This is a genomic window from Desulfatiferula olefinivorans (assembly GCF_054657895.1).
This window is the reverse complement of sequence record NZ_BAAHXV010000011.1, coordinates 1-115,343: the sequence shown is the minus strand read 5'-3', so window position 1 is coordinate 115,343 and position 115,343 is coordinate 1. Positions and strand designations below refer to the sequence as shown.

Below are 115,343 nucleotides of genomic sequence, written 5' to 3'. Positions count from 1 at the left end.
GCCGGGAGGTGGAGGAGCTGTCCAGGAATGTGTATGAACTCAAGAAGAAAATCAAGGCCATGGACGCGCAGATCAAAAAAATGCAGCAGCAGGAAAAATAAATCGGTTAGACCCAAATGGTTTGCACAGCCGGAAAGGAGAAACCCATGTTCGCCAGTGATCATCCGCTCAACCGACTCTTCGATGACACGCTGAAAACCATGAAAAAGACGCTGGACTATTCCCTGGATTCAACCCAGACCATGCTGGGATCCCTGGATACGGGCATCGCCTCGACCCCCTCTGAAACGGTCTACACGGAAGACCGGATCGTACTCAAACACTACACGCCGGAGAACGGCTCGGCGGGAACCCGGGCCCCGCTGTTGATCATCTACGCCCTGATCAATCGGGAGACCATGCTGGACATCCAGCCCGAGCGCAGCGTGATTCGCAGTCTGCTCAACGAAGGCATGGACGTGTATCTTCTGGAATGGGGCTACCCCAGCTGGAACGACCGGTTTCTGACCATCGAGGACCATGTGTGCGGGTACATGAACAATGTGGTGGATCACATTCTCGAAAGCCGGGGCATCCCGTCGTTGAACATGATGGGCATCTGCATGGGGGGCACCTTCTGCCTGATGTACGCGTCCCTGTATCCGGAAAAGGTCCGGAACCTGATCACCACGGTGACGCCGTCGAGCTTCGATCATGACGACGGACTGCTCCATGTATGGATGAAGGATATCAACGTGGACGCCTTCACCGACGGCTTCGGCAATATTCCGGGAGATCTGATGAATTTCGGGTTTCTGCTTCTGAATCCGCCCCGGCTGATGATCGACAAATACAAGAATCTGCTGGAAAATCTTGACGACAAGACCTTTGTGGAAAATTTCATCCGTATGGAAAAATGGATTTTCGACAGCCCGGACATGCCCGGTGAAACCTTCCGGCAGTTTATCAAGGACTGTTACCAGAACAACCTGCTTATTCAGAACCGCATGAAAATCGGAGACCGGCTGATCGATCTGAGAAACATCACCATGCCCCTTCTGAACATCTACGCGAAGTACGACCATCTGGTGCCCCCGGCGGCGGCCGACCGTCTCACCGGGGCGGTGGGCTCTTCCGATGTGAGCGATTTGTGTCTGGATACGGGCCATATCGGTATTTATGTGAGTTCGAAATGCCAGAGCGCCTTCGCACCGGCCATCGTTTCCTGGCTCAAGGAGCGGGACGCCCAGGGCCGCGTGGTGCTCAAGGATGTGACGAAAAAGGCGAAAGCCCGGAAATCCGCCCAGGCAGGGACGAGCGGACCTGCTGCGGGCCCCCGGCAGATGAAAACCGCCTGACCTTCGAGGAGTGACGGATCATGCCTTCAGACAACGGAAAAGACAAGGGACTTGACAGCATTCTTCATGCCTGGCAGGGCCGTTTTTTCATGAATCTCTCTCCCACGGCCCTGTTTCTGGCCTTTGCGGACTGGGGCTGCCATTATCTGAATTCGCCGGAAAAGCAGGTCGACACCCTGCGTGCGTGGATCAGTGAGACGGTCAAGCTGACGGGGGATCTCTGGCCCATGGGTGCCGACGCAGAGCCCTGTCCGCCCGATCCCCGGTTTTCGGACGAAGGGTGGCAGGTTTTCCCCTTCTCCCTGATGCACAAGGGGTATCTGGCCTCCGAGCGCCTCTTCAACCGGATGACGACCGATGTTAGCGGGGTGAATCATCATCACGAGCAGCTGGTGTCGTTCATCGTCAGTCAGGTGGTCCAGGCCCTGGCCCCGTCGAATTTTTTGTTGACCAACCCCGAAATCCTCGCCCTGACGGTAGAACGGCGGGGAGAAAACCTGATTCGCGGGTCCATGAATGCCCTGGAGGATATGACCCGCAGGCTTCGGAAGGAAAAAAGGGCGGGGGCCGAGGCATACCGGCCCGGAGTCAACGTGGCCGCCACCCCGGGCAAGGTGGTGTTCAAAAACCGTCTGATCGAACTGATCTGTTATACGCCGACGACAAAAACGGTCCACGCCGAGCCCGTTTTGATTGTGCCTGCCTGGATTATGAAGTATTATATTCTTGATTTATCAAAGGAAAATTCACTGGTTCGCTTTCTGGTCGAGAACGGGCACACGGTGTTCATGATCTCCTGGAAAAATCCTGGGGTGGACGAGCGGGACTTGGGGATGGCCGATTACCTGAACCTGGGAATCGTTGCGGCCCTTGACGTGATCTCGACCCTGGTTCCGGGGCGGAAGATCCACAGCGTGGGCTATTGCCTGGGCGGGACCCTGCTGGCCATCGCCGTGGCCTGGCTGGCGGGGCAGGGGAAAGAGGTGATGCAGACCGTCACCCTCCTGGCGGCCCAGACCGATTTCACGGATGCCGGCGAGCTGACCCTGTTCATCGACGACAGCCAGGTCGCCTGGCTGGACGACCTGATGAACAGCCAGGATTATCTGAAGACCGATCAGATGGCCGGAGCCTTTCGGATGCTCCGGGCCAACGAGCTGATCTGGTCCGACATCATCACCAATTATCTGAAGGGCGAGCGGACCCCCGTCACCGATCTGATGGCCTGGAACGCCGACGCAACGCGGATGCCCTATGCCATGCACAGTGAGTATTTAAGGTCGCTTTTCCTCAAGAACGATCTGTTCGAGGGCCGCTATCGGGTGGCCGGGGTCCCCGTCGCCCTGAGCAACATCCACGCCCCCGTGTTTCTGGTGGCAACAAAAAAAGATCATGTGGCGCCCTGGATGTCCGTCTACAAATTCCTGCTGCCCTCCGACGCGGAAAGCGTGACCTTCGTGCTGACAAACGGGGGGCACAACGCGGGCATCATCAGTGAACCGGGGCATCGGAACCGCCGCTATCAGATGACCACCCGGAGGGAAGGGGAAACCTATCTGGATCCCCTGACCTTTTTGGAAACCGCGAAGGTAATCGAGGGCTCCTGGTGGCTGCCCTTTCAGGACTTTCTGGCCGCGCACTCGGGCGGGCAAGCGGCTCCCCCTTTGCTTCCGGCCGGTCTAGCCGACGCGCCGGGGGACTATGTCAGAGAATCCTGACGGCTTCGAAAAACGTCCGATTTCTGCGTTGCGCTTCATCCCTCGTTACTGCGGCGTACCCTCAGTACGCCTCATTCCTCGGGATTCGCGACGCCGCAAGCTCGAACTTTTTTCTTTGCCGTCATGTGATGACTTTTTATGAGTTCATCAATCCTGATTCACATGTAAACCGACAGACCGTTTCACAAGGAGGTCGCCATGAAACCCAAACGAAAAAATATTCTGGTCACCGTGGATCATTCCCGGCAGTCCGTCGATGCGGCGGATTACATCAGCGCCATGATTCATCCCCTGGAAAGCGATGTGACGCTCTTTCATGTGGAGAGCGATATGCTGGATATCTTTTTCGACGACGGTGAGATACCGGATCTTTCCGGCACCTCCCATTTTTCCGACTGGATGCATGTCCAGAAGCGCAGCATCGACGACAATCTCGACGCCGCCCGGCAGCTGTTTCTGAACCGGGATTTTCCCGAAACCCGGGTGCGGATCGTCAAACAGCCCCTGGAGAAGGGCATCACCCGGGATATCCTGGCGGAATCCCACAAGGGCTACGATCTTCTGGTCACGGGAAAATCCGGATCCAACCGCCTGTCCGACAGCCTCACAGGTACCGTGACCAGCAAGCTCCTGACCCGCACCTTTCACATTCCCCTGGTCATGGTGGCGGGCAAACCCGAATGGCTGAAGGTCATGGTCGGGTACGACGGGTCCGCCGGAGCGGACAAGGCCGTGGACGCGGCGGCGGAGCTGTTGCGGAAAACCCTCGCCGAAGTGCAGGTCTGTCACGTGATCCGTTCGTTCAACCTGGCCCTGGCCCAGAATTCCCAGGCTTATACGTCCTTTTACAACAGTTATCTGCCCGAACTGGAGGAAGCCCTGATCAAGATACGGCGGGAAAAGATGGAACCCCTGCTCAACAAAGCCTGCGGGGTCTTCGTTTCGAAGGGTTTTCAGCCCTCGAAGGTTCGCTGGTCGATGATCAACCGCAGCGCCAGCCGATCACGGGCCCTCCTCGACATGGCCGCGGCCCAGGACTGCGGCACGCTGGTTCTGGGCCGGCGGGGAAATTCGGCTGTGGAGGAATTTTTCATGGGACGGGTGGGCAAAAAAGTGGTCCAGGTCGCCGAATCCATCGCCGTCTGGATTATTTGATGAACTCGCATAACGTCATCACATGACGAAGCCGTCATTATTTGATCCGTCCCGCCGTCTCAGTGAAGCGAACGCCCGACTCCCGGGGTTCCGGGGCCGAAGGCCGTTCAGACAAGGAGGAGTTATGGGCATCGAATACATGGACAAAATCTTCAAACCCCGGTCTGTGGCCGTTGTTGGTGCCAGCAACCGTGAGGGCTCGGTAGGCTACGCCATTTACCGGAACCTGATCCAGGGGGGGTACGAGGGACCGATCTATCCGGTCAACGCCCGGCACCGCAGCGTCTGGAATGAAACCGCCTTCGAATCGGTGTCCGACATCGGCCGGCCCGTGGATCTTGCGGTCATTGTCACGCCCATCGCCACAGTACCCCAGATTATCAGGGAGTGCGGCGAGGCCGGTGTGGGCGGTGCGGTGATCATTTCCGCCGGGGGCAAGGAAACCGGTGAGTCCGGTCTTCAGATCGAAGCCCAGATCCGGCGTGAAGCGAAAAACCGGAACATACGGGTTATCGGGCCCAACTGTCTGGGCATCTATGCCGCCGAACATCATCTGAACGCCAACTTTGCCGGCCACAACCCCATCGCCGGGAAAATGGCCTTCATTTCCCAGAGCGGGGCCATCTGCACCTCGGTCCTGGATCTGGGGGCTAAAGAGCACATGGGATTCCGGTATTTTGTCAGCCTGGGCTCCATGCTCGATGTGGAATTCGGCGACATGATCGACTATGTGGGAGCCGATCCCGAGGTGTCGAGCATCGTCATGTACATCGAAAACTTAAACCGTTTCAGGAACTTCATGAGTGCCGCACGGGCCGTGGCCCGGGTCAAGCCCATCATCGTGTTCAAGGCCGGACGCACCCGGGCCGGGGCCCGGGCGGCCTTTTCCCATACCGGGGCCATGACCGGCTCCGATGCGGTCTACGATGCGGCCTTCAAACGGGCCGGGGTGATCCGGGTGGGCACCTTCGACGAGCTGTTCGACTGTGCGGAACTGTTGTCCCGAAAACCCAAAATTGCCGGCCAGGGGCTGGCCGTCATCACCAACGCCGGAGGCCCCGGCGTCATGGCCGCCGACGCTCTGTCCGATTACGGCATGGAGCCGGTCGAGTTGTCCCCCGAGACCCTTTCCGAACTGAACCGGGTTCTGCCGGCCCACTGGAGTCACGGGAACCCCGTGGACATTCTGGGCGACGCCACCCCGCACCGTTATAAAAGCGCCTTGGAAATCTGCATGAAAGCCCCTGAGGTCAAAGGGGTTCTGGTGCTGCTGTCGCCGGTGGCCATGATCCGTCCGTCGGAAATCGCCGAGGCGCTGATCGCCCTGCTCCACGGAAAGACCTTTCCCGTGTTTACGGCCTTCATCGGGGGACTGGATGTGGAGATCGCCCGGGATTTGTTCAACCGGGCCGGGATTCCCACGTTTGACAGTGCCGAGCGGGCCGTGCGGGCCTACATGGATCTGAACCGCTATTCGCGCAATCTTGAGCTTCTCCAGGAAATCCCTCCGGCCTTGGACCTGACCCTGAGCGATCGCAAGGCCGAGGCAGAGACCCTGATCCGGAACGGGCTGGTGCGTGATCCCTGCGTGCTCACCGAAGGCGAGTCCAAGGCCCTGATTTCCCTGTACGGCATTCCCGTCAATCCGGTGGAGCCGGCGGCCGACCTCGCCGGGGTTCTGGCCGCGGCGGACAAGGTGGGCTACCCCCTGGTGATGAAGATCAATTCCCGGGATATCAGCCACAAATCCGATGTGGGCGGGGTGGTGCTGAACATCGCGGACCGGGACGGCCTGGAGCAGGCCTACGCACAGATGATGGAGCGGGTGATCGCCGAGCGGCCCGAGGCCCATATCGACGGGGTGACCCTTCAGCCCATGATCTCGGGGGGGACCTGCGAACTGGTGGTCGGCGCAAAAAAGGACAAGGATTTCGGGCCGGTGATTCTGTTCGGCCTGGGCGGGGTGATGACCGAAATCATGCAGGACCGGGCCCTGGCCCTGCCGCCCCTGAACCGCCTTTTGGCCAGGCGGATGATCGAGGAAACAAAGATCTGTCGGGTCCTCCGGGGCTACCGCGGACAAAAGCCGGTCAACATCAAGATTCTCGAAGAGATCCTGATTCGTTTGTCCCAGCTGGTGAGCGACTTTTCCGAGATCGAGGAACTGGACATCAACCCCCTGATCGTCGACGATCGGCGGGCCCTGGCGGTCGACGCCCGGATCCTTCTGAAATCCCAGGCCGTCAAGGCCCCCCTGCATCTGGTGATCAGCCCCTATCCCAACCAGTACGAGGGCAGGGCCCGGCTGAAAACCGGGGAATCCGTCTTTATCCGGCCCATCCGGCCCGAGGACGCCTCCCTGATGGAAGCCTTCTTCAGCAGGCTGTCGCCCCGGACCATTTACATGCGGTTCTTCAGTCCCCTCAAACATCTGCCTCCGGCCATGCTGGCCCGGTTCACCCAGATCGATTACGATCGCAGCATGGCCCTGACGGCCTTTCTCGATGAAAACGGCGGCGATCGGATGGTCGGGGTGGCACGGATCGTGGGGGATATCGATCCCCGAACGGTGGAGTTTGCCGTCATGACGGCCGATGAATGGCAGGGCAAGGGCGTCGGGGCCGAATTGATGTCCCGTCTGCTGACCATTGCACGCACCCGGAATGTGGAGAAGATCAAAGGTACGGTCCTGGCCGAAAACACCCAGATGCTGGCGCTGGGCCGAAAGCTGGGGTTTGAGATCCGCACGGCTCCCGACGGGGGATGCTACGAACTGAGCATCGACGTCAAAAATCTGAACATTTAGGGGCGGGGGCGAACATGGCGCTGTTTACCGCGATGGGACGGCTGCATCGGTATCTGGTGGTGGGGCTGTGCCTGGCTGCGGCGGTCCTCATCGGTCTGGTGCGGTTTGCGACCGGCCCCGAGCTGGCCCTGTCCCTGTTTTATCTGTTTCCGGTGAGTGTTTCGGCCTGGGCGGCCGGACGGCGGGCGGGCATTGCCGTCGCCTGTCTGTGCGCCCTGACCTGGCTGGCGGCGGATTTGTCGATGGTCGAGCGCTTTTCAGACCCTTTGATTCCCCTGATCAATGAAATCATGCGGCTTATGGTGTTTCTGTTTGCGGCCGTTTTGATGGACGCCATGAAACAGATGATGGAGGCCCACCGGAAAACCGCCCGCACCGATGCGCTGACCGGCATTCCCAACCGCCTGTCTTTTATGGAATACGCGGATATTGAAGTGAGCAAGGCCAGGCGGGACAACCGGCCCATCTCCCTGATTTTTCTCGATGTGGATAATTTCAAGGCCGTCAATGACACCTGGGGCCATCACGAAGGCGATCTCCTTCTGGTCGGGGTGGCGACCACCCTGGTCCGGTCGATCCGGACCACCGATTTCGCGGCCCGTCTGGGAGGCGATGAATTCGCCGTTCTGCTCTGGCGCTCCGGCCCCGAGGATTCCATTCAGGTCGCGCGCAAAATTAGGAAGAATCTCCTTGAACTGGCTGAACGCAAGGCCTGGCCCGTGACCTTCAGCCTGGGCCTGGTCACCTGCGAAGCGACACCGTCAAGCGTGCATGAGGTGGTGGCCGAAGCGGACCGGTTGATGTATCTGGCCAAGCGTCAGGGCAAGGACACCCTGGTGGCGGGCACCATCGAGGCCGCCGGGCGGGTTCAGTCCTGCGCCTGAAGACGAAATCCGATCAGGGTGATGTCGTCTTTCTGTTCCTGATCGCCCCGGTGGTCGCAGAGAGTCTGGATAAAAAGATGGCGCTGCTCGGCGAAGGGTTTGTCGTGATGGGCCAGAACGAGGTCGGTGAACCCCCGGGTTCCGAGACGCAGGCCCCGGGGCCCGCCCAGCTGATCGGTGAACCCGTCGGATTTCAGATAGAAGGGACACCCCGGGACATCGTCGATGGAGTGATCCGTGAAGGTGAATTGGTCGTCGGAATCCCTGTAGCCGATGCTGTGCCGATCGCCGTCCGTTCGTATGATCCGGTGGTCCTTCACATAAAACAGGGGCATGCGGGCCCCGGCGAACCGGACCCGATGCCGGGCGTGATCGATGCTGACCACCGCCGCGTCGAGGCCGTCGTCCCCGCCGTCGCCCCGGTCGCTCCGATGAAGCACGGCCTTGACGGACCGGTTGAGGCGGGCCAGAATTTCCGAGGGGATCCGACAGCCCTCGTCCATGATGATTTTCCGGACTTCCGTGTAGACAATGATGGTCAGAAAAGCACCGGGAACGCCGTGGCCGGTGCAGTCCATCAACACGATGAGGCTGGATTCCGGTGAGGCGTAGGTGTAGAAGATGTCGCCGCCCACGATGTCCTTGGGCATCCAGACAAACATGCTGTCCGGGCTGATGGCCTTGATCCGGTCAATGCCCGGAAGCAGGGAACGCTGAATCATTTCGGCGTAGCGGATGCTGTCCATAGTCCGTTCGTTGTGGTCCGCCAGTTCGGCATGGATGGCTCCGAGTTCCGCGTGGGTGGTTTCGAGTTCGGCATGGGTGGCCGTGAGCGTGGCGTTGGCTTTTTTGATTTTACGCTGCTGGTCCTGCATGATGCCGGCCATGTAGGCGATGAACATGCAGACGGGGATAAAGATCAGCATATAGAGGATCTCACCGGTCAGGGACCCCGGCTGGCCGCCAAGGACCATTCCCAGATAAGCCGCGAGCAGATACATAAGCACGGTGAAGGCGATGGCGATCATGGACGCGAGCAGCCGGGACTGGATGAAGATGAACACCAGGATCAGCAGGCAGCCGATGGGGACCAGGTGCCGCTGGTTGCTCATGGCATAGACCAGGTAGCCCGAAATGATCAGGGCGAGAAGGGCCTGGAAATAAAGGACGAAGGTGATGAAGCCGCGGGTGACGGTCCGCCGGGTGCGGGTCATGACAAGGGCGGTCAGGCTGGAGGCGAGATAGGCCCCGTATCCTATGAAAACAGAGCCGTAGGTGTAATCGGCGATGCCGAATACCTTGGCCATGACGGCCACCCCCACCGGAAGCTGGTAGGACAGGATCGCCAGGAACGTGTAACGGGTCAGGTTGCTGCGCCGACGGGCGTTGACCGCCTCGGGCAGGGTTGACTCGGTTGTCTTGAAATTCATAACGGCGTCTGGGTTTGCGATCATGCGGCCTTGACCGTGAAACGCGCCCCGTGCGCCCCTCCGGCTGGTTTTTTTGGCCGTGCGATTAAGATGCTTGAACTATAGCCCGCCCCGGGTCGAATGGCAACAGGTTTTACGGGGCGCACCGGGTTTCCGAATCGGAAACGGCCCGGAGATAACAGACATCGGTTTTATCGCTGACGCCGGCGAATCCGAAGACGAGATTGACGGTCCATGCCGAGATGAAGGTTGCCGAATCCGCACTCCACAGAGATGTCTGGACGGGATCGAACACGGCCGGCCGGCAGTGATCCCGGGCCATGGGGGGCGGGTTTACCAGAGACAGCAGCTCGCAGGCGGTGGGCAGGCGCCAGGTGTCGATGCCTCCGTGACGGTCCCGGTTCAGGCCGTCTATGATATGACGGGCCTGGGCCAGGGTGACCGGAAAGGGCGTGCCGCCGTGCTGCCAGACAAGGCCGGTGGCCCGATCGATGAGGCTGTGCCCGTTTCGGGGTTCAAACAGGTTTTGAATATAACGTCGGGGACGCATCAGCGCGTCGGTGCCGAACACGTCCGGTGCCTCCCGCCGGGAGACCTTTAGGGCGGACGATCGGAGCGTCCGGGGGCCGGAAAGGCCGTCGTCCGTCGTCCCGGGGCCGTCGGGCGTTACGCAGAAGACCTCTTTCTGACGATCCCATCGCCTTTTGAGATCGTCGAGATCCTCCATCATGGCCCCGGCGTCCGGATAGCGGTGACGACGATTGGGGTCGCAGGCCTTCAGGATGAATTTGTCCCAGTAGGGCGAAAGATCGCGGTTGAACCGGCTGGGCAAAAGATCGGGCCGGCGGGGCAGACGTCCCGTGGCCATGCGATAGAGCATCACGCCCGCGGCGAAAAGATCCGCCGAAGCGTCCACGTCGTCGGGCGAGTCTTCCTGCTCGGGCGGGGCGTAAAACGGCGATCCGACCTTGAGTCCCCCATGGGCGCGAATCGATTCGTTGTGGAGCTTGGACAGGCCGAAATCGCAGATCTTGACCCGGTCCTCGTCGGTGACCAGAATGTTGAAGGGTTTGATATCCCGGTGGATGATGCCGTGAAAGTGCAGGCAGGACAGGCCCGAAAGCACCTGGCGCGTGTAATCGAGGGCCTTGTCCAGGGGAATGATCCGTGAGGGCGTCTCGGTTTCGAAGGATTCTCCGATCAGGGTTCCCAGATTGTTGCCGTAATACTCCATGGTGTAGTAAGGCCGGCCCCGGTCCTCGTCGTAATCCAGGATTCCGGCCACGTGGGGATGGCGGATGCCCGCCATGGTCACCGCCTCGCGGATGAACATGTCCCGAACGGCGGTTTGCCCCAGGAGGGTGACCAGAAAGGGATTGGGCCGCAGAAGCTTGAGAGCGCAGATCTTTCCCGTGACTGGGTGGGAGACCTTGTAGACCCGGCCCATGCCGCCCTGGCCAAGCAGGCCCCGGATGATGAATTTGCCGATGGTCTTCATGGCCGCCTCGTCATGGTAGGAGTTTGCGGGCGAAGTCCGCCGGGATGCCCGCCTTGAGTATTTTATCGGCGGCGGCGGCGTTGTCGTAGGCCACCGCCTCGACGGTCAGGATGCGGGTGTCGGTATCAAACCGCAGGTACTTGGCCCGTTTGTCCTCGTCCCGGGGCTGCCCCACGCTGCCCGCGTTGACGATTGTGGGCCGGGCCGGGTCCAGGCGAATGTCGCCGAGGGGCAAGGATTCCCGGACAAGGGTGTCGCCGGCCGCCCGGATCAGGCCGAGCTGGTGGGTGTGGCCGACAAAACACAGGGTTTCGCTCATATCGCGCATTTTCCGGATCAGGGCGGCGTCACTCAACTGAAACAGGTAGAGCACCGGCGAATCGGGCGGCGTGCCGTGGACAAAGCGCAGGGATTCGAAAACAAGGCTGGTCGGATAGTCCCTGATGTCGGCCAGCGACCGGGGCGATAGCCTGGATTTCGTGTAACGGACCGCCATCTGGGCCAGAGGATTGAACCAGTTGATAAAGGCGTCTTCGTTCATGGCTTTTTCATGGTTTCCCAGTACGCAAAGGACGTCGTTTTCGCGAATCAGGTCCATCACCGCCTCCGGGTCGGCTCCGTAGCCCACATTGTCTCCCAGTGAGATCAGGGCATCGACGTGATGGCGGCGGATATGGGCCAGAACGGCGGTGAACGCTTCGAGATTTCCGTGGATGTCGGCAAAAACAGCAATCTTCATGGGGAGTCCTGATGGATGTCAGTCGATGATATGATCTGTGATTTAGCATATTTTTTCAGGAAGAACCAGTTTTTCCGGGCATTCGTCGCGGAATAGGGGTATAGTGTCTCTGCTTATGGTTGCGCGGCGTCCTTGACGATGCCGTTCATGTACGGTCACTCATGTTATCGCGATGTCACTGAAAACAAAAACACTGGTCATGTTTCTGGCCATCATGGTGCTGTTTGTCGCGGCCCAGGGCCTGATTCACCGTTTGGTCATTCTTCCCGGATTTCTTGAACTGGAGGCGATCCAGACGGACAAGAACGTCCATCGTGCCGATCAGATCATCCGCCGCGAACTGTTCCATCTGTCGTCGCTCACCCACGACTGGGCCGCCTGGGACGACACCTACGATTTCATGGAAACCCGCTCGGACACCTTCGCCCGGATCAACCTTCTTCCCGATGACACCTTTACGGTAAACCACCTTCAGCTGCTGATGCTTGTCGACCCAAGGGGCGGGGTCGTCTGGTCGAAGCTGATCGATCCCGACAGCCGGACGCCCCTGGACCGGGTTGAGGTTCTCGGGCCGGAGTTCCCGACCTCGTTGGGCGTTTTCGATCCGATGGACACCGGCGTGCCCCTGGACGGCCTGGAGCGGACCGGCGTGGTCCGAACGCCGCGGGGGCCCCTGATGGTTTCGATCCGGCCGGTGCTCACCTCCACCAACGACGGGCCTTCCCGGGGAACCCTGATCATGGGCCGGTTCCTCACGCCCACCGAGGTTCTGACCATGATCCGGCAGACCGAGGTTCATTTCAGAGTCATCTCCCTGGATGAGGCCATGGGAGAGCTGAGCCCGCCCGACGGCCGGATGCTTATCGAGGGCCGGACCCGGATGGCGGTCGACCGCTCCGACCGCCGGGTCCTTCAGGCCTATACCGTTCTTCCGGACATCAACGATCGTCCGGCCTATGTCATCAAAACCATCATGACCCGAACCATCCTCAGGGAGGGGCTTGAAACCCTTCGATTCAGCATGATGTCCATCCTGGCCGTCGGGGTCCTTCTGATTCTTCTGAGTTTGGCCGCGCTGCACGGGTCCGTGCTGGGACCGCTGGCCACACTGGCCCGTCACGTCCGGGCCGTCGAGGAAAGCGGGGATCTGGGCCATCGGATGGCCCTTGATCGAACCGATGAAATCGGGGCCCTGGCCCGGCAGTTCGATGCCATGCTTGAAAAACTGGCTGACATACGGCTGGAACTGCTGGAGAGGTCTTACCATTCGGGGTTGGCCGGGATGACATCCGATGTGCTTCACCAGGGACGGAATATTCTGATGCCCCTGTCCCAGAGCCTGGATCGGATCAGGACCCTTTGTGCCGCCCTGCCCGGGGACAGGATTTCCCAGGCCCTTTCCGAGCTGGAAAAGGGGGCCTGCGACCCGGCTCGAAGGGCAGACCTTCATCGTTTTCTTTGCCTCTCGGCGGGTGAGCTGCCGGCGTTCATCGCCGCGGCCGAACAACTGCTGGACAAGGCGTCGGCCCAGAACCACAGCATGGAACGTCTGTTTCGGGATCTGGAGCCGTACAGCCGGATCGGTTCCCCGGCTTCGGAGGTGGAGCCTGCGGTGCTGGTTCGCCAGGCCCTGTCCCATCTTCCCGAATCTTTGAAAAAACACTGGGATGTCGTTATGGGACCCGGGCTCGAGAGTCTGGGCCGGTTCCACGGCGAGCAGCTGGTGTTGACCCAGGTGTTCGCCTCGGTGCTTTCCCATGCGGCCGCCCTGGCCGATGCGGAACCGGAGACGGGGCGGACACTGACCGTCGACGCCCGGATCGATCGGGATTCCGGCCCGCCGATGCTTCGATTTGTGATCTCGGCGCCGGGCCGGGCGCCGGATGAGGACCGGCGGAAAAAACTGTTTGCCAGGGAGTACCATGCCGGCGAGAGGGGGTCATTTTGTTCGAATCTTCACTGGTGCTGCAACGTGGTTGCGGCCATGAACGGCACCCTGGTTCTGACCGGAGGGGGCCTGGGCATCGCCTTCCATCTGCTGCTGCCCGGGGGAGGTGAGGCATGACGCCGCAGCGGTATCGCATTCTCGCGGCCGACGACGAGACCCGGATCCATGACTTTTTCACCGAGGCCATGGGGTCCGATGAGTCGATGCCCCCGTCTTCTGAATTCAGGGCGATGGAGTCCCGGCTGTTCGGTTCCGGCAGGACGCCTGTCGAGGACCCGGAGCCGGTTTACGAGCTCAGTCTGTGCACGGGCGCGACCGATGCCGTGGACCGGGTGATCCGTTCGCTGGAGGAACAGGATCCCTTTGCCGTGATTTTTCTCGATGTGCGCATGCCTCCGGGGCCGGACGGCATCTGGGCCGCCGAACAGATACGCCGCCTGGACCGGGATGTGGAAATCGTGGTGGTCACGGCCTTTTCAGATATCAAACCGTCGGAGATCGTCAAACGGGTTCCCCCGGCCCATAAGCTGCTTTACCTCCAAAAACCCTGTTATGTGATGGAGATCCGCCACATGGCGGCGTCCCTTTCCGCCAAATGGGCCATGGAACGAAAACTCAGGCAGATAAGGTCCCAGCAGCGTCGGTATATCCAGAGTCAGAAGACCGCACTGGACGATGCAAGAAAATCCCTGGAAAAGATGCAGAAACTCGATGCTTTAGGGATGATTGCCGGAACCGTGGCCCATGATTTCAACAACATCATGACGGCCATCCTGGGTCACACCGATCTGGCCCTGCTCGACACGGCGCATATGCCGACCCTGAACGCACGCATGATGAAGATCCATTCGGGCTGCGATCGGGCCAAGGACCTGGTCAACCGGATCCTGGCCTTCATCCATCAGCGCGACCCCGAGTTTGAGGCGCTCGATCCGGGAAAGACCGTCGGCGATGTTCTGGCTCTGATTCAGGACGTCACACCTGAAGGTATCCGGCTGGATATCGACCTTTCCGGTGCTCCGGGCATGATTCGCGCCGATGCCGTCCAGATTCACCAGGTGGTGATGAATCTTTACACCAACGCGGTCCACGCCATGAAACGCAACGGCGGCGTTCTGTCGATCCGGCTGGGTTCTCCCGCCGACTTTCCGGACGTGTCGGACCGTGTTTTCGAAAACCGGAACGATGCAAAAAACTATGCCGTGCTTGGGGTGTTCGACACCGGCTGCGGCATGACTCCGGACACCCTCAAGCACATCTTCGACCCCTATTTCACCACCAAAGGAAAAGATCAGGGGACCGGTCTGGGGCTTTCGGTGGTCCGCAGCATGGTCGAGAGGCAGGGCGGCTTTGTCCATGTGACCAGCGAGCCCGGCAAAGGCACCCGGTTCTACGTGTTTTTAAGGCTTCTTTACGTCAATCCAACCGTCTGAGGCATGCCCTTAACGTAAAAGAATCACTCTGTTTTCAGGCAGGGCCTTCGGACATCCAGGGGGTGACCAGGGCCTGGGGCAGGCCCAGATGGTCGAGGATGCGGGCCGTCACCGTGTCGACCAGCTCGTCGATGGTTTGGGGGGCCGTGTAGAACGAGGGGCAGGGCGGCAGAATCACGGCGCCGGCCCGGGACAGGGTCAGCATGTTGTCCAGATGGATGACGCTCAGCGGGGTTTCCCGGGGCAGAAGAATCAGCGGACGTTTTTCCTTGAGGCAGACATCGGCCGCCCGTTGGATCAGATTGCCGGAAAGGCCTGCGGCGAGCGCTCCCAGGGTGCCCATGGTGCAGGGGGCGATGACCATGCCGTCATGGCGGAACGATCCGCTGGCAGGCGGCGTGAAGAAATCGTTTTCGTCGAGAACGGACAGGCTGGCCCGTTCATGCCGCTCGAAGCCCTGCAGGCGGAGGGCCGCGTCGATTCGGTCGACGTCGATGCCGCATTCGTGTTTGAGGACGGCGGCCCCTGCCGAAGACACGATCAGGAAAACGCGGGTGTCCAGGGCGAGCAGAGCCCGGAGCAGGCTAAGGCCGTAGATCGCCCCCGAGGCGCCGCAGATGGCGGTGACGATGGTTTTAGAGCCGGAGCCATTCATTGAGGGCAACCCCCGTAATCAGCACCACGGACAGGATGCTGTTGATGTGAAAAAAGGCGATGGGTACGCGGCGCAGATCGTCGGGCTTGACCAGGCGGTGCTCGATGATCAGAAGGACGCCGATAATTGCCGTGGTGATCAGATAAATCGGACCCATGTCAACGGCCGTGTGCACCAGCAGAAAAAAAACGAAGGTCAGTACGTGCAGCAGTGTGGACAGGGCCAGCGCCCGCCTTACGCCGAACACCGCCGGAATGGAGTACAGGCCCTTTTCCTTGTCGAAGTCCGTGTCCTGGCAGGCGTAAAGGATGTCGAATCCGGCGATGTTGGTCAGAAGGGCCAAAGACAGGAACACGATGCCCCAGTGCATGGTGTTGGTCAGGGCGATATAGGCTCCCATGGGCGACAGGGCGATCACACATCCCAGGTAAAGATGGCAGAGTGCGGTGAACCGTTTGGTGTAGGAATAACCGAACAAAAGCGCCAGAACGGGCAAGGACAGGTAAAAACACAGATCGCCCAGCATGGCGGCCGAAAGGATGAACAGGGCCGAGGACAGCACGATGAACACCAGGGCCGAGGTCCTTGAAAGAACACCGGCGGGGATTTCACGCATTCGGGTCCGGGGGTTTTGACCATCGATGGCGGCATCGACCAGGCGGTTGAATCCCATGGCCGCCGAGCGCGCCCCCACCATGGCGAGGAGAATCCAGATGAGGGACGGGAAATGAATATCCCGGTCCCGTCCGGCCAGGATCACGGCGACGAGGGCGAAGGGCAGGGCGAAAATCGTGTGGCTGAATTTGATCATGCGCCCGTAGGTTGTGACGGCCGACAACAGGCCCGTGGCGGAATGTGACTTCATGGGTTCAGGTCGACCTCGTGTGATTGGCGATGCGTTTTTTTTCGGCAGACGCGCAGGGGCTGCCGGCCAGGCCGGTTTTGTTTTTTTTCGGGACGGCAAGGGGAAGGGGTCTCACCCGGTAGGTGGGGACCAGGCTGACCACCATGCCGATGTATGATCCGAAGGGTATTTTCCGGATCAGGGTGTTCTGCTCGATCCGGTGCAGCAGGCCCTCGCCCGCCGGAGCCGAGAGATTTACGGCCCGCCAGGAGAGAGGCACGTCGCCCAGGGCCCGGTGGACGATGCCCTTCAATTCCCAGACGCTGAAAAAATGGGCTTTGTCCCAGAGGGATTTTTCAAGGACCGCCGAGGCTCCCTTGATTTTTCCCTGGACCGTGTAGCGGTTGAGCGCACCGATAAACAGACGGTCCTTGGCCACCCGGGCCGCCTCCGCGACGGCCTTGTTCGGATCATCGACAAATTCCAGGGCGTTGATCAGGAGGGCGTGGTCAAAGGTGTTGTCCTCAAAGGGCAGATCTTCGGCGAAACCGCGGTGGAGATCCACGCGGTGGCCGAGTTTCTGCCGGGCGAAATCGAGCATGTAGGGCGAGGAATCGATGCCGGTGAGGGGGTGGCTGCTCCGCCCCGCCAGAAAGGAGAGAATTTCCCCGGTGCCGCAGCCGATATCCACAATCGCGTCGCCGGGCAGGGGATCGAGAAGATCATACAGCAAAAGCCCCTGACGGCGTTTGACCAGATGATTCTGACGGCTGTTGTGCCAAGCTTCGCACGCCACCGCCTCTATGTAGTCAAAGGAGTGTCCCATGGCAGCTATGTAAAGGATTTCCGGACTATGATCAAGATGAAATGTTTTTTTCGAGAATCAGGCGGTTTCCCTTTTCATTGTAAGCGCAGACGTCGAAGTAATCATCCATGATCAGAAATCCCCGGCCGTGGTCCGTCAGTGCGTCGTCGTCGTTCTTCCTCAGGTTGTCCCGCCTGACGGTCCGCCAGTCAAACCCTTCGCCCTGATCTTCGATGACCATAATCAGGCGCTCGGGCGACAGCGACAGTTCGAACCGGATCAGTTTGTCCGGCCGGTGTTTGTGGCCGTGGCGCACCGAATTGGTCAGCCCCTCACGCATCACCACCCGGACGGCGAAGGCGTGCCGTGCAAGGCCCCGGTCGGCCAGAAAGGTTTTGACCAGAGCATCGACCCGGTCGATGTTTTCCATGGTGGAGTTGAGTTCGATGGTCAGGCTGTCGGGGCCGGTGAACACATCGAATGTCTGGGTTTGGGCCATAACGGGTCGTCCCCTAAGGTCAGACTTCAATGGCCAGAACGACGATATCGTCTTCCAGCCGTGAACGGTCCGGGCAAAGAGCCCGGGCAATGTGATCCGGCGCCTTGTCCACGGGAACATCCCTTACGTCAAGGCAGGCGGCCATCATGCGGTCGGCCCCTTCGGACCAGACGATTTTCTTGTCGGTGGATTCGATCAGTCCGTCGGTGTACATGTAGAACCGGTCACCGGGGCTGACCACCAGGTTTTCCTGCCCGAACAGAACGTTCTTGAAAATTCCGATCACGTCCCCGTCCATTTCCAGGATACGGGGGGGGCCGTCCGCCGGCACATAGCAGACCGGGGGATGCCCGGCGCAGACCACGCGCATCTGCCGGGTCTTCCTGTTCAGGCGGCCGTAGCAGGCGGTCAGGTATTTGCCGTCGGGCAGAATCTCCACCAGAACGTCGTTGATCATCTTGATGCTTTCAAGGGGTTGGTAAATGGGTGAGCAGTTTTGTTTGAGGAGCCCCTTGACCGATGAGGTCAGGTAGCTGGTGCTCAGGTCGTGCCCGGAAAAATCGGCCACGAAATAGCCGTAGATATCCTCGGAGATGGGGAGCACCTCGTAAAAATCGCCGCCGGCCTCGTGCAGGGACAGGTAATGCACGCCGAACCGGGCGTCGGGGAACTTGTCCGGGGTGGTCAGCATGGCGCTCTGGGCGTCTGAGATCTGTTTGAGCTTTTCGGCCTGGCTCCGGATCAGGGAGTTGGTGGCGATGGACAGCTTGAGATGGAGGCCCACCCGGGCCGAGACCTCGAGCGGGTGAAAGGGTTTGGTGATGTAGTCGACGGCTCCCAGGTCGAACCCCTCCAGCTTGGCATCGATTTCGCTGACGCCTGTCAGGAAGATCACGGGGATCGAGGCGGTTTGTCCGTTGCCTTTCAATTGCCGGATCACGTCGAATCCGTCTTCGCCGGGCATCTGAATGTCGAGAAGGATCAGGTCGGGAACGTGAAGGGCCGCCGCCTGCCGGGCGTCGGGGCCGTTGTAGGCCTTGAATATGGTGTACCCTTCCTTGACCAGAGTGGTTTCAAGCAGACGAACGTTCAGGGGGTTATCGTCCACAACCAGAATGGAAAGCGTCGAATCACGATTCATGGGGCTCCTGTCATTCGATAATGTCGTCGGTCTCCCGGCTCAGGTCGGCTGATCGAGCCGGGCTGCGTCCATGACGTCCGTCAGAGGAGGGACCGGATATCGGCGAGCAAGGCGCCGAGGGTCGGGATCGCGGACGGAAGGTCGTCCATGTGATGGTTCCGGGCCTGGTTTTCGAGGCCGGCCGAAAGGGTTGAAATCTCCATGAAACCCAGATTCCCGGCCGCCCCTTTCAAGGAGTGGGCGGCATCGGCGGCCGCCTCGCAATTCCCGGAGGCCAGGGCGCCCTCAAGCTTGTGGACGTCTTCTTCCGCCGTTTCAAGAAACAGTTCGACGATTTCGATGAATTCGTCTTCGTCAAGGCCGAGCGATTCACCCAGTGCCTTCAGATTCATGTCTTCCTCCTTCGCTGATCCGGAGCGGTCCCGGCTGTTCCCCAGGCCGGATGATCATTTTTTCGGAACAGAAACCGGGTTCAATCCATCCCTGTATCGGTGTGGGACGAGGTTGTGCAAGAGATTCACCATGGCCGGTCAACCGGGCTGTGTGGACGGGATACATTGAAAATATGGGCCATTATACGTCAAGGTCCCGTTGTTTGGCAACCCCTTTCAATGTTTTTCTTGACAGGCCGCCACGCCGGGGTTAATATATTCGAAAATCTTGATATTTAAATATATGGATATACATGAATGCCCTGATGTGTTTCAAAGCCCTGTCGGACAGCACCCGGATCCGGATTTACAATGTCCTTCTCCGGTGGGAACTGAGTGTCAATGAATTGGTCGGACTGATGGACATGGGCCAGTCGAGGATTTCACGGCATCTGAAAATCCTGACCGACGCGGGGCTTCTGACCTGCCGCCGGAACGGGGTCTGGGCCTTTTATTCGGCGGTCCGGGAAGGATGGGCCACAAGTTTTTCCGAGGCTGTCTCGTCGCTGTTCAGGGACGACGCCCTGCTGCAGGACGATCTGAGACGGGCGGCCCTGACGGTGGACGAGCGGAGCGCCCGGACCCGCCAGTTTTTTAACGCCATCGCCCCCCGATGGGACGTCCTTAAAAGTGATATCATGGGTGCCTTCGATATCAACGCCGCCATTCTGGAACAGGGCGAGGACGTGGACAAAGCCGCCGATCTGGGTTGCGGCACCGGTGAGCTGCTGGTGTCCCTGGCCGGCCGGGCCCGCCGGGTGATCGGGGTGGACAGTTCCCCGATGATGCTCGAAGAGGCCCGCAAACGGTTTTCAGGCCAGGGGATTGCGGCGGACCTGCGGCTGGGCGAACTGGAACATTTGCCCCTCAAGGATGACGAAGTGGATCTGGCCGTGATTTCCCTGGCCCTGCACCATCTGTCCGAGCCCGTTCTGGCTCTGTGCGAAGCCCGGCGGATCCTGCGCGACGGGGGGCGTCTGATCGTGGCCGAGTTCGACCGTCACGACAATGAAATGCTGCGGCACACCTATGGGGACCGCTGGCTGGGATTTCCTCGGGAAGACATGGACCGCTGGATCAGGGAAGCCGGATTCACCATGGTCCATCTGGCGTCCCATGCCCTTGGCCGGTCCCTTGTCATCAACATATTCACATGCACCACATCATAAACAGCAAGGAGAAAAAAACATGGCTTTTCAGGAATTGGATCTTTCATTGAAATACAAGGTCGCCGACATGTCGCTGGCCGATTTCGGCAACAAGGACATGCAGCTTTCGGAAAATGAAATGCCCGGTCTGATGGCGTCCCGGAAAAAATACGGCGCGGACAAACCGCTCAAGGGCCTCAGGGTTACCGGCAGTCTTCACATGACCATCCAGACGGCCATGCTGATCGAGACCCTTTATGAACTGGGCGCCGACATCCGCTGGGCCTCCTGCAACATTTTTTCCACTCAGGACCATGCGGCGGCAGCCATCGCGGCCAACGGGACCGCGGCGGTTTTCGCCTGGAAGGGCGAAACGCTCGAAGAATACTGGTGGTGTACGGAAATGGCCCTCACCTGGCCCGACGGCAGCGGTCCGGACCTGATCGTGGACGACGGGGGCGACGCCACCCTTCTGGTCCATGAGGGGGTCAAGGCGGAAAAAGATCCTTCCTACCTGGACCGCACACCGGGCAATGAGGAGGAACGATGCTTTCTTGAACGCCTGAAAGCGACCTACAAGGCCGATCCCAAAAAATGGACGACCATGGCGGCGAAGATCCGCGGCGTTTCCGAAGAAACCACCACCGGCGTGAACCGTCTGTACCAGCTTCAGAAGAGCGGTGAGCTTTTGTTCCCCGCCATTAACGTCAACGACAGCGTAACCAAATCCAAGTTCGACAACCTCTACGGCTGTCAGGAATCTCTGGCCGACGGGATCAAGCGGGCCACCGATGTGATGATCGCCGGAAAAATCGTGGTCATCTGCGGCTACGGCGACGTGGGCAAGGGCTGCGCAAGTTCGATGCGGGGATTCGGCGCCCGGGTGCTGATCACGGAAATCGATCCCATCTGCGCCCTCCAGGCCTCCATGCAGGGGTTCGAGGTGGTGACCATGGACGAGGCCGCCGCAAAGGGGGACATTTTCGTGACCGCCACCGGGAATTATCACGTGATCACCGGGGCCCACATGGAACAGATGAAAAACGAGGCCATCATCTGCAACATCGGTCATTTCGACAATGAGATCGACATGAGCTACCTGGAAAAGACCCCGGAATGCAAAAAACTCAACATCAAGCCCCAGGTGGATAAATGGACGCTGAAATCCGGTCGGGCCATCGTGGTTCTGGCCGAGGGACGACTGGTCAATCTGGGCTGCGCCACCGGACATCCCAGCTTCGTGATGAGCAACAGTTTCACCAACCAGACCCTGGCCCAGATCCGTCTGGCCACGGAAAAGCACGAAAACAAGGTCTACACCCTGTCCAAGAAACTGGATGAGGAGGTGGCACGCCTGCACCTGGGCCGCCTGGGTGTCAAGCTGACCCGACTGACCGATCAGCAGGCCAAATACCTGGGCGTATCGGTGGAGGGTCCCTACAAACCGGAACACTACCGCTATTAGTGATTGTTTAAGACGGCCCCTGGAGTGGGTTGGATAAAAAAAGGCAGACCCCTGATGAGGAGGGGTCTGCCTTTTTGCGTTTCAGGGGGGTGATGCTTATTCTTTTCCCAGAAGCGACAGGGCGCCGGCGACGACGTTGTCCACGGTGTAGCCGTATTCGCTCAGAACACGGCTGCCCGGAGCGGAGCTGCCGTATCCCTCGATGCTGATCACCCGTCCCTCATCCCCCACGTATTTTTCCCATCCCATGGCGATGCCCGCTTCGACGGCCAGTCGCTTTTTGACATGGGGCGGCAGGATCCATTCCTTGTAGTTGTTCTGGTTCGTTTCAAACAGTTCCCAGCTGGGCATGCTGACCACCCGGGCCTTGATCCCTTTTCCGGCCAGAATGTCCGCTGCCTCGCAGATCAGGTGGACCTCCGACCCCGAGGCGATGAGAATGATATCCGGGGTGCCCTGGGCGTATTTCAGGATGTAGGCACCGCTGCGGACCGAGCCTTCGGCCTCGCTGCGGTCGAGAATGGGCAGGTTCTGGCGGCTGAAAAGCAGGGCGCTGGGGCCGTCCGTCAGGCGCAGAGCCACGGTCCAGGCATCCCGGGTTTCGGTGGCGTCGGCCGGACGGATCACGGTGAGGCCCGGAATGGTCCTAAGGGACGCCAGGTGTTCGATGGGCTGATGGGTGGGGCCGTCTTCACCCACCGCCACGCTGTCATGGGTGAACACATAAATCAGCGGCAGACCCATCAGACTGGCGACCCGGATGGCGGGGCGCATGTAATCGGCGAAGACCAGGAAGGTCCCGCCGTAAGGCCGGACGCCGCCGTGGACGAACATGCCGGCCATGACGGCCCCCATGGCGTGTTCGCGGACGCCGAAACGGATGTTGCGCCCGTCGTAGCGGTCTTTCTGGAACTCATGGGAACAGGACAGATAGGTCTTGTTCGAGGGGGCCAGATCCGCCGAACCGCCGATCAGGGCGGGAAGTTTTTCGGCGATGGCGTTGAGGACCTTGCCCGAAGCCGCCCGGGTGGCCATGGGTTTGTCGTCGGGTTTGAACACGGGAAGGGCCGAATCCCAGCCGAAGGTCAAAAATCCGCTGATCCCGTCAACCCACTGGTTGCACAGCTCGGGGTAGGCTTTGGCGTAAGCGTTGAAGGCCTGCTGCCAAAGGTTTTCCTGTTCCTCTCCCCGGTCGATGCAGCCCCGGAACACGGCAGCGGCGTCGTCAGGCACAAGAAACGACGCATCCTCGGGCCAGCCCAGGTTTTTCTTGGTCAGACGGATTTCCTCTTCGCCCAGAGGCTCGCCGTGGGCACTGGCGCTGCCCTGTTTGTTGGGGCTGCCGAAGGCGATGTCTGTGCGCATCAGGATCAGGGTGGGTTTGTCGGATTGACCTTTGGCGGCGGAAAGGGCCGCGTCGATCCGGTCGGGATCATTCCCGTTGTCGACCCGGATGGTGTTCCAGCCGTAGGCCGCAAACCGGGCTTCCACATTTTCGGTAAAGGCGATGTCCGTGGATCCTTCGATGGAAATCTTGTTGTCGTCGTAGAGGCAGATCAGCCGGGACAGGCCCAGGTGGCCGGCCAGGGACGCCGCTTCGGAGGCCACGCCTTCCATCATGTCGCCGTCACCGCACATCACGTAAGTGTAATGATCGACAATGGTGTGACCGGGCTTGTTGTATACGGCGGCCAGGTGGCGTTCGGCCATGGCCATGCCCACGGCGTTGGCGATGCCCTGCCCCAGGGGACCGGTGGTCACTTCCACACCGTTGGTGTGCTTGTATTCGGGGTGCCCCGGGGTTTTGCTGCCCCACTGCCGGAAATTTTTCAGGTCATCGAGGGACAGTCCGTAGCCGGTCAGGTGAAGCAGGCTGTAGAGCAGCATGGACGCATGGCCGCCGGAAAGCACGAACCGGTCCCGGTCCGGCCAGGCGGAATTTTTGGGGTTGTGTTTCAGGTGCCGTGTCCACAGCACGTATGCGGCCGGCGCAAGGCCCATGGGCGCACCGGGATGACCCGAGTTCGCTTTCTGGACCGCATCCATGGACAGGGTTCGAAGGGTATTGATGCACAGGTCGTCCAGCGTGTTCCGGGTGTCAGTCATGGTGGTGTTTCTCCTTATAGATTTAGGTCGTATTGGATTCATGCTCAGGCGCTTCGGCCTTGGCTTACAGAGCCCTCAGGTGCTCGGGTTTCAGGGACACCTTGCCGGCCAGGGCCTTTTCGATCAGGGCCAGGGTTTTGTCCTTTTCCTGGGGGAGCTTGGCCCGGATCGGCAGATAGTTGGACGCGTGGTTGGAGTGGAACAGGCCGCCTGTCATATCGGTTGCGGCGATCATCACACCCAGTTCCTGAAGCAGTTCCCGGGCCTCGAGCACCGGAAACTTTCCGGCCAGATGATCCTTGTAAAGGGGGGTGCCGGGGGTGAGCATCAGGCTCAGGGCGCCGACGTATTCCGGATCGATGGCCGACAGAACCCGTCCTGTTTCCCGGGCGTGGATCATCGAGCGTTCCCGGCCGGCGATACCCAGAAGGACCGTCACCGACAGTGTGATGCCTGCGGCCCTGATTTTTTTACCCATCTCGATCATCCGGGCGGAATCGGCTCCCTTGTTGATGGCCGTAAGGGTCACATCATCACCGGTTTCAAGGCCCATGTAGGCGATGGCAAGGCCCAGTTTTTTCAGCTCCCGGAGTTCATCCACCGTTTTTTTTGCGATGCTTTTGGTGTTGGCGTAGGATCCCACCCGTTTGATCCAGGGCATCTGCCGACGGATTTCCGACAGAATGCGGACCAGGCGTTTCTGGGGTACGATCAGGGCGTCCCCGTCACAGAGAAACAGGCGGTCGGTGTGGCGGTAATGTCTGGCCGCATAGGCAATATCGGCCATGATCTCCTCATCGGATTTGATTTTGAAGATCCGTTTTTCCTTGTACATTTCACAGAAGGTGCATTTGTTGTGCGAACAGCCGACGGTCACCTGGAGCAGGATGCTGTACGCCTCGGACGGGGGCCTGAAAATCATGCCCTCGTAATGCATGCCGTTGTCTTTCATAAACACTCTCCCGAACCCGGCCTCACGGGCCGGGCCCGTTGAAGCCATTCATTTGATTAACAAAAAATATCCGTACCTTATTACATCATGTCCCGCCATGGACGCAAGGCCTTTATCATTCCCCTCCGCCGACCCGTCCGGCCTTTTTATCGGTCCCGGGCTTGACAATCGGAAATCATGTACAAAATTATCGTATATTTCCGGGCGCCCTACCGTGCCGAATTCCCTGGATTTTTACGACAGGAAACCAATAAGACCCTGGTGAGACGGGGATGAACCTTCAGACATATGGAAAAGACAGGAGCAAGTATGGAAAAGAAAGAAACACGGCAGTTTAAGACCGAAGTCCAGCAACTGATGAATCTCATCGTGAACTCGTTGTATTCCCATCCTGAGATTTTTCTGCGTGAATTGATTTCAAACGCATCCGACGCCCTGGACAAACTGCGTTTCAAGGCCCAGACCGATCCGGACGTTTTTGGGACCGATGCGGATCTTTACATCCGGATTGCCGCGGACAAAGAGGCCCGCACCCTTGAAATTTCCGACAACGGCATCGGTATGACCTACGACGAGGTCAACGAGAACATCGGAACCATTGCCCGCAGCGGAACCGCCGCCTTTGTGGCCGCCCTCGAAGAGGCACGGAAAAAAGAAGGACTGTCCCCGGAATTGATCGGACAGTTCGGCGTGGGCTTTTACAGCTCCTTTATCGTCGCGGACAAGGTGACAATTGTCACCAAGGCACCGGGCGACGCCAAAGCGGTCCGCTGGGAATCCACGGGCGACGGCTCCTACACCATCGAAGAAACGGACAAGGACAAACGGGGCACGACCATCACCCTTTTTCTCAAAAAAACCGATGAGGAGGACGATGATTTCACCGATGAGTGGACCATCCGGCGCATCATCAAGAAACATTCGGATTTCGTGAATTACCCGATCCGGATGAATGTGGAGAAAACCGAACGTCTGCCCGAGGATCAGATCATCAAGGACAAGGACGGCAAGCCCGTCGGAGAGACCACCCGGACGGTCCGGGCGGACGAAACCCTGAATTCCATGAAGGCCATCTGGGCCCGGGACAAGGACGAGGTGACCGACGAGGAACACGAGGAGTTCTACAAGCATCTCAGCCATGACTGGAACCCGCCCCTCGACCGTCTGCACATGAAATTCGAGGGCACCACCGAGTACACCGCCCTGCTTTACATCCCTTCCAAAGCCCCCTTCGATCTGTTTTACAAAGACCGCAAAAACGGCATGCACCTTTACTGCAAGCGCGTGTTCATCATGGACGACTGCAAGGATCTGATGCCCGAATACTTAGGCTTCATCCACGGGGTGGTCGACGCGCCGGATCTCAATCTCAACGTCAGCCGTGAAATTCTCCAGCAGAACCGGCTGGTCACCAATATCCGGAAAAACCTGGTCAAAAAGGTGTTCGACCTGTTTTCAACCATGGACAAGGAAAAATACGACGGGTTTTTTGAGGAATTCGGTCAGGCAATCAAGTCCGGCATCCCCATGGATTTTGAAAACAAGGACAAGCTGGCGCACCTGGTGCGGTACAAGACCACCAAATCCGACGGCAAACTGGTCTCTCTCAAGGAGTACATCGAACGGATGAAGGACGGGCAGGAATACATCTATTTCATCACCGGCGAGAACCTGACCGCCCTGATGAACAGCCCCCATCTGGAAGCGCTCAAGGAGAAAGACTACGAGGTTCTCCTGATGACCGACCCCGTGGACGAATGGGTGGTCCAGAACCTGACCGAATATGAAGGTAAAAAGCTGAAAAGCGCGGAGAAGGGGGATCTGGACATCGACAAGGTCGATGACAAGGACAAGGAAGCCTACGCCAAGCTTTTCGATTTCATCAAAGGCAAGCTCGAGGATCAGATCAAGGAGGTCAAGGCATCGACCCGCCTGAAAAATTCCGTATCCTGTCTGTCCGGTGACGATTACGGCATGAGCGCCTACATGGAAAAGATCATGAAAGCCACCGGACAGGAGATGCCCAGGCAGAAACGGGTCCTTGAACTCAACATCCATCATCCGGTTCTGGCCAAAATGAAAACCTTGTTCGAAACCGACACCAAAAACAGCAGGCTGACGGACTTCTGTCTGCTGTTCCTCGACATGGCCATCATCAGCGAGGGCGGAAAAATCGAGGATCCGGCCGGTTTCTCCAAGCGTGTGGGTGATCTGATGAGTGAGGCCATCTAGGCGTCGACGGCGGGTCGGGCGACGGGATCATTTTTTCCCGTCTGCCCGATCGCTTAATCTTCGGCCCCCCGGCATGGGATGATTGACATCTTTGTTTTCTTGTAATACCGTCGTGCTTTAGCTTAATCATGCCGCCTTCTTTCGGAGGGCGGCTATTTCCATTTGAAAGCCTGTGGGGCGCAGTGCGGTCCGCGTGCATTCAAAAAAGATGCAAATCGTAGTGAAGATGAAAAAGAAAAACGGTGTTGACGGTGTGTGCGGCCGAGGGTTGGGGCTTGCCCTGATTCTGGCTCTGATGATGACGGGAGCGGCTTTTGCCGAGCGCCTGAGCGTATCGGTGAATGCGGCTAATGTCAGGACCGGTCCCGGAACCGATTACGACATCGCCTGGGAAAACCTCGACCGGAATTATCCGCTTCTGGTGATCGACCGGAAGGCGGACTGGTATTACATCCGTGATTACGAAGAGGATGTGGGATGGATCCATTCATCCAACGTCTCGTCCTATGACTCGGTGATCACGAAAAAAGACGGATGCAATGTCCGTTCGGGCCCGGGGACAAGCCACGCCATTGTGTTTGTGGTCAACAACGGGGTGCCGTTCAAGGTAATCAAACGAAAAGGTTCATGGATCAATATCCGCCATGCGGATGGTGATACCGGTTGGATCCACGCGGATCTGATCTGGTGATAAGGAAAACGGTAGATGGACGGAACGACAGATACGGGCGGCGGGCCCATTGTGGGCATCGGGTCGGCCTTGATCGATGTACTGGCCGGGGTGAGCGATGATTTCCTCGGGCAGATCAGCGATATCAAAGGCGGCATGACACTGGTCGACAGCCCCTTTATCGATGACGTGATTCAGAAACTTGCGGCCCCGCCGGAGGTTGTCCCCGGCGGCTCGGCCTGTAACACCATCATCGGCGTCGGGAAACTCGGGGGCAAGGCCCGTTTTGTCGGGCAGTGCGGCCATGATGATTTCGGTACCCTTTTTGAGTCCGGCCTGGTGAGAAGCGGTGTGACGCCTCATCTGTTCAAAACGAACACCCCCACGGGTCGTGTGGTGTCCCTGATCACCCCGGATGCCCAGCGATCCATGTTCACCCATCTGGGGGCATCGGCCGAGATGGTTCCCGATCAGATTTCGCCGGACTGCTTCGACGGGGCCTCGTTTGCCATGATGGAAGGCTATCTCCTGTTTAACCGGGATTTGATGATGGCGGCGCTGTCTGCGGCGCGCCGGGCAGGGGCCCGGATCGTGCTCGATCTGGCCAGTTTTACGGTGGTCGAGGAATCCAGGGATTTTCTGATAGACCATGTGCTGGACGCGGTGGATATCCTGATTGCCAACGAAGACGAAGCCCGGGCGTTCACCGGTTTTTCGGATGAGCGCAAGGCCCTGGCCGTTTTGGCGGATCATGCCCGTATCGCGGTCGTCAAGGTGGGTGAGCGGGGTAGTGTGGTGGCCCATGGGGGAGAGATGATCGACATTGAACCGGTCAGGGGACGTGCCGCCGTGGATACCACCGGCGCCGGCGACCTCTGGGCGGCGGGTTTTTTATTTGGTTTGAGCCGGGGTTACTCCATCGCGAAAAGCGGTCGGCTGGCCTCGGCCTGCGGGTATGAAGTGTGCCAGGTGACCGGAGCGGCCATTCCCGATGACGGATGGCGACGGATCAGAGCGCTGGTGGATTGAGGAATAATCGGACGTGAGACAGTGTGTCGGTGACAAGGACTGAAACGGAGGGAGCATGGCAAACGTATCATTGGCGCGGAAAAAGGAATTGAACGAACCGGATGAATTCATCACCATGTCCAACAAGGCGCTTGAATACGCCCGGCAGAACAGGAGCACCATCATCGGTGTGGTCGCCGGAGCCGTGGTTCTGGTCATCATGATTGCCGGGTTTCAGTATTATTCCCAGAATCGGGAATCACGGGCCTTTGCCCGCTACGCCGAGGATATGACCTGGTATGAAACCGCCCGCGAAGGCAGCGACGGCAAACCCTCTCTGGAAGAGATAGGCCGCCGTGCCGATGCCTTTCTCAAGGATTTTTCCGGAACGGCCGCCGCCATGCCGGCCCGGGCACGTTATGCCGCGATGTATTACGACGAAAAGGATTATGCCGCGTCGGCCCAATTGTATGAGGCCCTGCTCTCCGATGTGGACCATGACCCTGCCCTGAAAAACATCACCCTGTGTGCTCTGGCCCAGTGCTATCAGGCCATGAAGGAACACGATCGTGCCATTGCCCGGTACGAGGACATTCTGGACGGGGCCGATGCTATCAAAAAAGATGAGGCTCTTTTTCACCTCGGCCTGCTCTACGCTGAAAAAGGCGACGGGCAAAAAAGCCGGGACGCCTTTGAGCGCCTGGTGACCGACTTCGCCGACTCCATGTATGTGGACGTGGCGCGGGAACGGATTTAAGCTTGACGGCTTAGAACGTTGAGAGAGGAGGGGTAGAGCCAGGCTGAGGGGGAAGGGGGGCGCCTGGCTCTGGAGAGAAGGATTTTTTGATACTGCTTAGGTGCGCACAATCTGCTTTTGCACCTTTCCTGCCAACGTCGGCGTTGCCGACCCTATTTTTTTATTGTTTCTCATTCATATTGAAATAACAGGCGATTATATCCGGGGTGCCATGGGCTCAGGTCGGGGCGGCATGGTTGCACGGGCGGCAAGGGATGGAAGGGTGTTTATTATCTTGAACCCGGCGGGGCGTGTCCGGATGCTTTCATCTTTTAATTATGATTGATAGCAGGTGGTTACTATGCATTCATAATCATAAACCGATGGTTTATGATTATGGACCTCATTGGGGCGGGTGATTTTCGTTGCTTTCAGGGAAAGCGGGTGTGGAGCCGGATTCCGTGTTTTTTGATTTTCTGGTTCAGACCGCTTTTTCCAATCTTTAAAAGGTCTGCGGCGTGGGACTGGACCCCGTTGGTTTTTTTCAGCGCCTCAATGATCATCTGTTTCTCCATGGCCGCCAGGGTCTCGTACAGACCGGCAGAACCAAGGGTCAGGTCGTGATACATCGCGGGCCGGGCGGATTCGGAAATATCTCTCGGAAGATCGTCGGGGGTGATGGTGTCGCCGGTGCACAGAATCATGGCCCGCTCGATGGTGTTTTCAAGCTGGCGGACGTTGCCGGGCCAGGACGAATCCAGCAAGATCCGTTCACATTCCGGGGCGATGGCCCGGATGGAACGCTCCGGCGAAAGATCTTCGGCATACTTGTGGACAAAGTGATGGGCCAGAAGATGGATGTCTTCCGGCCTCTCTCGCAACGGCGGGACATGGATGTAAACGACGTTGAGCCGGTAATACAGGTCTTCCCTGAACCGACCCTGTCCGACCTCTTCTCTCAGGTTTTTGTTGGTGGCGGCGATCAGACGGAAGTTGACCCTGACCGGAGAGGTCCCGCCGACGCGCTCGAAACATTTTTCCTGAATCACCCGCAGGAGTTTGACCTGGAGATTCAGGCTCAGTTCGCCGATTTCATCAAGAAAAAGTGTGCCGTTGTCGGCCAGCTCGAAGCGCCCCTTTTTCATGGATGCGGCGCCTGTGAACGCCCCCTTTTCGTGGCCGAAGAGTTCGCTTTCCAGAAGGGATTCGGACAGGGCGGAGCAGTTGACGGCGATAAAGGGGTTTTCGCGCCTGTGGCTGTTGAAGTGAATGGAGCTGGCGATCAGCTCCTTGCCTGTGCCGCTTTCTCCTTCGATCAGCACATTGGCCGAGGTGGGGGCGACCTTGGCGACCAGCGACAAAAGGTCCTGCATGGGCCTGCTTTTTCCGATAATATTGCCGAACCGGAACTGGGATCGAATGACATGCCGGAGCCGTTTGTTCTCCTGGACGACCCGTGCGTGGCCAAGGGCCTTGTTGACGAAGATAAGAAGCCGGTTGCTTTCAAAGGGTTTCTGGATATAGGTGAAGGCCCCTTTCTGCATGGCTTCCACGGCTTTCTCGACGGACCCGTGGGCCGTCATCAGGATGACCGGGATATCCGGCCAGCCGGTGCGCACATGGTCAAGAAGGTCCAGGCCGCTCATGGCCGGCATTTTCATGTCTGTGATCAGCAGGTCGACGTCCGAGTCTTCGAGAATGGACAGGGCGGCTTTGCCGTGGGCGGCCGTCAGAACGGTGAAGCCTTCTTCTTCCAGAATGGCCCGGAGAATGGTCAGGTAGTTGCTTTCGTCATCGACGATCAGTATGGTATCCAAGAAACCTCCCGCCCGTCACAGGTGACGCGGCAATGCAGGAAAGGGTTACGGTGCGGCGTACGACCCCGGGTCATAGGGAAAGGAACGGTCGTCGGCGGCCGGCAAATACGTCAGGCGGCATTTTATCGTTTAGTTTGAGTGCAATTTCTGGTAACATGGTGCACCAAACATACTGAATGCATCTGCCGTGATGACCCTGCTCCTGACGAAGACATCCCGATCGCTTTTCTGTCTCGCTGTTCCTGAACCTGAGTCCTAATAAAAAAACTGTCGGCCGTTGTCAAGGCAAAGACGGAATGCAGGTCCGTCGAACGTCAAACGTCTATTGCAATCCTTTAAAAAAGTGTCACTAACTTACCATTATAACGGGACTTTCTTGATTGTTAAGCGAATGTTTCTACAAGATATGGTAGTCGCTGTGGCCAGGGGAAACAAGATGGAGTAACTGCATAAAATTTCTATATAATTCGCTTGACTTAAGAATAATAACATATAATTATCATTAACAAGTGCTCAAACCATGACAACATCGATCACCTTATTATATTCAGCGTTGCGTGATTATCGGGAAAAATGTGAGGCAGGCTGCACAGGATATTGGCTGATGGCAAAAAATTCGTTGAAAAAAATTCGTGAATCCATGCTGATGAGTAAAGCGGAGCTTGCCAGGAAAGCAAATGTTTCACCGATCACCATCGATCGTATTGAAAAAGGCCTGCCGTGTCGGATGGAGACCAAAAGAAAAATCATATTGGCCTTAAACTATAAACTCTCAGATAAAGACAAGATTTTTGGCGAATAAGGGCAAATTATGGGATTTGGAAACAAAAAAAATCTGGTTGGTCTTGATATCGGCTCAAGCGCAATAAAAGTCGCTGAAATTTTGGACTCGAAAAGCGGGCCGATACTGAAGAAGTTCGGAATCGTGGACATGCCCCATGGTGCCATCGAGGAGGGGATCATCAAAGACCCCGAAGAGGTCGCCGATGCCATTCGTCAGCTTTTCCGGACCTTTAATATCAAACAAACCAACGTGGCGATTTCCATCGGCGGATATTCGGTGGTGGTGAAAAAAATCAATGTCCAGACCATGACCGAGGACGCGCTTCAGTCCACCATTCACTTCGAGGCGGAACAGTACATTCCCTTTGACATCAGTGACGTCAATCTGGATTTTCAGATTCTCGGGGACAGCGAACACAATCCCAACCAGATGAGCGTGCTTCTTGTGGCGGCGAAAAAGGAAATGATCGCCGATTACGTGAACGTTCTCGAAATGGCGAACCTTTCGCCCTGTATCGTGGATGTGGATGCCTTTGCGCTTCAGAACATCTATGAAGCCTGCTATCTCGACCCGGAAGACCCCGGGGATGACTATGTGGCGCTTATCGATGTCGGGGCTGGAAAAACGACCCTGAACATCCTGAAAGGCAACACGTCTCTCTTCATGCGCGACGTGTCCTTGGGCTGCAACCAGATCAACCGCAAAATCGCCTCCCTGATCGACTGCTCGCTTGAAGAGGCCGAAGAAATCAAGCTGGACGATGAGCATGGGAAAATATCAACCGAGGATCTGAATGAAATCATCGCCACGGTTACCGGCGACTGGTGCACCGAAATCAGCCGCGCCCTTGACTTTTTTTATTCAACCTATCCCGACGGCCGTATCGGACGCATTCTGCTGAGCGGGGGAGGCGGCAACATCGGTGACTTCAGGAAACTGCTGGCCCTCCGAACCTCGACGGAGGTTGAAGTGATTGACCCGTTCAAAAAGGTGTATGTGAACAACGACCGGTTTGACAAGGACTACATGGATCAGATGGCTCCACAGAGCGCAATATGCATGGGATTAGCAATAAGGAAAGTGGATGACAAATGATACGAATCAACTTACTGCCGTTTCGTGCAGCCAGAACCAAGGAAAATGTCAGACGCCAGGCGTCGGTTTTTATTCTGCTGATTATTCTGCTGATCGTTGCCATGGGCGCATTTGCCCTTCATTTGAATATCAGCGAAGCCAAGGAACGAACCCGGGTTCAGGAAATAAATAAAGAGCTTGATAAATACACGCAGAAGGCCAAGGAAGTTGACGCGATCAACAAGGAGAACGAGATCCTTCAGCAGAAGATCAATATCATCAATGATCTCGAGAAGGTCCGGAAGGAACCGATTCATCTGTTTGAATCGCTGACCGATGTGTTCATCGAAGAGCGCATGTGGCTGACCAACTATCAGTTGAAAGACAAGAGCCTGGTGATCAAGGGCGTGGCCCTCGATGAAATCACCGTGGCGGATTTTACGAAAAGGCTCCAGAATTCAACCCTGTACACGGATGTGGTTTTGAAATTTCTCAAGCAGTCCGTGATCAACAATATCAAGATGAAGACGTTTGAAATCAGTGCGACCGTTGCCAAGACCGATAATCAAAAAACCGATATGATTAAGGCTCTGAAATGATCAAGAAGACTGAACTAAATACCAAGACGTTCGACGCCATCTTCAAAAAAATCGAAGAACTGGACAAGGTTCAGAGGCTGGCCATCTGCATCATCACCATCGGCCTTTTGGGCGCGGCCTTTTATTTTCTGATGGCTGCTCCGAAAATCGAAAGCATTCAAAAGCTGAAGGCCGCGTATGAGCAGGCGGACAAGAAGCTTGGCGTGGCCAAAAAGAAAGCGGCCCAGTTGGAACAGCTTCAGAATGAACGCAAGATGAAGGAAGCCGAATTCAGGAAGGTGATGAAGGCCCTGCCGGAAAACAAGGAAATCCCATCGCTGTTGACCAGCATTTCGCAATCGGGCCAGGACACCGGCATGGAATTTCAGTCCTTCACACCGGGTAAGGAAAACAACAAAGGGTTTTACGGCGAGATTCCGGTCGATATGGAGATGGTTGGGAGCTTTCACAATACCGTGTTGTTTTTTGACAGGGTCACAAGCCTTAACCGGATCGTGAATATCCGGGACATCGACATGAATGCCGATCCGGGCAAGGATGGCGCCCAGACGCGCATCAAGACCAAGTGCCAGGCCGTCACCTATAAATTCGTTGAACAGGCCGACGTGCCCCAGAACGCAAAAAAAGGGAAGAAGAAGAGATAATTCATATTTACCCTAACTCAATAAAAGTGTCGTTATGATGAATAAATCAATCGTCCTATGTTGTGCTTCCTGCGGCCTGTTTGTCGCCCTCGCCCTGTGCGGATGCGACAAGCAGGAAGAACCCCGTCCGGAAACCGCCAAAGTCCAGTCGTTCAAAATTGAAAAGGTCGTGACACCGGTCGCTGAGGCGCCGGTTCAGGGGGGCGATGCCGCGGTGCCTGAAGGCACCGCCCCGGCCCCGGAAGAGGCGCCCGCTGCCGCTGTTACCGATACGGCGGCCGTTGGCGCGCCCGCCGAAGAGACTGCCGCTTCGACCGAAACGCCTGTGACCGAGGCCCCTGCCGCCGGAGACGTTTCGGTTCAGGCGGGTCAAACGGAGGTTCCCCTGGCGCCGCCGGTCACGGTTCCCGCCCTGGCCCTCGATGCAGACGATAAAGGCGGGCCGGACCAGGGGTATAATCCTGAAGGCCGGGTTGATCCCTTCGAACCCCTGTTCCAGGCCAGGCAGGAAAAAACGTCGGTGGGGAGCTTGAAGAGCCAGACGATCCGAGACGCCCGGCGTGGAAAACTGACGCCCCTTGAGAAGCTGGATATCAGCCAGCTGACCCTGACAGCCATCATCCAGGGCCGGCAACGCAATGTGGCCATGGTTCAGGAGTCCACGGGGAAGGGCCACGTGATTAAAAACGGGACCTATCTGGGCATCAACTCCGGCAGGGTTGTTGAAATAACGAAGAATACGGTGGTGATCGAAGAAGAAGTGGAAGATCTGTTGGGGAAGATCATCGTACGAAAAAGGGAAATGAAGCTTCAAAAACCTCTTGGAGACATGTGATATGCTTTACACAATTTCAAAAACATCGAAAAATCGGGCACAGGCACTCCTTCTGGCGGCTTTTGCATGGGTGTTGATCGTCGCAGGCTGTTCCGCGACCCAGAAAGGCGCCGTAGCAACGGTCGACGCCGGGTCGGACGGCGAGCGGGTGATCAGCGGTCTGACGGTAACCGATGAGGCCGGAACCATCAAGGTGGCCATTGACGGAAACAGTCCGCTTCGGTACACCTCCGTCAAACAGGCCTTTCCACTCGGCATTGTTCTTTATTTCCCTGGAACCAAACTCGAAAATGTCGATTCCGAATATCCTCCCGAGGGAAATCTGCTGAATTCCATCAAAACATCGCAGCAGAGCCACTCATCGGGTTATGACTCACGCATCAAGATCCTCTTGAACAAAGATGTGGATTACGATGTGATCCGGCAGGATAATGATCTGATCGTCACCCTGGTCGATCCCGAGGCCGCGGACGCCGGTGAGACAATCACAGAGCCGGAGATGGCGGCCGCACCGGTTGAGGAAGAATCCCTTACCGTTGAAAGCGGTGCAGGTATGGAATTTCAGGACGCAGAGGCGGAAGGCGATCAATTTGTTTCAGATCAGACCGATCAGGATACCGCCGGCGACGCCTCAGTGGTTGAGGTTCTTGAGCCTGTCGAGGAGCCCCTTCTGATTGTTGACGAAAATGAAGACCTCGTTCCCGCGGAGCCGGAAGCATACACCCCCGAAGAACTGGAACCCGTTGCAGCGGGATTCGCCACGGCAAGCCGAATTACGGCCATCGATAAAATGGTGGCCGATGACTCGGCGGACGTTTTGATCGAAGCCGACGGTGCGATCAACGATTACAAGGTGTTTACCATTCCCGGAACCGGAGAGGCTTCAGGGCGAATCGTTTGCGATATTTTCAATGTCAAAGGGCCCAGCACCAAGGGCGAACAGACCCTGGCCGTCAATGCCCTGGGCGTTCGGCAGGTCCGGTATTTCAGTTATCCCGACAAAACGCGGGTGGTGGTGGATACAACCAACGCCAACCTGTCCTCGTATACGGCCGAAGCGACCCCAAGGGGTCTGACCCTCAAAATCGGAGCCGCCGCAGCGATCAATCCGGAGACCGGTGTTGAATCCTCTGACCTGACCCCAACGGTTGAAACCGGAACAGACGAGAGCCCGATGACGGAAACGGACACCGGTCTTGACGCAACCGTGGATGAGATGAGCAATGAGAGTGTTGCGGTGACCACGGAGGCCGCAGAGGAGGTGTTTGCGGACAGCGGCTCCGATGTGACCACGTTTGAGGAAACTCCGGTGGATGACGAAGCCGTGACGGCCGGTGCCGTGGTCGTCACCGAATCGGACGATGACGTAGCCGCAGAGGACGAGCCTGTCATGGAAACCGATGACACCTTCGTCACCGCAGAAACGGAACCCTGGAACGAACCGGCTGCATCGTCTGAAACGATCGAATCCGTTGAACCGACCGAGGATATCGTCCTTGAGGAGCCCGGTGACCTGACGCCGGTTGCGGCGGAACCGATGGAGGAAGAACAGGCCCTTGCCATGGCGGGGGACGCCTGGATCAACCGCATCGATTTTACAGCAGAAAAGGACGGTAAGTCGTCGGTGATCATCGGGACGACCCAACCGGTTGAATACAAGGTCACAAAGAAAGACGGGTCTACGATCCATTTCAAACTTTATGGCGCCAAACTCCCGAACAGCCGGAAGTTTCCGTTTATCACCACCCGGTTTGAAAGCGCGGTCAATCGGATCATTCCCGTTCAGACCCCGGCCATGAAAACCAGTGCCCTGTTCATTATTGAACTTCGTGAATCCGTGCCCTACTATGTCGATCAGCGCGGCGGAACCATCACGCTCAATTTTGAAGCGTCGTCCGTACCGGCCCAGCCCGAGGACATGGCCGGACTCCCCATCTGGAAAGAGGTGCTGAGCCAGACGCCTGAAATTCAGGAAATGGAAATGGCTGCAGCCGATGGTGAATCCGTCATGGATCAGGAGACCCCGATTGATACGGTCCCGGTGGCCGATGAAACCGTCATTGACGAAACCCCTGCGGCGGATGAGCAGCCCCAGCCTGCCCTGACCGAAGACAGCACACGGGAAGCAGGCGAAACCGCAGCGCAGGTTCCGGATGTCATAGACGATGAAAGCACGGTTAGCGAGGAATCCCTTGCCGGTGACGGCAGCTATGTCAGCTGGGCCCAGAAAAAGAAATACACCGGTGAGAAAATCTCGGTGGACTTCTTCGAAACGGACATCAAAAACGTGTTCCGCATCATCCGGTCGGTCAGCGGGGAAAACTTCGCCATCGACAAGGACGTTTCCGGCAAGGTGACCATGACGTTAGACAAACCCGTGCCCTGGGATCAGGTTCTTGACCTGGTCCTCAAAATGAACATGCTGGGCATGATCACCGAAGGGGGCATCAACCGTATCGCCACCCTCGAAACCCTGAAGATGGAAGAGGAAAAAAGGCTGGAGTACATCGCCGCCGAGGAGAAAACCAAGCAGAAGAAGAAATCCCTGGAACCGGTCATCACGGAATACATCCTGATCAACTATTCCAACGCGGGAACAGAGATCGTGCCCCACATCGAGAAGTTTCTCACGCCAGAGCGGGGGAAGGTCAGCGTCGATACCCGGACCAACCAGATCATCCTGACCGATACCGAAGAGAAAATCAAGGAGGCCAGGGACCTGATCAAGCGCCTGGACAAGATCACGCCTCAGGTGATCATCGAGGCCCGGATCGTCGAAGCCACCAGCAATTTCTCACGGAACCTGGGCACCGAGTGGACCCTGAATTCCAATCCCAACTACGATGTGTACAACGATACCCTGGGCGGGACTTACGGCTACGCCGTGGCCATGAACAATTCGGTGCCCGCCACATCGAGCATCGGCATCAACTTCACCCGCCTGACCGGAGCCCAGTTTCTGCTCAACGCCAAGCTGCTGGCCATGGAATCCCGGGGCGAGGGCAAGATCGTCAGCGCACCCAAGATCCTGACCATGGACAACAAGCAAGCGACCATCACCCAGGGTGTGGAAGTGCCGTTTGAGACCGTCAGCAGCGAGGGCACCGAGACCACCTTCAAGAAGATCGAACTGAAACTCGAGGTGACGCCCCATGTGACCTCGGACAACAAGGTGTCGATGAAGATCAACATCGACAAGAACGACGTGGGAAACGTCACCGACATCGGCCCCACCATCACCACGAAAAAGGTCGAAAGCGAACTTCTGGTCGGTGACGGCGATACCATCGTCATCGGCGGGATCATCAAGTCCAACAAGAGTGTGACAGACTCGGGCATTCCCCTGCTTCAGCACATCCCGGTGGTGGGCTGGCTGTTCAAGTCCCGGATCCGCTCCGAAGATAAACAGGAACTCCTGGTCTTCCTGACGCCGCGGATTGTGAGCTACGAGGAAACGGTCAGATAGTATAGTTAGAAAAAACAAAGACCTTTGATCTATCTTAAGGAGAGTGTCAATGAAACGATACAGTCGAATTACATATGTTATGATCGCCATGCTGCTGCTGTCGCTGATGACGGTGGCCGGTTGCGGGGATGACCGCACCGAACGTCTGCCGGGTGATGATATGGTCCGTGTTTTCCCCCAGGTCTATGATCTCTCGGACCCTGACCGACCGGGATATGTTCTGGTTGAATTCTCGCCGTTTACTGACACTGGGGCGCCCTATGAAGACGGCACCGGGGCTTTCTGGTTGAGTGCCGATGCCAAAGGCGCTCTCTCCAACGAGGATGGGTCCGGAATCAGCGTGTCGTTTGACTTTGAAGACGGTGTTGCGGAATGCTGGTACATACCGTCCAATGCCAACGAAGACGTGACGGTCTATGCCGCTGCAGGTGCTTTCCCCTATGATATCGTTGCATCGGCGCGAATTTATGTTCGTAATCAGGTGCTGGATGCAAACTTCACTTATGAGGCAACGGGACTGACGGCGTATTTCTTTAATCTGTCTGTGCCGAATTCCGGGGTCAATCCGGCCCTTCTCACCTACAGCTGGGACTTTGAATCGGATGGGGTGGCTGATTCAGTTGCAGAAAATCCGAACCACACCTATGCTGCAGCCGGGACGTATCGAGTGACCCTCACGGTTACGGAAGGCGCTCAGTCCAATACCGTTTATGCCAATGTTGAAGTTGAAGCACCATAAAAAGCAGCTTGCATGATGCTGTGCTCCACCTCGGGGTACAGCATCATTTATCACATGGGCCTTCTTCTGTTCTTCTCTGTCTTTCTTCTAAGCCTGCCAAGATGTTTCAGAACTTTCCGCTAAACATATAGAAATAGGGCATGCATGATGGTCATGAACATGCCGGGTAGCCTTATTCAATCGACCGACTCTCCACCGAATCGATTAGCATCAATGAAAAACATTCGGAAAAGCTATTTGCGGGGCATGAGCAGGACATGCAGGTGAAAATAACATATGGTATTTGCCGCCTGATATCGCTATATCGATGAAAGCTTGTCGTTTCGTCTTTCGGAGACCCTCGTCGTCAGCCTGTGAGAAAGGCAATAAGAATGTGCTTTGCGTAAGGTTGAAAACGATGGGTTTTCTCATCTCAGAGGGCTACTTGCGGTTCATCGCTTTTAACCGCTTGACCTCCTCCCCGGCCTGGTCGGCGAGGGGGGTGTTGGGTTGGAGGGAGGCGGCGGTTTCATAAGCCTCGATGGCGGATGTGTAGTCCTTTTTCAGGGCATACGTCGCGCCAAGGTCCATGTGGAGTTGGGCAAACCGGGGGGTCTGTTCGACGGCTTTTTTGAAATAGGAGATGGAACGGTCAAGATCACCGGTTTTGAGGTAGGTCAGGCCAAGGCCCCGGAGGGGCAAAACAAAATTGTGCATGCTTTTCAGGGACTGATTGAAAAAGTCGACGGCTTTCGGGTAGTCGCCTTTGTTGTAGTAGGCCCACCCCAGATTGTACAGGGGGTAGTGGGGGGTGGCGTACAAGAGGTCGTCTTTCAGGTCGTCGAACATGGCGATGGCCTCGTCCCAGCGTTCAGCCAGAAGATAGGCCGAGCCCAGGTTGTTTTTCCCGGGAGAATAGTCGGGTTGAAGCTCCAGGCAGCGCTTGAAGTGTTTAATGGCAAGGTCGTAACGCTCCCGGGCCACATAGGCCTTGCCCAGATCGTCCTGGAGCAGATGGTCGTCGGGCCAGATCGATTCGGCCTGGAGCAGGTAGCGGAGGGCCTCGGTAAAATCGCCTTTGACCATATAGGCCTCGGCCACCCGTCGGCTGTCCCGGCTCTGCTTGATGAGATTCTGTTTGGACGCACAGCCTGAAACGCCAAGGACCAGTATACAGAACACAATGAACCATGCCGCGTTGTTTTTCATGATATCCTTCCTGAACCGTTGCATCGGACGGTTTTATTTTTTTTCAAGACCCAGAAGTCCGGCAATTTCGAGGGAGATCCGGTCCACATAATCCGCAAGATCCCGGCCTGAAAGGGGCTGATCGGCCGTGGGCACCCTGGTCAGATCCGACGGGCAGATCAGGGTCGGATGGTTGATCAGCTCGGGCTTTGGCGTGATGGCGTATTCAGCCGGAAACCGGTCTTCAAAATACATGTCCTGGAACCCGGAAAATTTCAGCGCATGGGCCGTGGAATCGACAATGGCCGTGGCCGTTTTGTCGACCAGGCCCCGGGAGACCGCCACCGCCAGTCCGGCCAGGCTCTCGCCGCCCTGGGTGCAGGCGATGTGACCGTTACGGTTGGCGATCAGTTCAAAATCCATGATGTCCTGCTCGGACACTTCGACCACAAAGACGTTTTTTCCACCCGACAGGGCGTTGTAGCGTTCCACCCTGTTGATCACCCGGGGCATGGACACCGGATTGCCGATCATGGCGGCCTGGGCCACGCTGGGTTTGACATTGACGGGAACGAAGGTTCGTTTGTCTTTGTCCGGTTCCAGATAATAGCGGTAGACAGGATTGGCGTGGCTGGACTGGACCCCGATGATCCGGGGCAGGGCGTCGATGATGCCAGCTTCGAAAAACTTGATGAATCCGCTCATCACGGCGGTGATGTTTCCGGCGTTGCCGATGGGAACCACCACGACCTTGTCCGCCATTTGATATTCGAAGTCCTGGGCGATTTCGTAGGAAAAGGATTCCTGGCCGAGAATCCGCCAGGCGTTCTTGGAATTCAGAAGCGCGACCGGATACCGGCTGGACAGGGTTTCGACCACCTTCATGCAGTCATCAAAGACGCCGGGGATTTCGAAGACCCGGGCTCCGCTGCCCAGAGGCTGGGACAGCTGCTGGGGAGTGACCTTCTTGCTGGGCAGGATCACGGCAGATTTGATGTGGGGCTGCAGGTAGGCGGCGTAAAGGGCTGCTGCCGCCGAGGTGTCACCGGTGGATGCGCAGATGGCAAGAACATCGCTTACGTGACCTTCCTGAATCAGGAAATTGATGTAGCTGAGGGCGCTTGCCATACCCCGATCCTTGAAGGAGGCACTGGGATTCTGGCCGTCATTTTTGTAAAAGAATCGGATGCCCACGTGTTCCTTAAGCCGTGCATTGGCTTCGACCACCGGGGTGTGGCCCTCTCCCAGGTACACCACGGACGACAGGGGCACCACCGGGCCAATGAATTCGTGGTAGCGGTATATGCCCTTGAGTGCCGGAATGGTCAGCATTTTCCGGTAGTCGAGGATTTTGCGCCACAGGGCGCCGGGCACCTCGGTGATCCGTTCGGGGGTTGTATCGCTGAGCATCAGGACGTGGCCGCAATCCGGGCAGACATAGAGCAGGCGGCTGATGCCGAACGTCGCGCCGCAGCCCAGGCAGGTATAGACCATGTCACCCCGGGCTTCGGGGATCAGGCGGTCTTTGATATCGTTGGGGAAATCCGAAAGTTTCATGGTGTGATCCTCGTGATGCCGCCCATATAGGGGACAAGGGCTTCGGGAATGACGACGGAGCCGTCTTCCTGCTGATAGTTTTCAAGTAGTGCGGCCAGGGTCCGGCCCACGGCCAGCCCTGATCCGTTGAGCGTGTGAACCGGTTCGGTGCCTTTCTGTCCTTTGCGCTTGAAACGGATCGATGCCCGTCTGGCCTGGAAATCCTCGAAATTGCTGCACGATGAAATCTCACGGTAGCAGTTCTGGCCGGGCATCCAGACTTCCAGATCATAGGTCTTGGCTGCGGAGAACCCCATGTCGCCGGTACACAGGGTGATCACCCGGTAGGCCAGGCCCAGTTCCCTTAAAATGGTTTCGGCGTTGTCGGTCAGGGTTTCAAGCTCGTCATAGGAATGATCCGGGTGGGCAAGCCTGACCAGCTCCACCTTGTTGAACTGGTGCTGGCGGATCAGCCCCCGGGTGTCCTTGCCGTAGGACCCCGCTTCGGAACGGAAACAGGGCGTGCAGGCCACGAATTTCATGGGAAGATCCTCTTCATTGAGGATCTCTTTCTGATAGATGTTGGTTACCGGAACCTCGGCGGTGGGGATCAGGTAATAGTCCAGTCCCTCGAGTTTGAACAGGTCCTCCTCGAATTTGGGCAATTGGCCGGTGCCGGTCATGGTGGTCCGGTTGACGATAAACGGTGGAATCACCTCCCGGTATCCGTGTCGATCGGTGTGGATGTCCAGCATGAAGTTGATCAGGGCCCGCTCCAGGCGGGCGCCCAGGCCCAGATACAGGGGAAACCGGGCGCCGGTGATTTTGGCGGCCCGTTCGAAATCAAGAATCTTCAGGCTCTCGCCCAGGTCCCAGTGGGCCTTGATGTCGAAATCGAAAACCGGAGGGGTTCCGACCATCCGCAGCACCGGGTTGTCGTTTTCGTCGCGGCCCACGGGCACCGAGGGGTGGGGCACGTTGGGCAGGGTCATCATGAAACCCTGAACGATGTCGTCGGTTTCGGTGAGGTCCTTTTCCAGATCCTTGATCCGGCCGGAGACGTCACGCATGGCGGCAATGTGGGCATCCGCGTTTTCGCCGTTTTTTTTCATGACGGCGATCTTCTCCGAGGCCACGTTCCGTTGATGCTGAAGGTCTTCGAGGGAAAGGAGGATCTCACGGCGGCGGGATTCACAGCGGGTGAAGGTGTCCAGATCGATTTTGCCGCCCCGGTTTTTCAGGGCCTCCTCGATTACCGATAAATTTTTTCGAACGTACTTGATTTCAAGCATAACAGTACCTATATTGCCTTTATCAATTATCAGGATTTTAAAATGATTGCAGGAATCATAAAAAAGGCAAAGAAAACAAAAATTTATGCGTCCTCAACCCCCGCTTCAAAACGTGAATTTTTTACCATGGGGCCTGTTTTTAGTCAATGATTATTGAACGTTGAAATGAACCGACCCTGTCGCTTCGAATTTTCTGGGCCGATCGGAACCCTGTAAACGACACTCCGGAGACTATAAGATGGAAGATGTGAAAGAAAAAAAACGCGAAATGATCAACGACATTGTTCAAACGATTGAATCCCTATCGGATGAGGACCGGCAAAAGAAGCAGGCGGCTGTGGAGGAGCGGCTGTTTGATTTCGCCAATTTCATGGAGGCCAAAATCGCTCTTCTTTATCTCCGACGCCACTGTGAAGTCGATACCGTGAGCATCATCAAGCGAAGTCTGAAAAAAGGCAAGAAAATCGTGCTGCCCCTGATCGACAGGGAAAACAACCGGACCACCCTGTTCAAGATCGAAAACCTCAAAGAGGATCTGAAAGCCGGCGCAAACGGTATGCCGGAACCTGATCCGGACCGATGCAAGGCCGTTCCGCCCGAGCAGATCGATATCGCCATCGTTCCGGGGCTTGCCTTTGACGAGAAAGGCGGTCGCATCGGCATCGTCGACAACTTTTACGACAAGTTCATCGCCCGGCTGCCCATGACCACCCGCAAGGTGGCCATTGCCTTTGAAGAACAGGTGATCAATCAGGTGCCCGCCGACTCCCGCAGCAAATACATCGATATCATCGTCACGGACAAACGGACCATCTACAAAATATGATCTTTTGAGCGCCCCCGCCGGACTTACGGATCCGGCGGGGCACTGCCTCTGCCCATCCTTTCAAACCTTGTTCCCATCGTTTCAGGCGGTGCGCGTTTTTGTCACTGGCCGCGGTAATCCATGAAAAAAAGAGAGAACGTGAAAAAAATGCTGGTGTTTTGGGAAAAAAAAGGATTTATCAGGCGTATCGTGTTATAAGGCTCGCTTGCATCCGATGACGCCTGACAGGACAAGGACCGTGCATGACATCCACCAAGAATCTGACTGAAAAGAGATACAAACGCCTGAGGGACGAGATGGTCGACACCCAGATCGTCGCCCGCGGTATTTCCGATCCCGCTGTGATAGACGCCATGCGCACCGTTCCCCGGCACCGTTTTGTTCTCGAGGCCATGATGGACCAGGCCTATATGGATTATCCCCTGCCCATCGGGGAACAGCAGACCATTTCACAGCCCTTCATCGTGGCGGAAATGACCCAGGCCCTGTCGCTCCATCCGGACGATCGGGTTCTTGAAATCGGGACGGGGTCGGGGTATCAGGCCGCCGTTCTCGCCCACATCGTTTCCAGGGTCTACACCATCGAACGCAAACACACCCTGTTTGTCCGGACACGGCGGCTGTTTGACCAGTTGAAATACTACAATATCGTGACGCGCTTCACCGACGGCACCACCGGATGGAAGGAAGAGGCGCCCTTTGATGCCGTCATTGTCACCGCCGGGGCGCCGGACATTCCTCCGGCGCTTCTTGATCAGCTGGTTGTGGGCGGACGTCTGGTGATCCCCGTGGGGGACCAGCATTCCCAGGATCTGGTGCGGGTGGTCCGGGGCGAGGACGGGTTTTACAAGGAAAGCCTGGGCCGCTGCCGGTTCGTCAAGCTGATCGGTGAAGACGGATGGAAGGAGGACTGATGCTGCGAAAAACCTATGACTGGGTGCTCCACTGGGCGGAAACCCGCCACGGCGCCTGGGCGCTGTTCATTCTGGCCTTCTGTGAAAGCTCGTTTTTCCCCATTCCGCCGGACGTGCTGCTGATCGCCCTGGCCGTCGGGCTTCCCACCGCCGCGTTCCGCTTCGCCCTGATCTGTTCGGCGGGGTCCCTTCTGGGCGGCTGTTTCGGCTATCTTATCGGCTGGCAGTTCATGGAAGGCATCGGCAACCGGATCATCACCCTGTATGCCCTCCACGGCAGCTTTGAGATGATTCGGGAAAAATATGAATTGTACAATGCCTGGATTGTCTTTACCGCCGGATTCACGCCCATTCCCTACAAGCTGATCACCATTTCGGCGGGGGCGTTCAAGGTGGATTTCCCGGTGTTCTTTCTGGCCTCGGCCCTGTCCCGGTCGGCACGGTTTTTTTTGGTCTCGGCACTGATCTATCAGTTCGGGCCCCAGATCCGCGGGTTTATTGACCGGCATTTCAATCGCCTGGCCATCGGGTTTACCGTGCTTCTGATCGGCGGATTCGTGGTGTTCAAATACGCCGTCTGACGGGGCCTTCACGGAGGCCGTCAGACGCGACCCCTACCGAGGGTGTTTCAGAAATTCCATAAAACTCATGCACAAGGGTGAGGCGGTCCGGGCTTTGTGCCGTGTCAGGTAGAAATGGCGGGTCAGGTTGATCCCGTCGATGGACAAGGCTTTGAGTGATCCGTTTGCCAGATCGTCCTCCACGGCGCAGGGCGAGAGGATGGATACGCCAAGTCCGCTTTTGATCGCCTGACGAACCGCTGCGGTGTTGCCCATGGTGGCCACCACCCGAAGACTTCGCACATCGAATCCTGATTCGTTCAGACATTGAACCAGTGATTTCAAGGTGCCCGATCCCTGTTCCCGTGCAATAAACGGAGCCTCCATCAGGAGGTCCGGCGTGACGCTCGTCCGGTTTTTCCAGGGATGATCCGCCGGAATGATCAGGCTGAGATGGTCGTCGATGACCGGCTCCTGAACGAGATTTCTGTCGTTTGACGGCGCGCCCACCAGACCGATTTCAATCTGCCCGTCAAGGATCGCCTCAATGATTTTTTCCGTGTCGCTGATTTCGAGGGACACGGTGACGTCGGGAAACTGTTTGAGGAACCCGGCGATCATCTGGGGCAGAATATAGCCCCCGGGAATGGTACTGCCGCCGATGACCAGATGGCCGCGGGTTTTGCCCTTGAACTGGGAAAGGGCCGATTCGGCTTCGTCTTTCAGGGCCAGCAGACGCTTGGCGTAGCCGTAGAGGAGTTCGCCGGCCCGGGTGGGCAGGGCCTCCTTGCCCATGCGGTCAATCAGGCGGCATTCGAAGTGTTCTTCAAGATCCTTGATGTGACTGCTGACCGTGGGCTGGGACAGATGTATGGCGGTCCCTGCCTTGGAGAAACTTTTCAGTTCAACGACTTTGGTCAGGATATTGAGTTGCCAGAGATCCATGGTCTGCCTTCATCGGTTGGTTGTATAAACGTCATGGAATTTTTCTTTGAGTTTTTGTTCGGCAAAGGGCGGCACCAGGTCATGAATGTCTCCGCCGAAACTGGCCAGTTCCTTGATGCCCGATGAACTGGTGAAAATCCACCGCATTCCGGTCATCAGAAACACCGTCTGAATCTCCCGGTTGAGGCGGCGGTTGAACATCGCCATCTGGAACTCGTTTTCGAAGTCGGACATGGCCCGCATGCCCCGAAGAATGGCCGCGGCGTTTTTTTTCACGGCATAATCGATGATCAGGCCTTCGAAGGCGTCCACCTCCACCCGATCGAAACCTTTTAAGCTTTCCCGAATGATGTCAAGCCGTTCGTCAACCGAAAACAGAGGTTTCTTGTTCTTGTTGGTCAGGATGGACACAATTACTTTGTCGAAGATCTTGAGGCCCCGTTCCACCACATCCACATGGCCGTTGGTGATGGGATCGAAGGAACCGGGGTAAATGGCGATTCTGGTCATGAAACATCCCTCTGAAAAACGTGAAGCCCGGATGGGGCGGCAATCTGATCACACAGCCCTATCACAGTTTTGACCGATGAAACAGGGGTTTTTTAAGGCCCGGACGAATCGGTCGGATCATAGGAAAGAAAGGTGACCGTCGTTTTTCCGTAGCGCCTCTGGTCGCTCAGGGCCAGGCCGTGAAAAAGATCGGGCAGGGCATCGGTGGCGGCGTGTTCGCAGACCAGCAGCGCACCGGGGGCCAGGCACCGGATGCCCTCAAGATGCAAGAGGGTCGCCTCGATCAGGTTTTTGCCGTAGGGCGGATCCATGAACACCAGGTCGATCGAGGGCTCCATGGCCCTGAGTGCGTTCAGATTCCGTGCGATGTCCCAGTCCAGCACCCGGCAGCGGTCGCTCATGGACAGGGCCTGAATGTTTTTCCGGATCACCGCAAGGGCCGGTTTCTGGTTGTCTATGAACACACAGGAGCGGGCGCCTCGGCTCAGGGCTTCCAGGCCCAGCGCTCCTGTGCCGGCGAAAAGATCCAGGACCCGGGCGCCCCGGACCCGTTCACCGAGAATGTTGAACACCGATTCGCGCAAGCGGTCCGCCGTGGGCCGGGTGGCCATGCCCGGCACCGAGGCCAGGTTTTTTCGTTTGTGGGTTCCCGCAATAATTCTCACACCCGATCTCCCGGTCCTGCCGTCAATTCGCCTTGAGGACCTTTTGCAGGTAGCTCTTGCTGATTCCGAGTGCCTTGGCGGTCCTGTCCACATCCTGGTCGAAGGACTTCAGCTTGAGCCGGATGAATTCCCGCTCAAATTCGGCTCGGGCTTCCTTGAGGTTGTCGACGCCGTCAAAAAGGGCCTGGAGGTCTTCGTGGCCCGCAAGAGCCTCGTGGCTGTTGTAGGGCGCCGGAATATTATCGGGTCCGATCAGGTCGGCGGTGACGGTGACGGCCAGACGTTCCAGGAGGTTTTTCAGTTCCCGCACATTGCCGGGCCAGGAATACTCCCGCAGGATGGAAAGGGCATCGGCGCTCAGGGCCTTGATCGGCTGGTCCGTTTCTTCGGACCATTTTTTCAGAAAGGCATTAGCCAGGAGGGGCAGGTCGTCCAGGCGTTCCCGCAATGGCGGAACCCGGATGGGGATGACGTTCAGCCTGAAATACAGGTCCTCGCGGAAACGTCCGGCCTCGATTTCCTTTTCCAGGTTTTTGTTGGTGGCGGCTATGATCCGCACGTTGACATCGTGGATCCGGTTGCCGCCCAGCCTGCTGAATTTCTGTTCCTGCAGCACCTGAAGGATCTTGGCCTGGTTCGAGAGGCTCATATCACCGATTTCATCGAGGAACAGGGTGCCCCCGTCGGCCAGTTCGAATTTTCCGATGTTTTTGGTGGCCGCCTGGGGAAAGGCTCCTTTCTCGTGGCCGAACAGCTCGCTTTCAAACAGACGGTCCGGAATGGCCGCGCAGTTGACGGTGATCATGGCTTTGTCCGATCGGCTGCTGAACTGATGAACGGTCCGGGCCACCAGCTCCTTGCCGGTGCCGTTTTCGCCATTGATCAGAATGCAGGAATCGCTGGGGGCCGCCACGGCGATCTGCCGGTTGAGGGCCTGAATGGGGAGACTGATGCCGTCGATGGAGTTTTTCGAGATCATCTTGGTGCGCAGATAGCGGTTTTCCTCTTCCAGACGTCGAAAGTTCAGCGCGTTGTTGATGGCCACGATGACCTTGTCGATGGAGATGGGTTTTTCGATGAAATTGAAGGCCCCGAAGCGCGTGGCCGTGACGGCGGTTTCAATGGTGCCGTGACCGGAGATCATGATTACCGGCAGACGCGGGTGAATTTTTTTGATTTCCTTGAGGGTTTCGATGCCGTCGATTCCGGGCATCCAGATGTCCAGGAGTACCAGGTCCGGGTACTCGGTTTCGATGGTTTTCAGGCATTCGTACCCGTTGGCGGCGGTGATGACTTCGAACCCTTCGTCGGTCAGAAGCCCCTTGAGCGAACTCAAAATCGACGGTTCATCGTCGACGATCAACAGGGTTGGGAACATGGCGTCTCTCTTTCGTGGGTCAGGCTGCGGGAAACTCGATGACGAATCGGGTCCCCTGGGGTTTATTGTCAAAGACTCGGATACTGCCGTTGTGATCGGCCACGATGGAATTCACGATGGCGAGTCCCAGTCCCGTTCCGGATTTTTTGGTTGAAAAGTAGGGCTCGAAAAGCCGGGCCTTGATGCTGGTGGGGATGCCCGGACCGTTGTCGGCCACTTCCAGGATGACGATGCCTTTGGCCGTGTTGTGGTCCATGGTAATCCGGATTTCGCCCTGATTGTTGAGGGCGGCAACGGCGTTGTCCAGCAGGTTGATCATGGCCTGCTTGATCTGCTGGCGGTCGATGTTCAAGAGGGGGATGTCCGTTTCCTTCGCAATGGTGAAGGTGATCAGATGATGGCTTTCCCGATAGAGCGACACGGACTCGTCGATGATGACCGGCAGGTCGCACAGCGACGGGTTGGACGTGGGAAACCTTGCAAAGGTCGAGAAGGCGTTGACCAGATTGCGAATCAGGTCCACGTGGTCGATGATGGTCCGGGTGCATTCATCGAAAATCGGATCCCTGACCTGGGACGAATAACGCCGTTTGAGCCTTTCGGCAGACAGGGCGATGGGCGTCAGAGGGTTTTTTACTTCGTGGGCGATGCGCCGGGCCACCTCGCGCCAGGCCGCAATGCGCTGGGCCTTTTCCAGCTCCGTCAGGTCGTCGAACACAATGACCACACCCATGGACTGGCCGTTGTCGTCCTTCAGGGCATTGGAGTGAACCATGAAGCTGCGCTGCTTGTTCTTGACGGTGAGGCTTAAGGGGAAGTCGACACCTGCGGCGCTGTATTCGAGCTTCTCGGCGATTTCTTCGGCCTTGCCCATCTGCCGTTCGTCTAAAAGCTCTTTGTAGTTTTTCTTGAGCACATGCTCGGCCCTGATGCCCAGCATGCGTTCTGCCGACTTGTTGAGGGTGGCCACATACCCCCAGGGATCCAGGGAAATGACCCCGGCGGACACGTTCTGGAGAACGATTTCCATGTACTGGCGGCGTTCCTCGATTTCCAGGTTCTGCTCCCGGAGCATGCGGGCCGACAGGGCCAGCTGCTCACGGCTGATCGACAGATCATGGGTCATCTTGTTAAAGGAGTTGACCAGGCTGCCGATTTCATCGTCCGAGGACATGGCGATGTTGAAGGAAAGATCGCCTTCGGCCACGCGCCGGGTCCCTTCGGCCAGTTCCATGATGGGGATGGTGATGGATTTGGCCAGGTAGAAAGCAAACCAGATGGCGCAGAATACCACCAGAAGCGCCACGATGGACAGGGCGATGAAGTAGGAGATCTGGATGGGCCGCTTCATCAGCTTGATCTGCTGGTATTCCTCGAACCCCCGGGAAATGGAGGCCATGCTTTCGCTCATGTAGGGCGGAATCAGCACCGAGATCACCACGAAGCCCTTGAGGTTGGGACGGGAGGCCCCGAAGGGCACGGCACCGATGGACCGGATCAGTTCCCCTTCGGTCACGTGTTCGGTGTAGGTGCGGATCTGGTTTGCCTGAAGCTCTTTTTGAAGTTCGTTGGCCGAAATGGGGGCGGCGACGGCCGATTCGATCTGCTCGCTCGCCGAGTGGGTCAGGCGGTTGGCGTTAAGATCATAGACTTCGATGGCGTTCAGGTTGAAGGCCCGTTGGCTGACCACGATGTAGTGTTTGAACGCCGCCTCGTTTTCCGGTTTCAGATAGTCTTTCTTGTCGATCTGGTAGGCAACCCGGTCCAGGAAAAACCGGTTGTTTTCCTCCATGTAGGCGTAGAGCTGATGCCCGATGGACAAGGAATTGTCGAGGGCCTGCTCCACCGGGGCGTTGAACCAGAAATCCAGGCTGGTCGAGATGAACTGGATGGAAAAATAGAACAACACGGTGGTGGGCAGAAGGGTCAGGGTGATGAACCCCACCAGGAGCTTGGTCCGGAGCTTGGATCCCATGACCCCGTGCTTGCGGTCGTAATAAAGTTTGGCCAGGTTCCGGAACACCAGGAGCAGCAGGAACAAGAGCAGCATCATGTTGATGTTGATCAGGATGAACATCAAGATGGTGTTGGAAATGGGAAAATCCCCGCCGAAATTGGTGGTCCGGCTGATCACATAGGTGATGACCGCCACGGCCACGATAATGAAGCCGATGAGGATGAATTCCTTTTTCCGCCGTTTGCGTTCGAGGTCGGCAAGCTCCGGCGTCTGTCTGTCACGGTCCGTGTCCATGGGCATTCAATCGGGGGGTTCAGTACATAAAATCCACAAAGGCCCAGCGGGTTTCGAAATGCCAGGAATTTTGAAAGAAGAGAACGAATTTCAGATAAAGGGGCCGGGAGATCCGGTTGAGTCTGGCCCGGGCGGCCACCCGGTAACGTTCACCTTTTTCCAGTTCGGAAAGGGCCAGAAGGGTCAGGCCGTCGATGCGGGTCATCAGGAGGATGGCCTCGTCCAGGGATTTGACGGTCTGAAAGTCTTCGGGTTTCCATGACCGGGTGATGATGTAATCTTTTTTCAGGGCGTCGAATTTGATGGTGTGGATCAGTTCGGTTTCGACAATGGTTTTATCGAACCAGAAATTCCGCGTTTCCCGGACGGTCACGGGAAAGGAAAAGGACAGCACCACGCCGCTGTTCAACACCGCCATGATTTCATCCCCGAAGGCGTTTTCCACCTCCAGATAAAGCAGAAGAGAATCCCGGGTGTTGGTAACGGTCATGTCTTTCAGGCGGGTGTCGCCGGCGGCGTAAAGAGGGCCCGTCATCAGTAGCGCAAGAAGTGAAACGACGGCCGAGCGGCGTATGAATGACAATATCATGGTGTTCATCGTATCCCCGATGTGTTGATCGGAACCGTCCAGTCCGATTCCCCTTAAGGGCCATGTATAACCGAGGCTTTTTTAAATGGCAAGTGATTTTGGCACTTTGGGCTCGGGCTGGGGCGGAGGGTCGAAGGTTCGGGTTTCCCAGCAGTCCTTGCGGTTGAACAGTTCCCGGAGGAAGGCGTGGTTGAAGGCGTGGCCGGATTTAAAGGTTTCAATGTGACCGATGATGGGCATGCCGAGCAGGGAAAAATCCCCCAGGCAATCCAGAAGCTTGTGCCGGACGAACTCGTCGTCGAACCGCAGTCCCTCCTCGTTCAAAACGGTTTGGTCATCGATGGCGATGCCCGTTTCCAGGCTGGCGCCTTTGGCCAGGCCGTAACGCCTCAGGTGGTCCACATCCCGAAAGAAACCGAAGGTCCGGGCCATGCAGATTTCTTCGGCAAAGGTTTTTTCGGACAGGTCGAACACATAGGTCTGCCGTCGGATCAGCGGATGGGCGAATTCGATGGTGCTGCTCAGCTTGAAAAAAGGATGGGGCGAGGCTTTCACGAACTTGTCGTTTTCCTCGAGCACAAGTTCCCGGGTGATGACGAAAAAGGTCCGGGGGGCGCTTTGTTCCCGGATACCCGCATCGAGCATCATGGCGGTGAACAGGGCGGCGCTGCCGTCCATGATGGGCATTTCATAGCCGTCCAGTTCCACGACGGCATTGTCGATGGACAGCCCCACGAAGCTGGCCATCAGGTGCTCGATGGTGGAGACGATGGCGCCCTCGTTGCCGATGACCGTGGCCAGGCTGGTGTCCACCACCATGTTGAAAATGGCGCTGATGGCGGGGCTGTCCGGCAGATCGGTCCGGATGAATTTGATGCCGTGATTGGCGGGGGCCGGCCTGACGGTCAGGGTCACGGTGATGCCGGAATGGACACCCACGCCGGAGCAGGAGACGGGTTTGCAGAGGGTTCGTTGTCGTGTCGGTAAACGCATATAGGGCTTCGTCGATAAACGTTAAAATCATGAGTCGACCATCAACGGTCGTTCGATTGATCGGCCATTATACACACATTCGGTTGAATTGCAAAACACAAAAGGGATTGTTCCTTTGATGATCATTTGTTATAGCAGCATGGGCCGTCATGATGTGTTTTGCGGCCGGACAAGGATCATGCAAAAGGAGATGGGACGTGCTTGCAAGGATAGCCGGTTGTGCCGTGGAAGGGATTGTGGGCCGACGGATCGATGTGGAGGTGGATATCCGCTCGGGCCTGCCGGCGTTCACCACCGTGGGCCTGCCCGATGCGGCGGTCAAGGAGAGTCGTGAGCGGGTCCAGGCCGCCATCCGGAATTCGGGCTACACCTTTCCCGATGACCGGATCACCGTGAACCTGGCTCCGGCCGACACGCGCAAGGACGGGACGGGTTTCGACCTGCCCATGGCCCTGGGCATTCTGTCGGCCACGGGCGTGCTGCCCCAGGCGTCGCTTTCCGATTATCTGTTTTTCGGCGAGCTGTCCCTGGACGGACGCCTGAAACCGGTCAAGGGATCGCTGTCCATGGCCATCGCGGCGCGGAACCACGGGTTCAAGGGCGTTGTGGTGCCCTATGACAATCGAAGGGAAACCGCCGTGGTCGACGGGATCGCTGTGTATCCGGCCGGCTGCCTGGCCCAGGTGGTGGGGTTTATCCGGGGCTTTGCCGCCATCGAACCGGAGACGGCAGATATCGGCGCGCTGTTTGCCCATACCGGCGGAGGGCAGACGGATTTTTCGGAAATCAGAGGGCAGGAACACGTGAAACGCGCCCTTGAAATATCCGCCGCCGGGGGCCACAATATTCTGATGCAGGGGCCGCCGGGATCGGGCAAGACGATGATGGCCCGAAGCTTTGCCTCGATTCTTCCGCCTCTGACCTTTGAAGAGGCCATCGAGACCACCGCCATTTTTTCCGTGGCCGGTCTTCTGGATACGGACAGGGCCCTGATCACCGCCCGGCCGTTCCGGGCGCCCCATCACACGATTTCCGACGCCGGTCTGATCGGCGGGGGACACCATCCCCGGCCCGGCGAGGTGAGTCTGGCCCACAACGGCGTCCTTTTTCTCGATGAACTTCCCGAGTTCAAGAAACATGTGCTCGAAGTGCTGCGTCAGCCTCTGGAGGATCGCACCGTCACCATTTCCCGGGCCGCCAGTTCGTTGACCTTTCCGTCCGGATTCAGCCTGGTGGCGGCCATGAACCCCTGTCCCTGCGGTTATCTGACCGATGCCGGCCATGCCTGCCGCTGTACGCCCAGCCAGGTCGACCGCTACCGGTCCCGGTTGTCCGGCCCCCTGCTCGATCGCATCGACATTCATATCGATGTCCCGGCCCTGCCCTTCCGTGAAATCCGCCAAGGCCGGACCGCCGAATCATCGGAGACGGTACGCGGGCGTGTCGTGGCGGCACGGGCCGTTCAGACCCGGCGGTTCAGCGGACTGGGCATCTACGCCAATGCCCAGATGACCAGCCGCATGATTAACCGCTTCTGTCACATTGAAAGCGACAGTCTGAACCTGCTCGAACAGGCCGTGGCCCGGCTGGGCCTGTCCGCCCGGGCCTACAACCGGATCCTCAAGATCGCCCGGACCATCGCCGACCTGGCCGGAGACCCGTCCATTGCCTCGCACCATGTGGCCGAAGCCGTCCAGTACCGGACCCTGGACCGGCAAGCGGCGGCCTGATCGTGTTCAGGCTTCTTCGAGGGGCAGAAGGGTGTCGGCAATGTGAAGCCGGACACCGGATTCCCCGATCATCTCGGTGAATTCATCGGGGGGCGGGGCGTCGGTGAACAGGTCGCTGATTTCCGAAATATGGCCGATGCGGGCCATGGCGCTGCGGCCGAACTTGGTGTGGTCGGCCACCAGAAACACCTTGCGGGAGTTGGCGATAATGGCCCGGGTCACCTGGACCTCGTTGTAGTCGAAATCGATGAGGGTGCCGTCCGGGTCGATGCCCGCCACGCTGATGACCCCCACATCCACCTTGAACTGATTGATGAACGAGACGGTGGCGTCACCGGTGATGCCCAGGTCGTGGTTCCGGATGGTGCCGCCGGCGATGAAAATTTCGAAATCGGCATTGGCGCTGAGGATGGAGGCCACGTTGATGTTGTTGGTGATGACCCGGATGCCGGTCTTGGTGACGATGGCGCGGGCCACCTCCTCGGTGGAGGTTCCGATGTCCAGAAACAGCGAGGCGTGGTTGGGAATGTGCAGGGCCACCTGGCGGGCCATGCGGGTTTTTTCTTCGGAGCACAGGGACCTGCGCACCGAGTAATTGGTGTTGCGGGCGCTGGTGTTGGGGCCCGCACCGCCGTGGTAACGCCGAAGAAGGCCTTCGGCACTCAGGTGGTTGATGTCCCGCCTGATGGTCTGGGGGGTGACGTCGAAATGCTGGGCCAGTCGTTCGATGGCCACATAGCCCTTCTCCTGGACCAGGTCGAGGATCTGCCGGTGACGTTGGGTCAGTTTCTGTTCCACAAAAAAACCTCTTTACTCTGTGTCAGGCCGTTTTTGTTGCCGTCAGGCTCAGGAAACCGGGCCGCCCGCGGTGTTTTTCGGCTGTTTCAGAACAGACGGGGCGATGCGCCGGGCATAGGCCGAAATCAGGGAGTCTTCGGCATAATACAGGAGAACCGCTTCCACCGAACCCAACTCCCGGATTTTGGCCTGGACGAAATGCCGGGTACTTTCCTTTTCCGGTTCCCAGTGGTGGGTCCAGGTGTCGGCCCGTTTTTTCTTTTTGGCTTCAGGCTCCGGGGAGGCGGGCCGGGGCGGTTCAGGGGGGCCGGGCCGGGACTCGGGCGCGCCTTCACGGTGAATGATATCCAAAACGGCCTGACCGTAAGATTCGAACTTTTTTCGGCCGATGCCTGAAATGTCGAGGACGGCCTCCGGTGTTCGGGGGCGGGTCCGGGCCAGTTCGATCAGGGTGTTGTCATTGAAAATCACGTAGGGCGGAACCTTTTTGGCGGCGGCGGTCCGGGTTCGGAAGGCCTTGAGTTTCATGTAAAGATCCCGGGCCGGGCCCTCGCGCAGCACCTCGTCGTCGCCGGTTCCTATGGTCGTGGTCCGGGGGGAGGTCAGCGCGCCGCTTTTCTTTTTCCGAACAACCGGCGCCGGGTCCTTCTTGAAAAAGATAGGTGCTTCGCCCTTGAGCACCGGCCAGGACCGTTCGTTCAGTTTGAAGCCGCCCTGGCTTTCCTGGTCCACGCTGACATAGCCCCCGGCCACCAGCTGTCGGAACATGGATCGCCATTCGGCTTCACTGAACTCCGTGCCGATGCCGAAGGTGCTGACCTGGTCGTGCCGGAATTTTCTGATGCGATCGTCGTCCTTGCCCCGAAGCACGTCGATCAGGTAGCCGGCTCCGAAACGCTGGCCCGTTCGGTAGATGCAGGACAGGGCCTTCTGGGCCGCCACGGTACCGTCGAAGGTCTCCACTTCACCCAGGCAGGTGTCGCAACAGCCGCAGTTTTCGTTTCGGACTTCACCGAAATATCCGAGCAGGGCCTTTCTCCGGCACTGGCTGATTTCACAGAAACCCAGCATGGCGGAGAGTTTCTGCTGCTGGACCCGTTTGAAGGCCTCGCCTCCTTCGGAATTGTCGAGCATCTGCCGGAGCAGCACCATGTCTCCCATGCTGTAAATCAGAAGGGCGTCGGCCTTGCGTCCGTCACGTCCGGCCCGGCCGGTTTCCTGGTAGTAGCTTTCAATGGTCTTGGGCAGGTCCAGGTGGACCACGAAACGGACATCGGGCTTGTCGATGCCCATGCCGAAGGCGATGGTGGCCACCATGATGCAGGCCTCCTCGGTGAGGAACCGCCGCTGGTTTTCGGCCCGGTCTTCGGAGGTCATGCCCGCGTGGTAGGGCAGGGCATGAAATCCCTTGTCTTTCAGGTAGGCCGCCGTGGCGTCGACCTTTTTCCGGCTCATGCAGTAGACGATGCCGGCATGGCCGGGGTGGTCTGCGGCGATGAAATCCGTCAGCTGCTTTTTGGGGTTGTCTTTGAGAATGATCCGGTAAAAAATGTTGGGCCGGTCAAAACTTGAGACGAACCACCGGGCCTTTTCCATCATCAGTTTTCGGCGGATTTCGTTTCGGGTCAGGGGGTCGGCGGTGGCCGTGAGGGCGATGCGGGGAATCCCCGGAAACCGGTGGAACAGCTCGGCCAGCTGCATGTATTCGGGCCTGAAATCATGGCCCCACTGGGACACGCAATGGGCTTCGTCGATGGCGAACAGGGCGATGCGGGTCTGTGTGATAAGGGTGTGAAACCCGTCGGTCATCACCCGCTCCGGAGCCACGTAGAGCAGGTCCAGCTCGCCGCGTGCCACCTGCCTCACCACGGCCTGGGATTCCTGGGCCGTGAGGGAGGAATTGAGGAACCCGGCCCGGATGCCCAGCTGGCGAAGGGCGGTGACCTGATCCTGCATCAGGGCGATCAGGGGGGAGATCACGATGCCGGTGCCCGGCCGGATCAGGGCGGGAATCTGGTAGCAGACCGATTTCCCCCCGCCGGTGGGCATCAGCACCAGGGCGTCCCCGCCCCGGATCACATGGTCGATGATGTCGCTCTGGTGTCCCCGGAAGGCGTCGTAGCCGAACACCTGTTTGAGGAGGCCAAGGGGTGTGGGGTTTGTCTTGTCAGTGTTCATGGCCGTTCCAAGGGGCGGTAACGTCGATTTGCCCGCCCTGCAGGCGAAACAACGGTAGGATGGGCAAATCGAAGCGTGCCCATCGGGCTATTTTGTTAATGACATCAGGTATCACAGCAGGACCGGGGGGTCACGGAAAAAATCTGGGAAACGCAACACATACGGAAGGAGGCGCGTCGTGCGGCCTCCTTCCGGGAGGGGGGGATCAGGCCGCGGTCACGTTGATTTTCCGGGGCTGGGCTTTTTCGATTTTGGGCAGATTCAGCCTCAGCACGCCGTCGGTGAGTTCCGCCTTGATCTTGGCCTGGTCGATCACGTCGGAGAGGGTGAATTTCCTCAGATACTGACCGACCTCGTATTCCCTGAGGATCAGCGTTTCGCCGTCGTAGGTTTCGGGTACGATGTTGCCGATGATGGTCAGGGTGTCGTCATGGAGATCGATGTCCAGATCCTCGGCCCGGACCCCGGGCAGATCGGCCAGGAGGGTCAGGCTGGTTTCGGTTTCGAAAATATCCACCGCGGGGGTGAACACGGGCCCCGGTTTGGTCTGTTCGGCCGGGGACGCGACTTCTTTTTTGTCTTTGGCTTTGAGTTCCTTGCTGATGTCTGTCATGGCAGTGTCCTCCTTGAACGAAACGGTTAGCGGATGGCGATTTTTCTGGGTTTGGCCTCATCCGCCTTGGGAATGACGACCGTGAGGATGCCGTTTTTCAGGCGGGCCTCCACCTTGTCCGCGTTCAGGGGGCCGGGGAGGGTGATCGCCCGGCTGAATTTTCCGGCTTCCCGTTCCCTTCGGTGATAGCGGGCATTCTGATTTTCCTCGGGTATGTTCCGCTCGCCCGAAAGGGTCAGGTTGCTGCCCGATACGGTGATATCCAGCTCGTCGGCCTTGATGCCCGGCAGTTCCGCCCGCACCACGTAGTGGTCGGGGGTTGCCGATACGTTGAGCAAGGGAAAAACACCGGCCGCCGGCTCGTCGAACATGCTCCGGGCGGGGTTGTCGAAGGTGCTGAGCAGCCGTCTGAACCGACCAAGGTCATCAAACGGATCGGACCAGCGGGGGACATTGTATAATCGTTTGAGTATCATGGTTGACCTCCTCGAATTGGGGGTGGATGAAAGGGCGGGGTGGGGAGCCCGGTCGTGAACCGGAACCCGGTGGTCCGGCCAGTTCCCGCCACGGTTTTTCGATAGCCGTAAGATAAGTACGGCAGGCAGGGTGTCAAGGGGCAAATATTAACTAAAACAGTATGTTGATGCGGTAAAAAGGAGAAAAATAATCATGGCCCGGTGTCTGTCAAGCGGGCCTTGCCGTCGTCTGCGGTGAGGGGGGAAGAAGCATTTCGTGAAAGGCGCCGCGCAGGCAGTGGTTGGAACTCATGGCCGAGGCATACCCCCCGGCGTTGATCAGGGCCAGGACATCTCCCACGGACGGGAGCGGCATGAGGTGGTCGTCGGCCCAGACATCCAGGGCCTCGTTGATGTTCCCCGCGACGGTCACAGGGACTGCCTCTCGGTCCGTGCGTGGGCGGCAGAGAGCAGGTTCGCAGGGCAGGTTGTAAAACGCCGGTTCCATGGCCAGGTTGAAGCCGCCGTTGACCCCCACGAACATCCGGTCTTTTTTCTGCTCGACCAGGGTGATGTCGAGAAGAAGGATCCCGCTGTCCTTGACGATGAAGTCACCGGGTTCGACGGCCACGGCAAGGCCCGTTCCGGCCAGGCGGGACCGGATCACCCCGGCCCAGGCCGAAAGATCGAGGGCCCGGTCTTCGGCGGTGTGGGGCAGCCCCAGACCGCCGCCCAGGTTGATCGTCTGAAGCCGGTCAAGGGGACGGGCCGCGGCAAGGCAGGTGTCGATGATCCGGCCCCAGGTGTCCAGCTGATCGGACAGGTAACCGCAGCCGGTGTGTACATGGATGTGGGTGATCGACAGGCCGTAAGTCTCGGCCGTTTTGACCGCCTCGTCCATCTGTTCGGCATAGATGCCGAATTTGGTGGTTCGCCCGCCGCTGTACCTCAGGCGTTCCTCCTGGCCGTAACCCACACCGAGGCCGGGGTTCAGGCGGATGCCGATCTCCCTCCCCGGACACCGTGTTCCGATATGGCGGATCATGGTGATGGAGTCGCAGGTGATCACAAGACCTTCATGACCGAGAAGCCGGTCGATTTCCCCGGCGGAAAGGGCCGTGGCGGTCAGGGAAATATGTTCCGATGAAAACCCGCAGGACCGGGCCAGGCGGACCTCTTCCGGCGAACACGCGTCTACTCCGCAACGTCCGGTGCTTTGGAGAAAGGTCAGCAGGGGCTGGAATCGGTTGGCCTTCATCGCGTAATAAACCGTGAAGGGCACGCCCGAAGTCGCAAGGGCTCCGTGCAGTCGTTCGAGATTATGACGGATTCTTCCGGCGCTGTACACGAACAGGGGGGTTCCCATACTTAGGGCAAGATCGTGAAGATCCCGGCCTGACAAGGTCAGGCTGCCTTCCGTGTAGCCGAGGTCCGGTCTTTCCCACCAGAGCGATGACGGCATGGTCCCTCTCAACCTGTTTTCCGGATCCGAAGGGTGTCGTCGTGTTCGACGGACGCCAGATAACGCAGGCCTTCCTCACAGACCGCTTCTTTCCGGCCGCTGATCCACCTGCGGCAGTTTTCCGATCCGCAGAGGCACTTGAACTGTTTGAACAGGCGATCTTCCGTGCCGGCGTAATCCATGGTCAGGGCCTCACCGGGTTCGATGTCCTTGATGGCCCAGATGGTGAAGTCCTGCATGTCCAGCATCACGTTGGGGCTGCATGAATGAAGCAGAAGACCCGCAAAATGGGGGTCATGCAGATGGGTTTCGGCCTTGATCTGAAGGGAATGCTGAACCACATGATCGATGATTGTCCCGGAAAACCGGGCCACCATGCTTCCCCGTCGAAAGGGTTTTTTGGCGTATACGCCGTAGCCCATCTCTCCGTCTTTCTTTTTGACCGAGAACAACGACGGGGACGGATACCCGGCTTTCCGGTTCAACTCCTGGGGGGGTGTTAACATGCCTTGCTCCTGCGTTTTGGGTCAACGATGGTCTAAAGATTGAACCGGATTGCCGATTGTCAAGTGGAAAGGTATGAATAGGAGCGTCGCGGGGCTGAAAATGCCGGATCGGAGCGGCAGGGGTGTTTGAGAGGCTTGCTGTGAAACATCGCCGCCTCCGATCCGGCAAGGGTTTAAACGGGTCAGGACTGGGCGTAGGCCGATGAGACCTCAAAGTCCGGATAGGCCGTGCCGCCGTGTTCGGTGACGTCGAGGCCGGTGATTTCGTCTTCGGCCGACACACGCAGACCCATGGTTTTGTCGATCAGTTTGAACATGATGAAGGCCGTGGGAAAGACCCAGAGGAAATCCGCCCCGATGCCCAGCAGCTGGACACCGATGATTTTCGCCGAGGTGCCGCCCGCATTGAACAGGCCGGCGGCCAGGGTGCCCCAGGCGCCGCAGACACCGTGCACCGAGACGGCGCCCACGGGGTCGTCGATCCTGATCTTGTCGAAGAACATGACCGAAAAGACCACCAGGACTCCGGCCACAAGACCGATGATCACGGCGCTGCCCGGGGCCACGTTGGCGCATCCGGCCGTAATGCCCACCAGGCCCGCCAGCGCGCCGTTTAGGGTCATGCCCACCTCGGGCTTGCCGAATTTGATCCAGGATACAAACATGGCGGCAACGGCCCCCGCGGCGGCGGCCAGGTTCGTGGTGACGAAGATCAGGGCGATGCTTTTGTCGGCCGTGGTGGTCGAGCCGGGGTTGAATCCGAACCAGCCCAGCCAGAGAATGAACACGCCCAGGGCGGCGAAGCCGATGTTGTGACCCAGAATCGGGCGGACCGTGCCGTCTTTGGCGTATTTACCCAGACGGGGCCCCAGAACCAGGGCGCCGGCCAGGGCGGCCCAGCCGCCGGTGGAATGGACCACGGTGGAACCGGCGAAGTCGATGAATCCCAGGCCTTCAAGCCAGCCGCTGCCGTTGAACAGGCTGCCCCAGGCCCAGCTGCCGAAGATCGGGTAGATGAGGGCGCTGATCACCACGCTGTAGACCAGGTAGCCTGAAAATTTCGTGCGTTCGGCCATGGCGCCGGACACGATGGTGGCCGCCGTGGCGGCGAATACCACCTGGAACATCCAGAAGGCCAGGACCCAGGGATCGCCGTCCGGGGTGTAGTCGCTCAGGAAAAAACCCGAGGTGCCGAAAAACCCCGTTGCGCTTACGCCGAACATCAGGCCGAAACCAACGGCCCAGTAAGCGAGGCTGCCCATGGAAAAGTCCATGAGGTTTTTCATCATGATGTTGATCAGGTTTTTCGCCCGGGTGAATCCGGCTTCGACCAGGGCGAATCCGGCCTGCATGAAAAAGACCAGGCAGGCGGCCACCAGGGTCCACATGTAGTTGGCGTGGGTCTGGACCAGATCGATGGCCTCTTTATTGGTAAGTACCGTGGGCGTCTCGTCTCCCGCCCAGGCCAGGGCCAGGGTTGTCAGAAGGGTTGTTATGGTCAAACAGATAATTCTCATGGCTGTCCCCTTTGTCGTGATGGTTGATCGCAAAAAATGTTAAATGGCGTCCTTGCCCGTTTCGCCGGTCCGTATGCGGACCACCTTTTCCACGGGCAGGACAAAGATTTTGCCGTCTCCGATCTGGCCGGTGCCGGCGTTGTCCACAATGCATTGGACGACCCGGTCGACCTGATCCGCGTTGACCACAATGTCGATCTTGACCTTGGGGACAAAATCCACATTGTATTCAGCCCCGCGGTAGATTTCCCGGTGCCCCTTCTGCCGTCCGAACCCTTTGATCTCGCTGACCGTCATTCCGGTGATCCCCAGCTGCCCCAGACCTTCCTTGACCTGATCCAGCTTGAAGGGCTTGATGATCGCTTCAATTTTTTTCATTGTCGTTCTCCTTGTTCGAAAGAATGTGTTTCCCCCGCATCAGCATGGTTGCCCTGATACAAAAGCAAGGCGTGTGCCAGGGAGAAATGCCGAGGGACCGTGGAGTTTAATATACTGAATTAAAGAGAATATTTTAGCCTTTGACGGGGACGGCGGCCTTTGTCCGGATTGAACAAGTTGTTACAAATTTGTAGTATATGATGATTCGAATGACAAAAATGAGCTTGTGGACGACCCGCTATCGGGGGGGGCGACAGCGGGTCTGACTGAATGATTGCCCGACTCAGCCGGGGCCGTGAAAACGTCAGGCGGAAGGGAAGGGGTGGTCGTTGTCGTTGCTGTAGCGTTCCTGAATGGAACGGATCACATCCAGGGCTTCGAAAAAAATCTCGACCAGTTCCGGGTCGAACTGGGCTCCGGCCTCTTTTGCGATCAGATCAAGGACGTCGGATTCTTTCCAGGCCTCTTTGTAAACCCGGGACGAGCACAGGGCGTCGTATACGTCGGCCAGAGCCACGATCCGGCCGTAGAAGGGGATTTCTTCGCCTTTTTTGCCCCGGGCCCTGCCGTCGGGGAGACGGTAGCCGGAAAGGGGCTCGCCGGTGTCGATGTCCACATGGCCGGGGTATCCGCCGCCGTCCCATCGTTCGTGATGGGACAGAGCCACCTGGCGGGCCGCGTCTTCGTAATCGGAACGGCCGAGATTGAACAGCCTTGCGCCGTGGAGGGTGTGGGTTTTCATGATGTCGAACTCACCGGGTTCGAACCGTCCCGGCTTTTTGAGAATCAGATCGCTGATGGCCACCTTGCCCACGTCGTGGAGCATGGCCGCCATGCGCAGGGAATCCCGGTTCCGGTCGATGTCGTCCTGGGGGATCTTGTGTTTTTCGGCCCACCGTTCATAGATTTCCACCGAGTACCCGGCCACGCGGTTGACATGGGCCCCGGTTTCCTTGGGGTCCCTCAATTCGGCCATGCGGATCATGCGAAGCAGAATGGCCCGGGTCATCTGGGCCCGTTCCAGGGCCACCACGGCGATGCTGGCGAAATGGAGCATGATCTCTTCATCGACGGGCGTAAAGGCCCGAATCCGTCCCTGATCGTCCTGCGCGTTGATAATCTGGAGAATGCCGACCACCCGGTCCCGGCCGTTTTTAAGGGGCATGGTCAGAACCGACCGGGTGCGGTAATTCGAGGCCTCGTCAAATATTTTGTTGAATTTGTAAGGAAGACTTGATTGGATGGTGTACACATCGGGAACGTTCAGATGTCGTCCCGTCCCGGCCACATAGCCCGCCATGCTGGTTTCATCGACGGGAATGGAGAAGGTGGAATAAATCAGTTTACGGCCCGGGGGCATGCGCCGCTGGAGGGTGTCGTTCTGGGTGTAGGAAAAATACAGATGGTCGTCTTCCTTGATGTAGATCGACCCGGCGTCGGCACCGACGAATTCCCTGGCCCGTGAAAGGATATGTTCCATCAGGATATCCAGGTCCTGGACCTGGTTGAGTTCGATCCCCAGGCGCGTGAGGCTTTGAAGCTTCTGATTGTCGTTGAGCATGGTCCCCCCCCATGGCTGTGCGGGACGGGCGCTGTCCGACAAAAAAGCACCGACCCGGTTTTTGTGTGATATTGTAATGAAAATATACTATTATAATCCCTGACTTCCTTCAACGAAAAAGACGTGCCTGGAATAAAGGAGCCGCCATGCCCATCATCACCGCCGCCACGGGGATCAGTGTTCAGTCCGATGCCTATCTGGCCGGGTCGGAAGCGACCGCGGCTGCGGTTGCGTCGATCGGACAACGGCCGGACGCCCTCCTGGTGTTCGCCTCGTCCCATTATGACCACCAGGCCCTTCTTTCCGGTATTGACCGGGTGACCGGCTTTGTTCCCATGGCCGGAGGTACCACGGCCGGCGAGCTGTCCGACCGGGGGTTTTCGCAGAATTCGGTGGTGGTGCTGGCCGTCTGCTCCAGGGTACTGCGTTTTACGACGGCGGCGGCCGGGCATATGCGCCGCGACGAATACGCCTGTGCCCGGCGCTTCACCGATCGGGTCCTTCGGCAATGCCGTGACGACAAGCCCCTGTCCCTCATCGTGTTTCCCGACGGGTTGGGCGGTGACGGCGACCGGGTGATTGCCGGCATCCAGGCTGGGATCTCAGGGCCGATAGACATCGTCGGGGGCTTTCTCGGGGACGGGGACCGCTTCCTTCAGACCATTCAGTTCCATGACGGCAAGGTGCTCGAAGATGCCGTCACGGGTCTGATGATCAGCGCTCCGGCAGGTCCGGATGTCCGGACCGGGGTCGGGGTGGGCAGCGGGTTCCTGTCCATCGGCAACAGCATGCTGTGCACCCGGTCCGGCGGCATGGAGATCTTTGAAATCGATCATGAGCCGGCCCTGGATCTATACATGGAACTGTTGGGGGAGGTGCGGTACAAACGTCTTCCCGAGGTCTGTCTGGAATACCCCTTCGGACTCATCGATCGTCCGCCCGGGCAGGGAGCTCCGTTGCAGGCCCTTCTCCGGTGCGGGCTGCGCGTGGATTACGAAAAACGGTCGATCACGCTTGCGGGTTCGGTGCCCGAGGGCCGGTCCATGTCCCTTTTCACCTGCTCCCGGGGTGATCTGACGGCGGCGGCGCGGAAGGCGGCGCAGCGGGCCCTGGCCATGCTGGACGGTCGGAAACCGGAGCTGGTGATCGCCTTCAGTTGCGTGGGCAGAAAGATTGTTCTGGGACGCCGGGTCAACGAGGAGTTCGACGCCGTTCGGGAGGTGTTCGGCCCGGGGGTTCCGGTGACGGGTTTTTATACTTACGGAGAGATCGGCCCCGTCGATGCGTCGGCCGATGTTCCGCTGACGGGCTTTCACAATGAAACCATGGTGGTCTGGGCTCTGGGGGGCAACGGGTGATGAACAAAACCGGGCGACGGCAAGATGGGGGTAGGGCAGGCGGTCGGTGGGCGCGACGTAGTAAGCGGCACCGATCGGAACCAAACGGCGTCCGGGAATGGAAGACGTCCTCACGAATCAGGAAACTTGCCGCAAAGTTTCGGACCCTTTCGGATATCCACGGAGAACTCGAGGCCAGAAACAAAGACCTTGAATCGGCCCGGGACGAACTGAGGGTCCAGAATATTCAGATGATCAAGAACGCCGTCGAGCTGTCCGATCTGATGCGCCGGCTGGAGGACAAGAACTACGATCTGATGAGATTCCAGGCCACCCTCGAGGAACAGGTGGCCGAACGTACCGAATCCCTTCGGATCATCAACCGCAAGCTTGTCGACGAAATCCGGGAAAAAAGCAGAACGCAGGCCGCGCTGAAGGAAAGTGAGGAACACTATCGAAGCGTGTTCGAAAACTCAGGGACGGCCATCTTTATCATCGAGTCGGACATGCGCGTGTCCATGGCCAACACCAAATGCTACGATCTGACCGGCATTCCGGGCCGGGAAATCGCCAAAGGCATGCTCTGGACGCGGTTTGTCGCCGATCCGGAGATGCTTGAGAAAATGAAAAAGTATCATCGGGCCAGGCGGGAGAATCCCGGATCGGTCCCCATTGAATACGAATTCACGCTGCGGCATGCGGACGGCTCCGTCAAGGACGTGCTGCTTTACGTGAATACCATCGAAGGCACCGATAAAAGTGTGGCCTCGATGATCGATATCACCCAAAGGCGTCGGGCGGAGCGGGAAAAGCTCGAGCTTGAAAAGAAACTTCAACATTCCCAGAAAATGGAGGCCGTCGGCACTCTGGCAGGCGGCATCGCCCATGATTTCAACAATATTCTGACGGCGGTCATGGGTTACACGGACATGGCTCTGGCGGCAACGCCTCCGGACGGCTCCATCGCCAACTGGCTCCGGCATTCTCTGGACGCCTCGATGCGGGCCAGGGATCTGGTCATTCAGATCCTGACCTTCTGCCGCAGGAACGACCAGGAGATCCGGACCTTCCGTCTGGCTGCGGTGATCGGCGAAACCCTGAAATTCCTTCGGGCATCCATCCCCCGGACCATCGGATTCGATGTGGCCATCGACTGCGAACGGGCGCTGGTCTGCGGTGATCCGACCCAGGTTCAGCAGGTGGTGATGAACCTGTGTACCAACGCGGCCCATGCCATGGGTGAAACGGCCGGGCGTCTGGGGGTCCGTCTGAAGCCCCTGACTCTTGGCCCGGCAGAGGCCCGAATCAAAGGCCTTGAGGGCGAACGGTTTCTGGAACTTTCCATCAGCGATACGGGGCGGGGGATCGACCCGTCGATCATTCACCAGATCTTCGATCCGTTTTTTACCACGAAAAAGGTGGGCGAGGGGACGGGCATGGGCCTGGCCATGACCTACGGAATCGTCCAGCGCATGGGCGGGTGGATCGGGGTGGACAGCACGCCGGGGCGGGGCACCGTGTTCACGGTGATCTGGCCCGAAGGACTCGGTCCCGAGGACGGGTCGACCACGGCTCGCCAGGTGAAACAGGGCCGGGGCGAGCGTGTGCTGCTGGTGGACGACGACCGCCATGTCCTGGAGGTCATGGACGAGATGGTGCGCATGCTCGATTACAGGGTTCTTCCCGTCGCGTCGAGTCCGGAGGCCATCCGGATCTTTGCGGCCGATCCCGGCCGTTTTGATCTGGTCATCACCGACAGGACCATGCCCGAGATCAACGGCATCGAACTGGCACGGAAAATCCACGCGATCCGGTCCGACATCCCCATTATCATGTGTACGGGATTCAGCGATTCGCTGGACCGTGACGGATCTTCCACCGGGAACCTGTCGGCCGTCCTGATGAAACCCGTGGATCGGGAGACGTTGTCTGCCGCCATGTGTGACGCCTTATTCTCTTCCACCGTCTGAATCCGGGCGTCTTCGTTTCAGTTCCTCGCGGACGGCTTTCCCCAGGGTTTCGAGAATATAGGGTTTTTTCACGTAGGCTCCGGCCCCCAGGGCCTGGGCCTGACGGACCCGATGGGACGGGGAATAGCCGCTGACGATGATGACCTTCTGATCCGGAGTGATGGTCCGGATCTGTTTGTAGGTGTCCAGACCGTCCATCCCCGGATCCATGATCATGTCCAGAACCACCAGATCCACCGAACGTGTTTTGAGGATGTCCACGGCCGCTTCGCCGCCGGACGCGGTGTCCACCCGGTAATTGAGCTTTTTCAGCATTCGGGCGGCCAGTTCCTGCTGCTCGGGGCTGTCGTCGACCACCAGGATGGATTCCGATCTGCCCATCAGGTCCTCAAGGCCGGATGCGGAGGACGGCAGTTCCGGCTGTTCCCGGGTGACGGGAAAATACAGGGTGAATACGGTTCCCCGGCCCGGCTTGCTGGACACGTCGATGTAACCCCGATGATCCTTGACCGTACCCCAGACAACGGCCAGGCCAAGTCCCGTTCCGCTCCGTCCCATGACCTTGCGGGTGTAAAAGGGTTCGAAAATGTGGGCCAGGTCGTTTTCCGCAATGCCGCCGCCCGTGTCGGCCACGGAAAGGACGATGTAATCTCCCTCACACAGGCTGTCGTAACCCTGGACGGGTGTGTCCAGATGCCGGTTCATCGTCCGGATCGTCAGGTCGCCTCCGTCCGGCATGGATTCGGCGGCGTTGGTCAAAAGATTCAACAGGCACTTGAAAAGATGGGGATGGGAGCCTTTGATATGGAGAAGGTCCGGGGCAAGATCGGTGGTAAGGCGGACGCCGGGATACAGAGCCCGCAGATGGTCGTATTCAGGGGTATCGAGGAAATCGCGAATCAGCGTGTTGAGATTGAGGACCGTTTCAGACTGAACGCCCCGCCGGGCCAGGGTCAGCAGGTCCTGAACGATGGCCGCCGCCCGCATGCCGCCGCTCAGGATTTTTTCCACATGATCGTAAAGGGGCTCGTTCGGCGAAAGATCATTGAGCATCAATTCCGAATAACCGACCAGAATGCCCAGGACGTTGTTCAGATCATGGGCCACCCCGCCGGCCAGGGTCCCTAACGCCTCCATTTTTTCGGCCCTTTGAAGGCGTTTTTCGAACTGTTCGCGTTCCTGGTCCATGCGTCGCCGCTCGGTGATATCCCGCGCCACGGCCTGAAACCGTATGGCCGGGTCATCGTTGTCTAAAAGGCGGGCGTTCTGGCCGACCCATACGGTTTTCCCGTCCTTGCGGATCAGGGGGAACTCCAGATAGGTGTTGGACAGGCGATGGGTCTTCTGATGGCGATAAAGTGCCGTGATCTTCCCCCGATGCTCCGCATGGATCAGGTCGAACAGCGGCCGGCCGACCAGGTCGTCGGGGGGGTACCCCAGGATGATTTCGACCACCGGGTTGATGAAATGAATGATGCCTGTATCATCGATGACGTAGATGATGTCGCCGGCACTTTCGACGAGATGCCGGAACCGTTTCTCACGGGTGGCCAGTTCACGGGTCTGCCGGCGGACCTGGAGCCGGAGGATCAGCGTGAAGGTTGAAATCAGCGCCAGAAGGGCGACAATGCCCACAAGAATGACGATCAGGGTGCGTACGGCTTCAAAACGGGAACGGGCTTCGTAAACGCCGAACCATTTGTCGTAAATCTCCCGGTAGCGACCGGTATGTTTGAGTACCGCAAGACCTTCATTGAGCGTGTGGAGCAGGCCCGGGTTGTCTTTTCCGACGGCGAAACAGTAGTCCCGGGGGGGGAGTTCCGTATCGATCACCCGGAGCCCTTTGATGGAATGGGTTTCGATGAAATAGAGGCCCTGGATTTTCGATGAGATCAGAACGCCGTCATGGCGGCCCGATGCGACCAGGGTCAGGGCCTGGATCGGATCGTCGACCACGGTGATCGAACCGGTCAGATTCTGTTCAATCAGGTAATCGTGCATGATGTCTCCCCGCTGAACCACGATGGCCCGGCCCCTGATCTGGCTGAACCGGGTCAGCGGGTTGTCGTCCCTGACGAAAAGGGCCGACGACACCTGGTTGTGCGGGACGGAAAAGCCGAACGATTTTTCCCGTTCTTTTGAATGATACATGCCCGCGATCACGTCGATCTCGCCCCGGAGCAGGGACTCGCGGACCGTGCTCCAGACGCCCAGCCGGATGTCGCCCCTAAGTCCCGTCACGTCCATCACGGCCCGGATCAGTTCAATGTTGAATCCTGTGGGATTGCCCCGGCTGTCGTTGAATTCGTACGGCGGGTAGTCATGATCGCTGCCCACACGGATCGGGTGCGGACCGCCTGTGGGATGTGGCCGGGCGGGAACCGCCGACGGCACGGCAAGCAGGGCCGCCGAAAGCACGACGAAAAGCAGACAACGCGTGTGTCCGTGAACGGAGCGGGTCATGGCGATTTCCTCGGTCGATGATGAAAGGATCGATGATCGGTGATTCCGGGTGATCGGATGGTGAATCGAAAACAGTTTCGCATACCCGGTGCGGTCTGTCAATCCCGGCGCTCAGGGCAATCGCATGACCTGGCCGTTCACGTGCATGTTCACGTTCACGGCAGGCCGAGGCAGGCGCGACCGTCTCAACCCACGCCGGTTGAACCGTCCGGCGGTTGCGTTCACGTGTTGCCGGCAACCATCGTTATCGGTATCGCTATCGAAAGGGTCTGAACATCACATCCGGCAGTGATTCAATTATAAGGAGAACCGGTCATACATACGATCGCCCGATCCCGGCCCGTTACGTTCTCGGATCGGTCGACAATGTCATGAGACGGTTCACTGTCTTCTTGATTATTTCGCAAAGCGGGCGTATAACCATAATAACTTTAACCAGTGAGCACCCCATACCCACTTCTTAAAGAAACATTTACCAACCCTTCATACAGGAGTTTCGACTTCCGTGAGCGTTCCATGTGTCAGCTGTGCGATGGCAGGTGGTTCCTGTTGTTTGAACAGGCAGATTATTGTCACAACCGGCGATATCGCGAGAATATCGCAATACCTTGGGCATCGGGAGTTTTACGTGCTTGAACCCCCCAGCCCCTGGTATCTTGAACCCGGATATGATCCGGACTGGGTGCCCCTCGTCCTTCGACCGGACGGGCTTCTTTGTGTGTTGAAACGCATCGGTAAAGACACCTGCGGCATGATGACCGAGGCGGGATGCCGTCTGCCCTTTCATGCGCGGCCGATGGTCTGCCGGCTTCATCCTTATATGTACACGGAACAGGGTCTCCTCGGCATCGACGAGACCTGTCCCATTGCCGCCGAAAAGGACGGTGCCGCCATTCTGGAGAAGATGAACATGCCCCCGGATCAGGCCAGGCTCTGGCTGCATCAACTTTACGATGAATTGAAGGCGGACCGGATTATTCCGGCCGCGTGACGACCATGAATCGCCATGGGGTTTCGTCAGGCATCCCATGGCCGACCCGGCAACGGGCAGGGGGCGTCGACGCGGATAATCCCGGTCGACGCCCCCTGCGCCTTCGGGTTTTATCGTTCAAACCCCCGGATCACAAGGAGGAAAGCTGTGACTAAATCGCGCGATACCAAGAAAGAAACCAAAAAGAAACCGACCAAAACGGCCAAGGAAAAGAAAAAAGACAAACTGGAAAAAAAGAAGGTCGGCGGATCGATCCAAAACATGTCGGGCAACGACTGACGGCTTCGTAAAACGTCCGATATCTGCGTTGCGCTTCATCCCTCGTCACTGAGGCGTACCCTAAGTACGCCTCATTCCTTACGGATTCGCGACGCCGCAAGCTCGAACGTTTTTCTTTGCCGTCATGTGATGATTTCTAAGGACGTGTCAGGGCAAGGCTCAAATTATCATACTGAATTTAAAATATAATTATTGTGCAGTTGCGGGTTTGATACCCCGCCCCTTGGGGCGCAAAAAAACGTCTAAGTTTTTTCAAAGACGGCCCAATACCTATGCAATCGCATGTATGGTCTATAAACACATGGGCCTCTCTTGCGTGACGGATTCATGCCGTTTACGTTCATCAGCACGTTCACGATGGCGGTTGAACAGGTCTCAGCCTACCGTGCTCGTGCTCGTGAACGAATGCTATCTGCGTTTGCCCTGGTCCCAATACCCCGGCAGCTTGCGGCGGGGGCGTTTATTCAATCTTGCAACAAATTGATTTAACACACTTCCTTACGGATATGGGGCCGTTCTTTTTCGTGCCCGTGGCGGCCCTTATTCGTCGTCTCCGGGCAGATCGAAGGTGACGTCCCCGGCCCGCCGATCGATTTGGCGTCGGCGATCCGGCGCGAAACGGCGGTTTGCGCCCTGGCTGATCAGGTACTCATGCTGCTGCCGGCCCCGCCGTTCCCCCCGGGTCCGGCGTTCGATTCCCGACCGGCGCATCGACGGGGGCAGGAGTCCGGCTTTCCCCAGAAACGCACGAATGTTCCATCTGTTTTCCATCATGCGGAAGATCATGACTCTCCTTGTCGGCCCGGTCCCGTCGGGCGTTCGGTATGGTATTAAGATCCTTCACGACGGTAAGTATACCCCCGCCATGTGAAAAAAACAAGCGTCCCGAACCGTCTGTGTGTTGACCCGTGGGCGCGAATGCCGTAACATGGGAAAATCATTCGGATCATCCCTCGTGCCTCGTGCGAGGCGATCGACAAAAACACCTCACCGGCGAAATGCCCTGGGAACCCTATGGACAGACACTTTGAAACCATCGTTGAGCGTGTGGGAACCGTGATTTACGGCAAAACCCGGCAGATCAGGCTGGCGCTCACCTGCCTGTTCGCCGGAGGGCATCTTTTGATTGAGGATCTGCCGGGTATCGGAAAAACCACCCTGGCCAAGGCCCTGTCCCGCTGCCTTGGCCTTGAATTTTCACGGATTCAGTACACCAGCGACCTCTTGCCCGCCGATGTGCTCGGAGCCGCCGTGTTCGAACAGGCGTCCTCACGCTTCGTGTTTCATCCCGGACCGATTTTCACCCAGGTGCTTCTGGCCGATGAGATCAACCGGGCCACGCCCAAGACGCAGAGCGCCCTGCTTGAAGCCATGGAAGAAAAACAGGTGACTCTCGAAGGGCAGACCCGGCCCCTGCCGCGGCCGTTTTTCGTGATCGCCACCTTGAATCCTCTGGAACAGGCGGGCACCTATGCCCTGCCCGAATCCCAGCTGGACCGTTTTCTGGTCCGGATCAGCCTGGGGTATCCGGGGCGGGAAGCGGAGAATCAGCTGCTCCGGGCCGGGGATACCAAAGACCATCTCGACGGGGTGAGCCCGGTGCTTTCCGCCGACGAGGTGCTGGCTATCCGAAAGCGGGTCAAGGCGGTTCATATGTCTGATGCCCTGCTCGACTATGTCCAGGACATTCTGGAATTCACCCGGTCTTCGCCCCTTTTCAAGACCGGTCTGTCGCCGAGGGCCGGTCTTGCCCTGCTCCGGACGGCCAGGGCCTGGGCCCTGATCGCCGGCAGGACCCACGGCCTGCCCGAGGATATCCAGGCCATTCTCCCCTATGTGGCCGGTCATCGGCTTCATGCGGCGGATACGCTCAGGGAATACGGGTTTGACCAGCTTACCGACATGTTCCGTGACGTTCCGGTCCCCTGACCGCCACGGACAAGGACACCCCATGCTCACGGAACTGATCGACCGATGGACCCGGAGAAACCGCAGTGACCGTTTCCCGATCACCTTGACCCGCAAGCGGGTCTATATTCTGCCCACGTCGTTGGGGCTGGTGTTTTTTGCGGTTTTGTTCGCCATGCTGCTGGGGGCCTTGAACTACAACAACAACCTCGGGTTTCTGTTTACCTTCCTGCTGGGGTCCCTGTCCTTTGTTTCCCTGCTCCATACCCACCGGAATCTTTCGGGCATAACGATTCAGGCGGGGGCGGTGTCCCCGGTGTTTGCCGGAGAAACCGCTTCGCTCACGCTGACCCTTGCCGCCGGGGCCATGGGGCGGGTGGGGCTGAACCTTTGGCTGTCCGGGAAAAAGATCCTTGACGTCACCCTGCCGTCCGGAACACGGACCCGGGTGGTGCTTCCCATGGCCACACACAAACGGGGACAATTTTCTCCGGGGCCGATAACCCTGGCCTCGGCCTATCCGTTCGGCCTGTTCCGGACCTGGGCGACGGTGTACCCCGACCTGTCTTACCTTGTGTATCCCAGACCCCTTTCAAGCCCCCTGCATTTCGGCGGGGGAGGTCGTCAGACGGAAACGGACGGGGGGTATGAGGTTACCGGAACCGAAGATTTCCGGGAACTGAGGAATTATCGGCCCGGAGATCCGTTGAGCCGGCTTTCCTGGAAGAGTTTTTCACGGGGACGGGGCCTTCATACCAAGGTCTTTACCGCCCATGCCGGGGGAACGGTGATGCTGGACTGGGACGGCCTGGCCCCCGAGGATATCGAAACCCGGTTGTCCAAACTGTGCGATATGGTCAAAACCGCCCACACCCTGGGCCTTCGCTACGGACTGACCGTGCCTGGAACGGTTGTTCCGCCTTCGGAACCGGGTGACGGGGCGCATTATCATCTCTGTCTCAAAACCCTGGCCCTTTACGGAACGCGGCCCCCCGGGGAGGAGGTATGAGACCTCGGCCCGACGCACAGACCGGTTTTCTGGTGGCGGCCCTGGTCGCCGGACTGGCGCCCCACGTTTTCGACCTGCCCCTGTGGATCACGGCCTGGTGTCTGACCGCCTGGGGCGTCATTTTGATTCTCGATCGAAAAAAGCTCGGGCTTCCTCCGCGCTGGATCTTTCGCCTGCTGGCCCTTGGGGCCTTTGCGGCCGTGGTCGTGACGTCCCGGGGACGTTTCAGCGGTGATGCGGGCATCGGGCTTCTCTGTCTGATGGCCAGTCTCAAGCCCTTCGAAATCCAGACAGCCAGGGATCGGATGATCACCGTGTTTCTTGCCTATTTCATGGTGGCATCCGGCATGTTTTTTTCGACCACCCTTGAGATGTCCCTGTATCTGTTTTTCTCGGTGATCGTGATCAGCGGTCTTCTGATCCGCATCAACCATAGGGAGGTGCCCCTGAGGTCCGGCCTCATCCTGTCGCTGACCATGACGCTTCAGGCCCTTCCCCTTGCCGTGATTCTGTTTACGGCCTTTCCGAGAATCCAGGGGGGGCTGTGGGGCATCCAGCAGCGACGAACCGGTCTGGTGGGCCTGTCGGGGACCCTGTCCCCGGGATCATTGTCCGGCCTGGTCAAGAACGATGCCGTGGCGTTTCGGGCGGCCTTCGACGGACCGGTTCCGCCTTCATCCGACAGCTACTTCCGGGGCCTTGTGTTCGATTCCTTTGACGGGAGAAGGTGGCGGGAAGTCCGGCAGACCCCGCCGCTCACCCGAACAGTGTCCGATACGGACACTGTGACCTGCGACATCATCCTGGAGCCCCACAGCGAACGGTGGCTGTTCGGGCCGGATTACCCCGTTTCTGTGTCTGACGGCTACCTGCTGCTGGACAACCATACGGTGAGATCCCGGGAACGGGTGGTGTCCAAAATCCGCTACACGGTCCGGTCGGCCCGGGGAGGCGAAACGGGAGAGCATGACGGCTGGTCCTGGGTGTCCCGGTCTCTTCCGGCCCAGAGCAATCCCAGGACCCGGGATCTGGCCCGCAGGTTCCGGAGTGAGGCGTCGACGGATCAGGCGCTGGTCGATATCGTGCTGGACTTTTTCCATTCGGAGCCGTTTTACTACACGGAAAATCCGCCCCTGCTGGGCCAGGACCCGGTGGATGAGTTTCTTTTCAGAACCCGACGGGGCTACTGCGAACACTATGCCTCGGCCTTTGCGGTTCTGATGCGGGCCGCAGACATACCCGCCCGGGTCGTGGGCGGGTATCTGGGCGGAGACCTCAACCCCTACGGCAATTATCTGATCGTCCGTCAGGCCCGGGCCCATGCCTGGGCCGAGGTCTGGCTCGACGGACGGGGCTGGGTCCGTGTTGATCCCACCGCCGCCGTCGCCGCCGAGCGGGTCGAAGGCGGCGGGACGGGGACCATTCAGGCCGATGGGGGCGGGGGAGATGCGTCGGAGACGCGCGGACTGTTCGACACGCTGACAAAGAATCTGCTGATGGGCTGGGATTCGTTGAATTACCTCTGGTACGCCCGGGTGATGAGCTATACGGCCCAAAGTCAGCGTCAGCTGTTCGAACGCCTGGGGATCAGTCTGTCAACGCTTAAAGACCGGCTGGCCCTGTTGGGGATGGCCCTTGTTCTTGCAGGCGGCGTGACGCTTCTGATCGTCCTGTGGCTTGCCCTCAGGGCAAGGGTGCCCGAGGATCCGGTGGCGGGCGTCTATCGGATTCTTGACAGGAAGCTTGAGCGGGTCGGGCTTTCGCGACGGCCCCATGAAGGCCCGAAAACCTGGGGGCGTCGTGTTGCGGCATCCCGCCCGGATCTTGCACCCGAGGTCACGGAGATGCTTCATGATTACGAGGCGCTGCGTTATGCACAGGTTCAGGACCGGACGGAACGTCTGAGGGTCTTTCGAAAACGGGTCCGGCGGTTCAGGCCCCGGGCACCCCAAAAAAATGCAGGCCGTCCTTGACATGCAAGACGGATGTGTTAGTTTCTCATAATCATTATGAGAATAGTTCCGAATCAAAATAATCATCACATCACGTCAATCGAAACAGGAGGAATGCATGGCATCCATCAAAGGAACACAGACGGAAAAAAATCTCTTGGCGGCGTTCGCCGGTGAATCCCAGGCCCGTAACCGTTACACCTTTTTCGCGGGTAAGGCCAGAAAAGAAGGGTATGTGCAGATCGCAGACATCTTCGAAGAGACGGCCAACCAGGAAAAGGAACATGCCAAACGCTTTTTCAATTTTCTTGAAGGGGGCATGGTGGAAATAACGGCGTCGTTTCCGGCGGGAGTCATCGGCAGCACCCTGGAAAACCTCAAGGCCGCCGCGGACGGCGAGCATGAGGAACACACCGATCTTTACCCCGCCTTTGCCAAGGTGGCCCGGGAAGAGGGCTTCGAAGCCGTGGCCATGGTGTTCGATAAAATTTCCATCGCCGAACGTCAGCATGAGAAACGCTACCGTGACCTTGCCGCCGGCATCGAGAAGGGTCTGACCTTCAAGCGTGAAAAACCCGTGACCTGGCGGTGCAGAAACTGCGGCTTCCTTCATACCGCAGAAGAAGCCCCGGTTTCCTGCCCGGCCTGTGCCCATCCCCAGGCCCATTTTGAGCTTCTCGCGGAAAACTACTAGCCGGTTCCAGGCACCCCCGGACCTGTTCGGTCCGGGGGTGTTTTCGAACAGGTTCCGGCCCCGACGTCGCCGATTGGCGGACAGGAGCGTGATCGATGAACGAGCCATCCATTGCGGAGGAACTGCTTCAGCATGCCGGTCTCAGGCCGACTCCGGCCCGTCTGACGATTCTGTCCTGCCTGATCGGATCGGGGGTCCATCCCACCACCGATGAACTGGCCATGATGCTGCGTGACACCGGGAAACGTCTGCCCACCGCCACCTTGTACCAGAGCCTTGAGAAGCTCAGCGGGGCCGGTCTGATCATCCGGTTTACCGGGCCGGACGGCCAGGCCCGCTACGATGCCAACCTTTCGGCCCACCATCACCTGATCTGCCGGGCCTGTCATCGCGTGGTGGACGTGGCCATCGACATTCCTCTGGCCGACCTTGGCCTGATCGATGCCGAAACCGGAAAGACCATCGACGGCTGGACACTGGAAAACGCCGCCATTGAACTGAAGGGCGTCTGCCCCGCGTGTAAACATCGGACCTGACTCCCGCCTTTACCTTCCCCTTAAGAAAGAGTATGATCAGTTATCAGGTCGATGGGCTTGACGTGCCGTATACATTTTCTTCCACTGGAAAGACATCATGAAACGCACAGGTCTCACGACGCTTGCCGTGATTCTTCTTCTCACAGGGCCGGTCTTCGGCCAGGGGCCGGTCCAGGTCGTCTTTACACGATGGGCACCTTATGGATACATGGAGGGCGACAGGGCCTCGGGCTTTGAGCCGGATATCGTCAGGGCGGTCATGGACATCCTGGAAAAACCCGTGGCGTTCACCGAAATGCCCTGGAAACGCTGTCTGTTTTCCGTTCAAAACGGGCTTGCCGATGCCGTGGTGTCGCTGATCCGGACGCCGGAACGGGAAACCTATCTGTTGTTTGCCGACGAACCCATCAGCGTCAGTGACACGGCGCTGTTCACCACCGCCGATCAGGTCATGGATTTTTCAGGTTCGCTGGATGCGCTTGCCGGCAAAGTGGTCGGCGTGACCAGCGGATTCAGTTACGGGCCCGTGTTTGACAAGGCCGACGGCCTGATCAGGGACGAGGCCATCACTACCGAGCAGGTTGTTCGCAAACTTCTGGCCGGACGGTATTCCATCGCCGTCGGGAACGTGGCCGTGGTGTCCCTGATCAGCCGGGAGATGGGATGCGCCGGACACATCCGGTTTCTGGCGCCCCTGGTTCATTCCGAGCCGCTTTATGTGGGATTTTCGAAAAAAAAGGTTTCAAACGACGATGTCCAGGCCTTTTCCAAGGCCCTGACCGCATTCAAGGCCCGGCCTGAATACCGGGCGATTCTTGCCCGGTACGGCGTGTCCCGCCCCCCGGCCGATCGACCCGACAATCCCAAGGATGAAAGGAGACGCCCGTGAAAAATCGAACCCTGCATCATCACAAGGCATTGCCGCTTCTTGCCGTGGCCCTTGCGGCCCTTTGTCTGATCGAAGGCCCCCGGCGTCCTGTACAAGCCGGTGACCACCCGACGCTCATGGTTCACAGTGTGGCCGTGATGCCGTTTTTCAAGGGGAAAAAACCTTCGCCCTCGATGTCCGTCCTGGATATCAAGGCCTCGATGCTGGGAACGGACGAGGAGGTCATGCCTGGAGCCGAGGCCGTCCTGACCCAAACGGTGCAGCAGGCTCTGGAAAAACGCCTGGGCGATGCGATGGTGTCCCGGGAAGAGGTGGCGCGGGCCTATGACCGGATCATAGCCGAGCATCCCGATCTGACGCCCCGGGACCAGGTTCTGGCTTTGGCGGAGGCCTTGGGGGTTACCTATATCATGGCGGGCAATGTCTGGCGTTTCGCCGAACGGCAGGGAAACGCCCTGGCCGTGGGTCGGCCGGCCACCATGGGTTTCAAGCTTCACCTGATTCATATCCCCGAACGGTCACGGATCTGGGCAGACGCCTGCGACAAGACCCAGCAGTCGCTGTCGGAAAACCTGTTCAAGGCCTCGGATTTTATAAAGCAGAAGGGCCGCTGGGTCACCGTCGGCGAACTGGCCCGGATCGCGGTGGACGATATGGTCAAAGGCCTGCCGTTTTGACGGGGATCACAGCCATTTTTTGCGTTTGAAATAAATCAGAAGCACGATGGCGATCACCGCCATGGCCCCCAGAAAGATGAAATAGCTGTACCGGTAATGCAGCTCGGGCAGGTAGTCGAAGTTGGTGCCGTAGATCCCGGCGATAAAGGTCAGGGGGATGAACAGGGCCGCAAACACGGTCAAAACCCGCATGATATCGTTCATCTTGTTGCCCATGGCCGAGGTGTAGAGGTTCATCATGTCCGAGAGAAGATCCCGGTAGGTGTCGATGGATTCGGCGGCTTCGGTGAACAGGTCGAGCAGGTCCTTCAGAAAGGGCCGGGTGCTCTCCCGGAACATCGAATACTCGCCGTGGGTCAGTTTCAGAATCATTTCCCGGGCCGGGCGGATGGCCTTTCTCAGAAAATTCATTTCCCGCTTGAAGGCGTTGATTTTTTCCATGACAGCCGGTCCCGGCGCTTCGAGTACCTCCTCTTCCAGATCCTCGATGGTCTCTCCGAGTTTTTCGATGATGGCGATGTAGTTGTCCACCAGGGTATCCATCAGGGCATAGGCAAGATAATCGGGCCCCGACGACCGTAGCCTGCCTTTCTGCTTGCGGATCCGGGACCGGACCGGTTCGAACACGTCCCCGGGCTGTTCCTGGAAGGTCAGAAGGCCGGTCTCGGAAAGTACCATGCTCAACTGCTCCGAGATGATCCGGTCCGATTCCGGATCATGGCGCAGCATCCGGAAAATGAAAAACAGGCAGGTGTCGAATTCTTCCAGTTTGGGGCGCTGGCCGGTGTCCAGAATGTCTTCGAGAAGCAGGGGGTGGAGATCGAACCGTCTGCCCGCGTCTTCAACCAGATTCACATGGTGAAGGCCGTCGATGTTCAGCCAGCTGACCGTATCGGATTCGAACCGCGGCCCGACCTCGTCGACGGCCCCGAGGGTTTCTTCCGCGAGGGTAATCTGATCGTAGTCGATCAGCCGGATTCGGGGCGCGTCGACCTTCTGCCGTCCGATGAACACCAGGGAGCCCGGTGACAGGCCCTTGCTCGCCGCTTTGTTTTTCAGGAATCGTGCCATGGTTCGTCTCGTTTGGATGGGTCATGCCGGCCGAGGCCAACCCCCGGAGGGGCAATCAGGACGTTTCGGGGGGGCGTCGACCTGGGCCTCGCAGTATTCGCGGAAGGCCCGGGTGCAGTTCGTTTCAGCAAAGGGGCAGGAGGTCAGGTACTCGATAAAGCTGACCAGCCGGTCCATGGTCGTGTCGTCGATGGCGTGCTCCATGCGGCAGGCCGTTGTGTCCGCCGTCTGCTTGTCGACCTGGAGCACGTTGACCAGAAAGTTTTTGATGACCGTATGGCGCCGCGTGATGGTTTCGGCGATGGACAATCCTTTTTCCGTCAGGGTGATGAACCCGTATTTTTCCCAGTTGATCAGGCCTTTTTTATCCAGGGTCTTGAGGGCGCCGGTGACGGATCCGGGCTGAATGTTGAGCTTCTGGGCAATTTCCTTGCCCCGGGCGACCTTTTTGGTTTTTTCAAGCTCGAGAATCACTTCGAGGTAATCTTCGAGATTTTCGGAAAGATTGAGTTCGTTATCGTCCATGGGACCTCCGCATTAATAAAAAAAGACTAACGGTTAACGGAGGTTAAGTCAACCTCCAATTGTTTGAGGCTAAAATTATGATTGTGCCCGAAAGATAAATTAGGTATACCTCAACGGATTTTATGGTTTGAATCGAGATGATGACCTCGTAAAAAGTCGAGTTTTAGACGGCTTCGTAACATGTTCGAGATCAAGGCTTGCGAAGCCCGAGGAATGAGGCGTACTTGGGGGTACGCCGCAGTGACGAGGGCTTAAGCGTAACGCAGATATCGGACGTTTTTGAAGCCGTCAGGGATGGATGAATGAAAACGTGTAGCGGATGCGCCAGTTGCAACCAATGTGATTGTCAGGCCGAGGTGTTCGACACCCCCATGCGGTGTATGAACGGCGGGGATGCGGACAACCACTGCGGTATCCTGCTTGTGGGCAATGCCAAGGTGGGGAAATCCACCCTGTTCAACCGGCTCTGTCCGCGGAAAGGCGATGAGATCCTGGTCCGAAGCCTCAAACGGCGGGTGGAAAAGGGCTTTGCCGGACGGACGAAGACCGAGATTTTCAATACCCCGGGCATTTTGTCGGTCTTTACCCGAAACCAGGAAGAAAGGGTGGCCCGCGATATTCTGATCCCCGATGCCCTGGACAAGAAAATCGGCCGGATCATCATCGTGGCCGACGCGAAAAATCTCCGCCGCTCCGTCTCTTTGGCCCTCCAGTTCGCCGAATACGATCTGCCCATGCTGTTCGTGGTCAACATGGTCGACGAAGCGTCTCAGAAAGGCATTCACATCGATACGGGAAAGCTGTCGTCGATTCTCGGGATTCCGGTGTGTGAAACCGTGGCCCGAAACGGCATCGGCATCGACCGGGTACTGGCGATGATTCCGCTGATGCAGCGGCCCCAGCCCCTGTCCATGCACCTCAACGACACCGAGGAGTTCATCGACGCCGTACGATCGGTGGTCAAACGGGACTGTCTGTGTCATCGGGCCCTGGCTTTGCAGCTGCTCAACCATGACGCCGGGGTCATGCGCTATATCCGGAGACGGTTCGGCCACGAGGTTCTGAGCGGCCTTATCGACCTGGCTCGGTCGGTCAACGAAAGGTATCAGGAACCCGCTGCGGTTCGTTTCGTCAAGCTGTATGCGCGCAAGGCCGATGAAATCGTCAAACTGGTTCAGGTTCAGGGGACGCCGGCCCATAAAAAAATGTCGACCCGGGTGGGGCAGTTGTGCATGACCCCTCTGACCGGCATTCCCATCGCCGTCTTCGTGATGGGACTGATGTACCTGTTCGTGGGGTCTCTGGGCGCAAGCTTTCTGGTCGACACCATCAATACGGATATTTTCGGAGCCCATGTGATTCCCTGGCTGACCGATCTGCTCGCCCCCATTCCCTTTGCTTTTGTGCGGGGGCTGTTCGTGGACCCGGATTTCGGGATCTTCCCCACCGGGGTGTTCCTGGCCCTGGGTCTGGTGACGCCCGTTCTGCTCTGCTTCTATATCGCCTTCGGCATCCTCGAGGACTCGGGGTACCTGTCGCGTCTGGCCATCCTTCTGGACCGGTCCTTTCAGAAAATCGGCCTGAACGGCAAAGGCATCATCCCTCTGGCCATGGGTTTTTCCTGCGTGACCATGGCGATTCTGACCACCCGGGTGCTGGACACGGAAAAAGAAAAGAACATCATGAGTTTCCTGCTGCTTCTGGGCATGCCCTGCGCCCCGCTTCTGGCCGTGATGCTGGTCATTTTAGACCCCATGCCCGTGTCCGCCACCATTACCGTGTTCGGGATCATCATCACCCAGCTGGTCATCGCCGGGTATTTTTCCAACAAGATCTTTTTTGGCGCCCGGTCGCCCCTGATCATGGAAATCCAGCCCATGCGGTTTCCGCGGATTGCCGCGGTTCTTCAACAGGCCCTGCTCAAAACCTTCTGGTTCATGAAAGAGGCCCTGCCCGTCTTCGTGCTGGCGTCCATGCTGGTCTACGTGGTGGACTACCTGGGCGGCCTGGCCCTGCTGGAGCGCGGGTTGAAGCCGGTGGTCAGCGATTTTATGGGGCTGCCGGAGAAAAGCGTGCAGGTGTTCATCAAAACCCTGATCCGCCGTGAAAACGGGGCCACGGAAATCGAGCATCTGAAAAACCTTTACGACAACACCCAGCTGGTGGTCAATCTTCTGGTCATGACCTTTCTGTCCCCCTGCATCAACGCCACCCTGGTCCTGATCAAGGAACGCGGGATGAAAACCGCCTCGGCCATCCTTCTGGCCGTGATGATCTATGCCCTGTTCATCGGCGGTGTGATCAATCACGGTTGCCGATATTTCGGTATCACCTTCACCTGATGAGGTCAGACCCATGAATGCACCCCGGATCAGCGAAATGCACGAAGAAATCCTTGAATCCCTCTGGAAAGCCGGAGAGACGGGCGAATATCGGCTCGAGGCCGTCCGTCCGTTCTGTGCCGTACCCTTCGAAACCCAGGATGTGCAGGCCCTGGCCGATGCCGGCCTGGTCACCTTGGACGGTGAAACGATTCATCTGAGCGACACCGGCCGTCGGCTGGCGGAACAGATTGTCCGGCGCCATCGCATCGCCGAAGTGCTGGTCAGCAGCGTCCTCAAACACAAAAGTGCAGAAATGGAGCGGATCGCCTGTGAAGTGGAACACAGTCTCCAGCCCGAAGTCGAGGAGGCGATCTGCACCCTTTTGGGACATCCCGAATTCTGTCCGGACGGAAAACCCATTCCCCGGGGCGCCTGCTGCCGGAAACGGGTCCGGGAGGTCAGCCAGACCGTGGTCAGCCTGGCGAAGCTCAATCCCGGCGACAGCGGCAAGGTTACCTACATCAAACCCGCCAGTCACGCCATCCTTGAACAGCTGATCTCCTTCGGCCTGTCCCCCGGGGTGATCGTGACCCTGTCTCAGACCCACCCGGTTTTCTGTGTGACCTTTGAAAACACCGAACTGGCCCTGGACCGGGAAATCGTCAAAAACATCTTCGTCTGGAAAATCGATTGATCTTCATTGTCGTGGCGGCACGGCAATGGAATTGAATATCGATTGCACCCCAATGCCGTTAAATGAACGGTATTGGGGCGTACCCCTAAAGTTTTGTCTCCCGCCTGACGATACGTTCAGTAAATGCTTTTTCCCACATCGATCGCATGACCAGGGTTTTTTGGGTGTCCCGCTGTGGATCACACACGGCGGGACGTTGACCCGTGGTGCCATGGATCGTGATTTCCGGACGGACAGTGAGGTGACATATGCGGGTGAAACGATGGATCATCATGACGGTGGGGCTCGTCGTCGGACTGCTGGCGGGATGCGCCCATACGGAAACGGGCGACGGACGGTTTGTCTCTGCGGACGGAGCAGAAATGCCGCAGGTTTCGGCCCCCCATGCTTCGGCCGACGAGAGTCGGTCGCCGGGATATCAGCCCCCCCCTGCCCGTGCCGTGGTGACGCTGCACGCCGTGGGCCGGGGGATCGCCCCCGTTGACGCCGTCAGTCGCGGCCAGGCCATTCTTCTGGGTGAAGGGGCGGCCCGGGCCGACGGTTATGTGCGGCTGGCCGAGAAAATTCACGGGGTCTATGTCGACAGCTATCGGCATCTGGGGCGCGGAGGAATCGATATCGACATGGTGTACCAGGAAACCCAGGCCTGGCTCCGGGGCGCCGAAGTGATTGAATACAAACAGGTCGAGCACGGGATTTTCGAAGCCCACATGCGGGTCAAGGTGGTTGTGCCCAAGGGACATCCCCTTTACCCCCCGGACATCTGAAAGGACCCGGATCATGAATCGAATCAGCAGACATGCACGGGTAATGATCACAGGGATAGTGCTGGCCCTTTTCGGGTGGCCCCTGACGCTGTCGGCAGCCGGGGTTGAATTCCCCGAGGACGCGTCACGGTCTCTGGTTGTCCGGGAAAAGGACATGCTGGTCCAGGCGGTGACGGAGTATGCACAAAGACTTCATGAATACCGTGAGGACCGGTTGACGCTCAGCGACAACCGGGAATGGCTGGTTATCCGCATGATGCGTTTCGACGATCGGCGACAGCCCGTCCCCCCGGCCATTGAAACGGCCCGGGCACGCATCGATGACGCCCTTTCCCGGATAGCCGGGGACATGGTCCGGATCGAGGCGTTGACCGAAAACCATCTGGAGCGTCTCAGACGCCTGGACAAACGGGTTCTCTCGGAAAACGGCGACAGGCGACCCGAGTGGTGGCGGTTCGATCCGTGGCTTTACAGCCTGATGTATCCGGGGCAAACCCAGCCTCCGGCTGCCCAGGCCGACGAGGCGCAGACGGCGACTGAGGACCGCCTTGAATCCGAGAGCACAGCGGCTTTTTCCTCGCTTCGACAGGATCTTGAAGAGAAAATCAAATCGGTGGAACTCGACGATTGGGTGGCTCTGGTGCCGGACGGCAACGCACTTGCCCTGGACGTTCGGCTGCCCATTCTCTTCGGTGCCGGTAAAAGCGATGTGGCCAACGACTACAAACCCTTTTTCAAGAAACTTTCCTGGCTTCTGAAATCCTATCCGGTGCGGGTGGATGTGGCCGGGTATTCGGACGGCGATTTCTCAGAAACGGCATCGTTCGCCGATCGCATGGCCCTGGGGGCCAACCGGGCGGCCAGGGTGGTCGAAGCGCTGATCGAAACGGGCATGCCGCCGAAAGTGTTCAAGGTGATCAGCGCCGGGGAATACGACGAGGGCAAGGACGATGCGTCCGGTCTCGGACCGGCCATGAAACGCCGTGTGGATCTTCGGGTACATTTCGGCGCATAGTCGCCCATTATTGATGAACTCGTAAAACGTCAATGTTTGGAAGGTTTACGACGCCGTCATTATTGTTTCAGGTTTTCCTTGAATGTTTCCCCCATCGTTGCTAAAGGAATGGGTGTTTCGCTTCGGGCCGGCTTGCCCGGCGCGCATTACTACATTCCCAAGGCCATGCGATGACAGACGTATTCCACCCACCCTGCGAGGATGAAATCGAGCTGATCGACATTCTTCGTATTCTGTATAAACGGAAATGGCTGATTGTGTCCGGCGTTTTGCTGTTCGGCCTTTCGGCTCTTCTGATAAGCATCGCCATGCCCCGGATCTACCGGGTGAGCATGACGGTTCAGCCGGGCATCATGCCTTCCTCCGAAGACGGCCGGCGGGTGATGATCGATTCCATCGAAACCATTGTCGCCCGGATTTCGGCCGGGGTTTATGACGATGTGATCATCGAGCAGGTCTTGAAAGACGAAGGCCCGAACCGGCCCCAACGCCTGGATTTTTCGGTCGACAATCCCAAGCAGTCCGATGTTCTGGTGATCAGTTACGATACCGATCGGCCCGAGGTGGGCGTCACGGTGCTCGATGCCCTGTTCGACTGCCTGAGCCGCCGGGAAAACGATCTGGTCGGCCCCGCCGTGGAACATCTGAATCGAAAAATCACCCTCGATACATTGGAACTCAACAAGAAAAAAGAGATCGAGCAGTCCTACATCGCCGGAGTTGCCGCCATCGACAGACGGATCAGGGAACTCCAGACCGATATCGAGGCCAACGGCAGAAATAACGGACATCTGAACGCCGAACGCGAAAAACTCCTCAAGCGGGGCACCGACGCGGATACCTCCCTGGCCGTTCTTCTTTACAGCAACTCCATCCAGCAGACCATCCAGTTTGTCAACGCCGTCAAACGGGATCTGAACGACCATCAGATGCTGCGCGAAACGATGATGCAGGATGCCATCACGGCGAGAAACGACCAGAAGATGCTGGCCGAGCAGATCGCCATGAATATCCGGCTGCGCGACCATATCGTCTCCATGGCTATGATCCGGAAGCCCGCGGCAGGCCCTGACCCGGTCAGCCCCCGGACCCTGCTTGTCGTGGTGCTGGCGGTGACCGCCGGTTTTTTTGTGATGACTATGGTCAGTTTTTTCTGGGAATACATTCAAAACCATCCTGTGTCGATTGATGACCGTCGAGACGAATCCCTTATATGAGGTGAATCCATGAGCCATGTTCTGGTCACCGGCGCCGCCGGTTTTATCGGGTACTTTCTTTCAAAGCGGCTGCTCGACGAGGGGCATGCCGTTACAGGCATCGACAACCTCAACGATTACTATGATGTGGGGCTCAAGAACGATCGCCTCAAGCAGCTTGAGCCTTACGAAAAATTTACCTTCATCCGCATGGATCTTGCCGATCGCACCGCCATGGAACGCCTTTTTGAAACCCGGTTCGACCGGGTCGTCCATCTGGCGGCCCAGGCGGGAGTCCGCTACAGCCTCGAAAACCCCCATGCCTACGGTGAGAGCAATCTGACCGGTTTTCTTCATATCCTCGAAGGGTGCAGGGCCATTCAGGTCCCCCATCTGGTCTATGCCTCCAGCAGCTCGGTGTACGGCTGGAACGCCAAAATCCCTTTTTCGACCCGTGACACCGTGGATTATCCGGTCTCCCTCTACGCCGCCACCAAAAAGGCCAACGAGCTGATGGCCCACAGCTACGCCCATCTGTTCGGCATCCCCGTGACAGGGCTGCGATTTTTTACGGTTATCGGTCCCTGGGGACGTCCGGACATGGCCTATTACAAGTTCACGAAAGCCATCCTCGAAGGGCGGCCTATCGACGTGTACAACCATGGAAAAATGAAGCGGGACTTCACCTACATTGACGATATCGTAGAAGGTGTGGTCCGGGTCATGGATCATATCCCAGAGGGTAAGCCGGCCCCCTATGCGGTCTTCAACATCGGCAACCACGCCCCCGTGGAGCTGGGCCTGTTCATCGAGGCCATCGAAGAGGCCCTGGGCATCCCGGCGAAAAAAAACATGCTGCCCATGCAGCCCGGCGACGTCCCGGCAACCTATGCGGATATCGACGATCTGACCCGGGCCGTGGGCTTCCGTCCCACGGTGGATATCCGCGAAGGCGTTCGCCGATTCACGGACTGGTACAAGGCCTACACGGGCATAACAAGGGCGGTCTCGTAAAAAAATCAACGTATAGACGGCTTCGTAAACCGTTCGAGATCAAGGCTTGCGATGACCGAGGAATGAGGCGTACTTGGGGTACGCCAAAGTGACAAGGGAAGACGCGTAACGCAGATATCGGACGTTTTACGAAGCCGTCAAAAAAAACTTGAAAAATACCTGAAGATGTGCGTTAATCAAGCCGTTCATTTCATGAACGTCTTGATCCCGAATCGCCCCCAGGCCCTTTCTCAGCGTAGAATCGTGTCCGTCCGTTTGGCGTACTCCTTTCAAGGATGATCGTTTTCCGCGTGACGGCCCCAGGGCGAACGAGGGTTACCAAAAAAAACAACTCATTTCGATGATGCCGGACCCCGTTTCCCGTCCGGCGACCCAAGAGACACCACACAACCGGACGAAGGACAACTATGGATTCTTTAGGCACGAGGCCCCCGTACACGGACGATGAAATCGAACTGATCGACATCCTGAGAATTTTGTGGAAACGCCGATTGCTGATCGGAGTCCTGGTTTTCCTGAGTGTGCTGGCGGCTTTCGCCGTTGTCCAGTTGAAATATCCCAAAATCAAGACCGCCGTCTGTCAGATCAGTCTGAGTTTCCCGGGTATCGAAAATCACAAGAATCCCGACGGTTCGGCCTTTGAAAAAAGCGATATCATTCTGCCCCGGGTCATCGCGGTGGCTCAGGATGATCTCGTCAAAACCTTCGGCGACGAACATGCGGAGACCCTCCACGACATTCTCCAGGTGATCGAGATCATCGAGGTGATTCCCGAGGAGATCTTCAATAAAATCAAGGAAGCGGAAAAAGACAACAAGGAATTTCCCTACCGGGCCACCACCTTCAACGTCAGGGCATACTCCCAGAATTTGACCGATGTCGGCGACGACCTGATGGCGGCCGTTCCCCTTGCGGTGGTCACAAGTTACAAGCGGTATTTCGAGGAACGCTACGGCCTGGAGCCCCTGGTCAAGATCGAGTTCCCGGAGAATTTCGTCGAAACCAATGAGTTTTACGATGTGGTCAATGTCTTTATGACCTATTCGAACAAGCTGCTTGCCTTTCTGAATCGGAAAATCGAAAGCGCCGGCTACTTCAAGTCCGGGACCTCGGGTTACACCTTTGTGGACGTGAAAAACGAGGTCGATCTTCTTCAGGATGTTCATATCAAACCCCTTCAGGCCATTGTCACCAACAGGCGGATGACCCGGGAGATGGATGCGTTGGTCAGCCAGCTTGAAAACCAGATCAGAGGCCTTGAAGCCACCAAGCAGAAAAAGGAGCTGGCCGCGGATGTCTCCCGGACCCTTCTCAAGGAAATGAACAAGGAAAGCCGTGCGGGGGGCGTCCCGCAACGTGCGCTCACCGAAAGCATGGCCGCCGGCATTACCCTGGAATCGGGGCTCTACGATGAAATCCGCAAAAACGATTACCGGTCCTTTCTCCTGAAGTCCATCATCGATGCCGAGGTCGAGGCCATCAACAGCGCCGTGGACATCGAAACCCTCAAAAAGGAAATTGAGAAGATCCGCAAAGAGGAAAAAGACGAAACCCGTACCGAGGCTGTGGTGGTCCGGATGAACCGCGTCAAGGACTACCTGATCCGCTATTCCCGCATGGCCGACGAGATCAATGCAGAATACCTGACGCGGAAAATCAAAAACAGCATCACCGTGATCCGGTCGCCCCTGGTGGAAACCAAAAGGGAGAAGAATATTCGTCTGATCCTGGCGCTGGCTTTGTTCGGTTCTCTGTTCATGGCCGTGTTCATCGCCTTTATTTACGAATACATCAGCAACCATACCGCCCCCCGTCCCCCGGGCGGACGAGGGCTCCCCGAAGGACTGATCGCATCGGAAAGCAATCGAGCCGCCGATCAACGGTAACGGGGTTGTTGGACCTGATCCGCATGCGTCAGGGCTTTATCGCGGCGCATGCGGTTTTTTTATGAGCCGTCTTCCCTGAGCCGTCAAACGTTTACGGCCGTGAAGGGGAAAAGGCTTGCGTTTCGTGGGAAGGCTGTGTTAACAAACTGTTCACTGCCTGAACACACCGGGTGTCACAACGCGGCAAGCCCATGCGCGATAAGACCTGTGACGCCCTGGAAGCGGCGGGCCATGCCCGCGACAATAACCATCGGCACGGGTACGGACCGTTTTTGAAGCAGGTCCGATGCATGCCGTGACGTGCCGACCGCGACGATCGCTGAACGAAACCCACCGCCGAACAGCCGGGCCTGAAACGGCTCTCCGCTGTAATCCACCGGGCGGAGCTGTGTCCGCACGTAGCCATCACTTACGAGCCAACCCCTCTATGGACAGCCGGGAACTCAAAACATTACAGATCCTTGAAGAGATCGAAGGCAATGGTCAGGTCAGCCAGCGGAGCCTGGCCGACAAGCTCGGTATGTCCCTGGGGCTTGTGAACGGATTTGTCCGCCACCTGACCGCCAAGGGCTATTTCAAGGCCAAGTCTCTCCCAAGAAAACGGGTGCGCTATATCCTGACCCCGGAAGGGGCGGCGGAAAAAACCCGTCTGGCCTATGACTATATCCGGCATTCCTACGATCTGTACAAACGATCCTACGCGGGGATCCACACCCTGATCAACACCCTCGTCGACCAGGGCGTTCGGCGGGTCGTCTTTTTCGGAGCCGCCGGCATCGCCGAAATGATCGTCCAGGATCTCACCCGGACACCGATTGAGCTGGTGGGCGTCATCGATCACGCCCGCCTGGGCCAGACAAGGTTCGGCCATACCGTAACGGGCCCGGACGGCTTTTCGTCGATGGCCTTTGACCGGGTGATCGTTACCGCCTTCGACAATGAGCATTATTCCCTCGAAACCCTTCATAACGCGGGCGTCGACCGGCGCCTCATCGTGACCCTTGACGGTCACGTAAGAAATCAAATGTCAGACGGCTTCGGAAAACGTTCGAGGTCAAGGCTTGCGAATCCCGAGGAATGAGGCGTACTAAGGGTACGCCGCAGTGACGAGGGATGACGCGTAACGCAGAGATCGGACGTTTTCCGAAGCCGTGTACCCGAAGGAGATGACATGAAAAAAGCCTTGATCACAGGCATCACCGGCCAGGACGGAGCCTACCTGGCCGAATTTCTGCTGGACAAAGGCTATGAGGTCCACGGCATCAAACGACGGGCTTCCCTGTTCAACACCGATCGGATCGACCATCTGTACCAGGACCCCCATGAAAAAAGCCGCCGGTTTTTTCTTCATTACGGAGATCTGTCCGACTCGTCCAATCTGATCCGCATCATTCAGCAGGTCCGGCCCGACGAACTCTATAACCTGGCCGCCCAGAGTCATGTGGCGGTGTCTTTTGAGTCGCCGGAATACACGGCCGATGTGGATGCCCTGGGAACCCTGCGGCTTCTCGAAGGAATCCGTATTCTGGGTCTTGAAAAAAAGACCCGGTTTTACCAGGCGTCGACCTCGGAACTATACGGAAAGGTTCAGGAAATTCCCCAGACCGAAACCACGCCGTTTTATCCGCGCAGTCCCTATGCCGTGGCAAAGCTTTACGCCTACTGGATCACGGTCAATTACCGGGAAGCCTACGGGATGTATGCCTGCAACGGTATTCTTTTCAACCATGAATCGCCGGTGCGCGGGGAAACCTTTGTGACCCGGAAGATCACCCGGGCTCTCTCGCGGATCAAGCTGGGCCTTCAGGATCGCTTGTATATCGGCAACTTAGACGCCCTTCGCGATTGGGGCCATGCCCGGGATTACGTGGAAATGCAGTGGCTGATGCTCCAGCAGAACGAACCGGACGATTATGTGATCGCCACGGGTGTGCAGCATTCGGTCCGCGAATTCATCACCCTTGCGGCAGACAAGCTTGCCGTTCCTGTCCGCTGGGAAGGGAAAGGCGTCGACGAAAAGGGCATTCACGGCGACACGGGCCAGGTCATCGTGGAGGTGGACCTCCGGTATTTTCGTCCCACCGAGGTGGAGAACCTGCTCGGCGATCCCGCCAAGGCCCGAACGAAACTTGGCTGGGAACCCCGCATTTCTCTGGATACGCTTGTGGCCGAAATGGTGGAGCGGGACCTGGAACAGGCCCGGAAAGATCATCTGTGTCAACGTCATGGCTTTGCCACATGCGATTACAAGGAATGATGGTCGACGGGTGAACAAAGACGGGACAATCTATGTGGCCGGGCATCGGGGTCTGGCCGGTTCGGCCCTCGTCCGCCGGCTTGAGGCCGCCGGATATCGTCACATCATCACCCGGACCCACCAGGAACTCGATCTTGAAGATCAACAACAGGTCCGGGCCTTTTTCGAGGCGGAAAAACCTGAGTACGTGTTTCTGGCGGCGGCCAAGGTCGGGGGCATTCTGGCCAACAACGCCTACCCGGCCGATTTCATATACAAAAACATTCTTATCCAGACCCATGTCCTTGACCAGAGTTACCGCGCCGGTGTAAAAAAGCTGCTCTTTCTGGGATCATCCTGCATTTATCCGAGGCTCTGCCCCCAGCCGATCCGGGAAGCGTCTCTGATGACCGGCCCCCTCGAGCCCACCAATTCGGCCTATGCCGTTGCAAAAATATCCGGCATTGAAATGTGCTGGGCCTACAACCGACAGCACGGAACCCTCTTTATTCCGGTGATGCCCACGAACCTTTACGGCCCCAACGACAATTTTGATCTCGAAACCTCCCACGTCCTGCCGGCCCTGCTTCGAAAATGTCACGAAGCCAAAGCAGGAGGCACTGACGCCATGACGGTCTGGGGTACGGGCGCCCCCATGCGGGAATTCCTCTATGTGGACGACATGGCCGACGCCTGCATCCATCTGATGAAGATGGACGCGTTTCACGGCGTCTCAAATGAAACGCCCCTGTTCAACATCGGCACGGGTCAGGATGTGACCATCCGGGACCTGGCCGAGCGAATAAAAAAAGTGGTCGGTTTCAGCGGTGACCTGAAGTGGGATACGACCAAACCCGACGGCACGCCCCGCAAATGCCTGGACGTCAGCCGGATGACCGCCCAGGGCTGGACCTCCCGCACGACCCTTGACGAGGGTCTTGCCAAAACCTACCAATGGTATTTAACCCATGATGAACTCGTAAAAAGTCATCAAAGGATGGCAAAGAAAAAAGTTTGAGTTCAAGGCGTCGCGAATCCCGAGGAATGAGGTGTACTAAGGGTACGCCGCAGTGACGAGGGATGACGCGCAACGCAGACACGAAGTGAAGCTTTAGCGCTAAATCGGACTTTTTACGAAGCCATCAACCCATAACACATCACGTAAGGATTGATCATGATTACCATCGAAACAACCCGGCTCGCCATTGTCGGTCTCGGCTATGTGGGACTGCCCCTGGCCGTGGAATTCGGAAAGAAAATTGCCGTCACCGGCTTTGATATCATCCAGAGCCGTATCGATGAGCTTGAAAAGGGCATCGATGCCACCCTGGAAGTCGAACCCGAGCTGTTGAAACAGGCGGTCCATCTGACCTACACCGCCACCCTCGATGACCTCAAAGCCTGCAATGTGTTTATCGTCACCGTGCCTACCCCCATTGACGACCACAAACGGCCCGATCTGACGCCCCTGGTCAAGGCCAGTGAGAGCCTGGGCAAGGTTCTGAAAAAAGGAGACGTGGTGATCTACGAATCCACGGTGTATCCCGGCGCCACCGAAGAGGTCTGCGTTCCCCTTCTTGAAAAGGTGTCCGGCCTGACTTACAACACCGATTTTTTTGCCGGGTACAGCCCCGAGCGCATCAACCCCGGTGATAAAGAGCATCGGGTGACCAACATCCTCAAGGTGACTTCGGGTTCCACCCCCGCCATCGCCGAGTATGTGGACACCCTGTACAAAATGATCATCACCGCAGGCACCCACAAAGCCAGTTCCATCCGGGTGGCCGAGGCGGCCAAGGTCATCGAGAACACCCAGCGGGACCTGAACATCGCCCTGATCAACGAGCTGGCCATCATTTTCAACAAGCTGGGCATCGATACCGAAGAGGTGCTGCTGGCCGCAGGCACCAAGTGGAATTTCCTGCCCTTCCGCCCCGGTCTGGTGGGCGGGCACTGCATCGGGGTTGATCCTTACTACCTGACCCACAAGGCCCAGGAAATCGGCTATCATCCCGAAGTGATCCTGGCGGGCCGACGGATCAACGACGGCATGGGCGCTTACGTGATCTCCCAGGTGGTCAAGGAGATGATCAAACGAAAAATTCATGTGGACGGCGCCCGGGTGTTGATCATGGGCCTCACCTTCAAGGAAAACTGCCCGGATCTTCGCAATACCCGGGTGGTCGACATGGTCAAGGAACTGTCCGATTACAACGCCCGTGTGGATGTGTACGATCCCTGGGTCAATCCCGCCGAAGCGGTTCACGAATACGGCATCACGCCCATTGAAAAACCGGAAAAGGGCGCTTACGACGCCGTCATCCTCGCCGTGGCTCACCATCAGTTCAAAGACATGGGCGTTTCCGCCATCCGCGCGCTGGGTAAAGCGAGCCATGTGCTCTACGACATCAAATACGTCCTTCCCGCCGAAGAGAGTGACGGACGCTTGTAGGTTTTACTTAAGACTTTGATGGGCAGGCTTTGCTTTGCCCATCTTCTAAAGGCGACTCATGGTAGGATGGGCAAAGCAACGCGTGCCTATCAACTGGAACAGCGATTCTTTTTTAACCCAACCTCATAGGGTTTTGTTGATAACCGTGGATGCGTATCCTGAAAAAAAGTACGAAGCGTGTGCTCGGGAGAAAATTCTCGAACTGTTCCGTGATACAAATGCCCGGATTTTTCTCTTCGGTTCACGGGCCCGGGGTGATGCCCGGCGGGGCTCCGATGCAGACATAGGCATTGAAGGTGTCCCTGACGACATCTTTCGCAGGTTAAAAATAAGGTTTGGCGAATTCTGGGAGCAAAGCCGGATTCCCTTTCATGTCGAACTGGTCCATTTTGATCGGGTCGACCCGGATTTCAGAAAACAGGCACTCAAGGATGTTGTGGTATGGAAGGTCGGCTGACATACAAACTCGTTCAGCTCCGGGATGCCCTGGATAATTTCGAAGCGTCTTTATCCATCGATACCGATTCCTTGGATGAAACGATTGTTGACAGCATTAAAAGCGGCAGAGTCCAGAAGTTTGAAGTCTGCACCGAGCTGATCTGGAAGACGTTGAAGGTCTATCTGCTGGAAACAAACGGCATTGACGCCAAAAGCCCCAAGTCCGTGATCAAGGCGTTTTACAACATCGGTTCACTGACACTTGAGGACTATGAACAACTCATGGACGCCGTTGATGACAGAAACAGTGTCAGTCATATCTACAATCAGGATCAGTTTGAAGAGATCTACCGACGTGCCGTCCAAAGGCTCTCCTTGTTCAGGTATGTCCTGAAACAAATGATGGTACCATAACCGTTTAAAAAAGAGTTAAGCCCATGTATCAAACACTGAGAAAAGAATTGGTGGCCAAAAAATCCACCTGGCTCGTCACCGGTGTGGCCGGATTCATCGGCTCCAACCTTCTGGAACATTTGCTGACAATGAATCAGCGTGTGGTGGGCCTCGATAATTTCGCCACAGGCCATCAGCGGAACCTCGATGAAGTCAAAACCCTGGTCGGCGAGACGGCCTGGGGTGATTTCACCTTTATCGAAGGCGATATCCGTGACCCGGAAACCTGCAAAAAAGCCTGCGAGGGCGTCGATTATGTGCTTCACCAGGCCGCCCTGGGCTCCGTTCCCCGGTCCATCGAAGATCCGCTGACCACCAACGCCGCCAACATCACCGGATTTTTGAACATGCTGGTGGCGGCCCGTGACGCCAAAGCCAAACGCTTTGTCTATGCCGCATCCAGTTCGACCTATGGCGACCATCCCGCCCTGCCCAAGGTGGAAGGCGCCATCGGCAAGCCATTGTCTCCCTATGCGGTGACCAAGTACGTCAATGAACTCTATGCCGAGGTTTTCGCGCGGACCTATGGGTTCAAGAGCATCGGCCTTCGCTACTTCAACGTCTTCGGCCCGCGCCAGGATCCGGACGGCGCTTACGCCGCCGTCATCCCCAAATGGGTGGCCGGTTTTCTGAACAAGGAGCCGGTCTATGTCAACGGGGACGGCGAAACCAGCCGGGATTTCTGCTACGTCGAAAACGCCGTCCAGGCCAACCTGTTGGCCGCCACTACCGATAACCCCGACGCCGTCAACCAGGTCTACAATGTGGCCGTGGGCGGGCGCACCAGCCTGAACACCCTGTTCGACGAAATCCAGAAACGTCTTCTATCCCGGGTGCCGGACCTTGCGGCAACCCGCCCCGTCTACCGGGATTTCAGACCCGGTGACGTCCACCATTCCCAGGCAGACATCACCAAAGCCGCAAACCTTTTGGGCTACGCCCCCACCCATGACATCGGCGCCGGTCTGGAAGAGGCCATGGACTGGTACGTGGGCTTTTTCAGTCGGAACCAGTAAAAATATCCACAGATTACGCAGACTCCCGCAGATTAAAAACGAAAGTTCACCCCCAATAATCTGTGTTAATCCGCGTAATCTGCGGACAAAAACTATAAAATCAATCTGTGTTAAATCCCTGTAATCTGCGGATGAACCAATACCCATGACCCTTCCCTTCGACGTGATCCATCTTGGCGGTGAAACCACCGTGACCGGGTCGTCCCATCTGATGCTGCTGCCGCACGGGGTGACGATTATGGTGGATTGCGGCTCCGCCATGGGCGATGACAGGGCAACCCCCCTGTCGGACATGCCGGTCAAGGCCTCGGCCATCGATTATCTGCTGATCACCCATGCCCATATCGACCACATCGGCCGCATACCGGAGCTGATCGAGGCGGGGTTCTGCGGCGAAATTCTCTGCACCCACGGCACCAAAGCCCTGCTCGGACCCATGCTGGATGACGGACTGTCCTTTTCCGATCGGCCGGAGAAGGACAGGCAGCGTTTGATGAAAGCGATTGACGATCTGTCCTGGGGCTTTGAATACAATGAAACGTTTGCCCTGAAAAAAGGCATTACGTTCACCTTCGGCCATGCCGGTCACATCCTGGGATCATGCTTCATACGGTTCGGGTTCACCCGTCCCGACGGGGATCCGTTCTCGGCCGTCTTTTCAGGCGATCTTGGAAACATCGACACACCGCTGCTGCCTGATCCGGACACCCCTGACGCCTGCGACCTTCTGGTTTTAGAATCCACTTACGGCGATCGCCTTCATCCGGATCGGACCCACCGCACCGAAGCGCTCGGCGCTATCCTGAACAAGGCCCTTGCAGACGGCGGCAAGGTGTTCATCCCGGCTTTCGCCCTGGGACGGACCCAGGAACTGATCTACGAAATAGACCGGCTCAAGTCCGATCGTAGCATCGATCCGGACATCCCCGTGTTTATCGACACCCCGCTTGGCCTCGAAATCACCCACATCTATGCGTCACTCAAGGAATGCTGGGACAACGAGGCCCGTAATCTTCTCAGACGCGGCGATCACCCCCTGGAATTTGAAAACCTCTACGCCGTGGAAAACCATCATCATCACCGTAAACTCCTTGACCTGCCCGGACCGGCCGTCATCATCGCCGGCAGCGGCATGCTGACCGGCGGACGCATCCTGTCCCACCTGGAACGAAACCTGGATGATGCACGAAACGACGTGCTCTTTGTAGGTTATCAGGCCAAAGGAACACCGGGCCGGGCCCTTCTTGAAACGGCGCATACACCAAACGGTCGGATCCGACTCGACGGACAGACCGTTCCCGTGAACGCCGGCATCCATGTCCTGGCCGGCTTTTCCGCCCATGCCGATCAGTCCGGTCTGGTCCGTTTCGTTGAATCCATGCCCGAAAAACCCGGCGCCATCAAACTCGTCCACGGCGAAGACAAGGCCCGCGACGCCCTAAAATCAGTCCTGTGCGCCAAAGGCCATCACGTTGTTTGATCTTTTTTTGGTCGGCTATAACCATTGAAATCAGAGGCTATAATACGACATGATTCCGATCAACATTGATGAAATAATCAAAGCCGGTGAGAATTCCAGGGTCGAATTCAAGTCAGTCCGGTTTCACAGTGACTTCCTGGCCAAAGAGGTCGTGGCTTTTGCCAATATGAATGGGGGTGATATCTATGTGGGGATTTCAGATCAGGGTATGATCGAGCATGTTGATAAAGGCGTCGAAGAAAGAATTGTCAATATCTGCCGAAACACCATTCAACCCTCCATTATTCCGGAAATCACCTCGTACGTTGTTGAGGGTAAAAAAATTTTGAGGGTGACGGTTGAAAAGGGAATGCACAAACCTTACAAAGTCAAGACGAGCAACCGGTTTTACATAAGAGCGGGATCTGTATCCATCGAACCAAGCAATGAAGAACTTATAAGGCTTTTTCAAGATGGGCAGCACCTTCATTTTGAGGTTTCACCGGTGGTTGATTACACAACGAAAGATTTTGATCTTTTGCGATTCCGAGATTATGTGGAACGCCATCGGGGGCTTTCGTTTGAAGAAAATGAGTTGGAACAGTTTCTTTACAACCTGCAATGTGTCGATGAGCAGAATCGCATAAGCGTGGTCGGCCTTCTTTTTTTTGGAAGCAATCCTTCACGGTATCTACCCCAAAGTGGAATTGAAATGAACGCGTTTGACGGTGTCGATACCGCTTCTGACCTGCTGGATTACCAGAGTAATGAATGCACCCTGGTGGATTGTATTTCTTTGGGGGTTTCCTTTGTCCAAAAGCATTCAGCGACAAGGGTGATGTTTGATCCGGATACTGGAAACAGGATCGAAAAAAAAGAATTTGAAACATTTGCCATACGGGAAATCATCGTCAACGCCTTTATGCACAGAGACTGGTCTGTTTTCGGACAACGGATTCGCATCAATCTTTTTAAAGATCGGGTGGAAATTTTTTCGCCGGGCGGGTTGCCCAATACCTTGAATCTCACGCGGGCCCTTTCGGGCATCTCCTATTACAGAAACCCCATCGTTTCGCAGATGCTTAAAGATTACAAACTGGCCGATCGGGTGGGGCGCGGACTTCAAGCCGTGGTAAATCATTACAAGACAAACGGACTGAAAGCCCCTCGTTTCGAAGACGAAGCCGATTACTTCAGGGTAACCCTGTATCGGGCAGAGTGATAACACCAGATTAAAGAGAGAAAAAAACAATAATCCGTGTAATTTCTTGAAAAAACGATGAAAGATGCCGAACATACAGGATTATCGGGGCTGCGATGGAGGTTCACAAGGAACTTGGTTCCGGATTTCTGGAAGCTGTCTATCAAGAAGCGCTTGAAACAGAATTTGTATTCCATGAAATTCCATTCAAAGCGCAACCTCTTGCGATGTAATCAGCCCACAGATAACGCAGTTTACCGCAGATTAAAAAAACAATAAACCACTCCAGAATAATCTGTGTTAATCCGTGTAATCTGTGGACAAAAAAAGTGACGTGAATTGGGAATCCGTACCGGTTTGACTTTTTGAGTGAGATGGCATAAAGTGATTGCATATTGAAACTATATAATGCCATTGCATGGGGAAGGAGCGTGTATGAAGGCGCTTACAATCAGGGGTGTCGAGCCGGAAGTCTCTGAAAAATTAAAAATAATCGCGGCAAAACAAGGTAAAAGCGTCAATCAGTTGATGCTTGAATTTATAAAGAAAAATCTGGGTCTTGAAAAAGAAAAACAATATTCTCGTGAATACCATGATCTGGATGATCTCTTCGGCACATGGTCGGATGACGAATATGAGAATATCCAGGGGAGGATCAACGGCGAACGTCAGATCGATCAGGAGTTGTGGGATTGAAGAAGGTCCTGATCGATACCAATATTTATTCACTGGCCATGAAAGGTGATCAGGCCGTGGTTGAGGCATTGCGTCAGATTGATGTGATCGGAATTTCAACGATAAGTATTGGTGAACTATATTCCGGATTTACGAATGGCATCAGGGAAGCAAAGAACAAAGGGGAGCTTGCTTTTTTTCTGGACTCACCCAGAGTTGTCGTTCATGGAATTGATGTTGAAACCGCAGAATTTTATGCGTTGATACTCAATAATCTAAAAAAAGCAGGTACCCCCATCCCCACCAATGATATATGGATTGCAGCTGTTTCATTTCAGCACGGCTATAAACTGTTTACCAAAGACAAGCATTTTAACGCAGTTCAAGGTTTGTTTCTGATAAATTGAGCCTAAGCCGCCGATTCAATAAAGAGAGGCCACCCAGAATAATCTGCGGACAAAAAACAAAAAGATCATCCACAGATTGCGGAGATTCCCGCAGATTAAAAAGCGAAAGACCCCCCCAAAATAATCTGTGTTAATCTGTGCAATCTGCGGACAAAAATGATGGTCTCATAAAAAAAGTCAAATCTTAGACGGCTTAGAAAAACGTTCGAGGTCAAGGCTTGCGAATCCGTAAGGAATGAAGCGTAACGCAGAGATTCGAACGTTTTACGAAGCCGTCTTTGATTACATCGAACTGTGAATGAAATGGTTATCGATTTGAAACGAGGCATCTAAATCTCCAGAATAGTCTGTGCTAATCCGTGTAATCTGTGGAAAAAAATAAACTCTAACGGGTCTCCTAACATGGTATACGAAATAAACAGCAGCAACGTCACCCGTCACAAATCCCTGATCGATAGAACCGACCGCGAACGGCTCCATGGTCATAAAGGCGCCGTTATATGGTTTACCGGCCTTTCAGCGTCAGGAAAATCAACCCTCTCCCATCTGGTCGAAAAAGAGCTTCACAGCATGGGCTGTTCGACTTATGTTTTCGACGGGGATAATGTCCGTCACGGCCTCTGCGGCGATCTCGGCTTTTCCGAAAAAGATCGAGAAGAAAACATCCGCCGCATCGGAGAAATGGTCAAACTGTTCGTCGACGCTGGTGTCATCGCCCTGACCGCCTTCATCTCACCCTTCCGAAAGGATCGGCAGCGAGTAAGAGATATGGTCGGGGATGATCGTTTCATCGAAGTGTTTGTGGATTGCCCCCTTGAGGTTTGTATTCAAAGAGATCCCAAAGGGATCTATCAAAAGGCGCTTAAGGGCGAAATTAAGGATTTTACGGGGATTTCGTCCCCGTATGAGCCCCCGGAAAAACCCGAAATTGTGATTAGGTCTGATAAGGAAGAATTTAGTGAATTTGCTAAACAAATTGTTGATTTTGTTAAAAATCCGGGAATTTTTTTTAGTTAATATTTTTCAGGAGGGATATATGAAGTTTAACAAATTTTTTTCAGGTTCAAATTCTGGACACTGTTACATCATAGCTGAAGCGGGTTTAAATCATAACGGATCCATTGAAATTGCAAAGAAACTAATTGATGTTGCAGCAATTGCGGGAGCCGACGCTGTGAAGTTTCAGAAACGCACGGTTGATGTATTGGCTGTGAAATCAGTCTTAGATGCTCCCGATGATCGTTTCCCTGAATTTGGAAAAACTTATCGTGAGATTCGAGAACACCTTGAATTTAATTTTGAGCAATACAGGGAATTAAAGAAATACTCTGAGTTGAAAGGCCTGGATTTTATTGTGACAGCTTTTGATACTGATGCTGTAGATTTTCTTGAAGATTTAGGAGTAGAAATATATAAGCTTGCCAGCCACAGTTTAACAAATATTGAACTATTGGAATATCTTGCGAAGTTGAAAAAAAAGACAATTTTGTCAACTGGGATGTCGGATATAAAAGAAATAGATACAGCAGTTGAAATATTTCAAAATAATAACGCTCAATTAATGTTGCTTCATTGTGTGTCAGCATATCCGACACCTTTAGATGAATGTAATCTGCAAATGATTAAAGTACTTGAGGAAAGGTATAGATTACCTGTTGGTTATTCCGGACATGAACTTGGTTACCTTCCCTCTGTTATAGCTGCAGCAATGGGGGCAAAAGCGATTGAACGGCACTACACTATAGATAAAAATATGATAGGTTTTGACCATAAAATGTCGCTTGGGTCGGATGAGTTTATTGCCATGGTTCGTGATATTCGCAGTGTGTTAAAAATTAAGGGGAATGGAGATAAATTTGTTTCAAAGACAGAAATGATTACAAGAGATAAATACCATGTGTCAATGGTCTCAAAAAAAGAAATTAAAGCAGGGACAATTCTTGATAAGAGTATGATTTGTTATCGTAACCCAGGTACAGGTATTCATGCTAAAAATTCACATAAAATTCTTGGAAAGAAAGCAGTTAAGGATTTACCGGAAGATATTCTTCTAACAAATGAGATGTTTAAATAAGGAATGATTATGCCTGAAGTTTCAATTATCATACGTACCAAGAATGAGGAAAGATGGATTGCTCACTGTTTAGGAATGATTTGCAAACAGGTTTACCAGGACTTTGAGATTATTCTTGTTGATAATGAAAGTACTGATTATACAGTTCAAGTTGCTAAACGATTCCCACTGGCAGCAATAATAAAGATTAAGCAATATCTTCCAGGCTTTGCTATTAATGAAGGTATACGTGCATCTTCAGGTCGGTATATTGTCTGTATCTCTGCACATTGCATTCCAAAGGATTGCTTATGGCTAAGTAATTTGATAAAAAATATTGATGATGAAAAGATTGCAGGCGTATACGGCAGACAAGTACCTGTTGCCTTTACTTCTGATGTAGATAAACGTGATCTTCTTACAACATTTGGCTTAGATCGAAGAATACAAATTAAAGATTACTTCTTTCATAACGCTAACAGTATAATTCAAAAGGATATATGGGAACTTTTTCCTTTTGATGAAAATGCAACAAATATTGAAGATCGGTTATGGGGAAAGGCCGTTATTGAAGCTGGTTACCAAATTATTTATGAGCCAGATGCAGTTGTTTATCACCATCATGGTTTGCATCAGGGCAATAAACCTGAAAGAGCAAAAGGTGTTGTGTCGATTATTGAACAGGTCGATTCAGCTTCCATGAATGGTTTGCCAGAGTCATTAAGGCCGGATAATGTTAACATAATTGCGGTAGTACCGGTAAAGGGTGCTATTGACCCAAACTCAATTGAAAACCAACTGATAAATCAAGTGGTAGCAGAACTTAAAAATGCAAAATATATCAATGAAATTTATTTTTTGTCCGATGATAATGAACTTTCTGAGAGACACGGGTTATCCTGGATTCCACGTTATGAAATCGCTGGTGTTGACTCCTTTAGTATTGATGAGTTAATGAAAGAAACCTTGGTAATGATAGAAAAAAGGAAAATTTATCCTGAAGCCCTTCTGTATGTAAATTATGAATACATTTTTAGACCACATAAGTTATTTGATAATATTATAGTTGATGCACAGTATAAGGGCTATGATACTGTATTCCCGGGCCTTATAGACTATGGTCACTATTGGGTTGTAAATGGAATGGGTGAGTTTATACAAACGTCAGCTTCAATGAAACCCCGAAAGGACAGAGAACCAACCTATAAAGCTCTTTATGGGTTAGGGTGTTTTACATCGTCAAGTGTGCTTCGAACTTGTAATCTGGTTGGTGGCCGTATTGGTATTTTACCAATAGATGATAGTAGAAGTGCTTTGAGAATTGGCCAAATAGGTGCTGAAAATATTTTTTACACATTAATGAATGAAAAAAAAGAGCTTGTATAAATGAATAATAGTCCAAAAATACTTGCGATTACATTGGCAAGAGGTGGCTCAAAATCTGTCCCATTTAAAAATATTCGTCCAATTTTAGATATCCCATTGATTGCTTATACAATTGCAGAAGCAAAACGAAGCAATTTAATTACACGGTATATTGTTTCTACAGATGATAAAGACATTCAGGAAATAGCAATTAAGTATGGTGCTGAAGCCCCTTTTTTAAGACCCCTTGAATTTGCAACTGATACAGCTAGCTCAGTTTCTGCATTACAGCATGCAGTACAGTGGGTTGAAAATGATGAGGGTATTAAATATGATTTTATAATAGAGTTAATGTGCACAAACCCTTTGAAAATTGTAGAAGATATTGATGCTTCTATTATAAAATTAATTTCAACAGGTGCTGATTCTGTTATCGCAGTGAATAAAATAGAAGATAATCATCCGATTAGAATTAAAAAAATTGTCGATGATAGAATCGTTGATTTTTGTTTTCCGGAGGTACCTGAAATGCGCAGGCAGGATCTCAAACCGGATGCATATATTCGAAGTGGATCTATTTATGCGTTAAAAAGGGATCATCTCATGGTTGAAAACCTTCGCTATGGCAGCAAGAACAGCCGTCCTTATATTCTCCCTCTGGAAAGATCAGTAAATGTAGATACTGAAATAGATTTTTTAATTGCGGAAAAAATTATTGAAAAAAAACCTCGAAACTACATTAAGCCTGTAAATAAAAAGGATTAAAACATTGAGAAAACCAAAAATATTATCTATTACCCCTGTTAAGCATATAAAGGGTTTATGTGAAATACTGGAAATTACTGGTGAGGTAATATACTTAGAGGACCCAAGCTTAGAAGAGGTCATTAATAAAGTTGGAGATTGTGATGCAATATTCACGAACCCAAACAAATCTAAAGTATTTATTGGGCAAGAAATACTTGATGCCGCAGAAGCTTTAAAAGTTATTTGTACAGCTTCCACCGGGACTAATCATATTGATAAACAATATGCTAAAGATAAGAAAATACCTATTCTTTCTTTAACTGAGGAGAGAGCAGTAATAAATAAAATAAGTTCAACTGCAGAACTGGCCTTTTCGCTCATGATGAGCGGACTTCGGCATGTTGTGAGAAGTCATAATAACGCTCTTCAAGGTGAATGGAATTATGAAAATTATATTGGCCGACAAATGAATTATTTAACAATTGGCGTAATCGGCTATGGTCGTTTAGGATCAATGTTTGCTAATTATTGCCGTGCATTTGGTTCTAACGTTCTTGTTTATGACCCTTACAAATCGGTTGAAAACGAATATTACGAGCAAGTGGCAAATTTAGATTTATTAGCAAAAAAATCCGATGTAATTGCAATACATGTGCATGTGAGTAATGAAACAGTTAATATGGTTGATGAACAATTTTTAAAAAAAGTAAAAAATGACGTTTTGATAGTTAACACTTCTCGAGGAGATATGGTTAACGAGAAGGATATCGTCTCTTTTTTAAAGATGAATCCTAAAGCTAAAATAGCAACGGATGTACTTGCTGATGAAGTCCGAAACAAAGTAAATAGCCCCTTATTAAAATATGCAAAAGAGAGTGAGCAGGTTACAATTACCCAGCATATAGGTGGCATGACTATGGAAGCGCAGGAAATCGCATATTGCCATGCCGCAAAAATGATGAAAAATTTTTTTAATTAATAACTCAACTTTCGGGATTCAATTTACCGCCCCAGCCCAGTTCTTTGACAATCCGGCATTGATCAAAGCCGTTTCAATGACTGTATCAAGAAAAGCGTGAGCAGTTTTTCACAAAAGTTACCGGTCTGGCGGATTTTATCAACAGTAAGTATAAGTACCCGGTGAAGCGCTTCAACAAAGGATATATCCTTGATTTCATCACAACAGGCATAAAAGAGTTCGCCAAAAGTCCTGTTGTCTTTCCTCAGCCTCAACTGGTAGGAAAGAAACATATACCTCATGAACACAATAGACGTATGTGCAATAAGAGCATCATAATCTCGGCACTGAATTTTCTTTGCAAGTTTGAGATGCTGTTTTGCCATTTTAAAGAAGGCTTCAATATCCCAGCGTTTTCCATAAATACGAACAATATCTTCGTTTGAAAGTTCGATATCGGTTGACAGGATTGCAAGCCAGTCTTTTTTTCTCCGGTCCCGTACAAAAACGATTTTTGCTTTATGATTTTCAGAAAGATCAGCAATAACGCTTGCTAATATTTTTGCTCTGCCCCTGCGTTTTTTGATCATTTCGTAGATCGATTTCAAGTCAGTTTTTTTCCCGTTATACCGGTAATGAATTTTGGGGCTCTTTTTAATCATGCCGATAACTTTGATATGGTCTATCAAAGCCATTATCCTTGCAGGCATCATGAACCAGCTGTCCATTAGCAGGTATTTTGCACTGAACCCTTTGCCGAGAACCCGTTGAACCATAATTTTCACCTGTTCAGTAGATTTGGTGACGGCCTCTTTACGACGCTGCCAGGCGCAAGAACGTTTATCCATAGCCTTATGATTTCCACTAAGCTGATTTTTGGAATCACTTGATGATAAAAGTGCAAAATCAATCGGAAAGCAGCTTGCACCGTCACTCCAACAAACAGTCAACATCCGAAAACCTTTCATGTATCTGCAGGGACTGTGATCCCAGACACGTGAAAGAAGCTCTACCATTTTTGACCGTGAACGATCACAAGGGCTGTCGTCACTAATCAGAACAGATTCCCGGTCTTCACTGGTCAGACTGTTAAAGAAAACGAAAAGACTGTAACCCAGATTCAATAGCAGTCTTCGCAAGTTTAGGCTACACCTTTCAGAATTTCATAGGCCGAGTCTTTACCAAAGGAAGTATCTTCATCGACGACAATTCTACGGTAAGAATTCTTAACGAAAAAAAGCAGTGTAAATATTCGTTCTATCAAAACACGGACTCCATAGCCGTGGCGCTTACGGATTCCGCAGCGATGTAGTAAAGTTCCAATTTTGAAGTTGTCAAAAAAATCATTAATCTGGCTTTGAATCTGAATGTCGGCTTGAGATTTTGTAGTGTTCCGGCTATGTGTCATCTTGAGCCTTTCTGTTTGATTTTATTGTGATTTGTGGCGAATCAATTTTATATCAAATAGTTTTTAACCCTTCAACTCTTTTATTCATTTCTTCAGAACGATATACACTTTTTTATACCTTCTTTATTAATCCCGAAAGTTGAGTTAATAAGAGAAATTTTTTAATATTAACTTACTACTGTCAGAAATAAATCAAAAGTCTAATTTACTAGAAGCCATCTCAAAATAAATTGAAAGCCGAGTGCTTTGCATTGCACGATAACAATTTGGAATTACAGATAAAACAGAACCGCTGGCAACTATCTGAAATTATTTAAAATAAAACTATAAATAACTATCTGATTATGCAATATAATCAGAATGGAACTTACAAACGAACAATGGAACAGGATAGAGCAGCTGATCAGAGCAACAACGCCTCCGAAAGACCCACGAGGGCGTAAACCACGAAATCCGCGAGAAGTTTTAAATGGAATCTTATGGATATTAAGAACAGGGGCACCCTGGCAGGATTTACCGTCAAGGTATCCTCCACACCAGACCTGCCCTAGACGATTCCAGCAATGGGTGGAGCAAGGGTTATTCCGGAAAATTGCCCATGAGCTTGCACAAGACCTGTACGAGCGAGGCCAGATTGATATCAGAGAGGCTTTCATAGACGAGACGTTTGTGCCGGCAAAAAAAGGGGTCTTGCTGTCGGCAAGACGAAGCGTGGCAAAGGCACCAAGATCATGGCAATCGCGGACGCTTCTGGTTTTCCTGTCTCCGCTTACGTGGAAAGTGCTTCTCCCCACGAAGTAAAGCTGGTTGAAAAGACCATTGACAGCAGCTTTACAAAATATGCTCCGGATCGACTGATTGGCGATAAGGCATATGATAGTGACGGCCTTGATGAAACCTTGATGGATGAACGTGGCATAGAAATGATTGCCCCCCATCGAAAGGGTCGAAAAAAACCGAAAACCCAGGATGGCCGAACTCTTCGACGATATCGAAGAAGGTGGAAAGTTGAACGACTTTTTGCCTGGCTCGAGAACTTTAGGAAACTCACTGTGCGATACGAGTACAATGTTCAGAATTTCCTTGGATTTCTTCATCTTGGATGTTCACTTATTCTACTCAGATTATTTTGAGATGGCTTGTAATGAACTATAATAATAACATTATTAATAGAAAATAGAGGGTATATGCTAATTTTAAAGGATGATTGGGAGTTTAGTGTTCTTGGTATATATAATTATAAAAAACCTGGAAGATTTGATGCTATCATATCATTTATTAAAGAAAACCATGAAAGTATTCCAGGTGATATTATCGAATCTGGAGTTTATAAAGGCAGTTCATTGATTGCACTTGCGATGCTTTTGAAAGAGGTCGGGTCAGATAAAAAGGTTTATGGGTTTGACAGTTTCTCTGGGTTTCCTCCGATATACCATGAAAAAGATCGGATTTCAGAATTTGAAAGATTGGTAGAGCTTGGCTCTATAGATAATGATCATATCGTTGCTGTAAGGAAAAATATAGAATATATTGAAAAATTGCATAGTGTCTCTATTGTTAAAAAAGAGACTGGAATTTCGTCATCAGGTAGCTTTGAGGAAACGAGTGTTGAACTATTAAAAAAAAAGATTGAAATAGCAGAGCTTGATAACATTATTCTAGTTGAAGGTCCATTTAGTGAAACAATGAAAAAGAATGTCATGCCTGAGAAAATAATGGCGGCAATTATTGATTGTGATTTGTACCAGAGTTATTTGGATACATTTGATTTTGTATGGCCAAGGCTTTCCGTTAATGGAATGGTTCATCTGGATGAATATTATTCATTAAAATTTCCAGGCGCCAGAATTGCCACTGATGAATTTGTTTCAAAAAACAATGATGCTAAGTTAAAAAAAACAGAAAATAAAGTTGGAGATTTTGAACGGTGGACATTGTTGAAAACAACTATTTAAATGATATGAAAAATGTCGTTTTACAGCGACAACTCAATGTCATTAACTTAGCGAAGCGGTTTGTAACAAGTATGAAACCTACCGCTGCGATTATTGAAGTTCCGTTCGAATTTTCTCCCTGGCCTAACAGGTGCGGTGGACCCCATCGTTTAGACAGCTTTAAGTGCAAAATAAGCTCTGAGCCGGTTAATAATCATTTCAACGCTACTTCAGCGTTTCGTCCTTCAGCCGTGCCAACGGAAGGAGCCCGGAGGGCGACTGGAGTTGGCACGGCTGGGCCTCGTCAGGCCGCCAGTTTTTCTTGATCTTTGAAATAACATTCATCCGGGGGCATGCCATCCAGTGACTGATGTGTTCTCTCACGGTTATAGTATTCGAACCAGTCTCTCAAGCCTTTTCTCATTTCAAGAGCGTTTTCAAAAGAATGCAGGTTGAGATAGTAGTATTTCACAGTCCACCAGAGACGTTCAATGAAAATATTGTCCAGGTATCGGCCACAGCCATCCATACTGATTTTGATACCGTTTGTTTTTAAAACATTTGTGAAGGCCCCGCTTGTAAATTGGCTCCCTTGATCCGTATTGAATATTTCCGGGCGGCCATATCGTGCAATAGCATCTTCCAAAGCGCTTACACAAAAATCGGAATCCAGTGTATTGGAAAGCTGAAAGGACAACACTTTCCGGCTATGCCAATCCATAATGGCAACCAGATACATAAACCCCCGCCTCATCGGAATGTACGTGATATCAGCAGCCCAGACCATGTCCGGCCGATTGATATCAAGACCTCTCAATAGATAGGGGTAAATCCGATGCTTCGGATGCGGGTGTGCTTGTTCTGGGTTTCGGGTAGATCGCTTCTATATCCATTAGCCGCATGAGCCGTTGAACCCGTTTCCGATTGATTTTATAACCCTGTCTTTTCAAATAATCACGGATGGTTCGGCTGCCGCTTGTCGGATGTTTCATATAGTGGTCATCGATCATTTTCATCAGTTCAAGATCCTCTTCCTTGATTGGCCGAGGTTTGTAATAGACCGATGACCGGTTGATGTCCAAAAGACGACATTGGCATTTCAGGCTGACTTTTTGATGTTCGGGCTTGATCATCTTTTTTTTCTGCTGAAAATTCAGAGATCGAGCCCTTTGGACAAAAAATCGTTTTCAACCTCCAGTTGACCGATTTTTCGGTACAATTTATCAAGCGTGGCCTCATTGTTCTTCTTGGACTTTTGTCCTTTATCGAATAGATCGGAAGCGCCTTCAAGCAAGGCTTTCTTCCAGTTATTGATCATGGTGGGGTGCACTTGATATTTGGCTGCAAGTTCCGCGATGGTCTCTTCGTTCTTGATGGCAGCTATAGCTACTTTTGCCTTAAATTCCGAGCTGTACTGTTTTCGTTTCCTGCTCATGGTCATCTCCTTTTAACTTGGTGACTCAGAGCTTAGCACATTGTCCAGTTTTTGGGGACCACCGCAATGGGATATGGAGCCCATATCAGAGCACTTTCTTCCAACTGGAGCTTTTTAGAGAACCGGATTCTATTATTGAGAGTGAATATATCATATCGAGCATTCAATATCAATGATTATATCTATAAATTAAGCTACTTATGCCTGAATTTGCACCACTAAGTTAATGACATTGAGCGACAACTATCAATCGAAATTTTATATGATAATCTCTGACCAAGAGGGAAATCGTATCTTTTTTAGGTCATAAATAGAAATGATTAAGAACAGTATCAATTTCTTTAAAAATAAATATTCGAGTTTTATTGAAAATGGTAATTTTTCAGAAATAATGACAGGCTCAGCCTTGGCTTTGGGCGGAAGGGTTTTTGCAACAGGTTTAAGTTTAATAGCGAACATTGTTGTAGCCAGATATTATGGTGCTGAAGTTGTCGGAATTGTAGCAGTTGTTAATTCCTTTCTTATGTTGGCAACAATATTCACGTTATTAGGCACTAATACTTCGATTATGCGTTTAATTCCAGAATACATGGTAAAGTATTCGGCATCATCGGCTCGTCAGGTCTATCGAAAATCCCAATTCATAGTTGTAGTTGCATCGTTTTTTTTTGGGATTATTTTTTTTTTCAATAGTGATATTATAGCGACGAAAATATTTTCTAAACAACACCTCTCTTTTTATTTTTGTTTAGCGTCAATATTTATTATTTTCAAATCATTAACACTGTTTAATACTCAAGCTGTTCGGGGATTAAAGCTTATAAAAGTATTTGCTTGCATGCAGGTACTGCCTCAAGCAGGAAATTTATTGTTTTTATTACTATTAGGACTAATAATACCGTCGAACGATGTTCCAATTTATTCTTTGTTTGGATGCCTAATCATGACGGGTGTTGTTGGCTCGTTTATTATGGAGATTTCATTCAGAAGAATTACCCATCGGGGTGATTTGGTAAAATCTATTCCAACTGCTACAATTCTTATGATTTCACTTCCAATGTTTATGACCGGAGCCATTAATATTGTTAGTGGGCAGGTTGGAATAATAATGATTGGAATCTTGGGTAGCGAAAGTGATGTCGGAGTATTTAGTGTCGCCGTAAAATTAGCCACCTTGACAGGATTTATACTCAAAGCTATTAATACTATAGCTGCGCCAAAGTTTTCTGAACTCTATCATTCATTTAATATCGATGAGCTGTTTATTGTTGTAAAAAAAACAGCAAAACTAATTTTCTGGACTACAACCCCAATTCTAATAAGTTTAATAATTTTAGGAAAATACTTGCTATTAGTTTTATTTGGCCATGATTTTGTTTTGGCCTATCCGGCATTAGTGTTTCTAATTTTAGGCCAATTTGTAAATTCTGTTTCGGGCTGTACGGGTATTTTTATGAATATGGCGGGCCATCAAAAAGCCTTTCGTAATATAATATTTGTTGGGTCAGTTGTTTTTGTAATTTTAAATGTGACATTAATACCAAGGTATGGAATAAATGGTGCGGCTTTTTCAGTTTTGTTAAACGAATGCATATGGAATGTTTCTACATTAATATTTATTAAGTTGAACTACGGTAAAACTACAGGTTATTTCCCATTAGTAGGTTAAATTAAGTAAACGTAATTAATTTTTAATGGAAAATTTAAGATGGGGAAAAATAGTATAGGATGAAAAAAATAGTATATAAAGTGATTATGGGGGACTATGATTACCTTGAAGAAAATAATTTTTCGATAAGTAGTGATATTGAGTATTGGTGTTTCACTGACCAACCAAAACTGCAATCGAAAGGCTGGAAGATTGTATATGTTGATGATTCATATATTGAAAACCTTGCGAAGCAATTTAAGGAAGATTTTAAAAATGGGCTTTCGCCATTTTATTTGAATCGTCATTTTAAAATTTTTCCTGAAAAACATTTTCATGATGTAGAGTATTCAGTGTATGTTGATGGTCATATAATAATTACAAAATGCTTATCTGAATTAATAGATGACACTTTAAAAAATTCAGATTGGGCAGGCCCTCCACACCGAAATGGTGGTAATATATTTATTGAAGCTGTACGATGTTACGAGGATTCAAAAATTACACTATCAGAACTTAAATATTTTATTTCATCCTTAGAAAAATTACAAATTCCTTCGAATACCCCTTTTCCGGAAAATGGGGTAATTGTTAGGCGGCATAATTCCAAAAAAAATATTGCATTTTCAAATATTTGGTGGAGAGAACTTCTTCACGGCCCTCAAAGAGATCAATTACATTGGCAGAAGGCATTTGTTTTATCCTCCATAAAGTTTAATTATTTGCCATATAGTGTAGTTCGCGAAAATGAATACTACAGATTGTCATGGCATAAACGGTATAATATAATATATTTTATTTTATTTTATTGTATAAAAAAAATCAGATTTTTTCTTCGATCAATATGAGAGAAATATATCAAGGATAAAATGTGTAAGTATGAAGGTTATATGTGTATTTTTTGGTATTGGACGCGGTTTGGAGCTATCGGCACCATCAATCGAAAATAAAATAATAAAACCGTTGATCAAATTAGGGTGTAAAGTTTCTATTGTTTACATATTAAACGAAACAAAAGAAATATCGAATGTTAGATCTAACGAATTGGGTAAAATTCCGGTTGTAAATGAAGGGGTGTTTAATAAATGTAAAATTATTAGAACAACAGAAGAGTTGCTATTAGACAATAATATACTCAATTTCTCAAAAAGGTTTAAAGATCGATTCAACGATAACTATAAATCTAACAGCAACCTTATATGTCAGCTTTCAATGCTTGAATTGGCAAATAAATCAGTAGATTTTTCTATTTATGACAAAGTGATTTTATGTAGAGATGACATATATTTTGCAGATGATAAAGTCAATTTGAAAAATATACTTAATGTAAGTGATTCTGGTCCAGTTGTAAGCCTATGGCATTGGCATGGTGGCATTAGTGAACGATTTGTTGTCTGCTCACCTGACGCGGCAAAGAAAATATGTAATCGTAAGAACCTTATACAAGAATATTTCAAGAAATTTAGTTTTCTACATAGTGAATCGTTACAGTATTTTTGTTTTGAAAAATATAACTTGATACCCCATGCGTGTAATATAAAATTGATACGGTGTCGGATTAATAGTAAATTACATAAAGAAAATTTTAGAATCGCAATTTGGCGTCCCTACGAGACACTAAGAGTCTTTATAGCTTTTTCAAAGTACCTATACAGGAACTATCATGGTTAATAAGGTTTTTTTCAGTTATGGATTTAATGAATATTAGGATTATCGGCTCAGGCTCTCAAAAGAAAATTAATAAAAAAGAAAATGAACATCAAATTTATTGTAATGCTAGTGTAGTAAGAGGTAATATAGATACGAGGTTACATGATTTTATTTTCATAACTGATGGTGTATTACTGACAGATGAAGAACTTAAAAAATGTCAAAACGCTAAAGGCTTAAATACTATTGAAAGCTTCAATATAAGACGAGCCAAAAGAATATCCTTACACAAACGACATGTTCGTAATTTACTGGTTGTCAGTAATAAGAATAAACATGAGCTACATCAGCGGATCAAAAATATTGGGGTATCATACGAGAGTCTTGTTGTTTTGAGCAGCCATGCAATATCTGTGTTGTTATTTCGTTATATGGGATTACGAGTTATACTTACGATATTCAAATATGGTTTTAAACCAACACTATTTTACCTTATTTCTTTAATGCTGCCAATAAAGTTTAAACCACCTGTTAGTGTTCGACCTTCGACAGGCATGGTTGCATACCTGTGGGTAACTTTAAATCTGAAAGGCATCAAGGATAAAGTTATACTTGACGGAATTGGTAATAGTATTGAAGCCCATTATCCATGTGTGAATGATACTCAGGTAAAAAAGTATGCGTTTAATCAGGTTCATACGATTGATACTGTATTATATAATAATTATATAAAACAAAAGTAAATATTTGTTTATTGGAGTTGAATATGAATGAAAGTAATATTGGTGGTTTGCGACACATAAATGTTTACTCACTGCCTCGCTCTGGTACAAACCTATTTGCGGCAATAAACCATGCTCATCCTGAAATTTTTTCGATTAATGTTGGTGGCGGTCGATATCCTATAGCATTTTCGTGGCATGATCTATTAAAAAAATCAATTGTTGTAAACGGGGAGATAAATAAAAAAAGGAATCAAATTAGGTATATTTTGAGAGATGAATTAAAATTCGGTTTTGTTGGAAAAAGAGTAACTTATTTTCCCCAGTTCCTATTCAAAGTAATTTCATTTTTCCGTAGCAATGATGCTATTATTATTTTGCTTAGAAACCCGTACGCAATAGCATCTTCAATGCATAAATATTACACGAAAAAAGGTACACACAAAAAGTGGAATATGGAGAATGAGTTAAATATAGAGTTGTTTTTAAAAAATTATTTTAACTTAATTTTTAGTGCGAATCGAGTTAAGAAGAAAGTGCTTTTTTTATCTATTGACGAATTTATTTCGAACCCAAACGTAATAAAAAAATATTACGATTTTTTAGGTACTAATTTTATAGAATATAGCGGATATCAAGAGCTTAAATGTCAGTGCGGTGAAAAGTTTAATGTCAAAGAAAATAGTGTTTATTGTAAAACTTGCGGCCCTATTGAGGGGCCTGGTGGATTAAATTTGGGCATTAAGATTGACACACAAAGATTACGGGATATCTCATTTTTACCAGTAAGAAGCAAAATGCTCATAAGAAGTTATTTATTTAAAAAATTTGGGGAAATTACGGATGAAATTTTCTGTATGGATGGTAGGCTTAATGTGCATCCATTATTAGCATCAATTGATAATCCATAGCATAACCGGCCAATTTTTTTGGTAATTAATTTTGTGAACAAATTTCAAATATTATACATAATAACCAGGCAATAAAATACAATAATAATATTAAGCAAAATGTTCGAATTTTGCTATATAGGGTGCATGAAAAAAAATTTCGCAAGAAAACATAGCACAGAGGTCCAGCAGCAACTTCGTAATCAGGCCTACGTCTTAGAAAGACAGGCAAAAAATACAAGGAAATATCTGAAATCATAGGTGTGAATGCAGTAACAATTTGTAGGTGGTATAAAACCTATGAACGTGAAGGCAACCCCGCATACAAATTAAAAAGAGAGGGCGTTCAAAAGGAAGCCACCGCACTCTGACACCTGAACAGGAAAAGGAGCTTCAAAAGGTCATGCGAGACAAATGCCCCGAACAATTAAAGCTTTCATTTTCATTGTGGACACGAAAAGCAGTCATACAGGTCATTAAAGAATTTTGTTCAATCGAAATGCCGATCAGGACAGTTGGTGAATACCTGAACAGCTGGGGATTTTCACCTCAACGTCCATTAAAGAAAGCGTATAAA

General features: G+C 54.7%; 106 protein-coding genes and 1 pseudogene (1 of these 107 running past the window's edge). 69 read left to right on the top strand and 38 right to left on the bottom strand.

What is annotated here, in order from left to right:
• From ACYQ11_RS10220 to ACYQ11_RS10195, 6 genes are all read left to right on the top strand, one after another.
• Nucleotides 1-101 carry the end of a poly(R)-hydroxyalkanoic acid synthase subunit PhaE gene (locus ACYQ11_RS10220; RefSeq protein ID WP_459923674.1) on the top strand. Its footprint begins 664 nt before the window's first position, so the window shows 101 of its 765 coding nt (coding positions 665-765); the start codon falls outside the window, past its left edge; it ends in the stop codon at nucleotides 99-101.
• Nucleotides 102-146: 45 nt separating this feature from the next.
• Nucleotides 147-1,337, top strand: a complete 1,191-nt coding sequence (phaC, locus tag ACYQ11_RS10215; protein WP_459923673.1) for a class III poly(R)-hydroxyalkanoic acid synthase subunit PhaC — start codon at nucleotides 147-149, stop codon at nucleotides 1,335-1,337.
• Nucleotides 1,338-1,357: 20 nt separating this feature from the next.
• The gene (locus ACYQ11_RS10210; RefSeq protein ID WP_459923672.1) at nucleotides 1,358-3,055 is read left to right on the top strand and encodes a PHA/PHB synthase family protein; all 1,698 of its coding nucleotides are present in this window, start codon (nucleotides 1,358-1,360) and stop codon (nucleotides 3,053-3,055) included.
• Between the two features lie 198 nt (nucleotides 3,056-3,253).
• Entirely contained in the window at nucleotides 3,254-4,210 is a 957-nt protein-coding gene (locus ACYQ11_RS10205) for a universal stress protein (protein WP_459923671.1), read from the top strand.
• Nucleotides 4,211-4,334: 124 nt separating this feature from the next.
• Nucleotides 4,335-7,016 (top strand): bifunctional acetate--CoA ligase family protein/GNAT family N-acetyltransferase, encoded by a 2,682-nt coding sequence (locus ACYQ11_RS10200; protein ID WP_459923670.1) that lies wholly within the window; start codon nucleotides 4,335-4,337, stop codon nucleotides 7,014-7,016.
• 14 nt (nucleotides 7,017-7,030) lie between these two features.
• A complete protein-coding gene (locus ACYQ11_RS10195; RefSeq protein ID WP_459923669.1) occupies nucleotides 7,031-7,900 on the top strand; it encodes a diguanylate cyclase in 870 nt (289 codons plus the stop codon).
• On the opposite strand, the gene ACYQ11_RS10190 is transcribed toward ACYQ11_RS10195, so the two are convergent.
• The 3 genes from ACYQ11_RS10190 to ACYQ11_RS10180 all read right to left on the bottom strand — a co-directional run bounded on the left by ACYQ11_RS10190 (nucleotide 7,885) and on the right by ACYQ11_RS10180 (nucleotide 11,567).
• Complete coding sequence (locus tag ACYQ11_RS10190) at nucleotides 7,885-9,330, bottom strand: PP2C family protein-serine/threonine phosphatase (protein ID WP_459923668.1); 1,446 nt, start codon at nucleotides 9,328-9,330, stop codon at nucleotides 7,885-7,887. The genes ACYQ11_RS10195 and ACYQ11_RS10190 overlap by 16 nt on opposite strands.
• A 133-nt stretch (nucleotides 9,331-9,463) precedes the next feature.
• A complete protein-coding gene (locus tag ACYQ11_RS10185) occupies nucleotides 9,464-10,828 on the bottom strand; it encodes a serine/threonine protein kinase (protein ID WP_459923667.1) in 1,365 nt (454 codons plus the stop codon).
• Nucleotides 10,829-10,838: 10 nt separating this feature from the next.
• On the bottom strand, nucleotides 10,839-11,567 hold the full coding sequence (locus ACYQ11_RS10180) for a metallophosphoesterase family protein (protein WP_459923666.1): 729 nt from the start codon (nucleotides 11,565-11,567) through the stop codon (nucleotides 10,839-10,841).
• Nucleotides 11,568-11,739: 172 nt separating this feature from the next.
• Between ACYQ11_RS10180 and ACYQ11_RS10175 the strand changes: the two genes are divergently transcribed.
• Together ACYQ11_RS10175 and ACYQ11_RS10170 are read left to right on the top strand one after the other, a co-directional pair.
• Nucleotides 11,740-13,632, top strand: coding sequence for a CHASE4 domain-containing protein (locus tag ACYQ11_RS10175; RefSeq protein WP_459923665.1), 1,893 nt, complete (start codon nucleotides 11,740-11,742; stop codon nucleotides 13,630-13,632).
• A complete protein-coding gene (locus ACYQ11_RS10170; RefSeq protein ID WP_459923664.1) occupies nucleotides 13,629-14,948 on the top strand; it encodes a sensor histidine kinase in 1,320 nt (439 codons plus the stop codon). The genes ACYQ11_RS10175 and ACYQ11_RS10170 overlap by 4 nt, the downstream gene beginning before the upstream one ends.
• A 34-nt stretch (nucleotides 14,949-14,982) precedes the next feature.
• Here ACYQ11_RS10170 and ACYQ11_RS10165 read toward each other — a convergent pair whose 3' ends face one another.
• The 6 genes from ACYQ11_RS10165 to ACYQ11_RS10140 form a co-directional block, all read right to left on the bottom strand.
• Nucleotides 14,983-15,603, bottom strand: a complete 621-nt coding sequence (locus tag ACYQ11_RS10165) for a UbiX family flavin prenyltransferase (RefSeq protein WP_459923663.1) — start codon at nucleotides 15,601-15,603, stop codon at nucleotides 14,983-14,985.
• The gene (locus tag ACYQ11_RS10160; RefSeq protein WP_459923662.1) at nucleotides 15,584-16,468 is read right to left on the bottom strand and encodes a UbiA-like polyprenyltransferase; all 885 of its coding nucleotides are present in this window, start codon (nucleotides 16,466-16,468) and stop codon (nucleotides 15,584-15,586) included. The genes ACYQ11_RS10165 and ACYQ11_RS10160 overlap by 20 nt, the downstream gene beginning before the upstream one ends.
• Nucleotides 16,469-16,472: 4 nt before the next feature.
• On the bottom strand, nucleotides 16,473-17,273 hold the full coding sequence (locus ACYQ11_RS10155; RefSeq protein ID WP_459923661.1) for a class I SAM-dependent methyltransferase: 801 nt from the start codon (nucleotides 17,271-17,273) through the stop codon (nucleotides 16,473-16,475).
• 31 nt (nucleotides 17,274-17,304) lie between these two features.
• Entirely contained in the window at nucleotides 17,305-17,751 is a 447-nt protein-coding gene (locus tag ACYQ11_RS10150) for an ATP-binding protein (RefSeq protein ID WP_459923660.1), read from the bottom strand.
• A gap of 19 nt (nucleotides 17,752-17,770) precedes the next feature.
• Entirely contained in the window at nucleotides 17,771-18,892 is a 1,122-nt protein-coding gene (locus ACYQ11_RS10145) for a PP2C family protein-serine/threonine phosphatase (protein ID WP_459923659.1), read from the bottom strand.
• An 80-nt stretch (nucleotides 18,893-18,972) separates the two neighbouring features.
• Nucleotides 18,973-19,284: an Hpt domain-containing protein gene (locus tag ACYQ11_RS10140; RefSeq protein ID WP_459923658.1), complete on the bottom strand. Its 312-nt coding sequence runs from the start codon at nucleotides 19,282-19,284 to the stop codon at nucleotides 18,973-18,975.
• A gap of 293 nt (nucleotides 19,285-19,577) precedes the next feature.
• Here ACYQ11_RS10140 and ACYQ11_RS10135 point away from each other — a divergent pair, with 293 nt between their 5' ends.
• Nucleotides 19,578-20,492: an ArsR/SmtB family transcription factor gene (locus tag ACYQ11_RS10135; protein WP_459923657.1), complete on the top strand. Its 915-nt coding sequence runs from the start codon at nucleotides 19,578-19,580 to the stop codon at nucleotides 20,490-20,492.
• Nucleotides 20,493-20,511: 19 nt separating this feature from the next.
• Complete coding sequence (ahcY, locus tag ACYQ11_RS10130; RefSeq protein ID WP_459923656.1) at nucleotides 20,512-21,936, top strand: adenosylhomocysteinase; 1,425 nt, start codon at nucleotides 20,512-20,514, stop codon at nucleotides 21,934-21,936.
• A 96-nt stretch (nucleotides 21,937-22,032) separates the two neighbouring features.
• Here the strand turns inward: ahcY and tkt are convergent, their stop codons facing one another.
• Both tkt and ACYQ11_RS10120 read right to left on the bottom strand, forming a co-directional pair.
• Nucleotides 22,033-24,042, bottom strand: coding sequence for a transketolase (gene tkt / locus ACYQ11_RS10125; RefSeq protein ID WP_459923655.1), 2,010 nt, complete (start codon nucleotides 24,040-24,042; stop codon nucleotides 22,033-22,035).
• A 64-nt stretch (nucleotides 24,043-24,106) separates the two neighbouring features.
• On the bottom strand, nucleotides 24,107-24,979 hold the full coding sequence (locus ACYQ11_RS10120; RefSeq protein WP_459923701.1) for a radical SAM protein: 873 nt from the start codon (nucleotides 24,977-24,979) through the stop codon (nucleotides 24,107-24,109).
• 324 nt (nucleotides 24,980-25,303) lie between these two features.
• Between ACYQ11_RS10120 and htpG the strand changes: the two genes are divergently transcribed.
• From htpG to ACYQ11_RS10100, 4 genes are all read left to right on the top strand, one after another.
• Complete coding sequence (htpG, locus tag ACYQ11_RS10115) at nucleotides 25,304-27,226, top strand: molecular chaperone HtpG (protein ID WP_459923654.1); 1,923 nt, start codon at nucleotides 25,304-25,306, stop codon at nucleotides 27,224-27,226.
• A 226-nt stretch (nucleotides 27,227-27,452) separates the two neighbouring features.
• Entirely contained in the window at nucleotides 27,453-27,917 is a 465-nt protein-coding gene (locus ACYQ11_RS10110; protein ID WP_459923653.1) for an SH3 domain-containing protein, read from the top strand.
• A gap of 15 nt (nucleotides 27,918-27,932) precedes the next feature.
• On the top strand, nucleotides 27,933-28,925 hold the full coding sequence (locus ACYQ11_RS10105) for an adenosine kinase (protein WP_459923652.1): 993 nt from the start codon (nucleotides 27,933-27,935) through the stop codon (nucleotides 28,923-28,925).
• A 55-nt stretch (nucleotides 28,926-28,980) separates the two neighbouring features.
• Nucleotides 28,981-29,661, top strand: a complete 681-nt coding sequence (locus ACYQ11_RS10100) for a tetratricopeptide repeat protein (RefSeq protein ID WP_459923651.1) — start codon at nucleotides 28,981-28,983, stop codon at nucleotides 29,659-29,661.
• Nucleotides 29,662-30,071: 410 nt separating this feature from the next.
• On the opposite strand, the gene ACYQ11_RS10095 is transcribed toward ACYQ11_RS10100, so the two are convergent.
• Nucleotides 30,072-31,457: a sigma-54-dependent transcriptional regulator gene (locus tag ACYQ11_RS10095; protein WP_459923650.1), complete on the bottom strand. Its 1,386-nt coding sequence runs from the start codon at nucleotides 31,455-31,457 to the stop codon at nucleotides 30,072-30,074.
• A 520-nt stretch (nucleotides 31,458-31,977) separates the two neighbouring features.
• Between ACYQ11_RS10095 and ACYQ11_RS10090 the strand changes: the two genes are divergently transcribed.
• Genes ACYQ11_RS10090 through ACYQ11_RS10060 form a run of 7 tightly spaced genes read left to right on the top strand, consistent with a single transcriptional unit; the run spans nucleotide 31,978 to nucleotide 39,598 of the window.
• Complete coding sequence (locus tag ACYQ11_RS10090) at nucleotides 31,978-32,259, top strand: helix-turn-helix transcriptional regulator (protein ID WP_459923649.1); 282 nt, start codon at nucleotides 31,978-31,980, stop codon at nucleotides 32,257-32,259.
• A 9-nt stretch (nucleotides 32,260-32,268) separates the two neighbouring features.
• Nucleotides 32,269-33,336 carry a type IV pilus biogenesis protein PilM gene (gene pilM, locus ACYQ11_RS10085; protein WP_459923648.1) on the top strand — a complete coding sequence of 356 codons (1,068 nt, stop codon included), beginning with the start codon at nucleotides 32,269-32,271 and terminating at the stop codon, nucleotides 33,334-33,336.
• Nucleotides 33,333-33,914, top strand: a complete 582-nt coding sequence (locus ACYQ11_RS10080) for a PilN domain-containing protein (RefSeq protein WP_459923647.1) — start codon at nucleotides 33,333-33,335, stop codon at nucleotides 33,912-33,914. The genes pilM and ACYQ11_RS10080 overlap by 4 nt, the downstream gene beginning before the upstream one ends.
• On the top strand, nucleotides 33,911-34,558 hold the full coding sequence (locus ACYQ11_RS10075; protein ID WP_459923646.1) for a type IV pilus inner membrane component PilO: 648 nt from the start codon (nucleotides 33,911-33,913) through the stop codon (nucleotides 34,556-34,558). Before ACYQ11_RS10080 ends, ACYQ11_RS10075 begins: the two co-directional genes overlap by 4 nt.
• A gap of 34 nt (nucleotides 34,559-34,592) precedes the next feature.
• A complete protein-coding gene (locus ACYQ11_RS10070) occupies nucleotides 34,593-35,393 on the top strand; it encodes a pilus assembly protein PilP (protein ID WP_459923645.1) in 801 nt (266 codons plus the stop codon).
• A gap of 1 nt (nucleotide 35,394) precedes the next feature.
• Nucleotides 35,395-38,859, top strand: a complete 3,465-nt coding sequence (locus ACYQ11_RS10065; protein WP_459923644.1) for a type IV pilus secretin PilQ — start codon at nucleotides 35,395-35,397, stop codon at nucleotides 38,857-38,859.
• A 49-nt stretch (nucleotides 38,860-38,908) separates the two neighbouring features.
• Nucleotides 38,909-39,598: a PKD domain-containing protein gene (locus ACYQ11_RS10060; RefSeq protein ID WP_459923643.1), complete on the top strand. Its 690-nt coding sequence runs from the start codon at nucleotides 38,909-38,911 to the stop codon at nucleotides 39,596-39,598.
• 420 nt (nucleotides 39,599-40,018) lie between these two features.
• Here ACYQ11_RS10060 and ACYQ11_RS10055 read toward each other — a convergent pair whose 3' ends face one another.
• From ACYQ11_RS10055 to serS, 3 genes are read right to left on the bottom strand one after another with little or no spacing between them, the layout of a single operon-like run.
• Nucleotides 40,019-40,786, bottom strand: coding sequence for a tetratricopeptide repeat protein (locus ACYQ11_RS10055; protein ID WP_459923642.1), 768 nt, complete (start codon nucleotides 40,784-40,786; stop codon nucleotides 40,019-40,021).
• A 33-nt stretch (nucleotides 40,787-40,819) separates the two neighbouring features.
• Nucleotides 40,820-42,322, bottom strand: coding sequence for a threonine synthase (gene thrC, locus ACYQ11_RS10050; protein ID WP_459923641.1), 1,503 nt, complete (start codon nucleotides 42,320-42,322; stop codon nucleotides 40,820-40,822).
• Complete coding sequence (serS, locus tag ACYQ11_RS10045; protein ID WP_459923640.1) at nucleotides 42,319-43,593, bottom strand: serine--tRNA ligase; 1,275 nt, start codon at nucleotides 43,591-43,593, stop codon at nucleotides 42,319-42,321. The genes thrC and serS overlap by 4 nt, the downstream gene beginning before the upstream one ends.
• A 238-nt stretch (nucleotides 43,594-43,831) precedes the next feature.
• On the opposite strand from serS, the gene ACYQ11_RS10040 reads away from it, so the two are divergent.
• The 3 genes from ACYQ11_RS10040 (at nucleotide 43,832) to ACYQ11_RS10030 (ending at nucleotide 45,914) form a co-directional block, all read left to right on the top strand.
• Nucleotides 43,832-44,419 (top strand): 5-formyltetrahydrofolate cyclo-ligase, encoded by a 588-nt coding sequence (locus ACYQ11_RS10040; protein ID WP_459923639.1) that lies wholly within the window; start codon nucleotides 43,832-43,834, stop codon nucleotides 44,417-44,419.
• A gap of 242 nt (nucleotides 44,420-44,661) precedes the next feature.
• Complete coding sequence (locus ACYQ11_RS10035; RefSeq protein ID WP_459923638.1) at nucleotides 44,662-45,333, top strand: protein-L-isoaspartate(D-aspartate) O-methyltransferase; 672 nt, start codon at nucleotides 44,662-44,664, stop codon at nucleotides 45,331-45,333.
• Nucleotides 45,333-45,914, top strand: coding sequence for a YqaA family protein (locus ACYQ11_RS10030; RefSeq protein WP_459923637.1), 582 nt, complete (start codon nucleotides 45,333-45,335; stop codon nucleotides 45,912-45,914). The genes ACYQ11_RS10035 and ACYQ11_RS10030 overlap by 1 nt, the downstream gene beginning before the upstream one ends.
• Nucleotides 45,915-45,947: 33 nt before the next feature.
• On the opposite strand, the gene ACYQ11_RS10025 is transcribed toward ACYQ11_RS10030, so the two are convergent.
• From ACYQ11_RS10025 to lpxC, 7 genes are all read right to left on the bottom strand, one after another.
• On the bottom strand, nucleotides 45,948-46,838 hold the full coding sequence (locus ACYQ11_RS10025; protein ID WP_459923636.1) for a selenium metabolism-associated LysR family transcriptional regulator: 891 nt from the start codon (nucleotides 46,836-46,838) through the stop codon (nucleotides 45,948-45,950).
• A 9-nt stretch (nucleotides 46,839-46,847) separates the two neighbouring features.
• Nucleotides 46,848-47,348 (bottom strand): pantetheine-phosphate adenylyltransferase, encoded by a 501-nt coding sequence (gene coaD / locus ACYQ11_RS10020; protein WP_459923635.1) that lies wholly within the window; start codon nucleotides 47,346-47,348, stop codon nucleotides 46,848-46,850.
• Between the two features lie 92 nt (nucleotides 47,349-47,440).
• Entirely contained in the window at nucleotides 47,441-48,013 is a 573-nt protein-coding gene (rsmD, locus tag ACYQ11_RS10015) for a 16S rRNA (guanine(966)-N(2))-methyltransferase RsmD (protein WP_459923634.1), read from the bottom strand.
• A gap of 22 nt (nucleotides 48,014-48,035) precedes the next feature.
• The gene (locus ACYQ11_RS10010) at nucleotides 48,036-49,391 is read right to left on the bottom strand and encodes a sigma-54-dependent transcriptional regulator (RefSeq protein ID WP_459923633.1); all 1,356 of its coding nucleotides are present in this window, start codon (nucleotides 49,389-49,391) and stop codon (nucleotides 48,036-48,038) included.
• Between the two features lie 19 nt (nucleotides 49,392-49,410).
• Nucleotides 49,411-51,642, bottom strand: a complete 2,232-nt coding sequence (locus ACYQ11_RS10005) for a sensor histidine kinase (RefSeq protein WP_459923632.1) — start codon at nucleotides 51,640-51,642, stop codon at nucleotides 49,411-49,413.
• A gap of 19 nt (nucleotides 51,643-51,661) precedes the next feature.
• On the bottom strand, nucleotides 51,662-52,240 hold the full coding sequence (locus tag ACYQ11_RS10000) for a DUF4390 domain-containing protein (protein WP_459923631.1): 579 nt from the start codon (nucleotides 52,238-52,240) through the stop codon (nucleotides 51,662-51,664).
• 72 nt (nucleotides 52,241-52,312) lie between these two features.
• Nucleotides 52,313-53,224 carry a UDP-3-O-acyl-N-acetylglucosamine deacetylase gene (gene lpxC / locus ACYQ11_RS09995; RefSeq protein WP_459923630.1) on the bottom strand — a complete coding sequence of 304 codons (912 nt, stop codon included), beginning with the start codon at nucleotides 53,222-53,224 and terminating at the stop codon, nucleotides 52,313-52,315.
• A gap of 197 nt (nucleotides 53,225-53,421) precedes the next feature.
• Here lpxC and ACYQ11_RS09990 point away from each other — a divergent pair, with 197 nt between their 5' ends.
• Complete coding sequence (locus ACYQ11_RS09990; protein WP_459923629.1) at nucleotides 53,422-54,954, top strand: YifB family Mg chelatase-like AAA ATPase; 1,533 nt, start codon at nucleotides 53,422-53,424, stop codon at nucleotides 54,952-54,954.
• Between the two features lie 6 nt (nucleotides 54,955-54,960).
• Here the strand turns inward: ACYQ11_RS09990 and ACYQ11_RS09985 are convergent, their stop codons facing one another.
• The 9 genes from ACYQ11_RS09985 to ACYQ11_RS09945 all read right to left on the bottom strand — a co-directional run bounded on the left by ACYQ11_RS09985 (nucleotide 54,961) and on the right by ACYQ11_RS09945 (nucleotide 64,422).
• Nucleotides 54,961-55,752, bottom strand: a complete 792-nt coding sequence (locus tag ACYQ11_RS09985) for a DeoR/GlpR family DNA-binding transcription regulator (RefSeq protein ID WP_459923628.1) — start codon at nucleotides 55,750-55,752, stop codon at nucleotides 54,961-54,963.
• A 48-nt stretch (nucleotides 55,753-55,800) separates the two neighbouring features.
• Nucleotides 55,801-57,930, bottom strand: a complete 2,130-nt coding sequence (gene recQ / locus ACYQ11_RS09980) for a DNA helicase RecQ (RefSeq protein ID WP_459923627.1) — start codon at nucleotides 57,928-57,930, stop codon at nucleotides 55,801-55,803.
• Nucleotides 57,931-58,135: 205 nt separating this feature from the next.
• Nucleotides 58,136-58,543 carry an Hsp20/alpha crystallin family protein gene (locus tag ACYQ11_RS09975; protein ID WP_459923626.1) on the bottom strand — a complete coding sequence of 136 codons (408 nt, stop codon included), beginning with the start codon at nucleotides 58,541-58,543 and terminating at the stop codon, nucleotides 58,136-58,138.
• A 26-nt stretch (nucleotides 58,544-58,569) separates the two neighbouring features.
• Complete coding sequence (locus ACYQ11_RS09970; RefSeq protein WP_459923625.1) at nucleotides 58,570-59,019, bottom strand: Hsp20/alpha crystallin family protein; 450 nt, start codon at nucleotides 59,017-59,019, stop codon at nucleotides 58,570-58,572.
• A gap of 208 nt (nucleotides 59,020-59,227) precedes the next feature.
• Complete coding sequence (locus ACYQ11_RS09965; protein WP_459923624.1) at nucleotides 59,228-60,460, bottom strand: diaminopimelate decarboxylase; 1,233 nt, start codon at nucleotides 60,458-60,460, stop codon at nucleotides 59,228-59,230.
• A gap of 8 nt (nucleotides 60,461-60,468) precedes the next feature.
• A complete protein-coding gene (locus tag ACYQ11_RS09960) occupies nucleotides 60,469-60,966 on the bottom strand; it encodes an SET domain-containing protein-lysine N-methyltransferase (protein ID WP_459923623.1) in 498 nt (165 codons plus the stop codon).
• A 182-nt stretch (nucleotides 60,967-61,148) separates the two neighbouring features.
• Nucleotides 61,149-62,483 (bottom strand): ammonium transporter, encoded by a 1,335-nt coding sequence (locus ACYQ11_RS09955; RefSeq protein ID WP_459923622.1) that lies wholly within the window; start codon nucleotides 62,481-62,483, stop codon nucleotides 61,149-61,151.
• Between the two features lie 39 nt (nucleotides 62,484-62,522).
• Nucleotides 62,523-62,861, bottom strand: a complete 339-nt coding sequence (locus ACYQ11_RS09950; RefSeq protein ID WP_459923621.1) for a P-II family nitrogen regulator — start codon at nucleotides 62,859-62,861, stop codon at nucleotides 62,523-62,525.
• A gap of 304 nt (nucleotides 62,862-63,165) precedes the next feature.
• Nucleotides 63,166-64,422: an HD domain-containing phosphohydrolase gene (locus ACYQ11_RS09945; RefSeq protein WP_459923620.1), complete on the bottom strand. Its 1,257-nt coding sequence runs from the start codon at nucleotides 64,420-64,422 to the stop codon at nucleotides 63,166-63,168.
• Nucleotides 64,423-64,568: 146 nt separating this feature from the next.
• On the opposite strand from ACYQ11_RS09945, the gene ACYQ11_RS09940 reads away from it, so the two are divergent.
• Nucleotides 64,569-65,780, top strand: coding sequence for an FIST signal transduction protein (locus ACYQ11_RS09940; protein WP_459923619.1), 1,212 nt, complete (start codon nucleotides 64,569-64,571; stop codon nucleotides 65,778-65,780).
• A gap of 230 nt (nucleotides 65,781-66,010) precedes the next feature.
• Complete coding sequence (locus tag ACYQ11_RS09935; RefSeq protein ID WP_459923618.1) at nucleotides 66,011-67,729, top strand: PAS domain-containing sensor histidine kinase; 1,719 nt, start codon at nucleotides 66,011-66,013, stop codon at nucleotides 67,727-67,729.
• Here ACYQ11_RS09935 and ACYQ11_RS09930 read toward each other — a convergent pair.
• On the bottom strand, nucleotides 67,709-70,192 hold the full coding sequence (locus ACYQ11_RS09930; protein WP_459923617.1) for a transporter substrate-binding domain-containing protein: 2,484 nt from the start codon (nucleotides 70,190-70,192) through the stop codon (nucleotides 67,709-67,711). The genes ACYQ11_RS09935 and ACYQ11_RS09930 overlap by 21 nt on opposite strands.
• 532 nt (nucleotides 70,193-70,724) lie before the next feature.
• On the opposite strand from ACYQ11_RS09930, the gene ACYQ11_RS09925 reads away from it, so the two are divergent.
• The gene (locus ACYQ11_RS09925; RefSeq protein ID WP_459923700.1) at nucleotides 70,725-71,183 is read left to right on the top strand and encodes a hypothetical protein; all 459 of its coding nucleotides are present in this window, start codon (nucleotides 70,725-70,727) and stop codon (nucleotides 71,181-71,183) included.
• 147 nt (nucleotides 71,184-71,330) lie between these two features.
• A complete protein-coding gene (locus ACYQ11_RS09920) occupies nucleotides 71,331-71,462 on the top strand; it encodes a hypothetical protein (protein WP_459923616.1) in 132 nt (43 codons plus the stop codon).
• A gap of 540 nt (nucleotides 71,463-72,002) precedes the next feature.
• Here ACYQ11_RS09920 and ACYQ11_RS09915 read toward each other — a convergent pair.
• Nucleotides 72,003-72,248: a hypothetical protein gene (locus ACYQ11_RS09915; protein ID WP_459923615.1), complete on the bottom strand. Its 246-nt coding sequence runs from the start codon at nucleotides 72,246-72,248 to the stop codon at nucleotides 72,003-72,005.
• A 228-nt stretch (nucleotides 72,249-72,476) separates the two neighbouring features.
• Here ACYQ11_RS09915 and ACYQ11_RS09910 point away from each other — a divergent pair, with 228 nt between their 5' ends.
• The 7 genes from ACYQ11_RS09910 to ACYQ11_RS09880 all read left to right on the top strand — a co-directional run bounded on the left by ACYQ11_RS09910 (nucleotide 72,477) and on the right by ACYQ11_RS09880 (nucleotide 79,127).
• A complete protein-coding gene (locus tag ACYQ11_RS09910) occupies nucleotides 72,477-73,391 on the top strand; it encodes an AAA family ATPase (protein ID WP_459923614.1) in 915 nt (304 codons plus the stop codon).
• 22 nt (nucleotides 73,392-73,413) lie between these two features.
• Nucleotides 73,414-74,379: a DUF58 domain-containing protein gene (locus tag ACYQ11_RS09905; RefSeq protein ID WP_459923613.1), complete on the top strand. Its 966-nt coding sequence runs from the start codon at nucleotides 73,414-73,416 to the stop codon at nucleotides 74,377-74,379.
• Entirely contained in the window at nucleotides 74,376-76,352 is a 1,977-nt protein-coding gene (locus ACYQ11_RS09900; protein WP_459923612.1) for a transglutaminase TgpA family protein, read from the top strand. Before ACYQ11_RS09905 ends, ACYQ11_RS09900 begins: the two co-directional genes overlap by 4 nt.
• A gap of 97 nt (nucleotides 76,353-76,449) precedes the next feature.
• Nucleotides 76,450-77,025: a rubrerythrin gene (gene rbr / locus ACYQ11_RS09895; protein ID WP_459923611.1), complete on the top strand. Its 576-nt coding sequence runs from the start codon at nucleotides 76,450-76,452 to the stop codon at nucleotides 77,023-77,025.
• A gap of 95 nt (nucleotides 77,026-77,120) precedes the next feature.
• A complete protein-coding gene (locus ACYQ11_RS09890) occupies nucleotides 77,121-77,561 on the top strand; it encodes a Fur family transcriptional regulator (RefSeq protein WP_459923610.1) in 441 nt (146 codons plus the stop codon).
• Between the two features lie 97 nt (nucleotides 77,562-77,658).
• Nucleotides 77,659-78,450, top strand: a complete 792-nt coding sequence (locus ACYQ11_RS09885; protein ID WP_459923609.1) for a substrate-binding periplasmic protein — start codon at nucleotides 77,659-77,661, stop codon at nucleotides 78,448-78,450.
• Nucleotides 78,447-79,127, top strand: a complete 681-nt coding sequence (locus ACYQ11_RS09880) for a hypothetical protein (RefSeq protein ID WP_459923608.1) — start codon at nucleotides 78,447-78,449, stop codon at nucleotides 79,125-79,127. Before ACYQ11_RS09885 ends, ACYQ11_RS09880 begins: the two co-directional genes overlap by 4 nt.
• A gap of 6 nt (nucleotides 79,128-79,133) precedes the next feature.
• On the opposite strand, the gene corA is transcribed toward ACYQ11_RS09880, so the two are convergent.
• Nucleotides 79,134-80,198 (bottom strand): magnesium/cobalt transporter CorA, encoded by a 1,065-nt coding sequence (gene corA / locus ACYQ11_RS09875; RefSeq protein ID WP_459923607.1) that lies wholly within the window; start codon nucleotides 80,196-80,198, stop codon nucleotides 79,134-79,136.
• A 21-nt stretch (nucleotides 80,199-80,219) separates the two neighbouring features.
• Nucleotides 80,220-80,723, bottom strand: coding sequence for a metal-dependent transcriptional regulator (locus ACYQ11_RS09870; RefSeq protein ID WP_459923606.1), 504 nt, complete (start codon nucleotides 80,721-80,723; stop codon nucleotides 80,220-80,222).
• A 302-nt stretch (nucleotides 80,724-81,025) separates the two neighbouring features.
• Between ACYQ11_RS09870 and ACYQ11_RS09865 the strand changes: the two genes are divergently transcribed.
• The 7 genes from ACYQ11_RS09865 (at nucleotide 81,026) to ACYQ11_RS09835 (ending at nucleotide 89,619) form a co-directional block, all read left to right on the top strand.
• The gene (locus ACYQ11_RS09865; RefSeq protein ID WP_459923605.1) at nucleotides 81,026-83,065 is read left to right on the top strand and encodes a FeoB small GTPase domain-containing protein; all 2,040 of its coding nucleotides are present in this window, start codon (nucleotides 81,026-81,028) and stop codon (nucleotides 83,063-83,065) included.
• Between the two features lie 13 nt (nucleotides 83,066-83,078).
• A complete protein-coding gene (locus ACYQ11_RS09860) occupies nucleotides 83,079-83,741 on the top strand; it encodes a metal-dependent transcriptional regulator (RefSeq protein ID WP_459923604.1) in 663 nt (220 codons plus the stop codon).
• Nucleotides 83,742-83,995: 254 nt separating this feature from the next.
• Nucleotides 83,996-84,508 carry a hypothetical protein gene (locus ACYQ11_RS09855; protein ID WP_459923603.1) on the top strand — a complete coding sequence of 171 codons (513 nt, stop codon included), beginning with the start codon at nucleotides 83,996-83,998 and terminating at the stop codon, nucleotides 84,506-84,508.
• Nucleotides 84,509-84,521: 13 nt separating this feature from the next.
• Nucleotides 84,522-85,523 carry an OmpA/MotB family protein gene (locus ACYQ11_RS09850; RefSeq protein ID WP_459923602.1) on the top strand — a complete coding sequence of 334 codons (1,002 nt, stop codon included), beginning with the start codon at nucleotides 84,522-84,524 and terminating at the stop codon, nucleotides 85,521-85,523.
• Nucleotides 85,524-85,693: 170 nt separating this feature from the next.
• Nucleotides 85,694-86,740, top strand: coding sequence for a Wzz/FepE/Etk N-terminal domain-containing protein (locus tag ACYQ11_RS09845; protein ID WP_459923601.1), 1,047 nt, complete (start codon nucleotides 85,694-85,696; stop codon nucleotides 86,738-86,740).
• A 9-nt stretch (nucleotides 86,741-86,749) separates the two neighbouring features.
• Nucleotides 86,750-87,733 carry an NAD-dependent epimerase gene (locus ACYQ11_RS09840; RefSeq protein WP_459923600.1) on the top strand — a complete coding sequence of 328 codons (984 nt, stop codon included), beginning with the start codon at nucleotides 86,750-86,752 and terminating at the stop codon, nucleotides 87,731-87,733.
• 407 nt (nucleotides 87,734-88,140) lie between these two features.
• Entirely contained in the window at nucleotides 88,141-89,619 is a 1,479-nt protein-coding gene (locus ACYQ11_RS09835; protein ID WP_459923599.1) for a GumC domain-containing protein, read from the top strand.
• Between the two features lie 173 nt (nucleotides 89,620-89,792).
• Here ACYQ11_RS09835 and ACYQ11_RS09830 read toward each other — a convergent pair whose 3' ends face one another.
• The gene (locus tag ACYQ11_RS09830) at nucleotides 89,793-89,996 is read right to left on the bottom strand and encodes a hypothetical protein (RefSeq protein ID WP_459923598.1); all 204 of its coding nucleotides are present in this window, start codon (nucleotides 89,994-89,996) and stop codon (nucleotides 89,793-89,795) included.
• A 50-nt stretch (nucleotides 89,997-90,046) separates the two neighbouring features.
• On the opposite strand from ACYQ11_RS09830, the gene ACYQ11_RS09825 reads away from it, so the two are divergent.
• From ACYQ11_RS09825 to ACYQ11_RS09745, 17 genes are all read left to right on the top strand, one after another.
• Complete coding sequence (locus ACYQ11_RS09825) at nucleotides 90,047-90,700, top strand: winged helix-turn-helix transcriptional regulator (protein WP_459923597.1); 654 nt, start codon at nucleotides 90,047-90,049, stop codon at nucleotides 90,698-90,700.
• A 90-nt stretch (nucleotides 90,701-90,790) separates the two neighbouring features.
• The gene (gene gmd / locus ACYQ11_RS09820) at nucleotides 90,791-91,876 is read left to right on the top strand and encodes a GDP-mannose 4,6-dehydratase (RefSeq protein WP_459923596.1); all 1,086 of its coding nucleotides are present in this window, start codon (nucleotides 90,791-90,793) and stop codon (nucleotides 91,874-91,876) included.
• 10 nt (nucleotides 91,877-91,886) lie between these two features.
• Nucleotides 91,887-92,873, top strand: coding sequence for a GDP-L-fucose synthase family protein (locus ACYQ11_RS09815; protein WP_459923595.1), 987 nt, complete (start codon nucleotides 91,887-91,889; stop codon nucleotides 92,871-92,873).
• A gap of 156 nt (nucleotides 92,874-93,029) precedes the next feature.
• Nucleotides 93,030-94,307, top strand: a complete 1,278-nt coding sequence (gene tviB / locus ACYQ11_RS09810) for a Vi polysaccharide biosynthesis UDP-N-acetylglucosamine C-6 dehydrogenase TviB (protein ID WP_459923594.1) — start codon at nucleotides 93,030-93,032, stop codon at nucleotides 94,305-94,307.
• Nucleotides 94,308-94,365: 58 nt separating this feature from the next.
• On the top strand, nucleotides 94,366-94,764 hold the full coding sequence (locus tag ACYQ11_RS09805) for a nucleotidyltransferase family protein (protein ID WP_459923593.1): 399 nt from the start codon (nucleotides 94,366-94,368) through the stop codon (nucleotides 94,762-94,764).
• Entirely contained in the window at nucleotides 94,749-95,159 is a 411-nt protein-coding gene (locus ACYQ11_RS09800; RefSeq protein WP_459923592.1) for an HI0074 family nucleotidyltransferase substrate-binding subunit, read from the top strand. Before ACYQ11_RS09805 ends, ACYQ11_RS09800 begins: the two co-directional genes overlap by 16 nt.
• Nucleotides 95,160-95,182: 23 nt before the next feature.
• Nucleotides 95,183-96,214: an NAD-dependent epimerase/dehydratase family protein gene (locus ACYQ11_RS09795; protein ID WP_459923591.1), complete on the top strand. Its 1,032-nt coding sequence runs from the start codon at nucleotides 95,183-95,185 to the stop codon at nucleotides 96,212-96,214.
• A 145-nt stretch (nucleotides 96,215-96,359) separates the two neighbouring features.
• A complete protein-coding gene (locus ACYQ11_RS09790) occupies nucleotides 96,360-97,694 on the top strand; it encodes an MBL fold metallo-hydrolase RNA specificity domain-containing protein (protein ID WP_459923590.1) in 1,335 nt (444 codons plus the stop codon).
• Nucleotides 97,695-97,743: 49 nt separating this feature from the next.
• Nucleotides 97,744-98,895, top strand: a complete 1,152-nt coding sequence (locus tag ACYQ11_RS09785) for an ATP-binding protein (RefSeq protein ID WP_459923589.1) — start codon at nucleotides 97,744-97,746, stop codon at nucleotides 98,893-98,895.
• Between the two features lie 80 nt (nucleotides 98,896-98,975).
• Complete coding sequence (locus ACYQ11_RS09780; RefSeq protein ID WP_459923699.1) at nucleotides 98,976-99,107, top strand: GxxExxY protein; 132 nt, start codon at nucleotides 98,976-98,978, stop codon at nucleotides 99,105-99,107.
• 202 nt (nucleotides 99,108-99,309) lie between these two features.
• The gene (locus ACYQ11_RS09775; protein WP_459923588.1) at nucleotides 99,310-99,570 is read left to right on the top strand and encodes an antitoxin; all 261 of its coding nucleotides are present in this window, start codon (nucleotides 99,310-99,312) and stop codon (nucleotides 99,568-99,570) included.
• Entirely contained in the window at nucleotides 99,561-99,956 is a 396-nt protein-coding gene (locus ACYQ11_RS09770; RefSeq protein WP_459923587.1) for a type II toxin-antitoxin system VapC family toxin, read from the top strand. Before ACYQ11_RS09775 ends, ACYQ11_RS09770 begins: the two co-directional genes overlap by 10 nt.
• 402 nt (nucleotides 99,957-100,358) lie before the next feature.
• Nucleotides 100,359-100,973 carry an adenylyl-sulfate kinase gene (cysC, locus tag ACYQ11_RS09765; protein ID WP_459923586.1) on the top strand — a complete coding sequence of 205 codons (615 nt, stop codon included), beginning with the start codon at nucleotides 100,359-100,361 and terminating at the stop codon, nucleotides 100,971-100,973.
• Nucleotides 100,974-100,992: 19 nt separating this feature from the next.
• The gene (locus ACYQ11_RS09760; protein ID WP_459923585.1) at nucleotides 100,993-102,030 is read left to right on the top strand and encodes an N-acetylneuraminate synthase family protein; all 1,038 of its coding nucleotides are present in this window, start codon (nucleotides 100,993-100,995) and stop codon (nucleotides 102,028-102,030) included.
• A 9-nt stretch (nucleotides 102,031-102,039) separates the two neighbouring features.
• The gene (locus tag ACYQ11_RS09755; protein ID WP_459923584.1) at nucleotides 102,040-103,395 is read left to right on the top strand and encodes a glycosyltransferase family 2 protein; all 1,356 of its coding nucleotides are present in this window, start codon (nucleotides 102,040-102,042) and stop codon (nucleotides 103,393-103,395) included.
• Complete coding sequence (locus tag ACYQ11_RS09750; protein WP_459923583.1) at nucleotides 103,396-104,139, top strand: acylneuraminate cytidylyltransferase family protein; 744 nt, start codon at nucleotides 103,396-103,398, stop codon at nucleotides 104,137-104,139.
• A 4-nt stretch (nucleotides 104,140-104,143) separates the two neighbouring features.
• Complete coding sequence (locus tag ACYQ11_RS09745; RefSeq protein ID WP_459923582.1) at nucleotides 104,144-105,100, top strand: NAD(P)-dependent oxidoreductase; 957 nt, start codon at nucleotides 104,144-104,146, stop codon at nucleotides 105,098-105,100.
• Between the two features lie 62 nt (nucleotides 105,101-105,162).
• On the opposite strand, the gene ACYQ11_RS09740 is transcribed toward ACYQ11_RS09745, so the two are convergent.
• Entirely contained in the window at nucleotides 105,163-106,218 is a 1,056-nt protein-coding gene (locus ACYQ11_RS09740) for an IS4 family transposase (RefSeq protein ID WP_459923581.1), read from the bottom strand.
• Nucleotides 106,219-106,847: 629 nt separating this feature from the next.
• Between ACYQ11_RS09740 and ACYQ11_RS09735 the strand changes: the two genes are divergently transcribed.
• A protein-coding gene (locus ACYQ11_RS09735) for an IS5 family transposase (protein ID WP_459923580.1) occupies nucleotides 106,848-107,620 on the top strand; the annotation gives its coding sequence in 2 pieces (ribosomal slippage) (nucleotides 106,848-107,178 and nucleotides 107,178-107,620; 774 coding nt in all).
• A 54-nt stretch (nucleotides 107,621-107,674) separates the two neighbouring features.
• Nucleotides 107,675-108,442 carry a TylF/MycF/NovP-related O-methyltransferase gene (locus tag ACYQ11_RS09730; protein ID WP_459923579.1) on the top strand — a complete coding sequence of 256 codons (768 nt, stop codon included), beginning with the start codon at nucleotides 107,675-107,677 and terminating at the stop codon, nucleotides 108,440-108,442.
• A 283-nt stretch (nucleotides 108,443-108,725) separates the two neighbouring features.
• On the opposite strand, the pseudogene ACYQ11_RS09725 reads toward ACYQ11_RS09730, so the two are convergent.
• A pseudogene (locus tag ACYQ11_RS09725) lies at nucleotides 108,726-109,856 on the bottom strand (IS3 family transposase).
• Between the two features lie 316 nt (nucleotides 109,857-110,172).
• Here ACYQ11_RS09725 and ACYQ11_RS09720 point away from each other — a divergent pair.
• The 7 genes from ACYQ11_RS09720 to ACYQ11_RS09690 all read left to right on the top strand — a co-directional run.
• A complete protein-coding gene (locus ACYQ11_RS09720) occupies nucleotides 110,173-111,525 on the top strand; it encodes a flippase (protein ID WP_459923578.1) in 1,353 nt (450 codons plus the stop codon).
• A 59-nt stretch (nucleotides 111,526-111,584) separates the two neighbouring features.
• Nucleotides 111,585-112,352 (top strand): glycosyltransferase domain-containing protein, encoded by a 768-nt coding sequence (locus tag ACYQ11_RS09715; protein ID WP_459923577.1) that lies wholly within the window; start codon nucleotides 111,585-111,587, stop codon nucleotides 112,350-112,352.
• Between the two features lie 31 nt (nucleotides 112,353-112,383).
• The gene (locus ACYQ11_RS09710) at nucleotides 112,384-113,175 is read left to right on the top strand and encodes a hypothetical protein (RefSeq protein WP_459923576.1); all 792 of its coding nucleotides are present in this window, start codon (nucleotides 112,384-112,386) and stop codon (nucleotides 113,173-113,175) included.
• A 17-nt stretch (nucleotides 113,176-113,192) separates the two neighbouring features.
• Nucleotides 113,193-113,897: a hypothetical protein gene (locus ACYQ11_RS09705; RefSeq protein ID WP_459923575.1), complete on the top strand. Its 705-nt coding sequence runs from the start codon at nucleotides 113,193-113,195 to the stop codon at nucleotides 113,895-113,897.
• 23 nt (nucleotides 113,898-113,920) lie between these two features.
• Nucleotides 113,921-114,787, top strand: a complete 867-nt coding sequence (locus ACYQ11_RS09700; protein WP_459923574.1) for a sulfotransferase domain-containing protein — start codon at nucleotides 113,921-113,923, stop codon at nucleotides 114,785-114,787.
• A 224-nt stretch (nucleotides 114,788-115,011) separates the two neighbouring features.
• A complete protein-coding gene (locus tag ACYQ11_RS09695) occupies nucleotides 115,012-115,137 on the top strand; it encodes a hypothetical protein (protein WP_459923698.1) in 126 nt (41 codons plus the stop codon).
• A 32-nt stretch (nucleotides 115,138-115,169) separates the two neighbouring features.
• The coding region (locus tag ACYQ11_RS09690) for a helix-turn-helix domain-containing protein (RefSeq protein WP_459923697.1) at nucleotides 115,170-115,343 on the top strand (174 nt) is incomplete at its 3' end.

Bases quoted from the DNA above. Each gene is read 5' to 3' on its own strand.
- ACYQ11_RS10185 (WP_459923667.1), bottom strand. From the start codon at position 10,828: ATGAAGACCATCGGCAAATTCATCATCCGGGGCCTGCTTGGCCAGGGC.
- ACYQ11_RS10190 (WP_459923668.1), bottom strand. From the start codon at position 9,330: ATGAATTTCAAGACAACCGAGTCAACCCTGCCCGAGGCGGTCAACGCC.
- ACYQ11_RS09790 (WP_459923590.1), top strand. From the start codon at position 96,360: ATGACCCTTCCCTTCGACGTGATCCATCTTGGCGGTGAAACCACCGTG.
- ACYQ11_RS10160 (WP_459923662.1), bottom strand. From the start codon at position 16,468: ATGAAGTCACATTCCGCCACGGGCCTGTTGTCGGCCGTCACAACCTAC.
- phaC (WP_459923673.1), top strand. From the start codon at position 147: ATGTTCGCCAGTGATCATCCGCTCAACCGACTCTTCGATGACACGCTG.
- recQ (WP_459923627.1), bottom strand. From the start codon at position 57,930: ATGAACACTGACAAGACAAACCCCACACCCCTTGGCCTCCTCAAACAG.
- ACYQ11_RS10150 (WP_459923660.1), bottom strand. From the start codon at position 17,751: ATGGCCCAAACCCAGACATTCGATGTGTTCACCGGCCCCGACAGCCTG.
- lpxC (WP_459923630.1), bottom strand. From the start codon at position 53,224: ATGCGTTTACCGACACGACAACGAACCCTCTGCAAACCCGTCTCCTGC.
- ACYQ11_RS10070 (WP_459923645.1), top strand. From the start codon at position 34,593: ATGATGAATAAATCAATCGTCCTATGTTGTGCTTCCTGCGGCCTGTTT.
- ACYQ11_RS09755 (WP_459923584.1), top strand. From the start codon at position 102,040: ATGCCTGAAGTTTCAATTATCATACGTACCAAGAATGAGGAAAGATGG.
- ACYQ11_RS09975 (WP_459923626.1), bottom strand. From the start codon at position 58,543: ATGACAGACATCAGCAAGGAACTCAAAGCCAAAGACAAAAAAGAAGTC.
- ACYQ11_RS10040 (WP_459923639.1), top strand. From the start codon at position 43,832: ATGGAAGATGTGAAAGAAAAAAAACGCGAAATGATCAACGACATTGTT.
- ACYQ11_RS09865 (WP_459923605.1), top strand. From the start codon at position 81,026: ATGAAAACGTGTAGCGGATGCGCCAGTTGCAACCAATGTGATTGTCAG.
- ACYQ11_RS09840 (WP_459923600.1), top strand. From the start codon at position 86,750: ATGAGCCATGTTCTGGTCACCGGCGCCGCCGGTTTTATCGGGTACTTT.
- ACYQ11_RS09785 (WP_459923589.1), top strand. From the start codon at position 97,744: ATGATTCCGATCAACATTGATGAAATAATCAAAGCCGGTGAGAATTCC.
- ACYQ11_RS09700 (WP_459923574.1), top strand. From the start codon at position 113,921: ATGAATGAAAGTAATATTGGTGGTTTGCGACACATAAATGTTTACTCA.
- ACYQ11_RS10135 (WP_459923657.1), top strand. From the start codon at position 19,578: ATGAATGCCCTGATGTGTTTCAAAGCCCTGTCGGACAGCACCCGGATC.
- ACYQ11_RS10105 (WP_459923652.1), top strand. From the start codon at position 27,933: ATGGACGGAACGACAGATACGGGCGGCGGGCCCATTGTGGGCATCGGG.
- ACYQ11_RS10200 (WP_459923670.1), top strand. From the start codon at position 4,335: ATGGGCATCGAATACATGGACAAAATCTTCAAACCCCGGTCTGTGGCC.
- ACYQ11_RS10110 (WP_459923653.1), top strand. From the start codon at position 27,453: ATGAAAAAGAAAAACGGTGTTGACGGTGTGTGCGGCCGAGGGTTGGGG.
- ACYQ11_RS10000 (WP_459923631.1), bottom strand. From the start codon at position 52,240: ATGAACACCATGATATTGTCATTCATACGCCGCTCGGCCGTCGTTTCA.
- ACYQ11_RS09910 (WP_459923614.1), top strand. From the start codon at position 72,477: ATGGACAGACACTTTGAAACCATCGTTGAGCGTGTGGGAACCGTGATT.
- cysC (WP_459923586.1), top strand. From the start codon at position 100,359: ATGGTATACGAAATAAACAGCAGCAACGTCACCCGTCACAAATCCCTG.
- ACYQ11_RS10035 (WP_459923638.1), top strand. From the start codon at position 44,662: ATGACATCCACCAAGAATCTGACTGAAAAGAGATACAAACGCCTGAGG.
- ACYQ11_RS09730 (WP_459923579.1), top strand. From the start codon at position 107,675: ATGCTAATTTTAAAGGATGATTGGGAGTTTAGTGTTCTTGGTATATAT.
- pilM (WP_459923648.1), top strand. From the start codon at position 32,269: ATGGGATTTGGAAACAAAAAAAATCTGGTTGGTCTTGATATCGGCTCA.
- ACYQ11_RS10175 (WP_459923665.1), top strand. From the start codon at position 11,740: ATGTCACTGAAAACAAAAACACTGGTCATGTTTCTGGCCATCATGGTG.
- ACYQ11_RS09850 (WP_459923602.1), top strand. From the start codon at position 84,522: ATGAATCGAATCAGCAGACATGCACGGGTAATGATCACAGGGATAGTG.
- ACYQ11_RS10170 (WP_459923664.1), top strand. From the start codon at position 13,629: ATGACGCCGCAGCGGTATCGCATTCTCGCGGCCGACGACGAGACCCGG.
- ACYQ11_RS09965 (WP_459923624.1), bottom strand. From the start codon at position 60,460: ATGCCGTCATCGCTCTGGTGGGAAAGACCGGACCTCGGCTACACGGAA.
- ACYQ11_RS10195 (WP_459923669.1), top strand. From the start codon at position 7,031: ATGGCGCTGTTTACCGCGATGGGACGGCTGCATCGGTATCTGGTGGTG.
- ACYQ11_RS09760 (WP_459923585.1), top strand. From the start codon at position 100,993: ATGAAGTTTAACAAATTTTTTTCAGGTTCAAATTCTGGACACTGTTAC.
- ACYQ11_RS09890 (WP_459923610.1), top strand. From the start codon at position 77,121: ATGAACGAGCCATCCATTGCGGAGGAACTGCTTCAGCATGCCGGTCTC.
- ACYQ11_RS09955 (WP_459923622.1), bottom strand. From the start codon at position 62,483: ATGAGAATTATCTGTTTGACCATAACAACCCTTCTGACAACCCTGGCC.
- ACYQ11_RS09715 (WP_459923577.1), top strand. From the start codon at position 111,585: ATGAAAAAAATAGTATATAAAGTGATTATGGGGGACTATGATTACCTT.
- ACYQ11_RS09825 (WP_459923597.1), top strand. From the start codon at position 90,047: ATGGACAGCCGGGAACTCAAAACATTACAGATCCTTGAAGAGATCGAA.
- ACYQ11_RS10080 (WP_459923647.1), top strand. From the start codon at position 33,333: ATGATACGAATCAACTTACTGCCGTTTCGTGCAGCCAGAACCAAGGAA.
- rbr (WP_459923611.1), top strand. From the start codon at position 76,450: ATGGCATCCATCAAAGGAACACAGACGGAAAAAAATCTCTTGGCGGCG.
- ACYQ11_RS10120 (WP_459923701.1), bottom strand. From the start codon at position 24,979: ATGCATTACGAGGGCATGATTTTCAGGCCCCCGTCCGAGGCGTACAGC.
- ACYQ11_RS09935 (WP_459923618.1), top strand. From the start codon at position 66,011: ATGATCAAGAACGCCGTCGAGCTGTCCGATCTGATGCGCCGGCTGGAG.
- ACYQ11_RS10155 (WP_459923661.1), bottom strand. From the start codon at position 17,273: ATGGGACACTCCTTTGACTACATAGAGGCGGTGGCGTGCGAAGCTTGG.
- htpG (WP_459923654.1), top strand. From the start codon at position 25,304: ATGGAAAAGAAAGAAACACGGCAGTTTAAGACCGAAGTCCAGCAACTG.
- tkt (WP_459923655.1), bottom strand. From the start codon at position 24,042: ATGACTGACACCCGGAACACGCTGGACGACCTGTGCATCAATACCCTT.
- ACYQ11_RS09940 (WP_459923619.1), top strand. From the start codon at position 64,569: ATGCCCATCATCACCGCCGCCACGGGGATCAGTGTTCAGTCCGATGCC.
- ACYQ11_RS09775 (WP_459923588.1), top strand. From the start codon at position 99,310: ATGAAGGCGCTTACAATCAGGGGTGTCGAGCCGGAAGTCTCTGAAAAA.
- ACYQ11_RS09720 (WP_459923578.1), top strand. From the start codon at position 110,173: ATGATTAAGAACAGTATCAATTTCTTTAAAAATAAATATTCGAGTTTT.
- ACYQ11_RS10060 (WP_459923643.1), top strand. From the start codon at position 38,909: ATGAAACGATACAGTCGAATTACATATGTTATGATCGCCATGCTGCTG.
- ACYQ11_RS09925 (WP_459923700.1), top strand. From the start codon at position 70,725: ATGGCAGGTGGTTCCTGTTGTTTGAACAGGCAGATTATTGTCACAACC.
- ACYQ11_RS10005 (WP_459923632.1), bottom strand. From the start codon at position 51,642: ATGGACACGGACCGTGACAGACAGACGCCGGAGCTTGCCGACCTCGAA.
- ACYQ11_RS09805 (WP_459923593.1), top strand. From the start codon at position 94,366: ATGGTAGGATGGGCAAAGCAACGCGTGCCTATCAACTGGAACAGCGAT.
- ACYQ11_RS09900 (WP_459923612.1), top strand. From the start codon at position 74,376: ATGAGACCTCGGCCCGACGCACAGACCGGTTTTCTGGTGGCGGCCCTG.
- ACYQ11_RS09710 (WP_459923576.1), top strand. From the start codon at position 112,384: ATGAAGGTTATATGTGTATTTTTTGGTATTGGACGCGGTTTGGAGCTA.
- ACYQ11_RS09970 (WP_459923625.1), bottom strand. From the start codon at position 59,019: ATGATACTCAAACGATTATACAATGTCCCCCGCTGGTCCGATCCGTTT.
- ACYQ11_RS10055 (WP_459923642.1), bottom strand. From the start codon at position 40,786: ATGAAAAACAACGCGGCATGGTTCATTGTGTTCTGTATACTGGTCCTT.
- ACYQ11_RS09885 (WP_459923609.1), top strand. From the start codon at position 77,659: ATGAAACGCACAGGTCTCACGACGCTTGCCGTGATTCTTCTTCTCACA.
- ACYQ11_RS10165 (WP_459923663.1), bottom strand. From the start codon at position 15,603: ATGAATGGCTCCGGCTCTAAAACCATCGTCACCGCCATCTGCGGCGCC.
- ACYQ11_RS10100 (WP_459923651.1), top strand. From the start codon at position 28,981: ATGGCAAACGTATCATTGGCGCGGAAAAAGGAATTGAACGAACCGGAT.
- ACYQ11_RS09845 (WP_459923601.1), top strand. From the start codon at position 85,694: ATGACAGACGTATTCCACCCACCCTGCGAGGATGAAATCGAGCTGATC.
- ACYQ11_RS10030 (WP_459923637.1), top strand. From the start codon at position 45,333: ATGCTGCGAAAAACCTATGACTGGGTGCTCCACTGGGCGGAAACCCGC.
- ACYQ11_RS09750 (WP_459923583.1), top strand. From the start codon at position 103,396: ATGAATAATAGTCCAAAAATACTTGCGATTACATTGGCAAGAGGTGGC.
- ACYQ11_RS09835 (WP_459923599.1), top strand. From the start codon at position 88,141: ATGGATTCTTTAGGCACGAGGCCCCCGTACACGGACGATGAAATCGAA.
- ACYQ11_RS10180 (WP_459923666.1), bottom strand. From the start codon at position 11,567: ATGAAGATTGCTGTTTTTGCCGACATCCACGGAAATCTCGAAGCGTTC.
- serS (WP_459923640.1), bottom strand. From the start codon at position 43,593: ATGCTTGAAATCAAGTACGTTCGAAAAAATTTATCGGTAATCGAGGAG.
- ACYQ11_RS10205 (WP_459923671.1), top strand. From the start codon at position 3,254: ATGAAACCCAAACGAAAAAATATTCTGGTCACCGTGGATCATTCCCGG.
- ACYQ11_RS10145 (WP_459923659.1), bottom strand. From the start codon at position 18,892: ATGAATCGTGATTCGACGCTTTCCATTCTGGTTGTGGACGATAACCCC.
- ACYQ11_RS09860 (WP_459923604.1), top strand. From the start codon at position 83,079: ATGAATGCACCCCGGATCAGCGAAATGCACGAAGAAATCCTTGAATCC.
- ACYQ11_RS09915 (WP_459923615.1), bottom strand. From the start codon at position 72,248: ATGATCTTCCGCATGATGGAAAACAGATGGAACATTCGTGCGTTTCTG.
- ACYQ11_RS10090 (WP_459923649.1), top strand. From the start codon at position 31,978: ATGACAACATCGATCACCTTATTATATTCAGCGTTGCGTGATTATCGG.
- ahcY (WP_459923656.1), top strand. From the start codon at position 20,512: ATGGCTTTTCAGGAATTGGATCTTTCATTGAAATACAAGGTCGCCGAC.
- corA (WP_459923607.1), bottom strand. From the start codon at position 80,198: ATGGCACGATTCCTGAAAAACAAAGCGGCGAGCAAGGGCCTGTCACCG.
- ACYQ11_RS10075 (WP_459923646.1), top strand. From the start codon at position 33,911: ATGATCAAGAAGACTGAACTAAATACCAAGACGTTCGACGCCATCTTC.
- ACYQ11_RS09795 (WP_459923591.1), top strand. From the start codon at position 95,183: ATGTATCAAACACTGAGAAAAGAATTGGTGGCCAAAAAATCCACCTGG.
- tviB (WP_459923594.1), top strand. From the start codon at position 93,030: ATGATTACCATCGAAACAACCCGGCTCGCCATTGTCGGTCTCGGCTAT.
- ACYQ11_RS09705 (WP_459923575.1), top strand. From the start codon at position 113,193: ATGGATTTAATGAATATTAGGATTATCGGCTCAGGCTCTCAAAAGAAA.
- thrC (WP_459923641.1), bottom strand. From the start codon at position 42,322: ATGAAACTTTCGGATTTCCCCAACGATATCAAAGACCGCCTGATCCCC.
- coaD (WP_459923635.1), bottom strand. From the start codon at position 47,348: ATGACCAGAATCGCCATTTACCCCGGTTCCTTCGATCCCATCACCAAC.
- ACYQ11_RS09800 (WP_459923592.1), top strand. From the start codon at position 94,749: ATGGAAGGTCGGCTGACATACAAACTCGTTCAGCTCCGGGATGCCCTG.
- gmd (WP_459923596.1), top strand. From the start codon at position 90,791: ATGAAAAAAGCCTTGATCACAGGCATCACCGGCCAGGACGGAGCCTAC.
- ACYQ11_RS09960 (WP_459923623.1), bottom strand. From the start codon at position 60,966: ATGTTAACACCCCCCCAGGAGTTGAACCGGAAAGCCGGGTATCCGTCC.
- ACYQ11_RS10010 (WP_459923633.1), bottom strand. From the start codon at position 49,391: ATGTTCCCAACCCTGTTGATCGTCGACGATGAACCGTCGATTTTGAGT.
- ACYQ11_RS10140 (WP_459923658.1), bottom strand. From the start codon at position 19,284: ATGAATCTGAAGGCACTGGGTGAATCGCTCGGCCTTGACGAAGACGAA.
- ACYQ11_RS09945 (WP_459923620.1), bottom strand. From the start codon at position 64,422: ATGCTCAACGACAATCAGAAGCTTCAAAGCCTCACGCGCCTGGGGATC.
- ACYQ11_RS10210 (WP_459923672.1), top strand. From the start codon at position 1,358: ATGCCTTCAGACAACGGAAAAGACAAGGGACTTGACAGCATTCTTCAT.
- ACYQ11_RS09950 (WP_459923621.1), bottom strand. From the start codon at position 62,861: ATGAAAAAAATTGAAGCGATCATCAAGCCCTTCAAGCTGGATCAGGTC.
- ACYQ11_RS10025 (WP_459923636.1), bottom strand. From the start codon at position 46,838: ATGGATCTCTGGCAACTCAATATCCTGACCAAAGTCGTTGAACTGAAA.
- ACYQ11_RS09930 (WP_459923617.1), bottom strand. From the start codon at position 70,192: ATGACCCGCTCCGTTCACGGACACACGCGTTGTCTGCTTTTCGTCGTG.
- ACYQ11_RS09870 (WP_459923606.1), bottom strand. From the start codon at position 80,723: ATGGACGATAACGAACTCAATCTTTCCGAAAATCTCGAAGATTACCTC.
- ACYQ11_RS10065 (WP_459923644.1), top strand. From the start codon at position 35,395: ATGCTTTACACAATTTCAAAAACATCGAAAAATCGGGCACAGGCACTC.
- ACYQ11_RS09905 (WP_459923613.1), top strand. From the start codon at position 73,414: ATGCTCACGGAACTGATCGACCGATGGACCCGGAGAAACCGCAGTGAC.